General features: G+C 45.0%; 86 protein-coding genes, 5 tRNA genes and 1 pseudogene (1 of these 92 running past the window's edge). 28 read left to right on the forward strand and 64 right to left on the reverse strand.

The annotated features are described in order from the left end of the window. Window positions 1-31: 31 nt before the first annotated feature. The 3 genes from DW121_RS12625 to lipB all read right to left on the reverse strand — a co-directional run bounded on the left by DW121_RS12625 (window position 32) and on the right by lipB (window position 2,405). The gene (locus DW121_RS12625) at window positions 32-508 is read right to left on the reverse strand and encodes a UpxZ family transcription anti-terminator antagonist (RefSeq protein WP_117711903.1); all 477 of its coding nucleotides are present in this window, start codon (window positions 506-508) and stop codon (window positions 32-34) included. A 38-nt stretch (window positions 509-546) separates the two neighbouring features. After that, window positions 547-1,083, reverse strand: coding sequence for a UpxY family transcription antiterminator (locus DW121_RS12630; protein ID WP_117711905.1), 537 nt, complete (start codon window positions 1,081-1,083; stop codon window positions 547-549). Between the two features lie 665 nt (window positions 1,084-1,748). Next, a complete protein-coding gene (gene lipB / locus DW121_RS12635) occupies window positions 1,749-2,405 on the reverse strand; it encodes a lipoyl(octanoyl) transferase LipB (RefSeq protein WP_118323975.1) in 657 nt (218 codons plus the stop codon). Window positions 2,406-2,477: 72 nt separating this feature from the next. On the opposite strand from lipB, the gene DW121_RS12640 reads away from it, so the two are divergent. Continuing rightward, window positions 2,478-3,311 (forward strand): helix-turn-helix domain-containing protein, encoded by an 834-nt coding sequence (locus tag DW121_RS12640; RefSeq protein ID WP_117711909.1) that lies wholly within the window; start codon window positions 2,478-2,480, stop codon window positions 3,309-3,311. Between the two features lies 1 nt (window position 3,312). Here the strand turns inward: DW121_RS12640 and DW121_RS12645 are convergent, their stop codons facing one another. The 4 genes from DW121_RS12645 to DW121_RS12660 all read right to left on the reverse strand — a co-directional run bounded on the left by DW121_RS12645 (window position 3,313) and on the right by DW121_RS12660 (window position 8,187). After that, window positions 3,313-4,977 (reverse strand): HAD-IC family P-type ATPase, encoded by a 1,665-nt coding sequence (locus DW121_RS12645; RefSeq protein WP_118323976.1) that lies wholly within the window; start codon window positions 4,975-4,977, stop codon window positions 3,313-3,315. 71 nt (window positions 4,978-5,048) lie between these two features. Beyond that, on the reverse strand, window positions 5,049-5,360 hold the full coding sequence (locus DW121_RS12650) for a heavy-metal-associated domain-containing protein (protein ID WP_117712020.1): 312 nt from the start codon (window positions 5,358-5,360) through the stop codon (window positions 5,049-5,051). Window positions 5,361-5,399: 39 nt separating this feature from the next. Next, the gene (locus tag DW121_RS12655) at window positions 5,400-7,616 is read right to left on the reverse strand and encodes a TonB-dependent receptor (RefSeq protein WP_118323977.1); all 2,217 of its coding nucleotides are present in this window, start codon (window positions 7,614-7,616) and stop codon (window positions 5,400-5,402) included. A gap of 205 nt (window positions 7,617-7,821) precedes the next feature. Further along, window positions 7,822-8,187 (reverse strand): hypothetical protein, encoded by a 366-nt coding sequence (locus DW121_RS12660; RefSeq protein WP_233514899.1) that lies wholly within the window; start codon window positions 8,185-8,187, stop codon window positions 7,822-7,824. A 172-nt stretch (window positions 8,188-8,359) separates the two neighbouring features. Between DW121_RS12660 and DW121_RS12665 the strand changes: the two genes are divergently transcribed. Genes DW121_RS12665 through gcvP form a run of 4 tightly spaced genes read left to right on the forward strand, consistent with a single transcriptional unit; the run spans window position 8,360 to window position 13,419 of the window. Then, complete coding sequence (locus DW121_RS12665; protein WP_117711915.1) at window positions 8,360-9,217, forward strand: DUF3298 and DUF4163 domain-containing protein; 858 nt, start codon at window positions 8,360-8,362, stop codon at window positions 9,215-9,217. Between the two features lie 39 nt (window positions 9,218-9,256). After that, entirely contained in the window at window positions 9,257-9,877 is a 621-nt protein-coding gene (gene rsmG, locus DW121_RS12670; RefSeq protein ID WP_117711917.1) for a 16S rRNA (guanine(527)-N(7))-methyltransferase RsmG, read from the forward strand. Between the two features lie 31 nt (window positions 9,878-9,908). Beyond that, window positions 9,909-10,547 (forward strand): MBL fold metallo-hydrolase, encoded by a 639-nt coding sequence (locus DW121_RS12675; protein ID WP_117711918.1) that lies wholly within the window; start codon window positions 9,909-9,911, stop codon window positions 10,545-10,547. 22 nt (window positions 10,548-10,569) lie between these two features. Continuing rightward, window positions 10,570-13,419, forward strand: a complete 2,850-nt coding sequence (gene gcvP / locus DW121_RS12680) for an aminomethyl-transferring glycine dehydrogenase (RefSeq protein WP_118323978.1) — start codon at window positions 10,570-10,572, stop codon at window positions 13,417-13,419. Window positions 13,420-13,458: 39 nt separating this feature from the next. Here the strand turns inward: gcvP and DW121_RS12685 are convergent, their stop codons facing one another. The 3 genes from DW121_RS12685 to DW121_RS12695 are packed head-to-tail and all read right to left on the reverse strand — an operon-like array spanning window position 13,459 to window position 15,812. Then, the gene (locus DW121_RS12685; RefSeq protein WP_118323979.1) at window positions 13,459-14,028 is read right to left on the reverse strand and encodes a nitroreductase family protein; all 570 of its coding nucleotides are present in this window, start codon (window positions 14,026-14,028) and stop codon (window positions 13,459-13,461) included. A 33-nt stretch (window positions 14,029-14,061) separates the two neighbouring features. Further along, complete coding sequence (locus tag DW121_RS12690; protein ID WP_118323980.1) at window positions 14,062-15,189, reverse strand: HpaII family restriction endonuclease; 1,128 nt, start codon at window positions 15,187-15,189, stop codon at window positions 14,062-14,064. 20 nt (window positions 15,190-15,209) lie between these two features. Continuing rightward, on the reverse strand, window positions 15,210-15,812 hold the full coding sequence (locus DW121_RS12695; protein ID WP_117711926.1) for an IMPACT family protein: 603 nt from the start codon (window positions 15,810-15,812) through the stop codon (window positions 15,210-15,212). Window positions 15,813-15,941: 129 nt separating this feature from the next. Between DW121_RS12695 and DW121_RS12700 the strand changes: the two genes are divergently transcribed. Then, window positions 15,942-17,072, forward strand: coding sequence for a glycerate kinase (locus DW121_RS12700; protein WP_118324038.1), 1,131 nt, complete (start codon window positions 15,942-15,944; stop codon window positions 17,070-17,072). A 7-nt stretch (window positions 17,073-17,079) separates the two neighbouring features. On the opposite strand, the gene DW121_RS12705 is transcribed toward DW121_RS12700, so the two are convergent. From DW121_RS12705 to DW121_RS12770, 14 genes are all read right to left on the reverse strand, one after another. Beyond that, a complete protein-coding gene (locus DW121_RS12705; RefSeq protein WP_117711928.1) occupies window positions 17,080-17,985 on the reverse strand; it encodes a DMT family transporter in 906 nt (301 codons plus the stop codon). A gap of 113 nt (window positions 17,986-18,098) precedes the next feature. After that, complete coding sequence (locus tag DW121_RS12710) at window positions 18,099-19,430, reverse strand: MATE family efflux transporter (protein WP_118323981.1); 1,332 nt, start codon at window positions 19,428-19,430, stop codon at window positions 18,099-18,101. A 17-nt stretch (window positions 19,431-19,447) separates the two neighbouring features. Next, window positions 19,448-19,852: an FKBP-type peptidyl-prolyl cis-trans isomerase gene (locus tag DW121_RS12715; protein WP_118323982.1), complete on the reverse strand. Its 405-nt coding sequence runs from the start codon at window positions 19,850-19,852 to the stop codon at window positions 19,448-19,450. Between the two features lie 172 nt (window positions 19,853-20,024). Then, window positions 20,025-21,272 (reverse strand): DUF1015 domain-containing protein, encoded by a 1,248-nt coding sequence (locus DW121_RS12720; RefSeq protein WP_118323983.1) that lies wholly within the window; start codon window positions 21,270-21,272, stop codon window positions 20,025-20,027. A gap of 27 nt (window positions 21,273-21,299) precedes the next feature. Then, on the reverse strand, window positions 21,300-22,220 hold the full coding sequence (locus tag DW121_RS12725; RefSeq protein WP_117711935.1) for an NAD(P)-dependent oxidoreductase: 921 nt from the start codon (window positions 22,218-22,220) through the stop codon (window positions 21,300-21,302). A gap of 116 nt (window positions 22,221-22,336) precedes the next feature. Continuing rightward, complete coding sequence (gene serC / locus DW121_RS12730; RefSeq protein ID WP_118323984.1) at window positions 22,337-23,404, reverse strand: 3-phosphoserine/phosphohydroxythreonine transaminase; 1,068 nt, start codon at window positions 23,402-23,404, stop codon at window positions 22,337-22,339. 327 nt (window positions 23,405-23,731) lie between these two features. Further along, the gene (locus DW121_RS12735; RefSeq protein WP_118323985.1) at window positions 23,732-25,078 is read right to left on the reverse strand and encodes a DEAD/DEAH box helicase; all 1,347 of its coding nucleotides are present in this window, start codon (window positions 25,076-25,078) and stop codon (window positions 23,732-23,734) included. A 221-nt stretch (window positions 25,079-25,299) separates the two neighbouring features. Next, window positions 25,300-26,574: an NADH:ubiquinone reductase (Na(+)-transporting) subunit F gene (nqrF, locus tag DW121_RS12740; RefSeq protein ID WP_117711942.1), complete on the reverse strand. Its 1,275-nt coding sequence runs from the start codon at window positions 26,572-26,574 to the stop codon at window positions 25,300-25,302. Window positions 26,575-26,591: 17 nt separating this feature from the next. Further along, window positions 26,592-27,218: an NADH:ubiquinone reductase (Na(+)-transporting) subunit E gene (nqrE, locus tag DW121_RS12745; RefSeq protein ID WP_117711943.1), complete on the reverse strand. Its 627-nt coding sequence runs from the start codon at window positions 27,216-27,218 to the stop codon at window positions 26,592-26,594. A gap of 101 nt (window positions 27,219-27,319) precedes the next feature. Further along, the gene (locus DW121_RS12750; RefSeq protein WP_117711945.1) at window positions 27,320-27,955 is read right to left on the reverse strand and encodes an NADH:ubiquinone reductase (Na(+)-transporting) subunit D; all 636 of its coding nucleotides are present in this window, start codon (window positions 27,953-27,955) and stop codon (window positions 27,320-27,322) included. 4 nt (window positions 27,956-27,959) lie between these two features. Continuing rightward, window positions 27,960-28,649, reverse strand: a complete 690-nt coding sequence (locus DW121_RS12755) for a Na(+)-translocating NADH-quinone reductase subunit C (protein ID WP_117711946.1) — start codon at window positions 28,647-28,649, stop codon at window positions 27,960-27,962. 16 nt (window positions 28,650-28,665) lie between these two features. Next, window positions 28,666-29,838 (reverse strand): NADH:ubiquinone reductase (Na(+)-transporting) subunit B, encoded by a 1,173-nt coding sequence (locus DW121_RS12760; protein WP_117711948.1) that lies wholly within the window; start codon window positions 29,836-29,838, stop codon window positions 28,666-28,668. 121 nt (window positions 29,839-29,959) lie between these two features. Next, complete coding sequence (locus DW121_RS12765; protein ID WP_118323986.1) at window positions 29,960-31,309, reverse strand: Na(+)-translocating NADH-quinone reductase subunit A; 1,350 nt, start codon at window positions 31,307-31,309, stop codon at window positions 29,960-29,962. Between the two features lie 143 nt (window positions 31,310-31,452). After that, on the reverse strand, window positions 31,453-32,853 hold the full coding sequence (locus tag DW121_RS12770) for a C1 family peptidase (protein WP_118323987.1): 1,401 nt from the start codon (window positions 32,851-32,853) through the stop codon (window positions 31,453-31,455). A gap of 188 nt (window positions 32,854-33,041) precedes the next feature. On the opposite strand from DW121_RS12770, the gene DW121_RS12775 reads away from it, so the two are divergent. The 3 genes from DW121_RS12775 to DW121_RS12785 all read left to right on the forward strand — a co-directional run bounded on the left by DW121_RS12775 (window position 33,042) and on the right by DW121_RS12785 (window position 38,246). Further along, complete coding sequence (locus DW121_RS12775) at window positions 33,042-34,244, forward strand: BamA/TamA family outer membrane protein (RefSeq protein ID WP_117711954.1); 1,203 nt, start codon at window positions 33,042-33,044, stop codon at window positions 34,242-34,244. 105 nt (window positions 34,245-34,349) lie between these two features. Beyond that, entirely contained in the window at window positions 34,350-35,540 is a 1,191-nt protein-coding gene (locus DW121_RS12780) for a glycosyltransferase family 2 protein (protein WP_117711956.1), read from the forward strand. A gap of 12 nt (window positions 35,541-35,552) precedes the next feature. After that, window positions 35,553-38,246, forward strand: coding sequence for an ATP-binding protein (locus DW121_RS12785; RefSeq protein WP_117711958.1), 2,694 nt, complete (start codon window positions 35,553-35,555; stop codon window positions 38,244-38,246). Window positions 38,247-38,329: 83 nt separating this feature from the next. Here DW121_RS12785 and DW121_RS12790 read toward each other — a convergent pair whose 3' ends face one another. The 3 genes from DW121_RS12790 to DW121_RS12800 form a co-directional block, all read right to left on the reverse strand. After that, on the reverse strand, window positions 38,330-40,105 hold the full coding sequence (locus DW121_RS12790; RefSeq protein WP_117711961.1) for an oxaloacetate decarboxylase: 1,776 nt from the start codon (window positions 40,103-40,105) through the stop codon (window positions 38,330-38,332). Between the two features lie 171 nt (window positions 40,106-40,276). Beyond that, a complete protein-coding gene (locus tag DW121_RS12795; RefSeq protein WP_005653557.1) occupies window positions 40,277-40,780 on the reverse strand; it encodes an RNA polymerase sigma factor in 504 nt (167 codons plus the stop codon). 351 nt (window positions 40,781-41,131) lie between these two features. Then, window positions 41,132-41,761: a trimeric intracellular cation channel family protein gene (locus DW121_RS12800; protein WP_117711964.1), complete on the reverse strand. Its 630-nt coding sequence runs from the start codon at window positions 41,759-41,761 to the stop codon at window positions 41,132-41,134. Window positions 41,762-41,842: 81 nt separating this feature from the next. On the opposite strand from DW121_RS12800, the gene DW121_RS12805 reads away from it, so the two are divergent. The 5 genes from DW121_RS12805 (at window position 41,843) to DW121_RS12825 (ending at window position 49,245) form a co-directional block, all read left to right on the forward strand. Next, window positions 41,843-42,937, forward strand: a complete 1,095-nt coding sequence (locus DW121_RS12805; RefSeq protein ID WP_117711966.1) for a UDP-N-acetyl glucosamine 2-epimerase — start codon at window positions 41,843-41,845, stop codon at window positions 42,935-42,937. Between the two features lie 300 nt (window positions 42,938-43,237). Beyond that, the gene (locus DW121_RS12810) at window positions 43,238-45,823 is read left to right on the forward strand and encodes a DUF5686 and carboxypeptidase-like regulatory domain-containing protein (RefSeq protein ID WP_118324039.1); all 2,586 of its coding nucleotides are present in this window, start codon (window positions 43,238-43,240) and stop codon (window positions 45,821-45,823) included. A 30-nt stretch (window positions 45,824-45,853) separates the two neighbouring features. Further along, window positions 45,854-47,119: a replication-associated recombination protein A gene (locus tag DW121_RS12815; protein WP_117711969.1), complete on the forward strand. Its 1,266-nt coding sequence runs from the start codon at window positions 45,854-45,856 to the stop codon at window positions 47,117-47,119. Window positions 47,120-47,151: 32 nt separating this feature from the next. Further along, window positions 47,152-48,108 carry a D-2-hydroxyacid dehydrogenase gene (locus DW121_RS12820; RefSeq protein ID WP_118323988.1) on the forward strand — a complete coding sequence of 319 codons (957 nt, stop codon included), beginning with the start codon at window positions 47,152-47,154 and terminating at the stop codon, window positions 48,106-48,108. A 24-nt stretch (window positions 48,109-48,132) separates the two neighbouring features. Further along, entirely contained in the window at window positions 48,133-49,245 is a 1,113-nt protein-coding gene (locus tag DW121_RS12825; protein WP_118323989.1) for an endonuclease/exonuclease/phosphatase family protein, read from the forward strand. 124 nt (window positions 49,246-49,369) lie between these two features. On the opposite strand, the gene DW121_RS12830 is transcribed toward DW121_RS12825, so the two are convergent. The 5 genes from DW121_RS12830 to ettA form a co-directional block, all read right to left on the reverse strand. Beyond that, window positions 49,370-52,579 (reverse strand): carboxypeptidase regulatory-like domain-containing protein, encoded by a 3,210-nt coding sequence (locus DW121_RS12830; protein ID WP_118323990.1) that lies wholly within the window; start codon window positions 52,577-52,579, stop codon window positions 49,370-49,372. 470 nt (window positions 52,580-53,049) lie between these two features. After that, complete coding sequence (locus tag DW121_RS12840) at window positions 53,050-53,244, reverse strand: hypothetical protein (RefSeq protein WP_118323991.1); 195 nt, start codon at window positions 53,242-53,244, stop codon at window positions 53,050-53,052. Between the two features lie 400 nt (window positions 53,245-53,644). Next, a complete protein-coding gene (locus tag DW121_RS12845; protein ID WP_233555812.1) occupies window positions 53,645-55,060 on the reverse strand; it encodes a choice-of-anchor J domain-containing protein in 1,416 nt (471 codons plus the stop codon). A 5-nt stretch (window positions 55,061-55,065) separates the two neighbouring features. After that, window positions 55,066-57,747, reverse strand: a complete 2,682-nt coding sequence (locus DW121_RS12850) for a TonB-dependent receptor (RefSeq protein WP_118323992.1) — start codon at window positions 57,745-57,747, stop codon at window positions 55,066-55,068. 224 nt (window positions 57,748-57,971) lie between these two features. After that, window positions 57,972-59,669: an energy-dependent translational throttle protein EttA gene (ettA, locus tag DW121_RS12855; RefSeq protein ID WP_117711984.1), complete on the reverse strand. Its 1,698-nt coding sequence runs from the start codon at window positions 59,667-59,669 to the stop codon at window positions 57,972-57,974. 163 nt (window positions 59,670-59,832) lie between these two features. Here ettA and DW121_RS12860 point away from each other — a divergent pair. Then, window positions 59,833-59,905 (forward strand) — tRNA-Lys (locus DW121_RS12860). A 142-nt stretch (window positions 59,906-60,047) separates the two neighbouring features. Here DW121_RS12860 and DW121_RS12865 read toward each other — a convergent pair. From DW121_RS12865 to DW121_RS12880, 4 genes are all read right to left on the reverse strand, one after another. Continuing rightward, window positions 60,048-60,120 (reverse strand) — tRNA-Lys (locus DW121_RS12865). Window positions 60,121-60,145: 25 nt separating this feature from the next. Then, window positions 60,146-60,217 (reverse strand) — tRNA-Glu (locus tag DW121_RS12870). 57 nt (window positions 60,218-60,274) lie between these two features. After that, window positions 60,275-60,361: transfer RNA gene (locus DW121_RS12875), tRNA-Ser, on the reverse strand. A gap of 177 nt (window positions 60,362-60,538) precedes the next feature. Further along, complete coding sequence (locus DW121_RS12880) at window positions 60,539-61,879, reverse strand: MATE family efflux transporter (protein ID WP_117711986.1); 1,341 nt, start codon at window positions 61,877-61,879, stop codon at window positions 60,539-60,541. Between the two features lie 132 nt (window positions 61,880-62,011). Between DW121_RS12880 and DW121_RS12885 the strand changes: the two genes are divergently transcribed. The 3 genes from DW121_RS12885 to DW121_RS12895 all read left to right on the forward strand — a co-directional run bounded on the left by DW121_RS12885 (window position 62,012) and on the right by DW121_RS12895 (window position 63,858). Beyond that, the gene (locus DW121_RS12885) at window positions 62,012-62,596 is read left to right on the forward strand and encodes a Crp/Fnr family transcriptional regulator (protein ID WP_117711988.1); all 585 of its coding nucleotides are present in this window, start codon (window positions 62,012-62,014) and stop codon (window positions 62,594-62,596) included. A gap of 189 nt (window positions 62,597-62,785) precedes the next feature. Further along, window positions 62,786-63,415: a YiiX/YebB-like N1pC/P60 family cysteine hydrolase gene (locus DW121_RS12890; RefSeq protein WP_118323993.1), complete on the forward strand. Its 630-nt coding sequence runs from the start codon at window positions 62,786-62,788 to the stop codon at window positions 63,413-63,415. Between the two features lie 32 nt (window positions 63,416-63,447). Then, on the forward strand, window positions 63,448-63,858 hold the full coding sequence (locus tag DW121_RS12895; protein ID WP_118323994.1) for a DUF4878 domain-containing protein: 411 nt from the start codon (window positions 63,448-63,450) through the stop codon (window positions 63,856-63,858). Window positions 63,859-63,887: 29 nt separating this feature from the next. On the opposite strand, the gene DW121_RS12900 is transcribed toward DW121_RS12895, so the two are convergent. From DW121_RS12900 to DW121_RS12925, 6 genes and pseudogenes are all read right to left on the reverse strand, one after another. Further along, entirely contained in the window at window positions 63,888-64,649 is a 762-nt protein-coding gene (locus DW121_RS12900; RefSeq protein ID WP_118323995.1) for a creatininase family protein, read from the reverse strand. A gap of 18 nt (window positions 64,650-64,667) precedes the next feature. After that, a complete protein-coding gene (locus DW121_RS12905) occupies window positions 64,668-65,546 on the reverse strand; it encodes a helix-turn-helix domain-containing protein (RefSeq protein ID WP_117711994.1) in 879 nt (292 codons plus the stop codon). Window positions 65,547-65,617: 71 nt separating this feature from the next. Next, window positions 65,618-67,914 (reverse strand): annotated as a pseudogene (locus DW121_RS12910) (TonB-dependent receptor). A gap of 311 nt (window positions 67,915-68,225) precedes the next feature. Beyond that, window positions 68,226-68,567, reverse strand: coding sequence for a hypothetical protein (locus tag DW121_RS12915; protein ID WP_118323996.1), 342 nt, complete (start codon window positions 68,565-68,567; stop codon window positions 68,226-68,228). Window positions 68,568-68,612: 45 nt separating this feature from the next. Next, on the reverse strand, window positions 68,613-70,358 hold the full coding sequence (locus DW121_RS12920) for a bifunctional metallophosphatase/5'-nucleotidase (RefSeq protein WP_117712543.1): 1,746 nt from the start codon (window positions 70,356-70,358) through the stop codon (window positions 68,613-68,615). A gap of 12 nt (window positions 70,359-70,370) precedes the next feature. Beyond that, window positions 70,371-72,284 carry a sensor histidine kinase gene (locus tag DW121_RS12925; protein ID WP_118323997.1) on the reverse strand — a complete coding sequence of 638 codons (1,914 nt, stop codon included), beginning with the start codon at window positions 72,282-72,284 and terminating at the stop codon, window positions 70,371-70,373. Between the two features lie 107 nt (window positions 72,285-72,391). Here DW121_RS12925 and DW121_RS12930 point away from each other — a divergent pair, with 107 nt between their 5' ends. Further along, window positions 72,392-74,527, forward strand: coding sequence for a Tex family protein (locus DW121_RS12930; protein ID WP_117712547.1), 2,136 nt, complete (start codon window positions 72,392-72,394; stop codon window positions 74,525-74,527). A gap of 125 nt (window positions 74,528-74,652) precedes the next feature. Here the strand turns inward: DW121_RS12930 and DW121_RS12935 are convergent, their stop codons facing one another. Then, entirely contained in the window at window positions 74,653-75,699 is a 1,047-nt protein-coding gene (locus DW121_RS12935) for a leucine-rich repeat domain-containing protein (RefSeq protein WP_118323998.1), read from the reverse strand. Window positions 75,700-75,822: 123 nt separating this feature from the next. On the opposite strand from DW121_RS12935, the gene DW121_RS12940 reads away from it, so the two are divergent. Continuing rightward, window positions 75,823-76,677, forward strand: a complete 855-nt coding sequence (locus tag DW121_RS12940; protein WP_118323999.1) for a CPBP family intramembrane glutamic endopeptidase — start codon at window positions 75,823-75,825, stop codon at window positions 76,675-76,677. Between the two features lie 3 nt (window positions 76,678-76,680). Here DW121_RS12940 and DW121_RS12945 read toward each other — a convergent pair whose 3' ends face one another. After that, the gene (locus DW121_RS12945; RefSeq protein ID WP_118324000.1) at window positions 76,681-78,297 is read right to left on the reverse strand and encodes an ABC-F family ATP-binding cassette domain-containing protein; all 1,617 of its coding nucleotides are present in this window, start codon (window positions 78,295-78,297) and stop codon (window positions 76,681-76,683) included. Between the two features lie 868 nt (window positions 78,298-79,165). On the opposite strand from DW121_RS12945, the gene DW121_RS12960 reads away from it, so the two are divergent. Both DW121_RS12960 and dnaJ read left to right on the forward strand, forming a co-directional pair. Next, a complete protein-coding gene (locus DW121_RS12960; RefSeq protein ID WP_117712704.1) occupies window positions 79,166-79,783 on the forward strand; it encodes a nucleotide exchange factor GrpE in 618 nt (205 codons plus the stop codon). Between the two features lie 13 nt (window positions 79,784-79,796). Next, complete coding sequence (gene dnaJ / locus DW121_RS12965; protein WP_009120667.1) at window positions 79,797-80,978, forward strand: molecular chaperone DnaJ; 1,182 nt, start codon at window positions 79,797-79,799, stop codon at window positions 80,976-80,978. A gap of 63 nt (window positions 80,979-81,041) precedes the next feature. Here dnaJ and DW121_RS12970 read toward each other — a convergent pair whose 3' ends face one another. The 11 genes from DW121_RS12970 to DW121_RS13020 form a co-directional block, all read right to left on the reverse strand. Continuing rightward, on the reverse strand, window positions 81,042-81,833 hold the full coding sequence (locus tag DW121_RS12970; RefSeq protein ID WP_118324001.1) for a prolyl oligopeptidase family serine peptidase: 792 nt from the start codon (window positions 81,831-81,833) through the stop codon (window positions 81,042-81,044). 369 nt (window positions 81,834-82,202) lie between these two features. Continuing rightward, window positions 82,203-83,741 carry a hypothetical protein gene (locus tag DW121_RS12975; RefSeq protein ID WP_117712557.1) on the reverse strand — a complete coding sequence of 513 codons (1,539 nt, stop codon included), beginning with the start codon at window positions 83,739-83,741 and terminating at the stop codon, window positions 82,203-82,205. A 133-nt stretch (window positions 83,742-83,874) separates the two neighbouring features. Then, the gene (locus tag DW121_RS12980) at window positions 83,875-85,722 is read right to left on the reverse strand and encodes a PKD domain-containing protein (protein ID WP_118324002.1); all 1,848 of its coding nucleotides are present in this window, start codon (window positions 85,720-85,722) and stop codon (window positions 83,875-83,877) included. A gap of 12 nt (window positions 85,723-85,734) precedes the next feature. Beyond that, window positions 85,735-87,345, reverse strand: a complete 1,611-nt coding sequence (locus DW121_RS12985) for a hypothetical protein (RefSeq protein ID WP_410492043.1) — start codon at window positions 87,343-87,345, stop codon at window positions 85,735-85,737. A gap of 121 nt (window positions 87,346-87,466) precedes the next feature. Continuing rightward, window positions 87,467-89,158, reverse strand: a complete 1,692-nt coding sequence (locus DW121_RS12990; RefSeq protein ID WP_118324004.1) for a hypothetical protein — start codon at window positions 89,156-89,158, stop codon at window positions 87,467-87,469. 12 nt (window positions 89,159-89,170) lie between these two features. Further along, on the reverse strand, window positions 89,171-90,922 hold the full coding sequence (locus DW121_RS12995; protein ID WP_118324005.1) for a RagB/SusD family nutrient uptake outer membrane protein: 1,752 nt from the start codon (window positions 90,920-90,922) through the stop codon (window positions 89,171-89,173). A gap of 10 nt (window positions 90,923-90,932) precedes the next feature. Further along, on the reverse strand, window positions 90,933-93,875 hold the full coding sequence (locus DW121_RS13000; protein ID WP_118324006.1) for a SusC/RagA family TonB-linked outer membrane protein: 2,943 nt from the start codon (window positions 93,873-93,875) through the stop codon (window positions 90,933-90,935). 82 nt (window positions 93,876-93,957) lie between these two features. Beyond that, window positions 93,958-95,133, reverse strand: a complete 1,176-nt coding sequence (locus tag DW121_RS13005; protein ID WP_118324007.1) for an AGE family epimerase/isomerase — start codon at window positions 95,131-95,133, stop codon at window positions 93,958-93,960. 27 nt (window positions 95,134-95,160) lie between these two features. Further along, complete coding sequence (locus tag DW121_RS13010; protein ID WP_117712705.1) at window positions 95,161-96,078, reverse strand: dihydrodipicolinate synthase family protein; 918 nt, start codon at window positions 96,076-96,078, stop codon at window positions 95,161-95,163. A 38-nt stretch (window positions 96,079-96,116) separates the two neighbouring features. Continuing rightward, window positions 96,117-97,352, reverse strand: a complete 1,236-nt coding sequence (locus DW121_RS13015) for an MFS transporter (RefSeq protein WP_118324041.1) — start codon at window positions 97,350-97,352, stop codon at window positions 96,117-96,119. Between the two features lie 135 nt (window positions 97,353-97,487). Beyond that, the gene (locus DW121_RS13020; protein ID WP_118324008.1) at window positions 97,488-97,934 is read right to left on the reverse strand and encodes a YhcH/YjgK/YiaL family protein; all 447 of its coding nucleotides are present in this window, start codon (window positions 97,932-97,934) and stop codon (window positions 97,488-97,490) included. A gap of 148 nt (window positions 97,935-98,082) precedes the next feature. Here DW121_RS13020 and DW121_RS13025 point away from each other — a divergent pair, with 148 nt between their 5' ends. Continuing rightward, window positions 98,083-99,291, forward strand: a complete 1,209-nt coding sequence (locus tag DW121_RS13025; protein ID WP_117712575.1) for an ROK family transcriptional regulator — start codon at window positions 98,083-98,085, stop codon at window positions 99,289-99,291. Window positions 99,292-99,388: 97 nt separating this feature from the next. On the opposite strand, the gene DW121_RS13030 is transcribed toward DW121_RS13025, so the two are convergent. From DW121_RS13030 to DW121_RS13040, 3 genes are read right to left on the reverse strand one after another with little or no spacing between them, the layout of a single operon-like run. Next, window positions 99,389-99,712 carry a UpxY family transcription antiterminator gene (locus DW121_RS13030; RefSeq protein ID WP_369834718.1) on the reverse strand — a complete coding sequence of 108 codons (324 nt, stop codon included), beginning with the start codon at window positions 99,710-99,712 and terminating at the stop codon, window positions 99,389-99,391. Next, a complete protein-coding gene (locus DW121_RS13035) occupies window positions 99,709-100,824 on the reverse strand; it encodes a Wzz/FepE/Etk N-terminal domain-containing protein (RefSeq protein ID WP_117712579.1) in 1,116 nt (371 codons plus the stop codon). The genes DW121_RS13030 and DW121_RS13035 overlap by 4 nt, the downstream gene beginning before the upstream one ends. A 9-nt stretch (window positions 100,825-100,833) precedes the next feature. After that, a complete protein-coding gene (locus DW121_RS13040; RefSeq protein ID WP_187120038.1) occupies window positions 100,834-103,401 on the reverse strand; it encodes a polysaccharide biosynthesis/export family protein in 2,568 nt (855 codons plus the stop codon). 315 nt (window positions 103,402-103,716) lie between these two features. Between DW121_RS13040 and DW121_RS13045 the strand changes: the two genes are divergently transcribed. The 5 genes from DW121_RS13045 (at window position 103,717) to DW121_RS13065 (ending at window position 108,505) form a co-directional block, all read left to right on the forward strand. Beyond that, a tRNA-Thr gene (locus DW121_RS13045) sits at window positions 103,717-103,789 on the forward strand. Window positions 103,790-103,882: 93 nt separating this feature from the next. Next, window positions 103,883-104,923, forward strand: coding sequence for an endolytic transglycosylase MltG (mltG, locus tag DW121_RS13050; protein ID WP_118324010.1), 1,041 nt, complete (start codon window positions 103,883-103,885; stop codon window positions 104,921-104,923). A 77-nt stretch (window positions 104,924-105,000) separates the two neighbouring features. Then, on the forward strand, window positions 105,001-106,593 hold the full coding sequence (locus DW121_RS13055) for a thiamine pyrophosphate-dependent enzyme (protein WP_117712585.1): 1,593 nt from the start codon (window positions 105,001-105,003) through the stop codon (window positions 106,591-106,593). A gap of 4 nt (window positions 106,594-106,597) precedes the next feature. After that, window positions 106,598-107,179: an indolepyruvate oxidoreductase subunit beta gene (locus DW121_RS13060; RefSeq protein WP_118324011.1), complete on the forward strand. Its 582-nt coding sequence runs from the start codon at window positions 106,598-106,600 to the stop codon at window positions 107,177-107,179. A gap of 18 nt (window positions 107,180-107,197) precedes the next feature. Continuing rightward, window positions 107,198-108,505, forward strand: coding sequence for a phenylacetate--CoA ligase family protein (locus DW121_RS13065; RefSeq protein ID WP_118324012.1), 1,308 nt, complete (start codon window positions 107,198-107,200; stop codon window positions 108,503-108,505). A gap of 738 nt (window positions 108,506-109,243) precedes the next feature. On the opposite strand, the gene rplT is transcribed toward DW121_RS13065, so the two are convergent. From rplT to def, 6 genes are all read right to left on the reverse strand, one after another. Continuing rightward, a complete protein-coding gene (gene rplT, locus DW121_RS13070; protein WP_004289896.1) occupies window positions 109,244-109,594 on the reverse strand; it encodes a 50S ribosomal protein L20 in 351 nt (116 codons plus the stop codon). A gap of 101 nt (window positions 109,595-109,695) precedes the next feature. Further along, window positions 109,696-109,893: a 50S ribosomal protein L35 gene (gene rpmI, locus DW121_RS13075; RefSeq protein ID WP_117712591.1), complete on the reverse strand. Its 198-nt coding sequence runs from the start codon at window positions 109,891-109,893 to the stop codon at window positions 109,696-109,698. Between the two features lie 65 nt (window positions 109,894-109,958). Beyond that, window positions 109,959-110,564, reverse strand: coding sequence for a translation initiation factor IF-3 (gene infC / locus DW121_RS13080; protein ID WP_117712707.1), 606 nt, complete (start codon window positions 110,562-110,564; stop codon window positions 109,959-109,961). A 119-nt stretch (window positions 110,565-110,683) separates the two neighbouring features. Beyond that, window positions 110,684-112,624 carry a threonine--tRNA ligase gene (gene thrS, locus DW121_RS13085; RefSeq protein ID WP_118324013.1) on the reverse strand — a complete coding sequence of 647 codons (1,941 nt, stop codon included), beginning with the start codon at window positions 112,622-112,624 and terminating at the stop codon, window positions 110,684-110,686. Window positions 112,625-112,703: 79 nt separating this feature from the next. After that, window positions 112,704-114,749, reverse strand: a complete 2,046-nt coding sequence (locus DW121_RS13090) for a tetratricopeptide repeat protein (RefSeq protein WP_118324014.1) — start codon at window positions 114,747-114,749, stop codon at window positions 112,704-112,706. 117 nt (window positions 114,750-114,866) lie between these two features. Continuing rightward, window positions 114,867-115,343 carry the 3' portion of a peptide deformylase gene (gene def, locus DW121_RS13095; protein ID WP_118324015.1) on the reverse strand. 78 nt of this gene lie beyond the right edge of the window, so 477 of the gene's 555 nt are visible here — the last part of the coding sequence; its start codon lies beyond the right edge, outside the window — the gene reads right to left on this strand; the stop codon is at window positions 114,867-114,869.

Consider the following 115,343-nt stretch of genomic DNA (forward strand, 5'->3'; position numbering starts at 1 on the left):
AAGGCTATAGGGCGATAAGGGGGTAAAGGTGTTATTCTATAACCTCAAAAGGATATTGATTATCTTCCAGATTTTCCAATTCATTAATGATTTCAGCCTGTTCGGAAGTCAGTGATGTTGCGTCCCAAGTATTGATAATGGAATGGGCTTCCTTAGCCAGTTCTTCCTCATAGACCTCACCATAGCAATGGGTAAGAAGACGAACTTTCAAAAGCGAGTCCGGAAGTTTATCAAGAATCCCCCAGCAACGGTCGAGAAGGCGCTGTATATATTGCTGTTTGCGACCGTTGTCATAAAAAGTAGCGTTCAACGCTACGAGAATAGAAAGACAAAGTTCGGCTTCCTCCTCCGGAGTACTGCCTTCCGGAGAGTTGTACAAATTCAGTGCTTGTTCATAAACTTCGCGATTCAAACGGGCGAAGTGATCGCTATAAATGGGACTGCCGTCCATCCCCAAGTCCAAGAGTTCATGGGCAAGGGTGTACAAAGATGAAACGTGATCGTTCATTTTATCTAAGATATAGAAGTTATTGAGTTACAAATATTTCAGTTACTATCTATCGGTTCTACGAGCGAGGAGTGGATAAATGTAGTGGCAACTGCCATGACACCTTCTATGTTTACCACCACACGACGGTCATGGCGAAGGCGGACAAATTCACCGATAGCCCCTTCGAAAATCCCGCCTGTGATACGTACTTTAGTACCTTTCACCAATTTCAGTTCCTCCGGTTCCACATAAATTACAGCCTCATCATATGTACCTGCGACTAAAATAAAACTACGCATCTGTGCATCCGGAATAATAACCGGTTGGCGGGTTTCCCTATTCATTATATAACGTATAGGGATATTCAAAGAAAAATTATTTTTGATTTCATCAATACAAGCACGAGTGGAACGGATAAAGACCAAATTGTGTATGGCAGGAACAAGCTTGCGAACACGACGTTCATTCCTTACGATGTATTCGTAATGCATAGGAATGAAATTCTCTATACCTTCCTTGTCAAGATAGTCTTTAAGAGATAATTCGCGGCTGTAAGTTACGCGGACAGCATACCAATGTAATTGACGGAGCATTACTAAACAAGAATCGTAAGATTTCGGATAAAATAAGGTCTTGTGAAAAGGATATTCTTTGGGGACACCGGGGCTGTGAAGTACCTTCCGATCAATTCATGTAATGCAATTATTTCCAATAGTTTAGTCTGCATCCATATTATCCCAAAATTCCCCACTATCACAGAAAGAGAACGTTGAAACAGTTATGTGATCAATAAGCTCTTTTAAAAAGCTGTAAACGAATAACTTAAAAACAAAAATAGTTTTTTAGACGTTCGTTTAATAAACAGTGTTCAGATGCGAACAGTACAGGGTAGAAATTATGTGGAAAAACGTAAAAAATAACAGAGGTTATTGGAAAAGGTTACTATCTCATTAACAAGTATTTATCTTATACTAAGACTATAAAAATCAAAGATTTTCTATCAAACATTTTGCCAGTACAAAAAACTACCATATCTTTGCGTTTATTAAACGAACGTTTAAAAAACACTATTCAGGCCTTTTTCCTACTATTTTTTAATGCCCACAGAACCAAAATCAAGAAGGTTTTTAATGAAGTTAACATCATTGGCAGTAATAAGTTAACATCGTGCAGACAGCAAGTTAACTAACTACAAAACAAAAAGTTAACATCATCACAAGAATGATGTTAACTAACAATATTTCTCAATTTGCTTATCTTACAGCATAACTTTCAGCTCATGGCAAAGTCGCTCTTTCACCTCCTCCATTGGCATTGTCCGTCCTAACTCTTTTTGAAGCGAAGTCACTCCTTTATCTATAAATCCGCAAGGATTGATATAACTGAAATAGCGTAAATCCGTATTGATATTGAATGCCAAACCATGCATCGTGACGTAGTGACTACTGCGCACACCGATGGCACAAATTTTACGGGCGCGCGAAGAATCTCCATCCAGCCACACACCGGTAGCTTTCTCCATACGACCGGCAGTTATCCCATAAGAAGCACAAACACGGATTACGGCTTCTTCCAGTAAATGCACATATTCTTTCAATCCCAAAGAGAACTCTTCCAAATTCAAAATGGGATAACAAACAAGCTGCCCCGGACCATGATAAGTAATATCACCGCCCCGGTCTATATGGTATAATGAAGCGCCTATCGCACAAAGCTGTTCTTCACTCAGCAACATATTGCCTTCCTTACCGCTACGTCCCAGCGTATATACATGCGGATGTTCACAAAGCACGATATGATTTACATACTCCTCCCCCGCCTGTTTGGCTTGTACAAGTGCATCAAACCACTCCGTCTGTCTGTCCCATGCTTCGGCATAGGGAACTGTTTTCCAATCTGATATTTCCAATCTCATAAAACAAATATACTACTTTTTCTCATTTCCACAAAAAAGCGTAACTTTGTGCAGACCAAAACGACAACACTTATGGAATTTCCCCAAGTCGATCTCCCCGTAGACCTGATTGCATGGACAGATGTAACAGAAGACATTCTGAACATATACAAGCAATCATGCCGCCTGAAAGCATGTATCTTCGCATTGTGTATCGAAGGTTCCATTACGGTATCTATCAATTTAATGGATACCGAAATCAAACAAGGAGACTTTGTAACGCTTCTCCCCGGCACTATCATCCAGTTCTACGGACAGAAAGAAAAAGTACGCATCGGATTCGCCGGATTTTCCGAACATTGTCTCAACGGAGTCAACATAATCCAGTCTACCATGAGTTCGTACTCCAAGATTATAGAAACTCCTGTTATACCCCTCAACGAGACTGTCGCATCCTATTTCAGAGACTATTTCGCATTGCTGGCACGTGTCTCCACCGGTCCCTATATGCCCAAAACACGAATGGCGCAAAATGTGCTGGACACCCTACTCTATGGCGTCAATGAACTATACAGCAACCGTCCCGACTCGCAAAACAGGATGAAGAGCCGGAAAGAGGAAATCTGCCGTGAGTTCATACAACTGGTCATCGAAAACTACACCACCGAACGCCGCGCACAGTTTTATGCCGGGAAACTGGGTATATCTCTGCAGCACCTCAGCACCACCATCAAACAAGTGACAGGCAAAAATGTACTGGATATAATTGCGCACGTCGTTATTATCGACATAAAAGCCAAACTGAAATCCACCGACATGACTATTCAGGAAATAGCCTATTCGCTGAATTTCCCCAGCGCCTCGTTTTTCGGAAAATACTTCAAGAGACACATGGGCATGAGTCCGTTGGAGTATAGAAACAGCTGACCTAACCTCTCACCAGCGTCACACAGGAGAGCACTATGGCTATTGTAGCCAGCATGGGGGTCAACAATATGCCATATACAGGATAAAGGATGCCGGCAGCTACCACCACGCCTATCAGATGATAGATTATCACCCAAAAAGAGTTTTGACGCATCAGGCGAAGTGTATGGCGGGATAAGTCAAACAGTTTAGGAAGCGATTGCAAATCAGAAGATTTCATCACTACCATAGCTTCTTCCGCTATCGCATCATCGGCATTTCCACCCATAGCAATGCTTACGTCGGCACAGGCCAAAGCCTGTATATCGTTGATGCCGTCACCTATCATGACAACCGTCTTTCCCTGCAATCGGAGTTCATGGATAAAGGTTTCTTTATCGTCTGGCAAAGCATCGGACATATAGCTGATAATTCCTAACTTTCCCGCTATGGTCGAGGCAGTACGTTCGCCGTCGCCCGTAAGCATACAAATGTCAAGATTTTGTCCGCGGAGTTCTTTCACTACTCCAAGTGCGGTAATCTTCAACTGGTCTTTAACAGCGATTATGGCAAGCAACTCTCCCTCCCGTCCAAAGTAAACGATACTGTTGCCCTCGGATTCATATTCCACCAACATATCGCCCAGAACATCGGAAAGGTAGACCTGATAATCTTTTAACAGCTTATGACTGCCTACCCAATATTCCGTACCCTTATAGGCGGCTTTCATTCCCTTTCCTTTCAGTATCTCACAGCCATCCAACCGGACAGGCGTTACCTGTTCTTCTTTCAAGGAGGCAGTGATAGCCATTGCCAGTGAATTGGACGAATTCGTTTCGACAGCCAACAATACCCTTTTAAAATATTCTTCCTGATACTGCGCCCACAACCAAGCCGTGACAGTAGGATGCCCCTCGGTTAGCGTACCGGTCTTGTCAAAAACCACCACATTTGTTTTGTCCAAACGTTCCAAAGCAAGGGAGTTTTTAATCCAGATGTGCATCTTGGCCGCTTTGCCGATTCCACGCATCAGGGCAACAGGCGTAACCAATCCTAACGCACACGGGCAAGCAACTATAAAAATCGAGATAACCGAATAGAGAGCATACGGCACAGCTTCCACACCGCCAAACAATATCCAGATAAAAAACACGACAATTGCCATTCCCGTCAGAACGGGAAAAATGATATTGGCAATTCGATTTTCATCATGCAGTTCTTCAGGCAGGAAGTGGAATATTTTTCCGGTCAGTCCCACAGCAACGGTCAAAACGGCCACTTCGTAATAGACGTGCGGTTGAAGTCCCACACCGTACCAATAATCCGGAAAGAAAGTGTTGAACACACTGAAAAGGAAAGCCACAGAAGCACTGAAAACAATAAGCGTATCCATTGTGGTACGTCCTGTACGAAGCTGTCTCCAAGAGTCCGTATAGAAAGAGGTTCCCAAAAATACCAATGCGGTGGCAGCCGACAACATCTGTATTTCGCCGCCATAAGGCACATAACTACGGAATATGGAAAGCAGAAACAACGGAACGGTCAACAGCCATGCACCGGCAGCCTGTATCTTCAAGCTGCGGTACTGCCTGTTACGTTCTTCCATGTTGCATCTTTCCATACTATCGGCATACTCCGCGCAATGCAGTTCCTGCGCAGAACATACCTTCTTCAATATATTGCTCATTCTGTTATATTTTTAGGGGGTTGTTACTCTGAATCCACTAAAGCAACAACCGGAATGAGCCGTTTGTTCAATTACTTCTTATCCTCCTGTTTGCTCTCTTTCACAAACTCAGCTTCGTAATGAAACTTTCTGAAGCCTTCTTTCAGTTTTTCAATATCGGTCTTATCGGCGTCGTAAGTGATAGTCACCGTCTTTGTCTTTAAGTCCGTGTTGAACTTTTTCAGCCCTTTCTCGAAACGGATATTGCTGTTTATCTTTTTCACGCAGTTCTCGCACGTCATTTGTGACACTTTGAACACTGCGGTGCGCAGGTCTTTGGCTATAACTGTCGTTGCACTCAGCAATACAACTGCTAAGGCAATAAAAATCTTTCTTGTTTTCATATTGAAACGCATTTTAGTTATTAGTTATTAATTGAGAAATCATACTCTCGGAATATTAAAACGCACACCTATGTATGCTTTTGCCCCATGCATAGGCCCCCATACCATAGTGGCATCAAAGTTACTTCCCCAAGGATTGGAAGCATCGATAATGGGATTCTTTTGCTTGAAGTTGGTAAGGTTTTCCCCTCCGATATAGACAGACCAGTTGCGGAAATAACGGGTGACCTGCGCACTTAGCTGTTCAAAGCCATTGTAGCGGTGTTCCCACGACCATGTACCGTCTCCCAGTTCGTAAGGGGTCGGCATACGGCCGCCACCGTTCAACTGCAAGGTTGCATCGAACTGCCACAAACCCAGCGGAGTCTGATACGAAGCGGTAAGCAATCCTTTGTATTTGCCGGTAAGCGGTTTTTCCCGCAACTGTCCGTTGTAAGTAGTCTTGGCATCCGTCCAGCGATAGGCTGCCGTAAGGGTGAATCCCGGAAAGAACGGATAGGTGGCTTCCACTTGGAACACCTGCGAGTACGACCGTCCGTTGAGGTTGTAGAACAGAACGGCATGCGGATCGGTATCCATATCCACCACTACCTGCCTGAGGAAATCCGTATAGTAATATTCCGCATTCAGGTTCAGCGTTTTGCCGGACAAGGGAATATAAGCGGAAGCGCTCGCTCCGTAATTCCACGCCTCATCCTGATTGAGGTTCCGGGCAATATCCATCCGGCGGCTGCTTGCCAAAAGGTAATTATTCTCGGCAAGGACATGATTGGTGCGATAGCCTTTTCCGGCAGAGAGACGGAAATGTACATATTCATTGGGATTGTACTTTACATGGAAACGGGGAGTGACAAAATAACCGTACTCGCTGCTATGGTCGCCACGGATACCCCCCATCAGGATAAGTTTATCATCCAGATTATAAGTGTACTGCACATACGCCCCCGGAACGGTTTCCTTTACGAACTGTCTCGTAAGAGGTTGCTCCGCATCATTCGTCAGGCGATAATGCTGATTGTAAGAATCGTAGTTGAAACTCAGTCCCGTAGACAGGCTGTGACGCTTGCCGAGTTCCGTCTCGAACAAAAGGGACGCATAGGCATTGTGCTGGTCTACATCGTACAATTTGCGTCCGTACACGGCATCCTGCCTGTGCAGAGAACCGGAAAGGATAAGCGCAAGGTTGGTATTCTTCTCCTTATTGAAAATATAAGCGTTTTTAGTGAAAGCCTCGTAACGGTCGGTTCCGATGGATATTTTGTAAGGGTCGGCCGGATGATTGCCTTCATGGCTCACCTGCCCGCTGTTACGGTCTTCGGACAAGGCTTTGATGCCTGCCTGAAATACGTAGCGGTCGCCCATATATGCCCAACGGTTCCATACGTTGTATTGTTTCACCTGAGGAATATCGGCAAAGCCGTCATCGTTGCTGTCGTGGGCTTTAGTTTCGTTTTCATAATGCGCCAGCAATGAAGTACTCCAACGCTTGGAAAGCTTCACAGTGGCATCCGCATTGGCTTCGTAACGATTGGTGGTACTACCGAAAAGATTGACTGACAACCAGTCGGCTTCGGGCAACTGGGGTTTCTTAAATTCCACATTGATTTGCCCGGTGATGGCCTCGTAACCGTTTTTGACGGATGCGCTACCCTTGCTCACCTGTATGCTTTGCATCCACGGACCGGGCACATACCCTAATCCGTACGGAGCTGCCGCTCCGCGAAAATTGGGAATGTTTTCCGTCATCATTTGTACGTAAGTGCCTGACAGCCCCAACAGTTTGATTTGCTTGGCTCCCGTAGCGGCATCGGAATAGGTCACATCTACCGAGGGATTGGTCACGAAACTCTCCCCGAGGTTGCAACAGGCAGCGCGTGTAAGTTCGGCACTGCTTATCATGTCCTCGTTCATCACACTGCTGCGCAACTTCATCGTCCCAAGCCTGCGGCTGACAACATTGACTTCGCTCAGTTCCACACCATCGCGAAGCACTATATCCAGCACTTCATCACGGCCGTTCACATGTATCGTATCGTTCTCAAAACCAATGAAACTGACCACCAGCATATGCTTACCGGCAGGTTTTGCGAGGGAAAAAGTTCCATCGGCAGAGGTAGTAACCCCCTGCGTCGTCCCCATCCAAAAAAGGTTGGCTCCGGCAACCGGTTCACCAAGATTATCTTTTACCATTCCCTTTACCTGTGCTTGCAAGGTGATAAAAGGAAAAGACAGCAATATTAACCATATGTATCTCATATCTGATTCTTTCTTATTTTGAAATTTCACAATAAAACAATTAAAAACATTCATTCCATGAGGTGAAACGATTCGTTCCACGGGGTGAAACCGTCTGTTCCATGAGATGAAACCTATCGTTCCCAGGTAGGGAACAACAAGTTTCACGGCAAGGAACAGACCGTTCCCTGACAGGGAACAAACACTCTCCTGCAAGGATATCTCTCTAAATAAGAAGTGTGGAATAAAGCGCCAGATAATGCCTGGAACTGCGATAGTGTGGCGGTGAATAGACTTGGGGTTCAGTCACCGGCAGTCCCTCCGGCAACAGGCAACCAAACTGCGGCAACTGCTCGCAGTATAATGTGCAGACGGGTACTGTCGAAGACGCTCCTTGTATATGCTTCATCACATCCACTTTATAGTGGAAGGTAGTACAACCGGTATCTTTGCAGGTTTCCTGTGATGAATGGTGCGCTTTCTCGCATTTCGAACAACCGGACGTGCAGCAACGTTGTTCCGTCTGGCATCCCGAACAGCAATAATGGATAATAGAAACTCCCGCCCCACTTACAATAATAAGTGAGGACATTAGTATAGCGAGTATGTAACGGAGCCTCTTCATAGACGCCGGCAAAGATAGAAAGTTTTAACCGTTTGCAGGAATTAATTTTTCCTTTTTTATGCGTGGAGTTCGTTAATAAGTTCTATATTTGTCGATAAAGATTCCTGATTGAAATGTTGATTTATAAACAAAATTCAATATGAAAAAGCAAACTGTCAGCCTACTTGTCCTTCTGCTTGCGGCAAGCGGCTTTTTCTTTTCTTGCGGTAACATCATGAACAAAAACGCCGGAGCGTTGGAGTTCGACAGTATACAAGTGAACGAAACCGCCCACCTTTTCGGTGATACCGCCAAACCGGCATGCAACCTCATCATCAACCTTACGTATGCTTCCCAATCTTCCGACGAGAAGATGAAGGACAGCCTGAACACCTATTTCCTTTCTGCCTGCTTCGGTGAGAAATATATGAATATGAGTCCCGAAGAAGCCGTAAAACAATACACCGGAAAATACGTCAGCGACTACCGCAAAGACTTGGAACCGATGTACAAGAAAGACGAACAAGACAAGGAAAATGCAGAAGATATGGGTGCATGGTACTCTTACTATAAAGGTATAGAAAGCCACGTGCAACTGTACACCGGGCATCTGCTCGTCTACCGCATAGATTACAACGAATATACCGGCGGCGCGCATGGCATCTATATGTCCACTTTCCTCAACTTCGACCTGCGCACATTGGCCCCTATCCGTCTGGACGATTTGTTCGTAGGCGACTACAAGGAGCAGCTAACAGACCTCCTGTGGAACCAGCTTATGGCCGACAACAAAGTAGCCACCCGTCAGGAACTGGAAGACATGGGCTACGTCACTACCGGCGACCTGACACCGACCGAGAACTTCTATCTGAGCAAAGAAGGCATCACGTTCTATTATAATGTATATGACATCGCTCCTTATGTAATGGGACCTGTAAAGATAACATTGCCGTACGAAATGATGCAACATCTGCTGAGCGACGACACTATGGCGCTGAACGAAGTGCGCAACTCATAACCCCAAAAAAATCAAAAGCTTAAAAACTTAGTATTAGTAATGGAACTCATCCTAAAGTACTTTCCGGACCTGACAGAAGAACAGAAAAGGCAATTTGCCGCACTCTACGACCTCTATACGGACTGGAACTCCAAAATAAACGTTATTTCACGTAAAGATATTGAGAACTTGTACGAGCACCACGTTCTCCATTCCTTGGGCATAGCCAAAGTCGTCCGTTTCACTCCGGGTACGAAAATCATGGACTTGGGTACAGGAGGCGGATTCCCGGGTATTCCGTTGGCCATACTTTTCCCCGAAGTACAGTTTCATCTGGTAGACAGTATCGGTAAGAAAGTGCGTGTTGCCACCGAAATAGCCGACAGCATCGGACTGAAAAACGTAACTACCCGCCATGCACGCGCCGAAGAAGAAAAACAGCTGTTCGACTTCGTTGTGAGCCGTGCCGTAATGCCCCTTACCGACTTATTGAAAATTATCCGCAAGAACATCTCCCCCAAACAACAGAATGCACTGCCCAACGGACTTATCTGCCTGAAAGGCGGCGAACTGGAGAAAGAAGCGATGCCCGTCAAAAACAAAACTACGATGTGGGACTTGAAGGAGTTCTTCGAGGAGGAATTCTTCGAAACAAAGAAAGCGGTATACGTAACAGTCTGAAAGAAGAATTTATTACAGTAAATATAGCATTATGAAGATAAAGAGATTTGAATTTAATATGTTCCCGGAGAACTGTTATGTACTGTGGGACGAAACCAACGAAGCCGTAGTCATCGACCCCGGTTGCTTCTACGAAGAAGAGAAACAGGCTTTAAAGAACTTTATCATCAACAACGAGCTGAATGTGAAACATCTGCTGAACACGCATCTGCATCTGGACCACATCTTCGGAAATCCTTTCATGCTGAAAGAATTCGGACTGAAAGCGGAAGCCAACCAAGCCGACGAGTTCTGGATTGACGAAGCACCCAAGCAAAGCCGTATGTTCGGTTTCCAGTTGCAGGAACCGCCCGTGCCATTAGGTACTTACCTGCACGACGGAGACATCATCACCTTCGGCAATACGGAACTGGAAGCCATCCATGTACCGGGACACTCACCGGGCAGCTTGGTCTACTATTGTGCGGCAGACCATTGTATGTTCTCCGGCGATGTACTGTTTCAAGGCAGTATCGGCCGCGCCGACCTTGCCGGGGGTAACTTCGACGAACTGATAGAACATATATGCAGCCGCTTGTTCATACTCCCCAATGAAACGATTGTTTATCCGGGACATGGAGCACCTACAACTATCGGCATAGAAAAGGCGGAGAATCCGTTCTTTAGATAACAACTTTAAATAATATATACGTATGAAAAACGATCTGTTGGCTAACCGTCACATCGGTATCAGCAAGAGGGATGAAGAACAGATGCTCCGCAAAATCGGCGTGGCAAGTCTGGACGACCTGATTGAAAAAACCATTCCTGCAAATATCCGTCTTAAAGAGCCGCTGGCTCTGCCCGAAGCGATGACCGAATATGAGTTCGGACAACATATAGCGAAACTGGCAGCTAAAAATAAACTATACACTACTTATATTGGCATGGGGTGGTACAACACCATTACGCCTGCCGTAATCCAACGCAATGTATTCGAGAATCCCGTTTGGTACACTTCCTATACGCCTTATCAGACAGAAGTGTCGCAGGGACGACTGGAAGCTCTGCTGAATTTTCAAACCGCCGTTTGCGACCTCACCGGTATGCCCCTTGCCAACTGTTCCCTGTTGGATGAAGCAACCGCCGCTGCCGAAGCCGTTACGATGATGTATGCACTGCGTCCGCGCGATATGCAGAAAGCAGGGGCCAATGTAGTGTTTGTAGACGAAAACGTATTCCCGCAAACACTGGCTGTCATCACCACCCGCGCCATCCCGCAGGGCATCGAGATACGGACGGGTAAATACAATGAATTGGAACTGACCCCGGATGTCTTCGCCTGCATATTGCAGTATCCGGATGCCAACGGAAACATAGAAGACTACCGCTCTTTTGTAGAGAAAGCACATATTGCAGGCTGCAAAGTAGCTGTTGCCGCCGATATACTGAGCCTTGCCCTGCTTACTCCGCCGGGAGAATGGGGAGCTGACATCGTATTCGGAACTACCCAACGACTGGGCACACCGATGTTCTATGGCGGTCCGTCTGCCGGCTACTTCGCCACACGCGACGAGTACAAGCGCAATATGCCGGGACGTATCATCGGCTGGTCTAAAGACAAATACGGGAAGCTATGTTACCGTATGGCATTGCAAACCCGCGAGCAACACATCAAACGTGAGAAGGCTACCTCCAACATCTGTACCGCACAGGCGTTGCTGGCTACAATGGCAGGTTTCTATACCGTATATCACGGACCGGAAGGCATACGCACCATTGCAGAACGCATTCACAATATCGCCGCATATCTGGAAAAGGAAATCAATGAATTAGGATACAGGCAAGTGAACTCCCGGTACTTCGACACGCTCCGCTTTGCACTGCCCGACGGTGTATCGGCACAACAAGTCCGCACCGTCGCCCTGAGCAAAGAGGTGAACCTGCGCTACTTCAAAAATGGAGATGTAGGCATGAGCATTGACGAAACAACGGACTTGGTTGCAGTCAACGTACTGCTTTCCATTTTCGGCATCGCAGCCGGCAAAGACTACACCAAAGCCGCTGACATCCCCGACAGCTGCACCATTCCGGAAGTGTTCCGGCGTCAAAGCGCTTACCTGACGCACGAGGTATTCAACAAATACCATACGGAAACGGAAATGATGCGCTACATCAAGCGGTTGGACCGCAAGGACATCTCATTGGCACACTCCATGATTTCCCTCGGCTCATGCACCATGAAGTTAAATGCCGCCGCCGAAATGCTGCCGCTCAGCCGTCCGGAATTCATGAGTATGCACCCGCTCGTTCCCGAAGACCAAGCAGAGGGGTATCGCGAACTGATACATAACCTCAGCGAAGAACTGAAAGTGATAACCGGATTTGCCGGAGTGAGCCTGCAACCCAATTCCGGCGCTGCCGGAGAATATGCGGGGCTTCGCGTAATCCGTGCCTATCTGGAAAGCATCGGACAAGGACACCGCAACAAAGTACTGATACCCGCTTCGGCCCACGGCACTAATCCCGCTTCGGCAGTTCAGGCAGGTTTCACCACAGTTACCTGCGCCTGCGATGAACAAGGAAATGTCGACATGACCGACCTGCGTGCCAAAGCCGAAGAGAACAAGGCCGACCTCGCCGCATTGATGATTACCTACCCCTCTACTCACGGCATCTTTGAAACGGAAATCGTGGAAATCTGCAAGATTATCCATGCCTGTGGCGCACAGGTTTATATGGACGGCGCCAACATGAATGCCCAAGTAGGCTTGACCAATCCCGGATTTATCGGTGCGGATGTCTGCCACCTGAATCTGCACAAAACATTCGCCTCTCCTCATGGCGGCGGCGGACCGGGTGTAGGCCCTATCTGTGTAGCCGAACATTTGGTTCCATTCTTGCCAGGTCACGAACTGTTCGGCAATGCTGCCAACCAAGTATCGGGAGCTCCTTTCGGCAGCGCGGGAATTCTGCCTATCACCTACGGCTACATCCGCATGATGGGCTCCGAAGGACTGACACGCGCCACCAAGATAGCCATTCTGAATGCCAATTATCTGGCTACTTGTTTCAATGATACCTACGGCATCGTTTATCGCGGAGCAACCGGCTTCGTAGGGCACGAAATGATATTGGAGTGTCGCAAAGTACACGAAGAAACAGGTATCAGCGAAAACGATATTGCCAAACGCCTTATGGACTACGGCTATCACGCGCCTACCCTCTCCTTCCCCGTTCACGGCACATTAATGATAGAGCCGACAGAAAGCGAAAGCCTTGCCGAACTGGATAACTTTGTACACGTAATGCTCACTATCTGGCAAGAAATACAGGAAGTGAAGAACGGCGAAGCGGACAAGACAGACAATGTGCTGATAAATGCTCCGCATCCCGAATATGAAGTAGTGGCAGACGCATGGGAACACAGTTATACCCGGCAGAAAGCAGCCTATCCGATAGAAAGTGTTCGCGACAACAAATTCTGGGTGAACGTGGCGCGGGTAGATAATACACTGGGAGACCGTAAACTGTTGCCTACATGCTACGGATGCTTTGAATAGAATACCAAGAGAAGGTGTCAAAACATACCTGATGATTTTTTAGGCACGGATTACAGTAACCGTGCCTTCTGCCAATTTCTTATCTTTCACCGGAGCATTCTCAGGAGCATAGCCCAAAGCGGCACAGTCGTACACACGGTGATTCTCGGGAATACCAAGTTTGGTAAGGAAAGCACGCACATCGGGGTCATCACAGGTTTGTCCCAACTGATTAATCCAGCAAGAGCCGATGCCTAAAGATTTAGCGGCAAGAAAGATATTCTGCAAAGCACATGCACAGTCCATAGATGCCCACCAGCGAGTGGGCTCATTGGAAACGATAATCAAGGTAGGGGCATGGTAATAACAGCAGTAGGTCTGACTGTGTCCGCGTTCCTGCATACGGGCATCATCACTCTTGGCAAAAGCACCCTTTATCTTTTCATTCAGTTCGGTCAGTATGGCTGCATCCTGAATGGCGGTAAAATGCCAAGTCTGGAAATTCATACCGCTGGGGGCATACGTTGCCGCTTCCAGTATAAGGTTCAAATCTTCTGCGGAAACCTGTTGTTCTGTATAAACGCGCACACTGCGGCGCAACTTAATGTTTTCTAATACTTCGTTCAACATTGTATGTTTGTTTTTACAATTCTATGATTGGGGTCAGCGTTTCAGCAACCCTATTTTTACATTCAACTTAAAGTAGTACACACCGTTCTCCCGTTCCAAGAAGCCGTATTTATCTTTATCCACCGAACCTTTTTCAAAACGGGTGTTCCGGTAAAGAAAGTCGGCAAAAGCCTGTCGGTCGGAATTATGATAACAGAGCACCTCACCGTCTCCATTAGCCAGCAACAATCCTTCTACGGCAGAGTCCGTACCGTTGTAAATCTTTGCAGGACGCATACCCAGTGCAAGCGCCAGCAAAAACTGTTTCATCTTAAACTCGTAGAAGCAGTGTTTGTTTATCAATTCATCCTTTATCTTCAGGGGATTCATTTCCTTGATGCGTTCCGTCAGTTCGGAAACACGGGTGATACCGTCCAAGTGCATGATACGCACCATTTCGGCAAGCATACGGGGAAAGTGAAGGTCTATCATCAGCAGGTTACAACGGAACACGCGGTCAGCAACGTCGGAATACTTCAATACACCGCCCAACCGTTCAATCATCAGCATACGTTCGGCAACTTCCGTAGGCGATTCAGGCAAGGCATTCACTTTGTTCACAGTGGGCACGGCAAACTTTACGCCGCTCTGCTCCAACTTCAGATTGGCTGTGCGTCCCCCATCCAGCAAAGGATTCATACGGCTGAGACGGCAACGGACAGTGAATCCCGTCAACGGAGCGTCTGCACTCCAAAAAGCTACGGAGAAGTCTGTACGGTCATCAGTCTTGGACTCCAAATCGTAAATGTTCACAGCATCCAGAAAAGCTTCCAGCCCTTCGGAAACTTCCACTTCCTCACCTTGCTCATTCCTCAACAGATAGAGTATGATTTCCGCCGCATCGCCAAAGTCCGCACGGGGGAACAAAAGTTCCTCTTTATCTGCCGATACTGTGAATGCACCGTCCTTTTCCACCGTACCGCTGACAATGCGTACATCCTCTTCCCCGATATAATAGCGGCGCGTACCGTCATGCTCCTCTCTCTGTATCAGCGCCACAGGCCAACACTTTTTGTCATCTCTCTGCGCGTTCGGAGTACCCGGAAAAACTTTTCCGTCCGCCAACAGACGAAAGAATGTATAAAGTTCGCCCAATTCACGCTTAGTTGCTTCAAATGCCATATCAATTCTATTTTTTATTATTACTCTTCCTCAAAACGTAAAGTTTCCACTTTCTCCAGACGCACCCTCAACCTGGGCATCATCGACTTACGGATGCGGAGCTTCATACGGCAGTCCATATCATACGACTGTTCCAGCATCTCCGGTTCTTCTTCCTTCACGATGCGCATTACATCATTCATAAAAGGATACTCAAAGAGAACGGTCACCGTTTCGTCCACTGTCTTTTCAATAACAGTAGCAGCAGCGATAGCCTCGGCAGCGGCGGCCTTATAAGCTACTATCAGCCCGCTCGTACCCAACTTTATACCGCCGAAATAGCGGACTACGACAATCAGAATATCTGTCAGTTCGTTCGAATTTATTTGCCCCAAGATAGGTTTTCCTGCCGTACCGGACGGTTCTCCATTATCATTAGCACGAAAATCCTTGCGCTCGTGCCCCAGCATATAAGCATAACACACATGGCGGGCATCATAGTATTTCTTCTGATAAGTTTCCAGATGCGCCTTTACTTCTTCAACCGTACGTACCGGCAAAGCGATAGCGATAAATTTACTGCGCTTCTCGGTATAAATTCCTTCGGACGGGGTGGCAATGGTTTTATACGTATCTTCACTCATGTTGCAAAGATACTATACTTTTTGCTATCCGCCTTTTGATAGCTATCAAAAAACTTTATCTTTGCAGAAGAAAGAAGTCATCTTCCCACAAAAAAAGAATATCCTCTTATGAAAATATATAACCCCCCGATAAAAAAAGTGGTTCTTGCCATAGACTCTTTCAAAGGTTGTCTCACATCTGCAGAGGCCGAAGCGGCGGCTGGCGAAGGCTTACACGCCGCATTGCCGGAATGTGAAGTTATCCGCATCCCAGTAGCCGACGGCGGCGAAGGCATGCTGGATGTCCTAATTGCCGCTACTCATGGAAAGGGTATCGGCGTACAGGCTCACGGTCCTTTAATGGAACTTCGCGAGGCCCGTTACGGCATTTCCGGTGACAGGCAGACGGCTTTTATCGAGATGGCAGCTATCAGCGGACTTCCACTCGTCTCCCCGGAAAAACGTAACCCTATGTTGACAACAACCTTCGGAACGGGCGAACTGGTACGGGATGCGCTGGACCGCGGATGCAGGCATTTTATCATCGGTCTGGGCGGAAGCGCCACAAATGACGCCGGATTGGGAATGCTCCAAGCATTGGGATTCCGCTTTCTGGATAAAACCGGAAATACTTTGGGTTATGGAGGGCAGATAATGAGTGAAGTTGATGCCATAGACACTTCGTCCGTCCACCCCTTACTCTCCAAATGTACCTTTACCGCTGCTTGCGATGTACAAAACCCATTCTACGGAACGGATGGAGCGGCATACGTATATGCCCTGCAAAAAGGAGCCGACGCAGCTATGATAGAAACATTGGATGCAGGTATGCGGCATCTGGCAGCCGTCGTCTTCCGAGTCACCGGAAAGGACATATCTACCTATCCCGGAGCAGGGGCAGCCGGCGGAATGGGCGGAAGTCTGTCGGCATTCCTTAATGCCGAACTGAAGCCGGGCATACAACTCGTGCTGGAAACGCAGAACTTTGCAGAACAGATAAGAACCGCTGATTTGATTATCACCGGAGAGGGGAAATCGGACAAACAAACAGTTATGGGAAAAGTACCGTACGGCATACTAACGGAAGCAAGAAAACTGAACATTCCCGTCATCCTGATAGCGGGTAGCATAGAAGATACGGACATTCTTACGCATGCCGGATTTCATGGGATATTCTCCATAACTCCAAGTCCCGTCACTCCGGAAAAAGCTATGCAACCGGAATTTACGCGAATGAATATCCGCCGTACCGTAGAACAAATATGCAGGATTATCCGGTAGCCGCCCGTTAGCGCCGGGTGTGTCTCTTCGCCAGTTCCAATAATGGTTTTGCCGCAATTATCAATGTCACGGCAGTTAATATCATCAGTACACCAAGCATAATGCGCGGCGTGAGTTGCTCACCGAACACCACCACCCCGAAAAACAAGGCCGTTACAGGTTCCAACGCTCCCAAAATGGCAGCCGGCGTAGAACCTATGCTATGAATGGAAAGCGTCATCATAATCAATGAAATGATAGTGGGGAACAAAGCCAATGAAAGGACATTCAACCACAGCACCGGAGAAGGAACAGGCTGCAAGGTCATACAGAAATCCAAACGTACCACATAAATGATGATACCGAACAGCAAAGCATAAAAAGTCAGCTTCGCCGTAGGCAGGTCCTTCAAGGAAGAACGGTTTACCCCTACTATATATATGGCATACGTCAGTGAAGACAGGATAACAAACAGTACCCCCAACATATTCAATGTCTTGCCGTCTCCTCCCTCGTACAGCAAAGAGATGCCCGTAAATGCCAGCGCAATGGAAAACATTGTAATAAAAGAGACTTTCTCATGAAAGAACACCGCCATAATGATAGCCACCATCACCGGATAGACAAATAAAATAGTAGACGCGATGCCCGCATCCATATAATTATAACTCTCGAACAGGAAAAACGAAGAAAAAGAGAACAGTAATCCCATTACCGCCAACGGAAGTATATCCGTCTTTTTCAGAGCGAAGGACTGTTTCTTTACTTTCATCAGAATGCCCAGCATCACAATAGCAAAAAAATAACGGTAGAACAAGACAGAATCCACATCCATCCCAGCCCCATACAAGGGTAATGCAAACAACGGATTCATTCCGTAACTGGCTGCGGCAATAGCTCCGTAAGTAAATCCTTTCAAACGTTCATTAGTCATAGCAATATCTCTTTCTAAAAATCGGGCGCAAAGATACCGCTTTTAAGTGAAGAATGAAAAATGAAGAATGAAGAATTTCCTTGCGGCATACTTGTGCAGCGCAGCAAAATTCTTCATTTTTCATTCTTCATTTTATAATACAGTACTCCTACCGCATCCGCCAACAGCCAACCGATAGGGATAGACCACCAGATGCCTGTTACCCCAATGGAGGGAATGGCGGCAAGCGCATAGGAAAGTATCACACGAGTACCTAACGAAATTACCGTAAGCACAACCGACATCCCCGGCTTGCGGATGGCACGATAATAACCGTAGAGTAAGAAGAGAATACCGATGCCATAATAGAACGCACCCTCTATACGCAAATATTCCACTCCGGTGGCAAGGATTTCCGTCTCGTCCGAACGGACGAAAATCAGCATCAACGGTTCTGCAAAGACAAAAACGAGTACGGAAACTATCAGCGAAAAGATAACCGTAGTAAAAAACGCGCTGCGAACACCCCGGCGAATACGTTCGTAACGCTTCGCCCCAAAATTCTGCGCGATGAAGGTGGAAAAAGCATTTCCGAACTCCTGCACGGGCATATATGCAAAGGAGTCTATTTTTACAGCAGCAGCAAAAGCCGCCATGACGGCTGTACCAAAGCTGTTGACCAATCCCTGTATCATCAGAATACCGAAATTCATAACCGATTGCTGTACGCAGGTCAGTGTGGAAAAAGAAACTATCTCTTTCAGACTGCAACGGTCAAAGTGCATATCTTCGCAATGCAGCCGCAATTCCGGGCGTTTCTTGCAGGTATAGAGCATTATACCTACCGCGGCAACTCCCTGTGCTATCACTGTGGCTATCGCAGCTCCCTCGATGCCCCAATCCAATTGCAGGATAAAAAACAAATCGAGAGCAATATTTACTACAACAGAGACAGCCAAAAACCAAAGAGGAGTTACAGAATCTCCTACCGCACGCAGCAATGCCGCATAGAAATTATAGATAAATGTAAAGGCGATGCCGCAAAAAATTACCCACAAATAGCTGTACATCATGCCATAGATGTCCTGCGGCACTTGCAGCAAACGGAGAATTGGATCTAACCATACAAATACAGCCACATTCAGCAAAAATGTAACCGCTCCTATCAGCACGAATGAAACAAAAATACTGCGACGCAAAGCGAAACTGTTTCCCGCACCGTAGTGCAACGAAAACACCGTACCGCTACCGATAGACAAACCGAGAAGAACGGAAATAAGGAAAACCATCAGCGTATATGCCGAACCTACTGCCGCTAACGCATCCGCACCGATGCACTGCCCTACAATCAGCGTATCGGCTATATTATAGCATTGTTGCAGCAGCGAACCCGCCATCATAGGCAAGGTGAAACGCAACAGTGTACCCGTTATGCCGCCTTGTGTAAGATCTCCGTTTCGTAACATCCCCACTACTATCTTCTTTAGGCAATACCCAATAGTTTCACTTCAAATACCAGCGTGGAAAAAGCCGAAATAGGCCCGCTGGTACGTGTACCGTATCCCACGGCATAAGGAATGTAGACCATCCAGTGGTCGCCTACATGCATCTGCTGCAAAGCTATCTGCCAACCGTCAATTACTTCGTTCAGCCGAAAAGCTTCCGGACAGTTACGTTTCCATGAATTGTCAAACTCTCTGCCGTTAATGAGCATTCCCTTATAATGCACCGACACAATACTATTTAAACGAGGAGTGGCGTTATTACCCTGTCCGCTCTCCAAAACACGGTAAAGCACACCGGCACCTAATTCTTTTACGCCTTCTTCAGTACGCAGAGTTTGCAGAAACTGTTCGTTCTTCAGCTTGTATTCTTCTTTTTTGCTCATATCGATCCTGTTTTCATGACTTACATTGAAAAGCCGTTACGCACGTAATCTGACCTTTCCGGCAAAGGTCAGCATTTTCTATATAACAAGAAAGAAAACGACAATATAAAATAACGGAGCACTGTATAATACAATGCTCCGTTTCCTATTCATTCTGCAAGATTATATTTGATTAGTCCAGTTTATGAATTACCAGTCCCGAACGTAACTTCGGTTCAAACCAAGTAGTCTTGGGCGGCATGATATTACCGGTGTCGGCTATGTCCATCAATTGTTTCATAGATACAGGATAAAGTGCCAAAGCTACTTTCATCTCTCCGCTATCCACTCGTTTTTTCAATTCACCCAAACCACGGATACCGCCAACAAAGTCAATGCGTTTGTCGGAACGGAGGTCTTTAATGCCAAGAATTTCATCCAGTATCAAATTAGACGAAATAGTAACATCCAACACACCGATAGGATCATTATCGTTGTAAGTACCCGGCTTGGCAGTAAGGCTGTACCACTTACCATCCAAATAAAGAGAAAAATTATGTAATCCCACCGGTTTGTAGATTTCCGTTCCTTTCTCTTCTACCGTGAAGTTCTTGCCTACGGCAGTCAGGAACTGTCCGGGAGTCATGCCGTTCAAATCCTTCACTACACGATTATAGTCGATGATAGTCAATTGATTGGCAGGGAAACAAACAGCCATAAAGTAATTGTATTCCTCGTTTCCGCGATGATTAGGATTTTGCTTAGCCTTCTCCGCACCAACCAAAGCAGCTGCTGCGCTACGGTGGTGTCCGTCTGCAATGTAGAGCGCAGGCATCTTGGCAAACTCTTTGGTTATAACATCAATATCTTCCTGTTTGTCGATAATCCAGAATGTATGCCCGAAACCGTCACCCGGAGCGATAAAGTCGTAAACGGGCTTCTGAACCGTATAACGAGCTATGACAGTATCCAATGTAGCATTATCGGGATAGGCAAAGAATACAGGCTCAATATTCGCATTGTTCACACGCACATGTTTCATGCGGTCTTCTTCCTTGTCGCGACGGGTAAGCTCATGCTTCTTAATGACACCATTCATATAATCGGGTACGTATGCACCCACCACCAAACCATATTGCGTCTTGCCGTTCATGGTTTGGGCATATACGTAATAGTTTTCCTTCTCGTCCTGCACCAGCCAGCCTTTGTCTTGGAACATTTGGAAGTTCTCGGCAGCTTTCCGATAAACACGCTCATCATGCTCGTCCGTACCGACAGGAAAATCTATTTCCGGCTTAATGATATGATACAAGGATTTTTCGTTTCCTTCCGCTTCTTCACGAGCTTCGGCAGAATTCAATACATCGTAAGGACGGGATGCAACTTGTTCCACCAAGTCTTGGGGAGGGCGAACGCCCTTGAAAGGTTTTATTACAGCCATGGTTATTAGATTATTAAAGAATCTATTTTACTTATTAACGCGGAACTTCTCGCAACCGTCTTTCAGGAAACCAACAATCTGCTTGGCAGCGGCAATACCTGCATTAATATTGGCTTCGGCAGTCTGTGCACCCATCTTTTTCGGTGTAGAGAAATAACGGCCGGCAAACTTGGCGGCAAAAGTCTCATTGGCCGCAGGCATAATGTCAGTCATATATTTCAAGTCGGCACGTTCTTCCATGAGCTGAATCAGTTCGGCTTCGTTGATAACCTCCTTACGGGCAGTATTTACCAACAAACCGCCTTTCGGCATTTGGTTCACCAAAGCATAGTTGATAGAGTTTTTGGTTTCTGCCGTTGCTGGAATATGCAGGGAAACGACATCACAAGTAGAGTAAAGCTCCTCGGCTGAAGCGACAGCCTTTACACCGTCTTTCTCAATAACTTCTTTCGGACAGAAAGCATCGAATGCGTAAATGTCCATGCCGACACCTTTGGCGATACGTGCCACATTACGGCCTACATTACCGTAAGCATGAATACCCAGCTTCTTACCCATCAGTTCCGTACCGGAAGTACCGTTGTACATATTGCGGACAGCCATTACCATAAGTCCGAAAGCCAACTCGGCTACGGCATTAGAGTTTTGGCCCGGAGTGTTCATCACACATACATTGTGGGCAGTGGCGGCTGCCAAGTCCACATTGTCATAACCGGCACCGGCACGTACCACGATTTTCAATTCTTTGGCGGCATCTAAAACCTCGGCATCAATAATGTCGCTACGGATAATAATAGCATTGGCATCCTTCACAGCTTCCAGCAATTTTGCTTTATCACCATATTTTTCCAGCAAAACAAGTTCATAACCTGCTGCTTCAATTTCTTTGCGAATACCGTCTACTGCAACTTTTGCAAACGGTTTGTCTGTTGCAACTAATACTTTCATGATTTAATGGTATTAAAAAAGATTCACCACAGAATCACACAGAGTTTCACAGAGTTTTCCTTTTCATTTTAATCTCTGTGGGACCCTGCGCCCTCTGTGGTGAATAAATAATATTGTTAATGAAGTTTCTCAAATTCCTGCATACAATCTATCAAGGCTTGTACGCTTTCTTTCGGCATAGCGTTGTAGCAAGATGCACGGAAACCACCTACAGAACGGTGTCCCTTGATGCCTACCATACCTCTTTCGGTTGCGAATTTCAGGAAGTCGGCTTCAAATTCTTTGTATTCGGGAGCCATTACAAAACAGATGTTCATACGAGAGCGGTCTTCTTTGGCAGCAGTACCCACAAACATCTTGTTGCGGTCTATCTCGGCATACAGCATATCTGCCTTTTCGATGGCGCGACGTTCCATTTCTTTCACACCGCCCTGAGCCTTAATCCAGCGCAAAGTCTGCAATGCAGTGTAGATGGGAACAACCGGAGGAGTATTGAACATAGAGCCGCCGTCAATGTGGGTCTGATAATTCAGCATGGTCGGGATGTAGCGTGACACCTTACCTACCGCATCATTCTTCACGATAACGAAAGTTACGCCCGCAGGAGCCAGATTCTTCTGTGCACCGCCATAGATACAGATGTATTTAGACACGTCGATAGGACGAGAGAAAATATCAGATGACATATCGGCAATCATAGGTACATTTACATCCAAGTCTTCTTTCAGTTCCGTACCATAGATGGTATTGTTTGTTGTGATATGGAAATAATCCGCATCGGCAGGTACTGTGTAGTCTTTCGGAATATAAGTATAAGTGGCTTCAGCAGAAGAGGCAACTTCTACAACCTCGCCAAAACCTTTGGCTTCTTTCATTGCCTTCTTAGCCCACACGCCGGTGTTGAGGTAAGCAGCTTTCTTTTCGAGGAAATTGAAAGGAACCATGCAGAACTCCATACTTGCACCACCGCCCAAGAACAATACCGAATAACCTTCGGGAATGTTAAGTAGTTCTTTGAACAGTGCTACGGCTTCGTCCACTACGGGCTGAAAGTCCTTAGCACGGTGGCTAATCTCCATAAGAGAGAGACCGGATCCATTGAAATCTAAAATAGCCTTCGCTGTATCCTCTATCACCTCACGCGGAAGAATGGAAGGTCCTGCATTGAAATTATGCTTTTTCATTTGAAGTTTGTTTTGGTTATACAATTTCGTTCATTTTGTGTCTTACGACATGGCGAAATTACGGAATTATTTCTGTATTGCAAATCTTTCCTTATAAAAATCCTTCTTTATTGCGTATTTACCTTACTTTTTATTGGTATATACAAGAAATATACACCAATCTGTTATGTATACTTACCAAAAAAGGTGTTAAAAGGTAAACTGAAAGATAGAAGCGGAAATAACTTTCTACTAAGAATGAAAACTGAAAAGAAAGTGCATAATTATCAGAAACAAATCATCTCCTTATGCTTAATAACATTGCCCTATATGCTTAATAACATGAGGCTACCGGGCTTCTTCTATCAGCGTTTTCATGCCTTTTATCTTTTCACCGCGCAGCAGCGTAAGCAGTTGCTTCACTTTGCTGCGACGAACCGCCACAAAAGCATAATGTTCTTTTACGTCCACCTGCCCCACATCTTCGCGCACCAGTCCACCTTTCTTATATAAGAATCCAACGATATCCACCTTGTTCAACTTATCCTTCTTGCCTTTACCTATATATAAGGTAGTCCAGCGAGGTTTGGCAGGCTTCGGAGTTTGCTCCGGCAATTCGAATACGGGAATTTCCTCCGGAAGATAGTCCGGAAGGCGTTCTTCCGTGTGGAGAAGAAGGAAAGATGAACCGCGTGCTTCCCAGCGTGCCGTACGTCCGTTGCGATGTGTAAAGGCTTCTTCGTTGACAGGCATATGGTAGTGCACCACATTATCGATGCCCGGAATATCCAGCCCGCGTGCGGCAAGGTCGGTAGATACCAAGACGGGGCAACTGCCGTTACGGAACTTGTAAAGCGCCCGTTCACGGTCGTCCTGTTCCATACCTCCATGAAATGCGTCACAAGGAAACTTCTTTGACCTCAAGTAGGTGGCCACGCGCTCCACACTTTCGCGATAGTTCACGAACACCAATGTAGAATGGTCGCCAAGCGTACAAAGCAGGCGATACAACGTTTCCAGTTTATCTTTGTCGGGAGAAATCACCTTCTGTAAGTTCAGGCGTTCAGAAACGGTTTCTTCCGAAAGGAAGTTCAGCTTAATGACCCGTGACGACGATGCAACGCCGTCGGACACTTCCCCTCCCACTCCTGCAAACAGCGGAATCTCCTCGGCATCCGTAGCCGAAAGCAGTACACGCTTCTTCAGAACAGGTAGCTGCCCGATAACTTCCGCCATTTCATCGTGGAAACCGAACTCAAGACATTTGTCAAACTCATCTATCACCAGCGTAGTGACGGAACGGGCATCAAAGTTCTGCTTCCGCAAATGGTCGTTCATACGACCGGGAGTACCGATAATAACAGCCGGATTAATACCTTTCATCGTGCGGTGCTCCTCCATTGCAGGGCGTCCGCCATAACAACTCATTGCCTTGAAAGGCACACTCATCGACTTGAATACAGTTTCTATCTGCAAAGCAAGCTCACGCGAAGGAACAAGCACTACTGCCTGCACGCCTTGTACGTCTGCCTTAAGCGATTGCACCAACGGCAGCAAGAATGCCAGTGTCTTGCCCGAACCTGTGGGCGACAACAGAACGAGGTCTTTATCCAACCGGTAAGCATTCTGCGCAGCCTCCTGCATCGGAGTGAGCTGTTCTATTTGTAAATTACGTAGTATATCAGATTGTTCCATAGCATCCTTTTATTTAATGGAGCAAAGATAAGAAAAGAAATCCGTTTGATAGGCTTGATAATATTATTTGATACGCTTGATAATTCGATTTGATGTACATCAAATAGTCATATCATCCGAAGCGCCCCGCTACATGGTTATAAAAAAACTCCGGCAAGAGCCAAAGCCCTACCGGAGTTTCTTCACTATTTTACTATTATGTGTCTTAACAACGCATCATCTTATCCGCCGAAGTTATCGAACATCAAGTTCTGAGCCGGAACGCCGAGATCGTCGAGCATCTTCTCAACGGCTTTGGACATCGGGCCGGGACCGCACATATAGTATTCGATGTCTTCGGGAGCTTCGTGGTCTTTCAAGTAAGTCTCGTAGATTACGTTGTGAACGAAACCCGGAGTATACTTCACGCCCGCTGCATCGGCTGCCGGATCCGGACGGTCCAGCGCAAGGTGGAACTTGAAGTTGGGGAAATCCTTTTCTATCTGCAGGAAGTCTTCCAAGTAGAACACCTCGTTCAGCGCACGTGCACCGTAGAAGTAGTTCATCACGCGGTCTGTAGTGTGCAGCGTCTTCGTGAGGTGCATAATCTGTGCACGCAACGGAGCCATACCGGCACCACCACCAATCCACATCATTTCTTTCTTGGAGTCGAAAATCGGGTGGAAGTCTCCGTAAGGACCGCTCATGATAACTTTGTCACCCGGTTTCAAGGTGAAGATGTAAGATGATGCGATACCCGGCATTACATCCATGAAGCCCGGACCTTGGTCTTTCGGTTTGAACGGTGGAGTAGCAATACGTACCGTCAACATGATGCGGTCACCCTCTGCAGGATAGTTAGCCATGGAGTAAGCACGAATGGTCTCTTCATCATTGCGGCACTTCAAGCCCAACAGACCGAATTTCTCCCATGCAGGCAGATATTCTTCACCGATAAGAGATTTGTCGATGTCCTTGTCATAATCCATGGAGTATTTAGGAATCTTAATCTGTGCATAAGAACCCGGTACGAAGTCCATGTGCTCACCCTTAGGCAACGCAACGATAAACTCCTTGATGAACGTAGCCACGTTCTTGTTGGAAATAACCTCGCACTCCCACTCTTTTACACCGAGTACAGATTCGTCGATTTTAATTCCCATGTCACTTTTCACCTTCACTTGACAACCCAAACGCCAATGGTCTTGGATTTGCTTACGGCTAAAGTGAGGTATTTCGGAAGGCAGAATCTCACCGCCGCCTTCTACAACCTGACATTTGCACTGTCCGCATGAACCCTTACCACCACAGGCGGAGGAGAGGAACACACCGTTTACAGACAGTGTATTCAGCAGCGTCGAACCGGAAGCGACTTCCAATTCCTTGTCGCCGTTGATTGTCAATTTCACATTACCTGAGGGAACCAAGAATTGCTTGGCTACCAACAGAATAATCACAAGCAGAAGAACAACCACGAGGAACACTCCAATGCTTGCTAATATCATATTCATATCCATTGTCTTATTCCTTTCTTTTAGATGTTCAAACCAGAGAAACACATGAATGCCATTGCCATCAGACCTACAGTGATGAAGGTGATGCCCAAGCCTTTCAGCGGGGCAGGTACATCAGAGTAAGCCATCTTCTCGCGGATAGCAGCCAAACCTACGATAGCCAGCAACCAGCCGATACCCGAACCCAGTGCATAAGAGATAGAATCCCAAACGTCACCGATGAACTTCGGATCGCTCTCGCCTACGTTGATACGTTGCTGCATGAAAAGTGATGCACCCATGATGGCGCAGTTCACGGCAATCAACGGCAAGAAGATACCCAGTGAAGCGTAGAGCGAAGGGCTGAAACGTTCCACAATCATCTCTACCAACTGAACGATAGCGGCAATCACGGCAATAAAAAGAATAAAACTCAGAAAGCTGAGGTCGACGCCCTCAATAATGGCATTGGGACCCAGCACTTTCGTTTGCAACAAATAGTTGACCGGAAGTGTCACCACCAACACGAAAGTTACGGCGATACCCAGTCCTACGGCTGTCTTTACATTCTTTGATACGGCCAGATAAGAACACATACCGAGGAAGAATGCAAATATCATATTGTCCACAAAGATGGAGCGGACGAATAAACTTAATAAATGTTCCATAATTCTTTTAATTAAGAACTAAGAGTTAAGAATCAAGAATCTCCATACAGCGCACAGCACCGACCCATTCTTCATTCATCATTCTTCATTCTTCATTTATATTACTTTTCCTGCAATTCTTTATGACGTGCACGTTGATACCAGATGATGCAGGCACAGAGAATCAGCGCCATAGGCGGCATCAGCATCAAACCGTTGTTCACATAACCTATCTTCTGCAAAGGCTCGTAATTAAGGATGTTGAAACCGAGCAACGTACCCGAACCCAGCAACTCGCGGAAGAAAGCCACGATAACCAGAATTTTGGCATATCCCAAACCATTGCCCACACCGTCGAGGAAGGATTCCCACGGACCGTTCTGCATGGCAAATGCTTCCAAGCGGCCCATGAGGATACAGTTTGTGATAATCAAACCTACGTATACGGAAAGCTGCACGCTTACGTCGTAAGCAAAGGCCTTCAGAATCTCACTTACAATAGTTACCAACGCTGCAACCACTACCAACTGAACTATGATACGGATACGGTTGGGGATAGTCTTGCGCAACAATGAAATCACTACATTGGAGAATGCCGTAATCACCGTTACGGAAAGTCCCATTACGATAGCCGGTTCCAACTTGGCGGTAACGGCCAAGGCAGAACAGATACCCAGCACCTGTACGGTGACGGGGTTGTTCAATCCAAGCGGAGTAGAGAATACTTCTTTATTCTTTTTTGAAAACAATGATCCCATATTCTTATTTCTCCTCATTATTATTAGTTAAAAAGTTCTTGTAGCTGTTCAGACAAGTTTTCAGCATGGCATCCACACCCACAGAGGTGATAGTACCGCCTGAAATACCGTCTACCTGATAGTCAGGCTTCTCTACTTTTCCGTTCTTCACAACGCCGAGGGCGATTTCACCATTCTCCAGTGTTTTCTTGCCGGAGAACTCTCCCTGGAATTGGGCGGTTGCAATTTCGGCACCCAAACCCGGAGTCTCGCTGGCATGAGAGAAATAGACGCCGTAAACGGTATCCTTGTCGCTGTTCAGGGCAACATAGCCCCAGATAGCCCCCCAAAGACCTGCGCCGTAAACAGGGAATACATATTTAGTCTCTCCATCCACCTCGGCAACGAATACGTGCAAACGGTGGTTTTCCTTAGCTTCCTTTTCGTAAGCAGTGGCAAATGCGTCGGTGTTCTCGGTCAGCGTACCGTCCTCGGTCATCAACATATCGCCCTTAATGTACTTATTATATTCTGCATCAGCGTCCTTCACATCTTTGATATTAAGGGCGGCAAGAATTTGCTTCTTCGTGTCCAGCTCTACGTTCTTGTTCTGGGTAGCACGCAGAGAAGAGCTTACGAATGCCAGCAGAAATGCAACGATAACAACCATTACCGAAGCATAAATGATAGTATAACTATTACTATTGGTATTCATTTCTTTTTCCGGTATTTTAATTGTTAGACTTAGCGGTTGCACGTTTCTCGCGACGACTGATGTTACTCTGTACCACACAATAGTCAATCAGCGGAGCAAAGATATTCATCAGCAGGATGGCAAGCATCATGCCTTCGGGATAACCGGGATTCAGCACACGGATAATGATAGCCATTGCACCGATAAGGAATCCAAAGATGTACTTACCTGTTTCCGTACGGGCAGAAGTTACAGGGTCGGTAGCCATAAATACAGCACCGAAACAGAAACCGCCCAATACGAGGTGTTCGTACCACGGCATATGAGCCATTGCAGTGTCCGGGCCGATAGTATTGAATACCCATCCCATGAATGCACCACCCACAAATACGGAGAACATAGTTTTCCAGCTTGCGATACCTGTCCACAACAGCAGGATAGCACCGAGGGCAATGGCAATAACACTAGTCTCACCGATAGAACCCGGAATAAGACCGGTCACCATATCCCACGAGAATTCCGGATAAGCCCCCGCAGTAGCTGCGGCTCCCAGCGGAGTGGCAACGGTGAGTCCGTCCACCGTCTGTCCCAAACCGAAAATGCTGTCGCCCGATACCCAAACGGCATCACCGGACATTTTTGTAGGATAGGCGAAGAACAGAAAAGCACGTGTAATCAAAGCTACGTTGAACACGTTCATACCCGTACCGCCGAATACTTCTTTGGCGAAAATTACAGAAAATGCAGTGGCTACCGCCAGAATCCACAACGGACAGTCTACCGGCACAATCATCGGAATCAAGATACCCGAAACCAAGAAACCTTCCTGAATTTCTTCCTTCTTCCATTGAGCCACAACGAACTCAATACCCAGACCCACTACATAAGATACTATGATTTTAGGCAATACTGCCAGGAAACCGTAAGCAAACATTTCGATAAAGCTTCCGGTAGCACCGGTAGCGTGGAAATGCTGGTAACCTACGTTATACATACCGAACAGCAGTGCCGGTATCAACGCAATAACCACCATCGACATGATGCGTTTGCTGTCAATGGAGTCGTGAATATGCGTTCCCGATTTCGCAGTGGTGTTGGGCACGAACAAGAATGTCTCGAAGCCGTCGAACACCGAACGAAATGCGTGGAATTTGCCGCCCTCTTCAAAGTTCGGCTTTATCTTGTCGAGATAATTTCTTAACGCTTTCATTTATTAAATTGATAATTGAGAATTGAAAATTGAGAAATAGGCTGAGCTGTATACACTCCACAGTTTATATCGCAATGTTTCAACTATCATTTTTTTATTCTTAATTTTTAATCCCTAATTTTTACGCCATTTCGGCACGAAGCATATCAAGTCCGGCGCGAACAATACGTTGAACTTCGACTTTGGAAGAGCATACAAATTCGCAAAGCGCGAAGTCTTCGGGAGCTACTTCGTAGATACCCAAAGCTTCCATGCGGTCGATATCTCCTGCAATGATAGCTTTCAACAGATATTCGGGGAAGATGTCCATGGGGAACACACGGTCGTATTCGTTGGACATAATCATATGACGTTCGCCACCCTTGATACGGGCATCGATTACATATTCTTTCTTGCCCATCAACCAGCTGAAATAAGAGCGGTTGACACTGAACTGATTGAAACGCGGCATAATCCAACCCAACATTTCGTGAATTTCATCTCCTTCGGGGATTACGGTCAGCTGACTGTCAAAAGCACCGAGGAAACCGTTGGGAGAAACCTTCTTACCCGTCAGTACATTACCGCTGATGTAGCGCAGGTCTTTATCGGTGGTTACGTTACCCTTAAAGACGTTGGTCAGCAATGCACCTACCTGTAGTTTGCAGTAAGCGGGTTTCAGCACTTCGCTGCCTGTCACGGCTACGGTGCGAGTGAGGTCTACGCGACCGGTGTTCATCAAACGCCCGATAAAGAGTACGGCTTCCGCGCCGATAGTCCATACTGTCTCACCTTTTACTACGGGAGAGATGTGATTGATTTGCACCCCTACGTTACCTGCCGGATTAGGTCCGTCAAATGCAGTGACAGTAACGTTCTTTGCCTGCACGAGTGCGGCTGCCTTTTGTTTTACACTGATGTTCAGATAGGTCTTCGCCATTCGGGCCAAAGCGTCAAGTCCTGTCTGGAAGTTTGTCTCTTCGCCTTTCAAAGCGAATTCGAAATCGGGAGCCAACGGATTGCTGTCGAAAGCTGAAATGAAAATAGCTTTCGGAGTTACCGTCGGATCAGCAATTACATCGTACGGACGTTGGCGGATAAAAGCGAACATACCGGCTTGCAACAATGCTTCCTTTACTTCCTGCGCGCTCATCTTGGACGGATCCATCTTGCCGAACTCCTCGTAATCCTGCTCAGCGGCAGCTTCTACCACGATGTTCAGCACCTTACGACGTGCACCGCGTTCCACGCTTGTCACTACGCCGCTTACGGGCGAAACAAATTTCAATTCAGGATGATTCTTGTCGATAAACAAGGGTCCCCCGGCCATTACATACTCCTGTTCTTTCACCACCACTTTCGGAGTGATACCTGTAAAGTCATCGGGAACCAACGAGTAGAATCCCGGCTCTTTTACAGACATAAACTCTTCGGCAGCTTTGCCTTTCAGGTTGATGTCAAGGCCTTTGCGTAACTTAATTACATTTGCCATGCGTTTATATAAAATAATGGTTTCATTAATTTGCCCGCAAAAGTAGCAAAAAAGAATGTGAATAAAGAGCAAAAAAGAAAGGAATTACGGAGAAATTTCCGTAATTCCTTTCGTTAACGAACACGAAGAGAAATTCCTACCTTTTATTCCTCTTCCGCAAACATCGGGTCCCATGCAGGCAAACGGACAGGCTTTTGTTTGAAAAGTTCCATTATTTTGGCTGGTACGTATTTGGTCTCCACTACCAAACGGAACATATATTCATTGAACCAGTCGTCCGTCATAATAAGGTGACCTTTGTATCCGCTGTCAGCACCCCAACTATTTTCAACCATCCATTTGACAGGTTTCCCTCCTTTATCCAAGTCTACTGCCATTAGGGTCATGGCGTGGGAAGAGCCGCTGGAGAAAGTTTGAATACGTTGCTTCTTGTCCATTCCGAAAGTTGTGCCCATGAGCGACTCGTAGTCATAGTTTTTCACATCAAGCAAACCACGTTCAGAGTTCAGGAACTTACCAACATCGCAAGAGAAATACATCATGGTACTATCTTTCAGTGAGGCGATAGCCATTTGCTTGATATCCTCTACGGGCAGATTGACATAAGTCCAGTTCTTGCCGTCATAGCGATGACGGTCGTAGTCTATTTCATAACATTTATAATACTCGCGACTGGGGTCATTCATCAGCATCACATAATTAGTGAGCAATTGTTTGTCGCCGTACTTCTCAAGGAAAGACATCGGAGTGTGATGCTCTGTTTCCACCGGATTGCCTTTGGCATCGGTACGCACGTAGTCGAACTCCGTAGGCGGAATACCTAAATTCAGCACCAGCATACGGTAGATAGTACCAAGCATAGCTGTTTTCTCTTTCTCCAAAGCAGCAGGCTTGACACCTTTGGCAGCAAAGTCGCGGAGTTGGAGGGCATACTCTTTCAGTTTCAAAGTGATAAGATTGGCCATACGGGCTGTATTCTCGCTACTGTTGGTTTCCGGCATGGCACACTTGGGTACAAGACCGTACTTAGAAACAATATCCGCCACTCCGGTGAATGTGCCTCCATCGCTTAGCGGGTGTTTCAGAAGCCATTCTACGGTTTGGTCTTCCAGCGGACTCTCGGCGGTATCGATAATACCTTGCAGAAAAAGATTGGATTTTTCCAACTGGTCCCAGAAGAAAGGATATATCTCCGAAAACTCGAATGATTGGAACCCATATTGTGCAAGAGTCTTGGCACGCATTACATTCAGCCCTGTAAAGAGCCAACAACGACCGGAGGACTTTTGGTCGGTAATGCCTTTGGAGTCTACCTTAATAGAGAAATGAGTGTCCATACCCTGCATATTCTCTTGGTTGAGCGCCAATTTACGGATGTCGTTATTGCCAATGGCATTGCGTAGTGCCTTGTCGGAAGCCGCTCCTCGATAACTCTGTTGGATTTGGTTGAGCATAGCGGGGCTTATCCCACCTTTGCCATCCTGCGCCTGCAGTGATAACAGTGCAGTGCTGAAAACAATTACAGATAAAATACGTTTATTCATTTTAAAATATATGTTATGTTAATCAATATATACGTTTTGCTTTGGGAATTTCATTCCGTATAGAATCATAAAAGAGCAAATGTAGTGTCTTTTTTGATAATTTTAGTGTCCTCTTTTAGATTTATTATCTATTCTTCTCAAAACCAATTCAAATAAATTAGTTTTCTTTGCAACCACATTCGTACAATATGAAAAGATATATACTGAGTATATTTACTCTGCTGCTGGTAATTACGACTGTTTCAGCACAAGAAACAAGCATTACGACGGCCAACGACACTACTCCCGTATTGACCAAAAAGGAACTGCGCAAACAAAGGGTGGCTCGCAGAAACTTCCACTATAATATATTAGGTGGTCCAAGCTATACACCCGATTTCGGCGCACTGATAGGCGGAAGTGCGTTAATGACTTTCCGCATGAATCCCAGTGACACTACACAGCTACGCTCGGTACTGCCTATGTCCATAGCCTATATGTTCAAAGGTGGCGTTAATATAATGGTAAAACCGCAACTTTTCTTCAAAGGCGACCGCTTTCGTATCTTCGGAAAATTCGTTTATAAAAATACGGAAGACAACTTCTACGGTGTAGGTTACAATACGAATAAGAATTACGTCCGTAGTGACAGTACCAGTAAATATCGTTACAGTGGCATACAAATCAATCCTTGGTTTCTGTTCCGCTTGGGCCAAAGCAACGTCTTTGCCGGTCCGCAGGTAGACATCAACTACGACAAAATAACCGAACCCGCCAAGTACCTCATCGAAGAACCCGATTACATAGCAGCCGGTGGTACGGCCAACGGCTACAAAAACTTCAACTCCGGCCTGGGCTTCCTCTTGACATACGACAGCCGAGACATTCCCGCCAATGCCTACAAAGGCATATACTTGGATTTCCGAGGTATGATGTACAGCAAAGCTTTCGGCAGTGATAATAATTTCTACCGTTTGGAATTGGATTACCGCCAATACAAATCCGTAGGCCACCGCAAAGTGTTCGCATGGACTGCGCAAACCAAAAATGTATTCGGCAACGTCCCCCTCACCCAATATTCACTGACCGGTACGCCCTTCGACCTGCGAGGCTACTATATGGGACAATACCGTGACAAATCCTCACACGTGGTCATGGCTGAATACCGCCAAATGATAAACACCGACCGCAGTAACTGGATAAAGCGTATGTTGCACCATATCGGATTCGTAGCATGGACAGGATGCGGATTCATGGGGCCCACCATGGGCAAGATTGAAGGTGTGCTGCCCAACTATGGCATAGGGCTGCGCATCGAAGTGCAGCCACGTATGAATGTGCGTCTGGACTTGGGCAAAAATACAGTAAATAAGCAAACGCTGTTCTACTTCAACATGACAGAAGCGTTTTGAGTAGTTAATAAATTCCTCTTTTTCCTTGCACCTCCAAAAGATTATCTATATTTTTGGGCATTAATCCCGAACCCCTGACATAGAAATATTAGAAATCTAATACGGATGAAGACTTGCATTATTATCTTTTGGATAAGTTTATTCATTGTATTCTATACCTATATAGGGTATGGAATGATTCTTTATATCTTGGTCAAGCTAAAGGAATGTTTTCGTAAAACGATTATCCCGCCCCTGCCGGCAGATGACTTGCTTCCCGAACTGACCCTGTTCATTGCCGCCTACAACGAAGAAGATGTCGTAGACGAGAAAATGCGTAACTGCCTTGCTTTGGACTATCCGGCAAACAAGCTGCACATACTTTGGGTGACGGACGGAAGCGACGACCACACCAACGAACATCTCTCACATTGGCCGCAAGCCACCGTGCTTCATCAACCCCAACGGCAAGGAAAAACCGCTGCGCTGAACCGTGGTATCCACTTCGTCAACACACCGCTTGTAGTATTCACCGACGCCAACACGCACCTCAACCGCGAAGCGTTACGCGAGATTGTACACGCATTCACCAATCCCCAAGTGGGTTGTGTAGCCGGAGAAAAGCGTATTGCCGTACAAACCAAAGACAATGCCGCATCCGGCGGTGAAGGCCTTTACTGGAAATACGAATCCACCCTCAAAAAACTCGATTCCCGCCTTTACTCGGCAGTAGGAGCTGCCGGAGAACTGTTTGCCATTCGCCGTGAACTGTTCGAGGAGATGCCTGCAGATACGCTACTGGATGACTTCATCCTCTCCCTGCACATCGTGATGCGTGGATATACCATCGCCTATTGCGCCAATGCCTATGCCACAGAAAACGGTTCGGCAGATATGCACGAAGAAGAAAAACGGAAAGTACGTATCGCTGCCGGAGGACTGCAATCCATATGGCGTCTGCGCGCATTGCTTAATCCGCTACGCTACGGTGTATTTTGTTTTCAATATATTTCCCACCGCGTACTGCGTTGGTCTCTTGCTCCTATTTTATTGTTTTTATTACTCCCTCTCAATACGATTCTTATTTTTACGACAGATTCCCCCCTACTCTATGCCACTATCTGGCTGCTGCAAACGCTGTTCTACCTCATGGCAAGCTGGGGCTATTACCTGTCAAAAAAACATATAAAAAATAAGATACTCTTTGTTCCTTATTATTTCCTTTTCATGAATGTCAATGTTATCCGTGGCTTCAACTACCTGCGCAAACGCCGGGGGCAAGCTGGCGGTGCCTGGGAAAAAGCACGAAGGGCATAAAACAAGAGAACTATGAAAAACATCCTAAAAAACGCAGAGAATGCCGAAAAGCTGTTGAAACTGACATCAGACACCATGATCTTACTGGACAAAAACGGCATCTGCGTGGACATCGCAGTGTACAACGTCGATCTATGGTTTCTGAAAGAAGACCGGTTACAAGGTAAGAATATCCTCCAATTATTGCCGCCTTCCACCTATCGGCAGGTCCGCCCTGAATTCGAGAAGGTACTTGTACACAGAAAAATATCCATTCAGAATTATGAACTGACTATCGGCGACAAAACCTACTTCTTCAAGTGTATCATGCGCCCCTACGAAGATATGGTGCTCTGCCAATACCGTGATATCACAGAACGAAGCCAGCGCAAACTGAAACTGGAGAAGAATAACTACGAACTCAACGAAATACAGAAAGCCGCCCTTATCGGAAGGTGGCGATACGACTCCAACAAAACCAGCTTTGGCTACTCTGGACACAGCGGAGTGATGTGTACGGAAGAAAAGCAGGAGATACAACTTGGAGAATATATGGAATACGTCCTGCCCGAAGACCGTGACGTATTCGGCAAGTGGCTGATACGAAACCTACAAGGGAACCTCGAAGAAAGCGTGGAATATCGTATTCACTATCAAAAACAAGTATACTATATCCGCCTGAAAACTTTCTCACGTGAAATACACAAAAATGGAAGCACTATATTGGAAGGCTATATACAAAACATTACCGATATACAGCAACGACGCAATGACATCAATTTACTGACACATGCCATCAACAACTCTGCGGAAGACATATTTGCCGCTCACGAGGACGGTATGCTCGTTTTTGCCAATCGCCGTTTCAGACAGCATCATAATATCGGAATAACAGACGACATCACACAGATAAATATCTGTCAGTTGGATGCATATCCTCAAGGTGAAGAAGGGTGGAAAAAAGTCATAGCCTCCGTAAATAAAGGAGAGGAACATAACGGATTTATTCTTCCAAAGCCCCTGCCTCTGCACCCCGAAGTCCTGGCTATGGAAGGGAATGCCTACTGGGTGACCAGCGACAAGGGAGAGGACATTTTATGGGCCTTTGGCAGAGACATTACCCTACGCATCAAAAACGAACAGCAAATCAAGCGATTCAGCCAAATCCTGGATAAGACGATTGAAAACCTACCTGCCGGCATCGTCGTAAAGGACATTGAAAACGGTTTCAGATACCTGTACCGCAACCGCGAATCATACAACCGCAATATCCCCATGAAAGAAGCATTGGGCAAGGACGATTTTGACTTCTACCCCCTTGACATTGCACAAGAAAAGAGAAGACAGGACATCGAAATAGCCAGAACCGGAATCGAAAAACACTGGATTGCCGAGGAACACGACCAGAACGGCAAGTCCATCTTCTTGGATAAACGAAAGATGCGCATTGACAGCAACGACTTCCCCCCTATCCTATTGAGTATTGAATGGGACATCACCGAAATGGAGCGAATGAAGCGCGAACTCCTCGTTGCCAAAGAAAAAGCGGAAACCTCCGACCAATTGAAGTCCGCCTTCCTCGCCAATATGAGCCACGAGATACGTACTCCGCTCAACGCCATTGTAGGATTTTCCAGAATCATCGCCGAAAGCACCGATGCCGAAGAACGAAAAAATTACTACGACATTGTGGAAGCCAATAACGAAAGGCTTCTGCAACTGATTAATGAAATTCTGGACCTCTCCAAGATAGAAGCAGGTATGGTAGAATTCACCATCACCCCCGTCCGTCTGCATCCGCTCTGCAAGGAAATACACGATGCGCTGAAATTCCGCTGCCCGTTGGGAGTGGAGCTCATCTACGAGCCCTCAGAGGAGGATATTGTTATCGAAGGAGACAAGAACCGCATTTTCCAAGTAGTATCCAACCTCATTGGCAATGCCTTTAAGTTCACTACAAGCGGTAGTGTCAGCTACGGATATTGCCGCAAAGGAGACGAAATAGAATTTCACGTTAGCGACACCGGTATAGGCATTGAAGCAGACAAGCTGAGTAAGGTTTTTGAACGTTTTGTCAAAGTGAACAGTTTTGCACAAGGCACAGGTTTAGGATTATCCATCTGCAAAACCATCATCGAGCGGCTGGGCGGCACTATATCCGTCAGTTCGGAAATGGGAGAAGGAACGACTTTCATTTTTACTTTACCCTCACCCACAAAGAAAGAAGAAGTAATGCAAACATCATCCGAGCTACCTGAAAATAATTCCGGTGTATCTGACGCTACGGAACAGAGAAGTAATCCCTCCGGTTCTGACGCAGAGAGCATAGGAGTACAAGAGCCCGCAACATTAAAAGCTTCCGAAGAACTCAAATCCCCGACCATATTGGTGGCCGAAGATACAGACAGTAATTACATCCTCGTCAAGGCCATTTTAGGAAAGTCATACCACTTGGAGCGCGCCAAAGACGGCATGGAAGCCATAGCCATGTTTGAGGAACTACATCCGGAATTGATTCTAATGGATATGAAAATGCCTAATCTCGGAGGGTTAGATGCCACAAAAATCATTCGTGAGCTTTCGCCCAAGACACCCATAATCGCCCTCACCGCCTATGCTTACGAACAAGACAAACAAGCGGCCTTTGATGTCGGTTGCAATGAATTCCTCACAAAACCCTATACACAGGAAAAGCTTAAAGGGCTGATAGAAAAATACTTGAAATAGTGATTTACGAGTAGTGGCTAGTGATTAGCAGACTGCGCTATTATGTCGCAAGGTACTAACCGCTAACCACTACTTTTCCTGTTTTATGCAAAGATATCACTTCGCTGGATATATGCTATAACATCTCCCTTGTTGACGTTAGCGCCTTGCTGAGCACATACTTCAACAACACGACCTGTAAATCCGGTCATTACTTTTTCATACTCACCCCACGGCGTAGAGAGATAGCAGAATATCTCGTCATGCTGATACTTGCGTCCGATAAACGGTGCTGCAGACGGACCTTCTACAGAAACTTCCCAAAGCACCTGTCCTTTGGATGGAGCTATGATAGGATCGGCTTTAGCGCGTTTCAGCTTCCTTATCTCCTCTTCCGAATATCCGCTCTTTGCCATAGCCGCATCTTTAACACGTTCCAGTTCATCCCGGAAACGCTTCTTGGCAGCACCCGACTTATAGTCGCGATACTGACGATCGTGCATGGCCAATTCAAAGAGTTCCTCCTCATCATCACCATATTCCCAACCATTTTCATCCATTTCTTTACGATACTCATCCAGAGCGTCCGGATAGTTGGACTGAGGATCCGTATCAACAAACTCGTACCCTTTGGACCTGGCAAGTTCTATGATTTCAGAGGCCAGTTCACCCGGCAAACGTCCGCTTTTGCCCAAAATCATATCCCAAGTATGGTTATCAATCATCGTCCAGCGTTCTTCGCCTTTCACCAGCTGCATCACGTTCATCAACGCAACATTCTTGACGTATTGGCTGAAGGGGGTTACCAAAGGCGGATAACCCAATTTAGGCCATACATATTCCACTTCGTCAAAGAGCATCACCAACAAGTCATCTATACTGAGTTCCGGTTGATTTTTTCCTTTCAATATCATGTTGATGCCGGAATGCACCCCTTTCAAATCAGCCATCATGGACCCCATCATACCACCCGGCAGCCCGCACTTCAAGAGCAGGGATGACATATGCTTATTGGTTGGGTCCATAAAATAACCGAGAAAATCGTCGATAAATTCCTGTGTCATGGCACGTGCCTTCATGTAAGCCTTCATATTGATGTCGGGCACTTGGAAGCCTTTATCACGCAACATGGCTTGTACTGAAATAACATCCGGATGCACCTTTCCCCACGACATAGGTTCCATAGCTACATCTATAATGTCGGCTCCGTTTTCACAGACTTCGAGAATAGAAGCCATTGAAAGCCCCGGACCACTATGCCCGTGATACTGTATCAGTACGTCAGGATGTTTTTCTTTGATAGCCTTAGTCAGTTCTCCCAACATACCCGGACGGCCGATGCCCGCCATGTCCTTCAAGCAAATTTCGGGCGCCCCCGCTTCGATAAGCCGGTCAGCAATACCTGTGTAGTACTCCACCGTATGTACAGGCGAATGAGTAATGCAGAGTGTTGCCTGCGGTATCATGCCGGCTTCAAGTGCATAGCGGATGGATGGGATGATGTTGCGTGTTTCGTTCAGTCCGCAAAAAATGCGGGTAATGTCCACACCTTGCGCATGTTTCACTTTGTACATCAGCCGGCGTACATCGGCAGGTACGGGATACATACGCAATGCATTCAGTCCTCTATCTAACATATGGGTCTGTATGCCGGCATCATTGAAAGGTTTGGTAAAGGCACGGACGGCCTTGTTCGGATTCTCACCATAGAGAAGATTCACTTGCTCGAAAGCGCCACCATTAGTCTCGACACGTGCGAAACAGCCCATTTCGATAATCAACGGTGCGATACGCACCAACTGGTCTACTCGCGGCTGGTATTTACCGGACGACTGCCACATATCGCGGTAAACAAGACTGAATTTAATTTCTTTTTTCATTGCAATAGGTTATTAACTATTTGTTCATCAGGTTAACTTGGTATATACAAATATAAAGGATTATTCTAACATATAGTCAAAATAATCCTATAAAAATTCACTTAAAAGATATGTTTTATATCATTTAGTAAATTGAGAATTGGGATTTTCAAATTCTCAATTCTCAATTTACTAAATAAAATCCTTCAATTCTTCCTGCAGCTTCTGTCTGGTGAAGAAGATGCGGCTCTTTACCGTTCCGAGGGGTAATCCAAGGCGCTCGGCAATCTCACGGTATTTAAATCCGGAAACGTGCATGGAAAAAGGAACTTTATAATCACGTGGCAATGAATTGACAATGCGGTGCATTTCCTTCAGGTCGTAAGCGCCTTCGGTACTTGCAAAACCGGAATCTTGCGGCATACTCAGATGATACAGATTATCAGTCTGATCGACGAAAGTCTGTTCGCGCACTATTTTTCGGTAGTTATTAATAAAGATGTTACGCATGATGGTATACATCCAACCTTTAAAATTGGTGTCAGGTTCGTATTTGTCCTCATTATCCAAGGCTTTAAGAGAGGTCTCCTGCAACAAATCATTCGCTTCTTCCCGATCGGCCGTCAATTTGTATGCAAAGCGAAGCAGTTCTTCTTGCACAGCAAGCAAATCTTTTCTAAAACTGTAAGTGTTCATACTTTGCTAATTTTTTTTATGGTTAATAATCGTTTAGGTTTAGTGGTTGCAAGTATACGGAAGTTTCCAAGTCTTGAGGGATGAAATACGGGCATTCTTTAGGGTGAAAACTATCACTTGACAGATTTCACCCCCTATTTTGACAGTTTTCAGGTTAGCAAAAGGTAACGTAACCCGGTAAAAAGTACAATTTTATCGCTAATTTATAACAATATTACCATAAGATAAACAAAAATATGGCTAAGGAGAGTACAAACGCAGGTAGACCTATAAAAAACATTTGCCTGTAATGAAAGCGGATTGTCATTTCAGGCAAACACAAACACAGAAAAAGGGTTGGAAAAGTCAGCTTTATTTCCCTTCTCCCTCTTCGTCATTACCCGTAAGTATAGGCAGGCAAATTTTATATTTCACAGCCAAAATACGGGTAATGAATACCGATATTCCGCCTATCACCTGACAACCGTAGGAGTGCATACCCAACAGTTCACATATCCAATAGGCCGTACCTCCCACTACACATGCCATCGCATATATCTCTTTGCGGAAAATAAGAGGGATTTCATTGATAAAGACATCCCTTATCACACCGCCTGCCGCTCCGGTGATGCTTCCCATGATGATTGCCACCCAAAACGGATAGCCCAATGCTAAACTCTTGCCCACGCCCACCACCGTAAACAGCGCCAGGCCGATTGTGTCGAAGATAAAGAATGTATTGTGCAGATGAATAAGATGCTTCCCGAAAAAAATAACCCACAACAAAGCGAGTCCGGTACATATCAGATAAATGGGATCTGTCATCCAGCCGGGGGTGACATCCAGCAGAAGGTCACGTATCGTACCACCGCCAATGGCCGTAACGAAGCCCACCACGTATGCGCCGAACCAGTCGAAACGCTTTGCCGAAGCCAGACGTATGCCGCTGATAGCAAATGCAAACGTACCAATGAAGTCGAGTATCTGAACAAATGTTGGCATGAGAGTATTTCTTTTTTTGCAAAGTAACAAATAAATTCCCTAAGAAAATGTATTTTTGTCTCACCAATTTATATATCAGCAATGAAAATAACTATCGTATCGGGCGCACGTCCCAACTTCATGAAAATTGCTCCCCTCTGCCGTGCCATTGACGCCGCCAGAGAGACAGGTAAAAACATCTCCTATCGCATAGTCTACACTGGTCCTCAGGATGATACCACCCTGGATGCCTCGCTCTTCTCTGACCTTGCCATGCGCAAACCCGATGCCTATTTAGGTATCAGCGGGCGCGACCACTCGCAGGTAGCCGCCTCCATCATGCTCGCTTTCGAACGTGAGCTCAACGAGCATCCCGCCCAAGTAGTACTCGTTGTGGATGACATGACCGCCACCATGAGCTGTGCCATCGTAGCCAAAAAGCGCGGACTGAAAGTGGCACACGTCATTGCCGGTACGCGTTCGTTCGACATGAATATGCCTCGTGAGGTAAACCGCACCATCGTAGATGCCATTTCCGACTATCTCTTCACTGCCGGAATGATAGCTAACCGAAACCTCAATCAAGAGGGAATGATACCGGAATACATCCATTACGTAGGCAATATTCTCATCGACACCATTCGTTACAACCGCCACCGCCTGATACAACCGCTTTGGTTTTCCAGCCTCGGACTGCGCAAAGGCAATTACCTATTGCTCACCCTCAATCGCCACGATCTGTTGGAGAAGAAAGCCATACTCTCCTCCCTGATGCAGACGCTGGCAGAAAAAGCCGGCGATATGCCTATCGTAGCCCCCATACACCCGTACGTAGAGCGCGCCATCAAATCACTGGGGCTTGATATGCCCCACCTGCATATCCTCCCGCCCCAAAGTTATCTGCACTTCGGCTTCCTCATCAACCAAGCTAAAGGTATAGTGACCGACTCCGGCAACATAGCCGAAGAGGCCACCTTCCTCGACGTACCCTGCATCACACTCAACACTTATGCCGAACACCCCGAGACTTGGCGCATCGGAACCAACGAACTTGTCGGAGAGAACTCCTTCGCTCTTTCCGCCTCCCTCGACAAACTGTTGCACGGCGAATGGAAACACGCCACTCTGCCTGACCGCTGGGACGGACGTACAGCCGAACGCATTGTACAGACATTGATAAATGGAGAAAAGGTATAGGAAAACCATTTCGGAAATCATCCCGCAGGAGACAGATACCCTTGCGGATTAATTATGATATACATCAAAGTCCGTTTTGATGTATATCATATCTGTTTTTCATACGTATGAAAGATTGTCACTATTCTATATAAATCACGCTCTATCCTGTCAATATTAACAAACAAGAGGGAAGAAACAGGAGAGATAGGGAAATAAGGTGGCGGCTGATAAAGCGGGTTTCTCTTAAGTATTCTTTAAAAAATATTTGCTTCTTGATTAACAGTAAATTGCTAACTTTGCAAATTGATTATGAAACATATGAAACCATTATACAGTATAACCCTGTTTCTTCTACTGTTGCTATTCGCTTCTACCGGAGCATCGGCACAGATAAAAGGAGTCATAACGGACTCTCTGACCCACGAGCCGCTGATGTACATCACCGTACAGTACGAGGGAAAAGGCGTAGGCAGTATTTCCAATGCCGACGGAGAATATCAGGTAGAGACCCGTAAAGGCTGGAACGAGCTGACCTTCTCCGCCATTGGCTACATCACCAAGAAAGTAAAATTCGCTCCCGGAACAAAAGAGCTCAACGTAAAGCTGGCCCCTGCCGACGTGATGCTTTCCGAAGTCGTTGTCAAGCCCAAAAAAGAGAAATACTCGCGCAAGAACAATCCTGCCGTAGAGTTCATGAAGAAAGTCATCGAGAATAAGAAAGCCTTAAAACTCGAAGAGAACGACTACTACCAGTACCAAAAGTACGAAAAGATGAAAATGTCCATCAACGATGTCACCCCGGAGAAAATGGAAAAAGGCATCTACAAGAAATTCTCTTTCTTCAAAGACCAAGTGGAACTCTCACCCAAAACCAATAAGATGATTCTGCCTATCTCCATCAAGGAGACAGCTTCCAAGACCATCTACCGCAAAAGCCCCAAGAGCGAAAAGACCATCATCGAAGGTATGAACTCCAACGGTATCGAAGAATTCTTCAATACGGGTGATATGCTGGGAACTATTCTCACTGACGTATTCTCTGATATCAACATCTATGATGATGACATCCGCCTGCTGCAACGTCGCTTTGTCAGCCCTATCGGACGTGGAGCTATCAGCTTCTACAAGTTCTATCTCATGGACACCCTTATGGTGGACAAGCAAGAGTGCGTGCACCTCACCTTTGTGCCCCAGAACTCACAGGATTTCGGTTTCACCGGACACCTGTATGTAGTGAAAGATTCCACCTATGCCGTAAAGAAGGCCATTATGAACCTACCCAAGAAGACAGGCGTCAACTTCGTGGAGAACCTCGACATCGTGCAACAGTTTGAACAACTGCCCGACAGCAATTGGGTACTCACCGACGACGACATGACAGTGGAACTCGCCCTGATGAAAGGCATACAAGGTCTGGAAGTGCAACGTACCACCAAGTACAGCGACTACAAATTCGACGAGATAGAACCCCGTCTTTTCCGTTTGAAAGGAAGTGTCATCAAAGAAGCCAATATGCTTGCCAAGAGTGACGAATACTGGGCTAAAGTACGCCAAGTGCCGCTCACCAAGAAAGAAAGTTCTATGGACGTATTCATGAACCGCATCGAACAGATACCGGGTTTCAAATATGTCATCTTCGGTGCAAAGGCGCTCATTGAGAATTTCGTGGAAACGGGTAGCAAGAAGCATCCCAGCAAGTTTGACTTCGGCCCCATCAACACCATGATTACCAGTAACTATGTGAACGGGACCCGTTTCCGTCTCAGTGGTATGACCACCGGTAACCTGCATCCGCACTGGAGTTTCAGCGGCTATGGAGCCTACGGTACGCGTGACAAAAAATGGTTCTACTCCGGACAGGCTGCCTACTCTTTCAACAAACGCGAGTACGTCCTCTGGGAGTTCCCCAAGCACTACCTCGCCTTCCAGTACACCTACGATGTGATGTCCCCTATGGACAAATACCTGGCAACAGACAAGGACAATATGTTTGTCGGCTGGAAATGGACCACCGTAGACCAGATGTCATATATGCGCGACGCCACCCTGACCTACGAACTCGAAACCCAATCCGGTTTCTCTGTCAAGGCTATGGCACGCCACCGTAACGACCAACCCGCCGGTATGTTGCAATATTGGAAGAACAACGGCACTACCCCCGGCGAATGGGACGAAAAGAGCACTCTGGTGCACGACATCACCACCACCGAAATGGGGCTGACCCTACGCTATGCCCCCGGTGAGACGTTTGTCAACACCAAGCAACGCCGCGTACCCGTATCACTGGATGCACCTACATTCACCCTCTCACACACCGTAGGCTTGAAAGGCGTGCTGGGAGGCGAATACAACTTCAACCTTACAGAAGCCAGTATACGCAAACGTTTTTGGTTTGGTTCGTGGGGTAAACTGGACGTTACCGCCCGCGCCGGTGCGCAATGGAACACCGTCCCCTTCCCGTTGCTGAACCTCCCGATGGCAAACCTTTCATACATTACCCAAAATAACGAATCGTTCAACCTCATCGACAATATGGAGTTCCTGAACGACCGCTACGCCTCGCTCGCCCTCAGCTACGACATGAACGGAAAGCTCTTCAACCGTATCCCCCTCATCAAGAAACTGAAGTGGAGAGAGATGTTCCGCATCCGCGGTATGTGGGGCACACTGACAGACAAAAACAACCCGTACAAAAGCAACAACCCCGATTTGTTCCTTTTCCCCATGCGCGACGGTATGCCCACCAGCCACGTTATGGGACACACGCCTTACGTTGAAGCCAGTGTAGGTATCTATAACATCTTCAAGTTACTGCATATAGAATATGTGCGCCGCCTCACCTACACCGACATACCGGGGGTAAAGAAAGGCGGAGTACGGTTTATGATATTAATGATATTTTAAGGAATTATGAATTCATAATTCAATACAGTCATGCAACCATTAGCAGAACGGCTTCGGCCAAAGACATTAGACGAGTACATCGGTCAGAAACACTTGGTAGGACCGGGAGCTGTACTGCGCAAGATGATTGACGCAGGGCGTATCTCCTCATTCATCCTGTGGGGTCCTCCGGGAGTGGGCAAGACAACGCTTGCCCAGATTATAGCCAACAAACTGGAAACACCGTTTTACACCCTCAGCGCTGTAACCAGCGGTGTAAAGGATGTACGCGACGTAATAGACCGTGCCAAGAGCAACCGTTTTTTCTCTCAGGCAAGCCCTATACTGTTCATCGATGAAATCCACCGTTTCAGCAAATCGCAGCAAGACTCGCTGCTCGGCGCCGTGGAGCAGGGAACGGTGACGTTGATAGGCGCTACTACCGAGAACCCCTCATTTGAGGTAATCCGTCCGTTACTCTCCCGTTGCCAGCTCTATGTACTGAAATCACTGGAGAAAGAAGACCTGTCGGAACTACTCCAACGTGCCATAACTACGGACGTCCAACTGAAAGAGCGGCAAATAGAGCTCAAGGAGACTACCGCTATGCTCCGTTACAGTGGAGGTGATGCCCGCAAACTACTCAACATTCTCGACCTCGTTGTACAGTCCGAAGCCGGAGACCCCATAGTCATCACCGATGAAATGGTGACCGACCGTCTTCAGCAAAATCCCCTTGCCTACGACAAAGACGGGGAGATGCACTATGACATCATCTCAGCCTTTATCAAGTCCATCCGCGGCAGTGACCCTGACGGAGCTATCTACTGGTTGGCACGCATGGTAGAAGGTGGTGAAGATCCCGCTTTCATAGCCCGTCGTCTCGTCATATCCGCTTCCGAAGACATCGGACTGGCAAACCCCAACGCCTTGTTACTTGCCAATGCCTGTTTCGACACCATTATGAAAGTGGGCTGGCCCGAAGGACGCATTCCACTTGCAGAGACCACGATTTACCTCGCCACCAGTCCCAAAAGCAACTCTGCCTATATGGCCATCAACGATGCCCTCGAACTGGTGCGACAGACAGGTAACCTGCCCGTCCCCCTGCATCTGCGAAACGCCCCTACCAAGCTGATGAAACAGCTCGGCTACGGCGACAACTATAAATATGCCCATGATTATCCCGGCAACTTCGTCCGCCAGCAGTTCCTGCCCGACGATCTGAAAGACCGCCGCATCTGGCACCCTCAAGATAATCCCGCCGAACAGAAACATAAGGAAAGGATGCAAGCATTATGGGGGAAAAAGGAATAATCATCAATTACTAATAACTAATAACCATAAAGATGAACATTGTAGTATTAGACGGCTATGCCGCCAATCCCGGAGACCTCTCTTGGGAGGAACTGAAAAGTCTGGGAGAATGCACCATTTACGACCGTACCGCCCCTTCCGAAGTACTGGAGCGCGCTACCGGAGCAGACATATTGTTGACAAACAAAGTTGTGCTCAACGCAGAAACCATAGCCGCCCTGCCCAATCTGAAATACATCGGAGTGCTCGCCACCGGATATAACATTGTCGATACCGAAGCTGCCAAAGAACGGGGTATCATCGTCACCAATATTCCGGCATACAGCACTGCTTCCGTTGCGCAAATGGTCTTTGCACACATCCTCAACATCGCGCAGCATGTGCAGCACTACACCGACGAAGTACGTAAAGGCCGATGGAGCAGTAACCCCGACTTCTGTTTCTGGGACACCCCGCTCATCGAACTGCGTGGCAAGAAAATCGGTATTATCGGTCTGGGGCAAACAGGCTACAACACCGCCCGTATTGCCATCGGCTTTGGTATGGAGGTACACGCGTACACATCCAAATCACCGTTCCAGCTTCCTCCCGAAATCAAGAAAACAGAGCTTGACGAACTCTTTGCCAACTGTGACATCATCAGCCTGCACTGTCCTCTCACAGACTCCACCCGCGAACTGGTTAATGCCGCCCGTCTGAAGCAAATGAAGCCCAATGCCATTCTCATCAATACCGGACGTGGACCGCTCGTCAACGAACAAGACCTCGCCGATGCCTTGAACAACGGCACTATCTTTGCCGCCGGACTGGATGTACTCTCACAAGAACCACCCCGTGCAGATAACCCCTTGCTCACTGCCAAGAATTGCTATATCACCCCGCACATAGCTTGGGCAAGTGCCGCAGCACGCGAACGCCTCATGCAAATCATGCTGGATAATGTAAAAGCCTTCATGGACGGAAAGCCTATCAACTCAGTAATAAAATAGTTCCCCATAAATCATAAATCTACCATGGGAAAAGCCGCCGTCAAAGGCCTCTTTCAACTGATACTGATAGCCGTCACCTTCGTGTTGGCGGCTGTCACCATTGCAGCATCCCGTTCCGGACATTACCACCCGGAAAGTTCCACCATGATGCCATTATTAGGTCTTGCAGTGCCGGTATTGCTGGTGTCCTGCCTGATAGTTTCCCTTTGCTGGGCATTGGCACGCAAGAAGTGGGCGTTCGTCCCATTGATAGCCTTCCTCTTCAACTGGGAATACCTGACGGCAGTTATCCAGTTCAACTCTACCCATGAAGTACCCGCCACTGCCCTGGCGCTAAGTCAGAAAGGCAAACCCGGCGGCTACCTCACCATAGCCACCTACAACGTCCACAGTTTCGGGGGTGAAATTACCGGCTATTCCTGCAAGGAAATAGCTAAGTATATGCAACAACAGTATGTAGATGTGCTCTGTTTTCAGGAATTTGGCGACAACAAACACTTCACGGTAGACAGCCTGCGTCGCGCCCTCTCCCAATGGCCGTACGCCCTTATTCCTGCAGACGACTCCATTCATGGAATCCTGCCCATTGCGATATTCAGCCGTTATCCGCTTGCGGACGGACGCTTCATCACCTATCCCCACAGCGCCAATTGCAGTATGATGTGCGACGTCGTTTTGGGTACAGACACCCTCCGCCTTATTAACAACCACCTGCAAACCACCAGTGTCAGCCAGAACCGTCGGAAATGGGAACGCGAACTTGCCACCAATGATACCCGTCGCGAGGCGCAAGCCGTACAAAACGCTGCCGAAACTCTGCACGAGAACTTCATGAAACGTGCAGCCCAAACGGACAGCATTTGTCACCTTGCCATCGCCAGCCCCCATCCCGTACTGGTATGTGGAGACTTCAACTCATTGCCTTCCTCCTACACCTACTACCAACTGTCCGAGTTTCTCAAAGATGGCTTCAAGACAGGCGGATGCGGTTATATGTATACCTATCGCTATGGCAAACGTATGCTGCGCATCGACTATGCTTTCCATTCACCCGAGCTGGACTGCATCAACTACTACTCTCCCAACTTGGATTTATGCAGCGACCACAATCCGGTGGTGTTTACGGTAAAGTATTAAAAGGAGTTACCTGCAAAATTATGTGGGTCTTTTTAAAAGCAATCTCCTCCTCTAAAAAACAAAAGCTGCCCCGGTTTTCCGGAGCAGCTTTACTATTCTAAAAAAATACCGAATAAATATATCCTTAGAACGTCAAGCGGATACCCACCTGAGCATGCCAGCGTGAAGAAATATCACTTTTGTTGATTTTAGCATTGTTGAATGCAAACCCCGGATTGACATTACCTTCGCTATCTGTATCCAGATTTACCACAGTCAGCGGTGACAGGTTGTAGGCAGAGCTGTAGCTTGCACCCCACTTCTTGTTCAGCATATTGGCAAAGTTGATGATGTCGAATGTAAATTCCAGTTTGCCGATACCCTGAGCGTTGTAGATAGTTTGAGCCAAGTGCAAGTCAATCTCATGTTCCCAGTTACTCAAGTTAGAGTTGCGTTCAGCATACTGTCCGCGGTGATTCTTGGCATAGTCATCGTTGTGTACCCATTCGGTGAAGGCCTTACGGCTGTCTTCCGCACCGATAATCAGCTTGCCGGTCTTTTCATCCTTATAATCCACAAAGTTCATGCTTGCCAATTCCGATTCGGTAGGAATGTAAAGCAATGAGTTACCTTTCTGACCGTCACCGTTGAAGTCGCTCTTCTCGTTCATTGTCAAGCTGTAGCGGCTGCCTGAGAAACCGTTATAGATAACAGAGATAGTAGTGCTTGTCCAGCCGTTCAGATACTTCGGAGTGGTATAAGACACCTGTGCCATCAAGCGGTGAGGAACGTCGAATTTGGAGAAACCGAGTTCGTTTTCAGAGTTGGTGTCGTGAGAGTAGTTATACTTCCAGTTGGAGTAAGCCACTGAACTTGTACCGTCGTTTACAGACTTGGAACATCCGTAAGTGTAAGATGCCGACATATCCAGACCGAAGTCGAAGCTCTTCGCCAAAGAAGCGGAGAAAGCATACGTATAACCCTTGTTCGTATTGCGCAGGTTCACGATGGAGTAATAATTGCTCTTGGTCTTGGAGTAGAAAGGAGCTGCAGACGCTTCCACACCGGGAATGGCATATACCTTTTCGCCATTGTTTGTCAATGCAAGGTTTTCAAAGAACACGTTGTTCATGGTCTTGGAATAGATACCCTCCAAAGTCAGTTTCACGTCACCCGGCAGGCGTTGTTCCAGTGCAAGGTTGGCACGCAGCACTTGCGGATACTTGAAGCCTTTGTCTATGGTAACGATGTCAGGTCTCAAAGCTCCGGTTGCCACCGATGTAGCTGCACCCATGGGGTCTTTGGCGTACTGTGCCAGTGAAGGAGCCGTATTGGTATGGTTCTTGCCATCTTTCGGTTCGATGGTAGTACCCATAGACTCCATACCCGTATTGTTGTAGGCATTGGACAGCCATACGAAAGGCACACGTCCGGTGAAGATGCCCAAACCGCCGCGAATCAGCGTGTTGTGCGAATCATCTGTATACCAGCGGAAACCGGCACGCGGTGAAACCAGCACCTTGGCGCCCGGCATTTCGCCTACGCGTGATGCGATGCCGTTGTCGGCAGCAAATGTATTGAACGTATCGTTCGTTGTGGGGTCATTGAAGAGCACCGGAATATCGAAACGGATACCGTAAGTCAACTCAAGGTTGGTGTTGATGTTCCACTTGTCCTGTGCGTAGAAGCCGAACTGTCCGGACTTCATGACGGGGGCATAACGCAGGTCGCCGCCTGTCAGTTCGGGGTTGGTGTACTTATACGTATATTTATAAGGAGCATCGTTCAGGAAGTTATCCAGAGAGTTGAAGTACCATGAACCGTTTACAGCCTGAATAAACAGGTTGCTCATGCGGTAAATTTCGTTGTGTGTACCAAACGTCAACGTGTGGTCTCCCAGGTACCAAGAGAGGTTATCCTCGAAGGTGTAGATGTCCTGATCCAGCTTATTAGCTCCGGAAGAGAATTCAGTACCGATATTGGCGGTAATATTGGTTTTACCGTCATTGCCCAGTACATTTTCAATCTGTACGGTAGGGCCCTGATAAGCAACTTCACGATTGTCGCGTACAAAACTTGCCGAAGCACGGAACTCATTGTAGAGATTCTGTCCGAGATGAGAGTTCAACTCGGCAACGATAGAGTTCGTCTTGTTGTTCATGCGGTAGCCGCTATTGTTGAACACATAAGAATATGCGCCCGGAGAGTAGTTATCATCGAACGAATTGTTGTGTTGGTAACGTAAAGCCAACTTATGATCCTGATTGATATTCCAGTCTACGCGTGCCAATAAGCCAAAGGACTTACGGTCTACATCGCGCTGTGTATAAGCCTCATCAATACCAGTATATTCTTTATACTTATCAGCAATCTGTTTAACGGTGGCAGAAGTCAAATAAGAGTTGATGTAACCCGGATAAATACTTGTGGGATAAGATTCCTTCTTACCTTCGGCACTTACAAAGTAGAATAATTTATCCTTTACAATTGCACCGCCCAGCGTACCGCCAAAAGTGCGTGTAAATTGCTGTCCGAGTTCGCTCTTTGCATAATCGCGTACAGCACTATACTTACCGTACATATACTGGTTGTTGAAGTATGTATAGGCAGATCCCTGTGTAGTGTTCGTACCTTGTTTAGTGATAGCGTTAATACCGCCTCCCGTAAATCCGCTTTGGCGTACATCGAACGGAGCTACAACTACCTGTATTTCCTGAATAGCATCCATTGAAATCGGATTGGTGCCTGTTTGTCCGCCGTTTGTACCAGAAGCTGCCAAACCAAATACGTCATTACTTACCGTACCGTCAATTTGAAAACTATTATAACGATTATTAGAACCGGCAAATGTCATACCACCGATTTTGGAAGGCATAGCGAAAGGCATGTTCTTTACAATATCATAAATATTACGGTCTACAGTCGGTGTATTCTCAATTTTCCCTAAAGAAAAATTCTGTCCGGCTCCGGCTGCAGCTTTTGCATCAGCCACAACAACTACTTCATCCAGCAATTCCGAGCTGGGAACCAGCTTCACATTTTGTGTATAAGTATTACCCAATTCAAGCATGATACCGGTGAAAGTTGCACTCTGATAGCCCACATAAGAGACTGTAAGTTTGTATGGACCTCCCGTACGCATACCCTGAATCGTATAACGTCCATCTACATTAGTGACAGCACCATACTGCGTACCTGAAGGCTCATGAACAGCTATAACCGTTGCTCCAATTACAGTTTCGTTCTGTTCGTCAGTCACCTTACCACTGAGAGCGGAGGTAGTAACCTGTGCACTTACGCCCACAGCTGCCAAAACCAGCATCAGCGTAAAAATAATTCTCAATCTTTTTAACATAATTGTTTCTAAATTAGTTTCTTAAAATGTTATATTTCTTAAAACAGAGGCAAAGGTAAGTAAAATAATATATAGAATCGTTACATTTATGCTACATTTTTTAAGAGATAATTAAAAGTAGCCGCAGTTCGTTACAGAGCCTTATAGCCATTATTAGAGATACCTCACCTGTTCTGCGGGTATCTCACCCCGCAAATTGTCAGCCACTCCATACAAATTGGCTCTGAACAATTTTATTTTAGCATTAAAAGACTCAGCGGCTGCATTTGAGCGTAAGTATTCAAATAAATACTACTTGTGCAAGAAATATTCAGCCGGCAGAAACCTGTTTTGATGTATATCATAATTCATTTTGATATACTTCAAAACGGATTATCATGTATATAAAAACTGGGAATATTCTTGGATTCCAGTTTCATGCCACTCCCCACGGATTTTCTACTGCTCCGAAAGAGTCATTGTTCCCAAAACTATTTCTTGTTTAAGGCTTTTTGGAGCGCTACCCCAAACAGGCAGCAAGCACAACGTAATTCATTTTTGGAAAGTTTATCCAGATTATCAAGAATACCGGGGATAGAGTAATTTTCATCGAGAAACTTATATGGATCGTCGGCTTCTTCCAAATCCTGCTTGATAAGGCAGGTGCAAACAGGATTATTATCCATTGCTTATTATTTTTTTAATTAATGAGAACCTCGTCAGTTTACAAAAAAACATTGGGATTACTCCCAACCAAAAAAACTTTCCCACTGCCTCAATGGAAGAAGGGTGCTCAAAGATAGTGCTTTTTAATTGTTAATTGCAAGGAAATTACAAATTTATGCAAAATTAAACAACAATGCTTATCGCCATTTGCCATTACTTATTTTTCATCTATTACTAATGGATTACTATAACCTCAACCTTAATTTAATGACAACGATAAAGTGGTATTCATAAAACAAATCAAATAACACTTATATTTTAATAGAAAGAATAAAGAGTGTAAATCAATAAAAAAGAGAGATGCCCACCTTTTATGGCAACATCCCTCTCACTTCACTTATTGATAGATACTTTACATTATCATTTAGGAATACCTACATATATATTATCAATCTGACAAGTTGTAGTCAACCCATTTGTCGCATTACCAATGTAACGGAAAGCAATATATATGGACTCTCCTGTATATTCTCTCAAATCAACAGAATAAGAAGTAAATTTCTTATCATTATCCTTATCCAAATTTTGCGGAGTAATATCCTTCCATGTAGCATCAGCCACATTGGTAGGCTCACCATCAAAATCGGTAGAAAGCAATAATGTGAACACATCACCAACATTATAGCGATATTCAAAGTCAAAATTCAGTACCATATCCTTTCCTAAAGCTAATGCCGGAGTAATAAGATATGTTTCCAAATCATCTTCATGCTTAAAAGCCGACAAACTTGCATATCTATTATTACTATAAGAAGAATACTGCCAAGCATACTTTCCTTTTAACTTGATATTATTCCAGCCTTCTAATGCAATATCCTTTTTATCTTCACCTGCTTCAAAATCCTCATCCACCAAGACATCAGGAATATCACTCGGCAAAGTCACAGTCCAAGAGCTATTGTCGTTGTCCACAGTAGCAGCGGCTGTCTTCACAACTGTTTCCTTTGCGGTTTCCGTACCCGTTATATTGATATTGTCTATCTGAACAATAGCGTCAGCACCGGCAGTTCCCACGTATTGGAAAGCGATATTAATCTCACTACCAACATATTCATCCAAAGAAAATGTACCAGCTGTTGCCATTGTTCCATAATTATCGGCAGGACCATCTACTTCAAAATTAGATGTTATGTCTTTCCAATGGGTATACTTAGATTTTATATCAGTACTTGAACCAGAAAAATCATCTGCAATCAGTACTTTCAAACAATCTGCTTTCTTTTTTCCTACAGATACACTGAAACTGAACACATCGCCTTTTTTAACGTTATGTTTCGGAGAGATAAACCATGTTTCCCCTACCTTTTGGCTTACTTGTGTGTATATATTACCACTATAAATATTATCAGTCCAATATAAATCACCACTGATAGAATAATTCAGCCAACCATCAATTTCAGTTTTATCGTTTTTCACAATATTTCTCTGGAAGTCTTCGTTCATTTTTACTACTTCCGTAGTTTTAATCTTGATAAGATTATACTTGACTACTGCTTCCGAACCTTTCTCTGCCGAATAATAATTGGAATTCAACCAACTTTCAATATTCTCTTTCGCTTTTGCTTTTTCATCTTCAGGATTATCTTCGCCTTCAACAAAGCCACCAGCTGATGTATAATCTCCTTCATAAGTAAGATCCAGCTTCACAACATTTCCCGGATGGTATTCTTTCAGTCCGTCAAACTCCGGCTCATGGTTACATGCTGTAAATACCAGTGCCAAAGCTGCAGTTGCTAATAATATTTTCTTCATATCTTCAATCTTCTTTTCTTTCATAAATTTTAGAATCTAACCCTCATGCTTGTAGACCAAGTACGTCCAAAGCCATAGAATACTGTTGCATCCTTCCAGCCATGACCGCCTGTCTTGGCTCCATTGTCGGTAGCATCCGTTATATAATTCTCATTCAATAGATTATTACAATTGGCCGTCCAAGTAGCATCCAATCCCGCAAACTTAAAGCGATAGCTAACACCTGCATCAAAAGTAAACGCAGACGGCATACGCCAAGGCTGAGCAACATTTACAGGATCTCCACCCAATGTACTTGTTGAGATAAGACCTGCAATATCATATTCGGCATAGTTGCGTCCAAAGAAATTACCGTCAACAAATACACGAAGTCCTTTCAAAACCTCATAGTTAACACTTAACGCTGCAGTTGTCTGGGCAGCATTACCAATACGTACGTCTTTCGTATTCATAATCAGTTTAGCATGCTCTTCTGATCCTGCTGGAACTACATTCATTCCTTTATCTACTGCCTGTCCCTGACCGTTATACATATATCCTTCCACACCATTTTTCATCATGCGCCAATCTCCAATAGAAAACATACCACCAATTGTCAAAGCACGTATAGGACGATAAGTAAATTCCAGTTCAATACCTTGATGAAGTTCATTGACACCATTCAGATACACATAGGAACTTTCTTGTGAAACACTTAGACGCTTTTGAATAATACGGTCATTCCACATAGTACGGTACAGATTCAAGTTAGCTGTGAACACCCTTGAAACATATCCATAACCAAGCTCAAAAGAGAATACACCTTCATTCTTACAATTAGGATTAAAGGCGTTACTTGTCATTGAATTCAAGAAAATACCACCTGAGAAATACGGAGTACGTGAATAATAACCAATGTTGGCAAATACATTATGATGACCGTCGAAATTATAATTAGCTCCTCCCTTAATACCAAAGCCTACCTTTGTCTTCTTGTCTGATTTTTCATTATCTGCATAGAAATAATCCTTACGCCAGTTAGTATTTGCATTAACATTACCAGAAACAATTACAGATAACTTATCCTTAGAGTATTCAGCCTGTCCGAATACACCATATTGTGCTATGTAGCTATCAAAATTACGATAAACAACATCACCGACTCCCAAACGTTCATTCTGCCAAGTCTTATCATTCTTTTTATAAAGAACATCTTTACGAGCAGTATCAATCACATAATCACCACCAAACAAATCTACAACTTCAGCCTTATGTCCACCATTGTAATAACGTAGGTCAATACCCCCTTGAAGGTTTAATGTTTCCGTAATCTGATTTGTATAAGTCGACAGGAAACCATACCACATATGTGTATTCATATTTTTGGCAAGTGCCGTAACACTGCCATTTTCTGACGCTGCATTTTCGCGTTGGAGAGCAGCATAGTCAAATGTTCCATCTTCACGACGATATTTGGTATTAGGAATACCATTAGTCGCTCCATACATACTTGAAGTAGACTGCCCCACTCCACGATAACCGTATCCGTCACCAATAGATAAATATACAGAACTTGAAAGACTTGATTTACGATCTATTTCCCACACATGATTCAAAGATATTTGAGGCTTATGATATGAGTTATAGCTTGTTCCGGTCATCGCCTTTCCATTAATATCATAGCCATAAGCTGCGTTATAACGATGTCCTAAGCCACTGTTTACCTTCTCCTGCTTATTCCATTCTTCAATGGTCAATTCATCATAACGCTTGAAATGGGTTTGCGGAGCACCTGTTGCGGTCAATGACAAAGAATGATTATCACCGATTCTCTTCGAGATATTCACGAACCAAGAATATGAGTCGAACTCCGTACCTTGAATATAACCATCTCCCCAGTTTTTAGAACCTAACACAGAGAATGCCCAACCACTCTTCGTCATTCCTGATGAAAGGCTGAACAACACTTTATTATATCCGTCATTACCAATGCCGTATGAAAGTGTACCACCCTTCTGAGCATCTGTAGAATTAGTTATGATATTAATAGATCCACCCACAGAAGGAGAAGAAAGCTTCGAAGCTCCCAGACCTCTCTGTACCTGCATAGAACGGGTTACATCAGATAAACCAGCCCAATTTGACCAGTAAATACCTCCCCACTCCATATCATTCATAGGCACACCGTTTATCATCACACCTACATTTTCAGAACCAAAGCCACGAACCGTCACACGCGATTCACCAAATCCTCCATTATCTTTGGAAGCATAAATACCCGGAGTAGATTTCAGAATTTCAGGAAACTCCTGTGTACTCAATTTCTCTGAAATAAAAACCGGATCTACCGTAGATACCGCTACTGGTGTTTTACGTGAAATTGCAATAGAGGAGGTAATAGTAACGTCCGCCAGCATCACTGCATCGGGTTCCATTTTGATAGTTCCCAGTTCTACAGAAGCGCCCTTCTGTGTAATCTTCTTCTTCAGGTCCTTGTAACCTACATACTTGAATAACAATGTGGCATTCGAAGCAACGCTTTGCTTGAAATAGCCGTCAATGTCCGTCACCGAACCTTGAGTAGTACCTTCTACCATAACGGCAGCACCCACCAAAGGTTCGCCGGTTTCAGCGTCGACAAGCTGACCATGCACTGTGGTCTGAGCCCATACTGCAGATGTAAACACCGACAACATGGCAACCAACAGAAATTGAATTAGACTTTTTCTCATAATTCTGCTTTTAGTTAATAGATAGTGTTAATTAAAGTTTAAAAATACTCTTAAGTTGCAAATATAGTATTAATATATCAGATATTCATTACGATTGTGCTACATTTTTTTAGGCTGATAAACAATTCTGAAAATGTTTTAAATAAAAAAGCCCCGCAAGTTTCCTGCGGAGCTTTCTTTTTGCTACAAAAAAAATAGATATGCTTTCAGATTAAAAGCTAAAATCAATCATTCATTAATTTTCTATAACGTACACGTGTAGGCTCTTCTCTACCCAAACGTTTCAGTTTATTTTCTTCATATTCCGAGTATGAGCCTTCGAAGAAGAATACATTAGAGTCGCCTTCAAACGCAAGGATGTGCGTGCAGATACGATCGAGGAACCAACGGTCGTGACTGATAACCACAGCACATCCGGCAAAATCTTCAAGACCTTCTTCGAGGGCACGCAGCGTATTGACGTCAATGTCATTGGTAGGCTCGTCAAGAAGCAACACGTTACCTTCTTCTTTAAGGCAAAGAGCCAAGTGAAGTCGGTTGCGTTCACCACCGGAAAGTACGCCGCAAAGTTTTTCCTGATCGGCGCCGGAGAAATTGAAGCGTGACAGATAGGCACGCGCATTGATATCACGTCCACCCATGCGAATGAGGTCATTTCCACCGGAAATCACCTGATAGACACTCTTATTGGGGTCTATATCCTTATGCTGCTGGTCTACGTAAGCCACTTTTACAGTCTCCCCTACTTCAAACTCACCGCTGTCGGGAGTCTCCAAGCCCATAATGAGACGGAAAAGAGTCGTTTTACCTGCACCGTTAGGACCGATAATACCTACAATGCCGTTAGGCGGCAACATGAAGTTGAGATCATCAAACAAGAGTTTGTCACCGAACGCCTTTGCCACATGCTTGGCTTCAATAACTTTGTTACCCAAACGGGGACCGTTAGGGATGAAAATTTCGAGTTTTTCTTCTTTCTCCTTGACGTCTTCATTCAACAGTTTATCATAAGAGTTCAGACGGGCCTTTCCTTTTGCCTGACGGGCTTTAGGAGCCATACGCACCCATTCCAACTCACGTTCCAGCGTCTTGCGGCGTTTGCTGGCGGTCTTTTCTTCCATTTCCATGCGTTTGGTCTTCTGCTCCAACCAGCTGGAATAGTTGCCCTTCCAAGGAATGCCTTCACCACGGTCAAGTTCAAGAATCCAGCCTGCTACGTGGTCAAGGAAATAACGGTCGTGAGTGACGGCTATTACCGTACCTTCGTACTGCTGCAAATGCTGTTCCAGCCAGTCGATAGATTCGGCATCGAGATGGTTGGTAGGCTCGTCGAGAAGCAATACGTCAGGCTTCTGGAGCAACAGGCGGCAAAGTGCCACACGACGGCGTTCACCACCGGAAAGATGCTCTACGGACTGATCTTCGGGCGGACAGCGGAGTGCATCCATAGCACGCTCCAGCTTACTGTCGAGATTCCAAGCATCTGTAGCGTCTATAATATCCTGCAACTCAGCTTGCCGGGTAAAGAGTTTGTCCATCTTATCCTGATCTTCATAATATTCGGGCAAACCAAACTTCCGGTTAATTTCTTCGTACTCCGTCAGTGCATCCACAATGGGCTGTACACCTTCCATCACCACTTCTTTTACGGTCTTTGTGGGATCAAGGTAAGGTTCCTGCGCCAAATATCCCACCGAATATCCGGGCGAGAACACCACTTCGCCCTGATAGGATTTATCCAAGCCGGCGATAATCTTCAGCAAGGTCGATTTACCCGAACCGTTCAGACCGATGATACCGATTTTCGCTCCATAAAAGAACGAAAGGTAGATGTTCTTCAACACCTGCTTATTGTTCTGCTGAATGGTCTTGTTCAGCCCTACCATAGAAAAGATAATTTTCTTATCGTCTACTGTTGCCATGTAATTTAAATATAAAGTATGAAATATAAATTATAATGTTCAAGATGTAATATGTGACTTCCTCACACATGATTCCGGGACAAAGATAAGAAAAAAAGCGAAATTCTTTTGCAACTTCCAAAAAAGTCTCTATCTTTGCACCCGCTTAACAGCAATAAGGTCTGAATCGCTAGCTCAGCAGGTAGAGCACAACACTTTTAATGTTGGGGTCTTGGGTTCGAGCCCCAAGCGGTTCACAGGAAATCGGAGAGTTACACTAAGTAACTCTCTTTTTTTATACTAATCAACAACCCATCAATAAGATAAAACGACAATAAACACAAAACGGCTGTCTTCTCCGACAACCGTTTTGTGTTTATTAATTCATGCATAATAAAGTACACCCTCAGGGATTCGAACCCTGGACCCACTGATTAAGAGTCAGTTGCTCTACCAACTGAGCTAAGAGTGCATTTGTGCAAAAAAAATCAAGTTTGTAGTGGATACGAGAATCGAACTCGTATTGCATGCGTGAGAGGCATGTGTCCTAACCGTTAGACGAATCCACCGAGTTTTTATAAAAGCACCGGCTTTTTCAAACCGATGCTTTCTCTTTGTATTCCTTGCGGAAGCTGGGGGATTCGAACCCCCGGTACGGTTACCCGTACGTCAGTTTAGCAAACTGGTGGTTTCAGCCACTCACCCAAACTTCCTTAGTAACCCAGCATTCTTCTCAAATGCGGTGCAAATGTAGGGCAAACTTTTGGACTATGCAAATCTTTCCTACATATTTTTTTCTACATTTTCGGAAGAAAAGAGATAACACGTTAACACTCAAAATTTAATAAGACAGAAAAAAAATAATAAATCCCGGATTTTTCATCCAAACTTTATTTTATAAAACTCTTGCTTACCCACTTCATGCTGTACCAACGCCGCACAAAGATAGCACCCCGAATATTTTCGTCCAATAAGAAAGCGACCCACATTCCGCAAATTCCCCAGCCCAACGGGATGCCGAACAAATATCCAAGCCCTACAGCCACACTCCACATCACCACCAGCCCCACATAGAATGGATAGTTCACATCTCCTGCCGCCCGCAACGCATTCGTAGCGAAGATATTGATAGGTTTTCCTATCTCCACTGCAATGTCTATAATCAGGATTGCGGTTCCCATTTTGATAATTTCGGGGTTGGACGTGAGCCAGCCGAAAATGGTATGTCCGAAGACCGCAAGTATGCAGGACAGGATAACAGTAATCATCACCGACTTCTTCATCACGTATTTTCCCATCAGAAAAGCTGCACGAGGCTTCTTTTCCCCTATCAAATGCCCTATACATATTGCCCCGCCCTGCGCCATAGAGATACTGAACAGATAAGCGAACATAATGATATTAACGCAATACGTGCGCGTGGCAAGCGCCTCTACTCCCAGCATATTAATGAAATAGGTAATCACCACCTGCGAAGAGCTGTAAGAAAGCTGTTCACCGGCAGAGGGCAACCCCACTTTCAGCAAATTTTTCAACTCTATCCACGGGAACGGGCGAAAATAAGCCAACGGAAAACGTTGTATATGCTTGCGGAACAGGATTACGAACAGGATTACCATTGAAACACCCCGGCTGAAAGCCGTGGAGATAGCCGCCCCTTCCACTCCTAGCTCCGGAAAGCCGAACCGCCCGAAAATAAGAGAATAGTTACCGATGATATTAAGAATATTGACCACCACCGTAACCATCATCGGATACACCGCCTTATTGGCACTGCGCAATGATGCGGAAAGAGTCAGCGACAATGCCTGAAAAAACGCGAACGCCCCGACAATACGCATATAGTCCATACCATCCTGCATCAGTTCGGGTCCAAGTCCCATGAGGCGTAAAATAGGTCCTGCGCAGCCAAACAGCAGCATACTGATACTGACACCCACCACCAGATTGACCAAAAGAGAAACTCCCACTACCTGCACCACCTGTTTATGCAGGCGTGCACCAAGATATTGCGAACATAGCACGGAAGTACCGAGGTTAATCACCTCAAACACCAAAAAAGTCAGCATGATAATCTGGTTGACCACACCTACGGCAGCCACGCTGTTGTCCGAATGACGGCTCAGCATTATGGTGTCCACCGCACCGAGCATCATAATAAGTAATGTCTCAATAAAGATAGGAGCCGCCAGCTTGGCAAGCCGCTTCTTCAAATTCTCTTGCTGTATCATTTATATCGTAGAATGTGCCATGACAAAAAATCGCGCAAAGATACGCAAATGAAAAGGAGATGAAATTGATACATATCAAATAATTTTCCTATCTTTGCCGCACTAAATGACACCCAAACCTACATAATTGTTATGGATACATTACTCAAAGAAACAGTAGATATTACTGTCAACTCCCGTTACTCAGGCATGGCCCCCGAAGGCAGGCGGCAAATAGAAGAAATCCTGATTCGCAAAGAAGTGGAAAAAGGAGAGCTTTTACTGAAAGAGGGACAAATAAGCCATAACATTGTATTCGTCGGCAAGGGTATGTTGCGCCAGTTCTACTATAAGAACGGCAAGGATGTTACCGAACATTTCTCTTATGAAGGTTGCATTGTTATCTGCATTGAAAGTACCCTGAAAAAAGAGCCTACACACCTCATGATTGAGGCACTCGAAGACAGCATCGTCTATCTCCTGCCCTACGACAAACTGATGCTGCTCACCGAAATATCATGGGAAATCAATATGTTCTATCGTAAAATTCTGGAATATTCCCTCATTGTTTCACAAATTAAAGCCGACTCCTGGCGGTTTGAAACTGCACGTGAACGTTACAACCAACTGATGCAGCACCAGCCCGAAGTTATCAAGCGAGCTCCCTTGTCACACATCGCCTCTTACCTGCTGATGACTCCTGAGACATTGAGTAGAGTACGTTCGGGCATACTTTGAAAAAAAATAATCGTTTTTTTGATTTATGTCAAATCCTCTCCCGAAAGAACTCTTTAACTTTGCAACGTCATTTAGAAAGCAATAGAGTAAATTAGTTTTTATAAGAGAGAGATTAGTTTTTAGGGTACACTAAAAAAATTAGGCAATATCTGTTAAAGGATGTTGCCTTTTTTTGTATATTTGCCCCTAATGAAAATAAACATACATAACACTCTGTTTGCAACCGGCCTGTTTTCCCTGTTTTTCTTCAGTGCTTGCAAAGGTAATAATCTCAAGGAAGAGCAAAGAAGCCTACCCAAAGAATTATTCAGAGAGGGAGATATTGTTTTCAGAAGAGGGACCGGATTCACCAGCCGCATAGTACTGGCAACCGACAACGAAGGAAGATATTCGCACATCGGCATCCTGAAAAAGGAAAACGGAGTATGGTGCGTGATACATGCCGTACCCGGCGAACCGGACTTTGAAGGAGATGCAGACCGGGTGAAACTGGAGCCGGTAGAACAATTCTTTGATGCCACAAAAGCTACACGAGGCGCCGTAATGCATCTGCAGGTTGACTCCAGCCTTGCATACAGGGCTGCCCAAAGCGCACTCGGACTTTTTCACAAGCGTGTATTGTTTGACCATGATTATGACTTGAATGATACCACCAAGATGTACTGCACGGAACTCATTGACTATGTGTACCGGAAAGAAGGAATAGATTTACCGGAGGGACGCACCACCTCTGTCAACATACCCGGAATGAACGGTGACTATATAATGCCGAATGATATTGCGCAGAACAAACGTCTCTGTTTGATATACTATTTTTAAAACACACATTATTCACTTAAAACAAAAAACGTATGAAAAAAGTATTCTACTTCAGTATGATGGTAATGGCTATGTTCGTAATGGCAGCCTGTTCTTCTTCCTCAAATACTCCGGGCGGTGCGCTGAAAAAGTATAGCGAGTACCTGAAAAACGGTGAGTATGAGAAGTTCGTAGAGGGAATGGCCTTTAAAGACAGCCAAGATGCAGCGAAAGTAAAAGAACAAAAGGAAGCGCTGGTTTCCATGCTCAAGGAAAAGCTGTCTAAGGAATATGATAAAAAAGGCGGTATAAAGGATATTGAAATCCTGTCGGAACAAATTGCCGAAGACGGCAATACTGCCGTAGTAAAGACCAAATATACTTACGGAAACGGCGAGACCCAAGAGGGTGAGCAAAAAATGGTGAAACAAGACGGCAAATGGCTGATGTCCATGGGTAAATAGAACCGGGCAGCCATCTGTCGTTCTATAAATCAGTAAAGGTCATGCCGCGCAACCTCTGTAAAGAGTGCAGCCAGTTTCTCAATGACCGGTTTCAGATAGCGTCTGCCTTTTTCTGCAGACGCTTTCTTGGGATTACCCACCCCGGTATCCACCGTAGCCTTATCCCAATGGCGGGGCGTCCATGCCACTTTCTCATTCAATGAAGCGATGGCAAACGGGCGGGACTCTCCATCGCCCGCCTCAGCAAGGTTCACCAGTTCGGGATGATAGTACATCATGGCTGAAGTCTCCGATTCGCCGGCATGGTCGTCAATAGCAGCTTCAAAATACCCTTTTGTAGGGATGATGCTGAACCAGTCGGTCGCCATAATCAGGAAATCGGGATAAGTAAAAGCAAGGTCGCGAATCATCCCCTTGAAATTGTTGCCGCCGTGACCGCCGAGAATAACCAGTTTACGTATGCCCTGCACATAAAGAGAAGCTACAATATCTTCCAGAATAGCTTGCTGGGTGGTGTAGCGGGTGTGAATACAGAAAGGAAGCTCGCGCTGTCCGGGATTGTGAGCGCCGAAAGGCACAGGCGGCATCACCATGCAACGCACACCGGAGCGTTCCAGCGCCAATGCAGCGGCATCTACGGCGATGTCATGCGGAAGGATACAATCCGTCAGATAAGGCAGATGCAGGTTATGGGGTTCGGTAGCCCCCCAAGGAAGAACTACAACGTCATACTTCACGTCTTTCACCTTTCCATAACAGGAGACGGCAAGATCTATTTCTCTTTTTTCCATATCGATTATCTTTAGAGGTTATTGCCTTCTGTATTCTTTAGGCGACAGTCCCGTATGATGCTTGAAGTACTTTCCGAAGAAAGACTGGTTGGCAAAATGCAGCTCGTCGGATATTTCCTGAATACTCTGTTCGGATGATTTCAGCATGGCTTTCGCTTCCAGAATCACCAGACTGTCAATCCACTCGCCCGCTGTCTTTCCGCTCACCTCTTTCACTACGGTAGAGAGATGTTTGGGCGTAAGGAACATCTTGTCGGCATAATAAGACACGCTCCTCTCCTGTTTATAAAACTCATAAACATACCGGATGAAACGTTCAAACAAATCTTCCTTGCGGCTTTTGGGCATATGTTCCTTAACGGTATGCCCCTGATAGATATTGTATATCTCGTAGAACAAAGACAACAAAATGCCCTGCGTTATTTCTTTACGATACGGATTGTCTTTCAGCTTCACTTTGCTCCACAAGAAAGAGTGGTACTCCTCGAAAGATTGCAGTTCTTCGGCAGAGACGCGGATACAGGGCCGCTCCTTTATCATAAAGAACATCGGGAAAAGTTGTTGCACCGTAGGTATCACCATGTCCATGAAATCTCTGGACACCGCGATAAACCCGCCGGAAAAATCACCGGAACGTTCGCCCTGCTGCACAATCTGTTCGGGCAGGACGATGCAGAGCATACCTTCCCGCATCTCATACTCCCGCAGATTGATGTTCAGCTTGCACCAGCCTTTACGGCATACAGCGAGACAGGCAGCATTCAAGCGGGTGGGATATGCAGTCAGAGGCATATCCTTTATATCATCAAAGATAGCGAAATCATTGCCTATAAAATCAATCATAGGCAAATGATGTATTCCGGAAATGTCAACGTTGCGAATCTGTTTTGTATTCATCAGTCTTGTGCTTTGCCGGCAAATATAGGATTATTCATGGAATAATTAATTTAAAAATCGTGAATGTTACCTTAATTCATAATTTTAAACCCTATAAAGAATGTACGCGGCTGTGTGGGCCCGTAGAAATAACCGGCATCACGAAACTCGCCCTTATCCAAATCCTTCTGAAAACTGTTGAAGATATTCTGCACACCCGTATTCAACTGAAGCTTGATGTGGTCGTGCAACACGAAAGTATAGTTCAGCTTCAGGTTGAGGTCGAAGAAGTGCGGGGTATGTTCCATGCGGTCTTTCTCGATATATCCGGCATAATGCGGCACAATCATCTTGCCCGTATAAGTGCCCGATAGGGAGAAATCGAAATTCTTCACCGGAGCGGACGAGAAAGTGAAGTAACCGTAATAATCGGGTGTGCGGGGCATACGTTTGGTTGTCAGGCTCTCACCGTCCACCTCCGTCCAAGCCTCCTCACGGGTATAGCGGCTGCGCTGTGCGGTAAAGCCCAGCTGGAACTGAGCTTCCTTGCCATGGGCAATCTTGGCATCGAGGTTTGCGCCGTACACACGGGCGCCGTTACCGTTGCGGCGTTCCTTAATCACATCGCCCATATCGTTCTTTCCGATATCTTCGAGGACAAAGACATGGCGCAAGTCGGTATAGAAGCCCTCTATGAGGATGTTTGCCTGCCAATGCCCCAAACGGGTAGTCCAGTCTACCGAACCGCTGTAACTGTTGGACCGCTCTTCGCGCAGGTTGTCCGCCAGCTTGATTTGTACGCCTTCACCACCGACTGCGGTGACATGGAGGTCTTCATCGTATGCCTGCGGGGCACGGAAACCGGTGGAGTACGTCAGACGCGCCTGAAAATCCTCGGCAGGTTTATAAAGCAAGTTGACACGAGGACTGAAAATCAGCTTGTCTATCAGGTTGTGCTTGTCCAGACGGGCGCCGACAAGCATAGTGGCACATTCATCTTCCATTCATTCTGCACAAAAGCGCTGGCGATGCGGACATCTTGCCGCATATCGCGATGATAGCCCGTCATGACATCGTGCATGGAATTGTTTTGGTACTCCAGTCCGCCCGTAAAAGTGGCGGGGGCGAAAAGGCAGTTATCCATATTGCCCACATACATACCGCCTGCCACCCAAGTCAGGTCGTTGGTCTTGCCGTAGGCATTCATGTCTTTCTGTGCGCCGTAATAACTGTTGCGGTCGGTGTGCTGTACAGAGCCGTACAACGAGATTTTATGTTTATATTCGCGCCAGAAGAGGTCGTAGCTCAGCCCACCGCTGTTGATGACGTGCTTGGTTTGCTCGGTGATGTCCGTTTCATGCGGCTGGAGGTCGAACTTGTTACCGCCGCGACGGAATTCGTTGGTAGTGTGGTACTCCAGATTGATGCGGCTGAAATGTGTGGGACGGTAATAGGCACGGAAGCCGAAAGTATTCATGTTCAGCTTGCCCAGTTCGGAGAAGCCGTCACCGTCACGGTCGTAGGGGTTTCGGTTGCGGTAGCTTTCGTAGAGGGCTATTCCGTAAGAATTGTCTTTGGCTACCAGAGAAACGTTCGCTCCCATATACTGCTCCCACGACTTGCCGTCCATGTTGGAGAACATACTCGATACTTGGAAGGAATTGTTGATGGGGTCTTTGGTAATGATATTGATAGTTCCGCCCACGGCATTGGCGCCGAACAGCGCCGAGCCGCCGCCACGTACCACTTCCACTCTTTCTATCATGTTCACCGGTATCTGTTCCAGTCCGTACACTCCGCTCAACGCACTGATAATGGGACGGCTGTTAATCAGAATTTGTGAGTAAGGTCCTTCCAGACCGTTGATACGCACTTGCGGAAAACCGCAGTTCTGGCAGTTATTCTCCACACGCAGTCCCGACTGGTAATTAAGGGTTTTGGCAAGGTCGGTGGAGTTTACCATTTCAAAGAGTTTGGTACTCATCACGTTCACCACCACAGGAGCTGCCTTGCGGCTTACCTCATTGCGGTTGGCAGACACAACGACCTCATCCGTCATAAAACTTTCTTCCTCCATCTGGAAATGCACTACCGCCGTAAAGTCCTTGTTGACTTCAATCTCCTTTTCCTGCGTCTTGTAGCCTACCGCAGATACGCGCAACTTATATTTGCCTGCCGGAAGGTTCTTAAACTCAAACTGGCCTTCTTCATTGGATACTGTTCCCTGTCCGCTGCCTACAATCAAAATAGTGGCATACGGTATGTTCTCTTCCGAGCCTTTCACAAGGACATGGCCGGAAATCATATTGCCTTCCCTGATGGGGTTCGCGGCAATAGCTGCGCCGATGCTTGTCATGGCAAGCACCAACGCCAATATATAATGTCTCATTTGAATAATCGCTTTTATTTCTGTTACAAAATCAACTTATACAAGTTGTCATTCAGAGCGGAGCGAAGAATCTGCTCTCTTTAATATGTGTGCGGAGAAGGGATTCTTCGCTCCGCTCTGAATGACAGATAGTCTTGATACAAGCTAATCTTTAATATTTACTTACTATAAAATCTGTCAGTTTATGATGCCGTCCCGGTATCAATGTTTGATACGGCGAATACCAAACATTGGTACGGCGAATACCAAACATTGGTACAACGAATACCAAACGTTGGTACGACGAATACCAAGCGTTGGTACAGACAATATTAAAGAGTAACGAAATAAGGGGGAGCGCGAAGTGAAAGTACCCGATACGCTTTTCCCTTGATGACGGGAGTATCGGTTTCGTTTTCAACCACCCGCAGCAAGGAACGCATCGGGTGTTGTATCTCGCAACAGTCCGGCTTGTCCGAACTGAAATGAGACAGCAAACCGATAACAATCAGCGAAGTGGCTGAATGCGAGTGTTGGTTGTGAAAAGGGTGCGAGTGGGTAATCAGCACCCCGTTGATGTAATGGACGTGAGTAAATGCCGTCACACTTGTCTGGTACACCGCAAAGAGCGCCAGCAAGCATAATGCGCATATGTTTCTTTTTATTCCTTTCACGTCTTATCAGTTGTTCGTTTTATTTAGAGGGCGCAAAGGTAATGATTATTCCTGAACTTTACCAAACAAGAACTCATAATCGCGTTTGGAAGCCGGAGCCGCCCACTCTTCGGGAATAAATTTCCACTGGCCGAGCGCACGCGGTTCAATCACTTTCGTCTGTTCGATATATTGCATCAGATAATAACGCAAGTCCTTGTCCGTGGAACTGATGATACGTCCTTTCAATTCATCTTGGGGAATGCCCGCGCCTTTTGTCAACAGTTCCCCGCCACCGTTGCCCCGGTAAGAGTTCAGGGCCACAGTGTACATCTTGTTCATATCAAACGGAGTGCCGTCCGCCATACTGAGGACAGTAACCTTCTGTCCGCTCGGTTTCGTAACGTCCACTGTATAGATGATGCCTGCCGCCGAATCGAAATTGAAGCTGAAGTTCTTGAAGGAAGCCCTGTCCGCCGCACCCTCGCGGGGTTTGTCGCGGAACAACAGAATATGGTCATCGGGCGAAGCCATCCGGTTTGTCCAGAGGTCATAAGACATCTCTAAAGCATCGTGCACCTCCTTACCCGAAAGCCGCATGGTGTAGAGCATATTCTCATACTTATACAGGTTGAACATATCATACACGTAGACATCCCCCTCCTTTATCTGCGTGTCATACGACAAAGGAGCCGCAAACGAGATATCAGCGCCGCTGATTTTCAGCTGCAAAGTATGGATGAGGTCTATGAAAGCGGAAGAGCCGAAATAAGCGGGACGGGTGGAGATAGTCTCCGTGAAACGCCCGATTTTCTTCGATACGAAATCCTGAATAGTGGTGTACTGCGGGGCAAAGTGTTTCATAAACTCGTCACTGATGCCATAACTCCCGGTTTCGGTCAGTGTACCGTCAATCTTCTTATCCACGACTTTGCCATTACGCAATTTCACAGTTATATCAATATCACTTACCACTATACCGTTGCTGGCAGGGTCAATCACCAGCACAGAGTCACCCGCCACGTTCTGCACCTTCTTGCATTCGCGGGCATGGTCGTGCCCCATCAATACAATATCGAAACCCGGTACATTGCGCGCCACATTCAGCGAAGCGTTCTCCCGATACTTGCCTCCCATCAGCAATGCGTCTTGCCCGGCATGGAACATACCGATAACAATATCCGGCCGCTCCTTTTCACGAATTATTTTCATCCACTTGCGTGCCGTATCTTCCATATCATCGAAGCGGAGCCCTTTCCACAGATTCTCGGACAGCCACACCGGGATGGCGGGCGTTATCATGCCGAGGACAACAATCTTTACACCGTCGCGTTCGAGCGCCACATAGGGCGGAAAATGGGTTTCGCCCGTAGCCGTATCAATGATGTTGGCACCCAGTACGGGAGCATGGCATTCGCCTGCCCAACGGTCGAAAACGGCACGTCCCGTTTCAACATCGTGGTTGCCCATATTGCCTGCATTATATCCCATAAAGTTCAGCATTTCAGCCGTCAGATGAGGAGATACCGTATCAATATAATTATAGTAATAGGCGGTAGGCTGCCCTTGGAGAATATCACCGTTATCCAGCAATATCAGATTATCTTTATACGTCTCACGCTCTTTCCGGACAAAAGCATATACACGTGCCAGGCTTCCGGCAGCTTCACGCTGAAGAATAAAGTCGCGGGGATAGAAGTTCCCGTGTATATCACTGGTTTGTACCACCTTTAATTTAACCGTCTTCTCCTGTGCGGCAACCGTGCCAATCAACAGGATAATCCATACAAAGCAACAAATCTGTTTCTTCATGTTTCTTCTCTTTTATAAATCCAACGGGTGTGTAAATACAAAGCGAGCGCCCTGGGTATAAAGCGGGTCTATCCAGATTTCTCCGCCCCACCTATCCACAATCAGTTTACAGATAGACAGGCCGAGCCCTGTTCCCTGCGCATATTCATTCAGTTTCTCAAAACGCTCGAAAACTCTCTTTTGTTCGTCCAACGGTATGCCGCAGCCCGTATCCGACACGGAAAAGAGAGCGATATGTTTCTTCTCGTCCACTTCAAGTTGCAATTTTATCGTGCCGTTCTTCGTAAACTTATCCGCATTGGATAGTAAGTTGATTACCACCTGTTGCAAACGCTGGATATCCGTACGGATTTCCAAGCTCTCTACGGCGCTTTCGAACACGATTTGATTATCAGAACGGCGCGCTTGCAATACGGAAGCCACTATCTGCGCACAGACCTGCACCACGTCAAGCCTCTCCCAACTGAAGGTGACGCGGCCTGCCTCCAAGCGGGATACATCCAGAATATCGTTAATCAGCCGAAGCAACAAATCCGAATTGGTCTTTATGATTTCAAAATATCCACGCTGCTCTTCCACAGAACTATCGCCCGCAGAAAGCACGTCCGAGAATCCTACAATAGCATTCAGCGGTGTACGTATCTCATGGCTCATATTGGCAAGAAACGCACTCTTCAGGCGGTTGGACTCTTCCGCCCTATCCTTTGCCTCACGCAAGGCTGCCTCGGAAACCTCCAAATCGTCTTTCAGCTTCTTGGTACGATAGAAAAAATAGAGCGAGATGAGCAAGCCTGTCAACAAGATAAGCAGAACGGCAACAACTCCCCATATATGGTATTTATATTGTTCATAAAATCCCGGAGTTACATTCACCAACCTGACAGGACCCGGAATGGAAACGATATTCAGATTTTTGTCTTTAATAAGTTTGCCGTCCATTACAGTCTCGCAAGAAATGAGCTCTATTTCAGCCTCCTCCGGGTTTTCCAACAAACGGAAAGCCTGACGTGCCATATCTTTACCCAACGCACGATAAACGGGCACTACTCCACCCACGACCCAGTAGCCGATGCCTACGGAGGTTATAGAGAAAGCGGGCAGACCGGGAGCCGCTTCCATCATGGCATACGTGGCATTGCGCATGAAATAGCCGTCATTCATGTCCACACGCCATGTACCCATCAGCAAGACGGTATTAGGGGGCAATGAATGCAATTTGTCACTGATGGTATAAATGGTATTTACACGACCGTCCAGCAGGATAAGGCTTAATTCGGGAAATTTCTTCATTTCCTTCGCCACATGCGCCTGCAAAGTGACACCGCCGTAGCTGTTGTCCGATATGAAAGCAATATGTTCCGTCTTGGGATACAGTTGCTTTATCATACGGATATTGGCGACCACATCATATTGATAGATAAATCCGCTCTTTATCGGGGAATTGGAAAAGTTCTCGAAGAAATCCAGCGATTCGGGCATCCATGTCTTCAAGTCCGCACCCTGTTCGGGCAAAAGCACCACATTCCGACTGGCAAGCGCCGTCATTACAGGCACATCACCCCGAAGTGAATCTTCCAGTGACAGATAGGCAGCCCATGCCTCCTGCCCTATCAATATAATGAGCGACGGCTCTTTAGCGCCCTGATACTTGGACAAGATGCCTGCCATTCGCCTTTTCCAAAAAGGTGATTCAGAGAAACTCTTACAGTTCATGTTTTCCAACTCTACGCCACACTTACCTCCCAAACGCTGATACTCTTCCATAAAATTGGAAATATTGTCCGAAGTCTGACGTGAATCCGGATTGTAAGAACTGATAATCAGCACAGGGTGGTCACCCGTCGCAGAGTAGACAGGTATCGTAAGGAAAAGGAATGCCGCCAGATATAGTAGCGTTCTGTTTAGTATTTTTTTTGATAATCTCATCTAAAGTCCTCCGGAACTGCCGCAAAGATACAATAAAACTCAAAAAAGGCGCAAGGAAAGATTGTTTTTCGTACTTTTGGCGCACATTATAAAAAAAAGAAGCTGACATGACGCAAATCTTTCATCACATGATAGCTGCCATCCTCGGCATATCAGAGAAACAAATCGGGCAGACACTCGCCCTACTCAATGACGGAGCCACCATCCCGTTTATCAGCCGCTACCGCAAGGAAATGACGGGCGGACTGGATGAAGTACAAATAGAAGCCATCCAAACTCACTACGAAAAGCTGAATGAAACGGCGAAACGGAAGGAGACCATCATCAGCACCATTCAGGAACAAGGTAAAATGACTCCCGAACTGCAAAAGCGTATTGATGAGACGTGGGACAGCACCGTCCTCGAGGATATTTACCTGCCTTACAAGCCCAAACGGAAAACTCGTGCGGAAGCTGCCCGCCAAAAAGGGCTCGAACCGCTTGCCACCTTATTGATGCTGCAACGCGAGCCTCATCCCGAACAGCGTGCCGCCGGATTTGTGAAAGGCGATGTAAAAAATGCGGAAGATGCCCTGAAAGGCGCACGCGACATCATTGCCGAGCAGGTGAGCGAGAACGAGCGTGCCCGCAACACCCTGCGCAACACCTTTGCACGCCAAGCCGTACTGACCGCCAAAGTGGTAAAAGGCAAGGAAGAGGAAGGAGCCAAATACAGAGACTATTTCGACTGCTCAGAACCTCTGAAGCGATGCAGCTCACACCGTTTGCTTGCCATTCGCCGCGCCGAAGCGGAAGGCTTGCTCAAAGTAAGTATCAGTCCTGACGACGAAGAGTGTGTGGAGCGACTGGAAAAACAGTTTGTACAGAGCAACAACGCTTGCGGAAAGCAAGTGGCGGAAGCCGTACAGGATGCCTACAAGCGTCTCTTGAAACCGTCCATCGAAACCGAATTCGCCGCACAAAGCAAGGAGCGCGCCGACGACGAAGCAATCCGCGTCTTCGCTGAAAACCTGCGGCAACTATTGCTTGCCTCGCCTTTGGGACAGAAACGGGTAATGGGAATAGACCCCGGATTCCGTACCGGTTGCAAGGTAGTGTGTCTGGATGCACAGGGCAACTTGCTGCATAATGAGAATATCTATCCTCACCCTCCCGTCAAACAGCCTAAAGAGGCTTTCGCCAAACTGCAAAAGATGATAGAAGCCTACAAAGTGGAAGCTATCGCCATAGGGAACGGTACTGCCAGCCGTGAAACGGAGGATTTCCTGAAGCGGCAGATTTTCAACCGGGACGTACAGATTTTCATTGTCAGCGAACAGGGCGCTTCCATTTATTCCGCTTCCAAAATCGCCAGGGATGAGTTTCCCGAATACGATGTAACGGTACGCGGCGCAGTTTCCATTGCACGCCGACTGATGGACCCGTTGGCGGAACTTGTCAAAATAGACCCGAAGTCTATCGGCGTAGGCCAGTATCAGCACGATGTAGACCAAAGCAAACTGAAAAAGTCCCTCGACCAAACCGTAGAGAACTGCGTAAACCTGGTCGGTGTGAACCTGAACACAGCCAGCAGCCATCTGCTGACCTACATCTCAGGACTTGGTCCCCAACTGGCACAGAACATCGTGAATTATCGTGCCGAGAACGGAGCATTCTCATCCCGCAAACAGTTGATGAAAGTCCCGCGTATGGGTGCAAAGGCTTTTGAGCAATGTGCCGGATTCCTGCGCATACCGGATGCTAAAAACCCGTTGGATAATACGGCAGTGCACCCCGAAAGCTACCACATCGTAGAGCAAATGGCCAAAGACTTGGGATGCAGCGTAGCCGAACTAATCGCCAACAAAGAATTGCGGTTGAAGATACAACCGGAACGCTACCTCTCGCCTACCGTCGGAATGCCGACCTTGAAAGATATTCTGCAAGAGTTGGAGAAGCCGGGACGTGATCCGCGCGGTCCTATCAAAATCTTTGAGTTCGACAAAAATGTACGCACCATTGACGACCTGCGTGTAGGCATGGAACTGCCGGGCATCATAGGGAACATCACCAATTTCGGCGCTTTCGTTGATATAGGCATCAAAGAAAACGGCCTGATACACCTCTCCCAACTTGCGCAGAGATATGTATCAGACCCTAATGAAATTGTGTCCATTCATCAACAAGTACGCGTAAAGATACTCAGTGTAGATGCTGAACGGAAACGCATACAGCTGACGATGATTGGGGTGGAACAGGAATAAATTTTAATGAAGAAGGGCTTTTAATGAATAATGAAGAATGAAGAATTTGGCTGCGCAATGCAAGCACGCCGCAAGGTAATTCTTCATTATTCATTCTTCATTATTCATTAAAAGCTCCTTCTTCATTATTTTCTATAAATCAGCTTGTCTTTCCCATTACCGAAAAGATTGTCGCCTAAAGTTGTTATTTTATTGCCGGTGGCAAGGACATAGCGCAGGTTGTCGCATCCCATGAATGCACCATATTCTATGGCGGTTACGGTAGAAGGCAACTCCAATGTGCCGCACAAACGTCCGCAACCGCTGAATGCACGCTGCCCGATGCTCTTCAAGGCATGAGGCAACTTGATGTTGAGCAAATACTTCTTTTGGGTAAATGTGTAGTCGGGAATGACGGTGGCATTACATTTGGATAAATCCACACTCACCAGATTAGGCATATAATTGCGTATCAGGGTGAAGTCCGCCTCGTCCATTTTACCCTCTACTGTAAGGAAGTTGACGTCTTTGGGCTGTATGCCGACACGAATCAGTTCACTGGCAAGACTGCCCATCGTAGCTATCTGTACGGTAGCCCCTACCGGCTCACCCTCTATAAATGCAAACGTTTCCCACTTCTTGCCGCGACGATAAGAATCACCGCTGCCCAACGGAATAAATATGGCCGTCACACTGTCTGCCAAGGCTTCGGGCAACAAGTTCGGGGGAGTTTTCTTACGTATCTGGCAAATCTTTAAATTGGTACATCCCTTGAATGCTCCGTCCTCAATGTTCTTTATCTTATCGGACAGGATAACTTGAGTTAATGATGTCTTTCCTACAAAAGAACTGTCACTGCCCTGTCTGCAAAAAGCATAGGATGGAATACAATTGGCGGGATAGATATAAAAACGGTCGGGATGCGTGCCGTTCTTTCCGGCATACATACTGATAGACGCATTGGATATATCCAATATCTGCAGTTTCTTGAATTCATCCCGCAGGTGGCGGAAATCAACCGCATTCAGTTTGCCTTGCAAAACAAGGTGGGTAATCTCATTAGCTTCCTCTTCAGTCAGCATTTCCACCAAAGTGCCGGGCTTTGCAACGGTATATCTTTTGGAACTCTGGGCATAACCGCTCAATATAATGCCCAATCCGGCTACCACTAAAAGTATCTTTCTCAGGTTCATGTTTTAAGTGTCAGATTGATTTGATTTTCCAAATATAAGAAGAAACTGTCAACCTTGAATAATGATTTCTCTTTTTATTGCTATTTTTGTCGGATATTAATTAACCGAAATTATTTTTCGCGTATGGAAACCATTGAAACCAACTCCAAAACCAAACGCTTTGGACAAGTGGCAATCGACATTGCATTATTCGCCGCGCTTGCTTTTATCATTCTTACAATAATAGGCATACCTCTATGGGCTATGTGGGAAAGTCCGGGCAACGGAGAAGCCAACGAAATATTCTATCTCATACCGCTCGAAGCACTGACACTGATTAGCGTATTCCTCTCCGCTTGGGTGGTGTGGCGTTTCCGCAAGGTTTCATTGGCAGTATGGGGACGCTCCTTGGCTCTGCGCCGGAAAGATGTGCTGGCGGGCATATTGCTGGCGGTCGTCCTCTACGCAGTAGGCTTCGGCATATCCTTACTGGCAGGAGCGATAGAAGTTGCAGGCGTTGCGCTTAATCTCTCTACCCTATTCATTAGCCTCGGCTTCTGTCTGCTGGTGGCCATCACGGAGGAGTTGGCATTGCGGGGCTTTGTATTGGAACGTATGCTGCAAGGCGGAGTAAATAAGTTTTGGGCATTGTTCCTCTCTGCCGCCCTATTCTCATTGATTCATATAGGCAACCCCAACTTTGACTTCCTGTCTTTCATCAACCTCCTGTTGGCAGGTATCCTCTTGGGTTCTTCCTATATATACACGCGTAACCTCAGTTTTCCGATAGCCTTGCATTGGTTTTGGAACTGGATACAAGGTCCTGTCTTGGGCTATGAGGTCAGTGGGAATAAATTTTGCGATGGTCTGTTGACGCTTCATCTGCCCGAAGCCAATCTGATAAACGGAGGAGCCTTCGGGTTTGAAGGCTCCATCCTTTGTACTGTATTAATGATAGCGGGAACAGGAGTGATTTTAAAAGTATTCGGAAATCACTAACCGCTATTTATTATACATCTTTGCCCTCAATTCCTTGATATGGTCTGAAGTGATGTATTCATCATATTCCATCATCTTGTCGATAATACCGTTCGGTGTCAGTTCGATGATGCGGTTTGCCACAGTCTGAATAAACTCATGGTCATGGGATGAGAACAGGATATTACCCTTATACGTCTTCAGGTTATTGTTGAACGCTTGGATAGACTCCAAGTCAAGATGATTGGTCGGAGTATCCAGAATCAAACAGTTGGCATTGCGCAACTGCATACGCGCAATCATACAACGCATCTTCTCGCCACCCGACAATACGCTTGCTTTCTTCAGCACCTCTTCGCCGGAGAAAAGCATACGGCCGAGGAAGCTCTTCATGTACACCTCATTGCCCTCGCCAAACTGGCTCAACCAGTCTACCAGATTCAAATCCGTATTGAAGAAAGCGGTGTTGTCCAACGGCAGGTAAGCCGTGGTAATCGTAACGCCCCAGCTGAATGTTCCCGCATCCGGCTTCATGTTCTCGTTGATAATCTCGAACAAGGCGGTCATGGCACGCGGGTCGTGTGAAAGGAAAACAATCTTATCCCCTTTCTCCACATTGAAGTTTACATCGCGGAACAGTATCGTACCGTCCTCCAATGTTTTTGTCAATCCCGAAACTTCGAGAATCTGATTTCCCGGTTCACGTTCGGGAGTAAAGATGATACCCGGATATTTACGTGACGACGGTTTGATTTCTTCCACATTCAGCTTCTCCAACATCTTCTTACGGCTGGTAGTCTGTTTGCTCTTTGCCACATTGGCGCTGAAACGGCGAATAAACTCTTCCAACTCTTTCTTCTTCTCCTCAGCTTTCGCCTTCTGGTTCTGCTGCTGACGGAGTGCCAACTGGCTGGACTCATACCAGAAACTATAGTTACCGGCAAAGAGATTAATCTTTCCGTAGTCGATATCCACCGTATGCGTACAAACGGAATCGAGGAAGTGACGGTCGTGGCTTACTACCAAAACGGTATGTTCAAAATTGGCAAGATACTCTTCCAGCCAAGTTACAGTGTCCATATCCAAGTCATTGGTAGGCTCGTCCAGCAGCAAGTTATCGGGATTGCCATACAAAGCCTGCGCCAGCATGACACGTACTTTTTCCTTATTGTTCAGCTCGCCCATCAGCACGTAATGTTTGTCTTCCTTGATGCCCAATCCGCTCAATAAAGCGGCAGCGTCACTTTCCGCATTCCAGCCGTCAAGCTCGGCGAATTTTTCTTCCAGTTCGGAAACTTTCAAACCGTCCTCATCCGTGAAGTCTTCTTTGGCATAGAGCTCTTCACGTTGTTTCATAATGTCCCACAGCACTGTGTGTCCCATCATTACGGTATCCATCACCGTATAGGCATCCCACTTAAAGTGGTCCTGGCTCAAAACAGACAGACGTTCGCCCGGTCCCAGCATGATAGAGCCTGTCGTCGGGTCCAAATCTCCCGAAATGGTCCGCAAGAAAGTCGACTTTCCCGCACCGTTAGCACCAATTATACCATAACAATTACCACTTGTAAACTTCAGGTTTACATCATTAAACAACACTCTTTTACCAAACTGTACCGATACGTTCGAGACTGTAATCATCTTTATATTTACTATTTTATTATGTACTACTTACCTAATCCTAACATTATTCTGTAGGAGTTAAAGGACTTCTTACAACTTAACTTTCAAGTATGCTATAACTCTGCAAATTGCGGGCACAAAGATAATGATAAAAACCGAGAATGGGAGCAAATTAGTACAAGAAGGTTGTAAGCAAAGAAAAATGCTTGATGTAATGGGGTATGTTTTACTTTTTTCAAAAAAAAGAAAGAAAATACATTTTTAGTGTAATATTTTTGAGATTTTTGCGTATGTTATTGCCTTTAAGGTCGGGACTCTCTTCACGCCACATTTTAGCAGTCTTGCCAAACATTACTACATTCAATACATCAGCTTCATTGGCATGAATTATATTAGCCTACATAGGAGTAACCTCGGCAGGAATCAAATTCTGTTTGATGGCATCGGTATAATAGCATTAGTAGAATCTATCCATTTTTAGACGAAAGGGTAAAAGCATTTAAACCAACCTCTTTCCTACCCCCCTCGAATTCGATGGGTTTAAAATTGGGATTATATAGACTTTCCCTTAGTTTAGGCCTTTGTATTATATATACAGACCAAACTTGTTTATATGTATTGACAGCAAAAGATATGTGCCGGCGATTACAACAAGTTAACTTATTGCATGATATAAAGTTAACTAAGTACTTACAATGAAGTTAACTTACTGCAACCTATCAAGTTAACTTACTTCCATCACGATGTTAACTTCCTATTTATAGAATATTTCGCTGTCAATCTGACATAAAAGTATTACCTTTGCAGCGTTTTTGGCAAAAGCCGTCAATTTGGCAAAGTTTTTGCTATCCAAACCGTATCATATTAACTTAAACCCTTGACAGCGATGAAAGCAAAATCATTTTATAAGAATAACAAGCATAACAATATGGACCCAAAAGAAAAAGAAAACATTAACGAAGAAGAGTTGAAAGTAGAGGCTGTTCAAGACGAGAATAGTGAAGAAACAACTGAGAAAGAAGAAGTTGCCCTGACTGAAGAAGAGAAACTCACTCAGGAATTAGAAAAGGCCAATGCAGAGATTGAAGACCAAAAAGACAAGTATCTGCGTCTCTCCGCCGAGTTCGACAACTACCGCAAACGTACAATGAAAGAAAAAGCCGAACTCATCCTGAATGGTGGAGAAAAGAGTATCAGCAGTATTCTTCCTATCGTGGACGACTTTGAACGCGCCCTGAAAAACATGGAGACTGCCACCGATGTAGCTGCCGTAAAAGAAGGTGTGGAACTTATCTACAACAAGTTTATGACAGTATTGGGGCAGAACGGTGTCAAAGTAATCGAAACCAAAGAACAACCGCTTGACACAGACTACCACGAAGCCATTGCCGTAATTCCGGCTCCCGACGAAGCCTTGAAAGGTAAAATTCTGGACTGCGTACAAACCGGTTACACACTAAACGACAAAGTAATCCGCCATGCCAAAGTAGTGGTTGGAGAATAACATACACAGTTATATGGAAAAAAGAGATTATTACGAAGTACTGGAAGTCGAAAAAACAGCATCGGTAGAAGAGATAAAGAAAGCCTATCGCAAGAAAGCCATCCAATATCACCCCGACAAAAACCCCGGCGACAAGGTAGCCGAAGAGAAGTTTAAGGAAGCGGCAGAAGCATACGATGTATTAAGTAATCCGGACAAGCGTGCCCGTTACGACCAATTCGGCCACGCCGGAATGGGTGGTGCTGCCGGTAACGGCGGACCGTTCGGCGGTTTCAGCGGCGGTATGTCCATGGACGACATATTCTCCATGTTCGGCGATATATTCGGCGGACACAGCGGCGGATTTGGCGGCGGTTTCAGTGGTTTCGGCGGATTCGGCGGCGGTGGTGCACAACAGCAACGCCGTTATCGCGGCTCGGACTTGCGCGTAAAAGTAAAGCTGAACCTCAAGGAAATTTCTACCGGAGTAGAGAAAAAATTCAAACTGAAAAAGTATGTACCATGCAGCCACTGCCACGGAACCGGTGCAGAGGGAGACGGCGGTGCGGAAACCTGTCCTACTTGTAAAGGCAGCGGTACGGTAATCCGCAACCAGCAGACCATTCTCGGCACAATGCAGACACGCACCACTTGTCCTACCTGCGGCGGCGAAGGCAAAGTTATCAAGAATAAATGTAAGGAATGTGCCGGTGAAGGAATCGTCTACGGTGAAGAAGTGGTTACCGTAAACATCCCGAAGGGTGTAGCCGAAGGTATGCAGCTCTCCATGGGCGGCAAAGGTAATGCCGGCAAGCACAACGGTGTACCGGGCGACTTACTGATTCTTGTAGAGGAAGAACAGGACAAGGAACTGATTCGCGACGAAAACGACTTAATTTACAACTTGTTACTCAGCTTCCCGACAGCTGCATTGGGCGGTGCAGTGGAAATCCCGACCATTGACGGAAAGGTTAAGGTGAAAATCGAATCGGGTACACAACCGGGAAAGGTTCTCCGCTTACGCGGCAAAGGTTTGCCTAATGTAAACGGATACGGAACCGGAGATTTACTGGTAAATGTCAGCGTTTATGTACCCGAAACTCTGAATAAAGAGGAGAAAAAAGCCTTGGAAGAAATGGAAGGTTCGGATAACTTCAAGCCGAATACTTCCATTAAGGAGAAGATTTTCAAGAAGTTCAAGAGTTTGTTTGACTAAAGATTATACTTCTGAGTACAAAAAAACAGGGAATTATACATTTGCATATCAAAAGAAAGAGAATTATTTCTCTTTCTTTTGATTAAACAACCAACTCATAAAGTCAGGATAATTAAAAGCAGGATTCCAACTGTTATGATCACATCCTACAAACTCGATATATTCAACACTGGCATCAATAGCCTTCAATGCTTTATAAGCTTCCCGGGAACCTTCAGGTGTTACAACAGAGTCCGTATCACCATGAAAAATACGGAACTTAATTTCTCTTAGTTCTTTTTCAATGCGGACAGGATTTACCGTGCCGCAAATAGGAACTGCAGCAGCAAAGATTTCAGGATAACGAATAACCATATCATAGGTTGCCATTCCACCCATAGAAAGCCCCATTATATAAACACGAAGTTTATCTACTTGTGGCATATCAAGAAAAGTGTCAAGCAAACTTTTCAACGTACGTATAGTAGTGGTGAGTTCCGGATTGTCAGGCATCTCAAAAGGTTCGAAAGAATCAGGACGCGTTGCATACCCCCAATAATTTTCTGCAGAACATTGAGGTAACAAGATAAAAGCCGGATATTTTTTTCGATTTACAGGATTAAGCCACATTTGTCCTCCATGCTTTAACTGCTTCCGATTATCATTGCCTCGCTCACCTGCACCATGCAAGAATAGTACCAATGGATATTTTTCGCCCGGCTTCTCCACTTCCGGACGCAACAAGCAATATCGTAAAGAATCGCCTTGAGAAGACACGTACACATTTTGCTCATATCCTTTGTAAGAACTTTGCGCTGATACATTTATCAAGCATAACACCCATAACAATATTTGTATGCAAACTATTTTCTTCATATCTATACTAACCATTATTTAATCATTATTAAGGTGCTCATTAATAGCACTATACGCTTTATCCTAAAATTCATTTTATACTCTCGTTAAAATAATAAGACGGGATAGTTTATAAATATATAACTATTCCGTCTTATTTTAATTAATAACGCCCATTTTTAATAGCAGGTGACTTTTTTTCCAAAATCTTAATAAATTACACTAGAATTGGCAGCCATCTCCTAAAACAAATTATCAAGCGCACCAAGTATTTTTTTCAAGTATATCAAAACAGATTTATCATCGTAATAAAACAGATTATCTGTTTCATCAGAATAGATAATCTATTTCATTAAAACGCATTATCTATTTTGTTTATACCCCTTATTATCATCGCTTCTCATCAACACCTGTCCAGCTCAACCCCGGACCGCCACCGGCTGTATATCCACGACTCTCACCAGTCTCCCACGGAGAAATCCAGAAAGCATATAAGTCGGCATCACGCAAATAGAACTTGACACGAACAGCCTTACCTTCCAACGCCCCAAGATTCCGGTCAGAATTCCAAGATATTTGATATTTCGTACTATTTGCCTTTTTCATGGCAACACAGTCTTTTTTGGTAAAACCGGGTATAGGAGTACCATTTTCATCTTGCAATTCTACAAGTAAGAAACTTTTCTTGTTACGTACATCCGCATTCACAAAGAAATAATTTCCATCAATAATAAAAGTATCACTCACTGCATATCCCTCTGACGCAGCCGCCCGCAGTGAAACAAAGCCGTCACGACGGAGAGTAGCAAGGCCGGTCGCAAAATTAGAATCGTGTACTGGCTTACTATTGTAGCGCCCGCTTACATAGAAATAGAGTGAATCACCAACTATCAAAGGGGTTCCTGCCACAGACTGAACATTTCCGGCATTCCAAGCGCCAAAATCGAAACTGACCGGAAGAAACGGCCTTTTAAACTCGCGTTTCCACTGAAAGCCGTCTTCACTCCAACCTATCAATACCTCATTCCGCTTCTGAATCATCAAACTATCACAAGCATCGTTCTCCGGTCCCTGCCAAATAGTGAAGTATCCTAACAGACTACTTTCATAAGGCATCGCTTCATGATTGTATATCTGCGGACGAATAGCAGGAAAGTCCGGATTACGTGGGTCATCATCTTCTGCATTAAACCAATATTTAATAAATTTATCACTTTTATTGTCGTATACTCTATGGGCCAAACTTACTAACATCTCAGGATCCTCATGTGCCAAAAAACAACGGGAACGACGGTATTTTTTTCCATTGATTGTTTTCAGAGAAAGCACATACTTCTTACGAAACGGATCATAATAAGCTGCACAACGATCATAAAGTTCTCCTGACAAAGCTTTCGGTTCGCTCCAATGTATACCGTCTGCTGAATACTTCAGCTTCATACTCACAGAAAAACGGTCGTTAAATTCCATCAGAAACATTTTATATCGTTTGTCTGCATGACGCTCAAACTTGTCAAGTAACACTGATACGCAATCATGCTCCGCAGTGTCTACAATATTAGTACCCGGGACAATATCCAAATCCGGCTTGAACCAATGCTTGCCATCTGCCGATTCCGCATAGCAAGTAACCAATCCCAAGACCTTATTGCCACCTGCAGAATACCACATCTTATATTTTGAGGCAAGTTCGTCATACCATACACCTCCACTGAAAGGAGCTGCATATGGGTCTCCATTTATATTCAGTTCCCAAGTCTTATCAGCCTTCAGAATGGGATTTTCAAGATAATAGGAAGGCGTATGAAAAACACGCTCCACACCCGCAGATTCCCAATCCGGATGGTCAGCAATCAATATGCGTCCGCGCCAGGCAGATATATCATGAGCAAAAAACAGTAAGATTAAGAAAAAAAATAGTTGTTTCATATTTTTCTATTCGTTATAGATATTACTGATAACCCTTTCTTTTTTATAAAAAAAGGGTACAGTTCCCAAAATGCCGTACCCTTTTTTCTCAAATATTAAATTTATATTTTACACATTCACAGAATACAATGTATTATTTCTGCAATCCGGTACGTTGAGGATTCTGTCCACGCATAGGCCATGCAGAATCCACAGCATAAGATGCTGCTTTTGAAGTCAGACAGACTACCTGATTAGCATCTCCTTTTTTCACAGAAACAAAAGTATTTCCCTTTTTATCCATCAGTGGCGAAGAAATGGTGCTATCTCCTATTTTTAAGGAAGAGTATACCTTGCCATCCGGCTTCACAACATAATAAGTAGCATCCGCTGTAATAAAGTGCACATATCCACGATCATCAACCAACGGAACAGTTTGAGCATCGGCTGTGGTTGCAAAATGCCACTTCAAGCTACCGTCAGGATTAAGAGCCACTACCCCTGCAGTATTTTCCCCTGCAGACTTACCGCCGTTAGCATAAATCGTACCATCTGTTCCCAATACAACTCCACCATCAGGTACCGCCCCTACTGTTATGTGCTTCCATTTTTCCGTTCCATCAGGATTCAATGCAATGATTGCACCACCACCTTCTCCAGAGACCTGGTCTGCTACAATATAAACTGTACCATCCGTACCTATTGTAGCAGTCGCTGATCGCAAAGCGCCGACGAAAGCCTCACTAGCACCTCCTAAATTAGTATTATAAATCCATTTATCTGCACCGGCCGACAAATTATAAGCCAAGAATCCCAATGTACCTTTTCCTGTTGCATAAAGTGTACCATCTTTACTTAGAGACATACCACCTGTGAAGTCTGCAATACCGGCAGAGGTGTACTCCGTACTATTACCATCAGCAGAAAATTTCCATATTTTTCCATTTGCACGCTGAGCCACATAAATATTTCCTTCAGCATCAATTGTTGGAGTGATAGCATACACATTGGCATCCTTCAAGCCCTTAGCCCAAGCTGTTTTTCCATCAGGTTTCACCGCCATAACAAATAAGCGACGTTCAGTTCCAGTATCTTTTAAGTCTCTTACTACAAAATAGACATTACCATTGGCCCCCACTGACGGACTACCATATATATCTTTGGCTCCTGCTTTTTGACTACCGCCATCATGATTTTCTTGCATTCCTTTGTCTATGTTATAAGACCAAGCTGTTGAACCGTCAACAATATTATAAGCATTCAAAGCGCCTGAAAGGCTACCATCGCCACCAGTAAGCATATATACCATAGAACCGTCAGAAGACAAAGCCACAGAAGAGCCACCAGTTACAGAGCCCGGCAAAGCTGAAGTCCACAACACAGCAATGGCTTTAGAAGGATCGAATACAGCCACACTTTTTGTGACACTGGATTTCAATCCGTAACTGTCCGTAACAGTCAATGTCACAGAGTATGCACCGGCATCATTATAAACAAATGTAGGATTTTTCTCTGTAGAAGTTGTTTTTTCCGCATCCCCAAATTCCCATAAATAAGCAGAAATAGTAGTTGTTCCTTTTGTGGTAGTAGCATCTGTAAAATGCACCTCATCACCCATTTGATATTCGTTACTGTCCAATGTAAAATCTGCATTGGTTGGATTTACAACTTCTATTTCCTTTTTAAAAGTCGCTTTCAACCCATTGTCATCAGTCACAGTCAGCAGAACCGTAAACAAACCATCTTGCATATAGGTAAATGTCGGACTTTGCTCGGCAGAGGTAGACTCATCAGCATCGCCAAACTCCCACAAATAAGAAACTATTTTAGTTCCTTGTTCAGGAGCCGTTTTATCTGTAAATGTTATAGGTTGCCCTACTTCATATTCACCGCTAACATCAAAGCTTGCTTTGGCAGCTGTATTGTAAACCGTATCTTCATCTTTGCAAGATGTTACGCATACCAACAATACGGATAATAGTATAAAAGTTATCTTTTTCATAAGTATTATTATTTATTTTTTATCAATGCCGCTACTATGTAATCCTGCTCCTCCACCGGCAGTATACCCCAGGCTCTCGCCCGTCGCCTCCGGAGAAATCCAGAAAGAATAAATCTCACCGTCAGTTACATAGAATTTGACTTTTATCGTTTTATTTTTCAAAGAGGATAAGGTAGTATTTCCATTCCATTCAATCTTCTGCTTCACTGCATCACCTTTCACAGTCTTACAGTCCGATTTAGTGAAACCGGGAATCACCTTTCCATTCGAATCCAGTAATTCTACTTGCAGACTTCCATTCACATTCACGTTCACAAAGAAATGTTCGCCTGAAAATACCAGCTTACCAGTCAACAGTTCTCCTGTTCCTTTCATAGATGCAAAACCGTCACGACGTAAAATTGCCAATCCAGTAGTAGTAATCTCATTTGTACCTTCCAGTCTACGACCGCTTAAGTAAAAATAAAGCTTGTCGCCCACAATTACAGGACTACCTGCCACTGATTGCAAATTACCATTATTCCACGCCTTACGATCGCTGTTCACTGCCATAAAAGGATTCATATCTTCACGGTACCAGCTATAACCGTCACGGCTATACCCTACCATTATTTGATTACGCTTAATGACATTATCCGCAGCACAAACATCATTTTCCGGACCTTGCCACACAGAGAAAAAGCCTAACATCAAACTTTCGTAAGGAGTAGCATCCAAATTATAGATGCCAGGTGCCCCATCGTTCTTTTGGTAATCCGAATGCTTTTGCTCATTAGGCCACGGTCCAAACCAAAAAGCGCTCAAATCCGCTTTGGCATTTTTATTACCAACTACCGGATCGGCATTTTCTGCATAATCACGCGCACGTACAGTATAAGGATCTGATGAATTGACACGAACATTATGTCTCATACTCCATATCCATACATTACGAAATGGATTTTTGTATACTGTAGAACGATCGGCTATAGCTTGTGAGGGTGTCATATTATCACGCCATTGTTTTCCGTCTGCCGAGGTCTTATAATGATATTTCCAATTACCCTTACCTCCGGCAACCTGAAACATTTTATAGCGTTTGGATGAATTGGGTTCTTGTTTGTCGAGCCATACCACAGATGCATCACGCTCCAATCCTTTATCTACGATATTCGTACCAGAAACAACTGAAAGCAAAGGCTTAGTCCAATTAATGCCATCGGTAGATTCTGCATAACAAGTAACTCCTGCATTGTTCACAGAATAGTCTCCACCACCTGCCATATACCACATTTTATATTTGTTATCCATCTCGTCATACCAAATACCATCACTGAATGGCGCAGCAAACGCAGCTCCTTTACTTCCCATTTTTTCCCAATCTTTATCAGCCTGAAGAATCGGATTTCCAGAATAATATTCCGGATAATGGAACTCACGTTGCAATGAAGTTTTCTCTATCAAGAAATTATCAACAAAAAGTTGACGGCCTACAGAGATATTCACAACCTCCGGTTTATTTGATAAATAAAATGGAAACATTCCTTTACGTATCTCAGAAGAATAGGAACGCTTCGGAGGCCATTGTTCGGGCAATACAATGCCATTATATATAGCATCTTCACTCGGAGTGGGTTCAGGCATTGGATCCGGTGCAGGAGTTGGTTCTGGCTCCAATTGCGTATTGTCTTTGCTACAGCTATATGCACCAGTTGCTAAAAACAAAAGCAATAAATAATATATCCAACATCTTCTCATAGCATTTTTATTTTAAAGGTTTATCAATTCCATCAACCGAAAGTCCCGGACCACCACCAGCTGTATAGCCACGACTTTCACCACTCGCCCATGGAGAAACCCAAAATGCATATAAGTCACCGTCGGTCAGATAAAACTTAAATCTAACTGCCTTACCGATAAGATCAGATAAATCTTTCTTATTCTTCCAAATAATTATTTGTTTCACACTATCAGTTTTCTTCAATGCAATACATTCCTTACGCGTATATCCGGGAATGGCATTCCCTTCCGCATCAAGCACCTCTACCGCAAGTTGTGCTTTCTTTGCCTTTACATCAGCATTGACAAACAGATATTTCCCATCGAATGTTATTTTCTCCGTAGTCAAATAACCGGCTTCCTTCCCAGCCTGCATAGATACAAAACCGTCACGACGTAAAGTAGCAAGCCCGGTAGATGTGTAACTATCCCACATGATTTTATTTAACCGACGACCACTTGAATAAAAATAAAGCGAATCGCCAACAATCAACGGAACACCATTTATAGACTGCATATTACCCCAGTTCCAAGCACCCTCTGTTTCGTTGACTGCCATAAAAGGCTTGAAAGACTGCCGTGAAAAATGAAAACCATCACGACTGTATCCCAAAAACACTTCATTTTTCTTCTGAATGCCGAGCTTACCACAAACATTGTTCTCCGGTCCTTGCCATACGCTATACTGCCCCAGCATTATACTTTCATAAGCAATCGCATCAAAATTGTAAATACCGGGATCTACTTCCGGAAATTCGGGATGACGAGGTTCTTTATCACTAGGAGTGAACCAAAATACCATGTTTTTATCAGGAACACCTTTGCGAATACGGTGTGCCATACTTACCGCAACCTCTGGGTCTACATTTTCCAAATAACTTCTGGAACGCGAAGATACCGAAGTACTATAACGCATACTTAATGCCCATACACCACGGAAAGGATTATAGAATGCGGAAGAACGATCGTACAAGTCACCGGATTGTGCAACCCCATTGCTCCAATGAATGCCATCTGCCGAATATTTTAAAATAAACTGCCAGCGACGATCTGTAGGACGGCGTTCAACATTAAACATTTTATAGCGTTTAGCTGGGTCTTTTTCCTGCTTATCAAGCCAAATAGTTGCAGCATCACGGTTACAGGTATCCACAATATTAGTCTGATTATAAATTTCCAATTCCGGTTTAGTCCAAGTTTTTCCATCTGCAGACTCTGCATAACCGGTATAGAAAGTTTGCTTATCCTGTTTATGAATTGTACCGGCACCTGCCAAATACCACATTTTAAACTTTCCATCTTTCTCATCATACCAAATACCGTCACTGAACGGAGCTGCATAAGGAGCACCCTCTATCGTCTTTTCCCACTCCTTATCGGGAGCCAGCACCGGATTTCCCGAATAAAAATTAGGAGTATGTGCCACTTGTTGTAAATTAGTTTCTGCTATCAGAAAGTTATCTACAAACAACTGCCTGCCTACGTTTACAGGAATTACTTCCGGTTTTGTTTTTAGATAGGGGATAGGCATATCTTGCGCAGTGGCAGGCTCCTCATAACGAGGAGGCCACTGTTCAGGGCATACAATACCATTAGATAATATTTTTTGTTGTGCCAATACTGTCATGCCAACAGATAAAAGACACCACGAAGCAAGTATTATTTTTATTTTACTCATAATCGTACTCTTTTAATAACCAGGATTATTTTCCGTAATATATGGATTATTATTTACTTCATTAAGAGGAATAGGCAACCACTCATTTTTATTGGGTGTAAATCCTTTGTAGTCACCTGCAGATACAAATTTTTTAAAGTAAGGATCGGACGCTGTCAAAGAAGAAAATCGTTTTGACAGTTCACCCCAGCGAAGTAAATCATAATATCTGTGTCCTTCTAAGGCAAATTCCAAAACCCTTTCATGTTTTACATCATCCATAGTGACAGCGGTCAAATCCGAAAAATTTGCACGATTACGCACCTTATTGACAGCTTGAAGAGGAGTCATTGTTCTTTGTGTTCCTCCTGACAAAACAGCCTCAGCATACATTAATAGTACATCAGCATAACGAATATACCTCCAGTTTACACCATGAGCACGAGGCTGATTATATACATATTCTTTAGTACCAGCACCTACACCTGTTAATTTAGGAGACCCATCTGCGTTTGTCATCATAGGCATGGCATTATCTAATCCTTTTTTTATCCCCGCTTTAAAAGGATGCGCCAATGAATTGGCGACCAGTTCAAAACCTTCCTTTCCATCTACCGCAGGATATAAATCCTCCCAATGAAATCCTCCCGGACCCTCCAAACGTATTTTATTACCGGAAGCATCAGTATGCAGCTTTATTTCCGGCTTCAAATCATCAAACATCAATGTGGAAAACATACGGATGTCTGTACAACCGTCCTTATCGATAGAACCAACAAAAGTATCATACAGCCAATTTTGTGCAACACCTTCATAGCCAACTCCTGCACCTGGTAACATCAGTCCACGAGAATCAAATGCCAAACCAGAAGTAGCAAGTCCAGGATTGAAACTGTTATTTTCAACATCGCCCAAGAACTGAATTTCTAACAGAGCTTCATCATTATTTTCATGGGCTACATCAAAATTATCTGCATAGTCAGGCATCAAACTATAAGTGCCATATTCCCCGTCAATAATATCTCCAAATTCTTTGGCAGCTTCACTATAAAATGTAGTCTTATCTGTTCCGTAATTTGTTTCAATACCGCTACGGTATAAATAACATTTTCCTAACAATGCCGCAGCAGAAGCCTTAGTTACGCGTCCGGCATTATCTGCACTCCAGTATCCTTTTTTCGGAAGTAGTTCCTTAGCTTTCATTAAATCACTTTGAATAAAATCCCACACTTCTGAAGGAGCTTCTAAAGGTCGCACATAGTCATTTGCATTACGTGGCATTTGCCTCACTGGAGAGATATTACGAAAATTAAGCAATAAATAATAATGAGCAAAAGCTCTCCAAAAATAGGCTTCTCCCATATAGGCATTTCGTAATTCTTCATTACCCTTGAAATTGACCTCTGGAGACATTTCTATAATATATGAAGCTTGAGATGCCGTAGTATACATCAAAGTATAAGGTTGCTCTATTGTATAATAACTAGGATTCAAATCAGCACCATACATACCAGGTTTACCATAGTCGGAATTGGAAGCTGCCTCATCCGAACGTATTATCTGAGTTTTCGACCCGGATGCACCTAAGCACCGCTGAGTAGAAATATAACCATACATAGTCATGACCGCATTATTCACAGCTTCAGGGGTAGTGAAATAAGAACTCATACTGGGTTGGTTGGGATTAATAGCAAGATCGTCAAAAACGCCATCACAACCCTGCAACGCCAAGCTCCCTCCTACTAGGAGCATAGCAGCTATTGTTGATATATTTTTCATATTCATATGTTTTTAATTAAAATGAAGCATTGAAACCAAATGTAAATGTTCGTGCATTAGGATAGGAAGCGTTATCTATACCACGCGAAAACAAAGCATTCGAACTTACTTCCGGATCATAACCTGAATAACTAGTTATAGTGAACAAGTTTTGTACTCCAGCATATATACGCAACTTATTAAATGAAATCTTATTAAGCAGACTCTTTGGCAAATTATAGCCTACCTGCAGATTCTTACAACGGAAATACGAACCATCTTCAATATAGAACTCACTTGGCAAAGAGTTTCCGCCATTTGTATTCTGGGTTTTCATAATAGGAATGCTTGCATTATGATTTGTTTTACTCCAAGCATTTAATACATCCGTTACACAGTTATTGGAATAATCAAAATAATAAGTATATTTCTTTTGATTAAAGATTTCATTTCCAGATACACCTTGGAAAAACATAGTCAAATCAAAATCTTTATACGACATCGTCAGGTTCAATCCATAGTTAAAATCAGGGATAGGATTACCAAGAATAACTTTATCATTGGCATTCACAATTCCATTTTTATCAGTATCAGAGAAAATAAAGTTACCTTCTGCATCGAAGCCATCTATTTTATAACCATAAAAAGAGCCAATAGCTTCTCCTGGCTTGGTGATGGAAGCTGCATCATTGAAGAAACTGGACATCGCACCAGAGGTAATAGGTTGAACGTTCTCTCCCAATGACAAGACTTCATTTTTTAAAGTAGAAAAATTGAACGTTGCATCAATATTAAAATCCTTCGTTAATTGCTTACGATAGTTTATTAAGAACTCCCAACCAGTATTCTTTACAGATGCAGAATTGACATAGGGCTTTTCACGTGAACTATTAATTTCAAAAATTTGACCAGAAGACAAATTCAAATCTATCTGTGCCAGCAAATCCACATTCTTCTTCACAAAATAATCCACCTGCAAAGTCAATTCATTGTTCAAGAAGCCTAGTTCAAGACCTATATCTGTAGTTTTGGCTGTCTCCCATGTCAAATCTCTGGACTTTAAGTAAGCTGAACGGCCATTTACATAGCGTTTTCCATTTAAAGTATAAGGAATTGGACCATATGCAATAGCATCAAAATTGTACGGAGATAAGAAGTTTGCTCCAAGTTCACCATAGCTTGCACGAAGTTTCAATTTACTAACCACTCTGTTTTGAAACCAATTTTCTTGATGAACATTCCATCCCGCTGATATAGAAGGGAAATAGCCCACCCTATTATCTTTATAGAACTTAGAGGACTCATCCCGACGAATACTTGCAGATAATAAATATCTGTCTTTATAATCATAATTCAAACGGGCAAAAAATGAAAGTAATGCAGCATTAGAATCACCTGCTGAAATCTTACCATCTACATTGCTAAAACCTGTAATATCTGTTCCTCCTAAATCATCAATAGTAGAGATAGACATATTTCTATTATATTCACGCATCCAGCTAGTACCAAGCAATGCATCAATAGAATGTCCAGCAAATGTCTTATTATAAGTAATCAAGTTATCAATCGTATAGGTAAACTCTTCACCTCTTGATTCTGAAATAGAATTCTTAGGGCTTCCATAGTCCTTATCCGGAGTTCCATCTTCATTCCATTTAGTATAATATTCAGGAGAATGAGTATAATTGTGAGAATTACTATAATTACCACTAAACGAAAATTTATATTTCAATCCATCCCATATGTCTAACTGGGCATTAATAGCACCGATAATGTCAGTAACCTTATTGTACTTGTCAGTGTAATGTAATGGTGCAATCTTATTTTGTGCTTTTCCATCTTCCGGATTAATGTAATAATCCGATCCTCCCGAGAAGAATCGACCCTCTGAATCATAAATAGGAAGAGTTGGTAAAGAGATATTAAATGTCGTAGTAGGAGTTTTGTCACGATGAGTAATAGCAACATTTTCTGACAAAGAGAATATTCCCTTTTTATAGGAAGAGTTTACTCTAAAATTATATCGTTTATAATCTGAATAAATAGTCATACCTGTTTGATCTAAATATCCTACACTTGTACTAAAAGTTGAGTTTTCTCCACCTCCGGAAATACTAGCGTTCAAATTCCACATAGGTGCATATTGAATCCATTCTTTAGCCCAATCTGTATCAACATCTGGATAAGTAGGATTATCATTTTCAGGAGCATGTGCCAATCCGCTATTCTCAGCAACCATATTAGCAAACTGTCTCCATTGTGCAGCATTCAAAAAATCAGGAATATTGGTAGGGGTTTGAAAAGCATAGGAACCATCTATTTCTATAACAGGTTTCCCGCTTTTTCCTTTTTTAGTAGTAATCAGTACGACACCATTCGCTGCACGAGAACCATAAATAGCTGCTGCAGCGCCATCCTTCAAAATTTCGATAGACTCAATATCGTTAGGATTCAAAGAAGTCAATCCACTGTTACTAAAAGCCCCGTCAATAACATACAGCGGTTCTGTAGCGCCGAAAGAGGCAGCACCACGAATCACAATATTTACATCCGCACCAGCAACACCTGCCTGCTGTATAATATCAACACCCGGAGTACGTCCTTGTAAGGTAGACGCAACATTAGAAGAGACTTGTTTTACAATTTCTTTACTAGAAACAGAGGCTACGGATCCCGTTAAACTAGACTTCTTCTGTACACCATAGCCGACAACAACCACCTCTGCCAACTGTTCAGAATCCTCCAACAAGGTTACATTAACCACTGTTTTATCACCAACTTTTATTTCCTGTGTCTTATAGCCAATATAACTAAAAACAAGTGTTGAGCCGGAAGAAACATTCAAAGAATATATTCCATCAACATTCGTTATAGTACCATTGGAAGTGCCTTTCTCTAAAACAGAAACTCCAATGACCGGCTCATTCTGAGCATCGACCACCTTACCTGTTATCGACTTCTGTTGTGCTATTGCAAACATAGTAGTACATAAGCAGAACAGCATTAATAAATACTTCTTCATAGAATTAATTTTTGGATTATAAATAGGTAATTAAGATTAACTAAAGTAGTTCTTTGCACAACATATAACTGCGAATCATCATCCGAGGTATATGGAAAGGACCTTTAAAAAGATTACCCTTAGCGGGTTGGGCTATCGTGCCGTCGCGATGCAAATAACCGTACCATTCACCATATTCCTTATCGGGGAAATGGGTATAAGTCCAGTCGCTGATTTGCCGGTGCATAGCAAGATATTTTTCATCATGAGTCGCCTGATAGGCATAAAGAGTAGCAATAATCGCTTCGGTCTGCGGCCACCAGAATTTCATATCCTGAGAATAATCCTGCGCAGGGAAATGACGGCAATCCCGGAAATTAATTATGCCTCCATATTCTTTGTCCCAGCCCCATTCCCAAGACCAATCAAGAATCTGCAGCGCCATCTGCACCAACTCCTTATCCCAATTACGAAAGCGGGCTTCCTCCAAAATGAACCAAGAAGTCTCGATGCAATGCCCCGGATTAATGACCCGACCGTTGCAAGTATCAATAAACTCCCCATCCTTACCTACCGTTTCCAGTAATGCCTTGAACTCAGGATGAATGAAGTATTTGCGAAGAGCCGCAAGCGAGTCGTTGATTTGCGTGTCGAGTATCGGATCGGAAATGGCTGCGCGTATACGAGATGCAGTGTTAATTAGAATCATCGTAATGGAATGTCCGCGAGCTTGCAGCGTAGGCAGATACTTAGGTTCCAAGAAACCGGGGGTGGAAAGAAACCTCTGTATGTTTTTGAAAAGCGACAGTGCTTTTTCTGCATAACTCCCGTCGCCGGAAGCTATGGCATACTCTGCCATGGCAATAGCTGCAAAACATTCGGAAAATACATAGCGGCGCTTACGCAAGGGCTTACCGTCATCGGTAATCTCAAAATACATATGCCCGTCTGTATCAAAACAATATTTTTCTATAAAGTCGATACAGCTCTTGGATGCAGCAAGCCATTCGGGATTTTTCTCCATATTATTGTAAGCATAGGCTGCTATAAATCCAAAACGTCCCTGAAACCATACTGATTTTGTGGTGTCCATCAAAGTTCCGTCACGGTCAATGCAAGTGTAAACCCCACCATGTTTATGGTCGAGCCCATGCTTCATCCAAAACGGCATGATATTCTCTGTGAAATCCTGACGATAGGATGCAGACCACGAATTTAAATAATCCGTCACATTCATAGGTTTTCTTTTTTAAAGTTTATCAATCTAAAATTTATTGCAACGTTCAAAGAAATGGATAGCTTCAAGTTCTGCCTTCATCCGTTGCTCTTCTTCCTCCGTCATATTCTGGAAAGGAGTACGGTTCTTGCCCAAATCAAGACCTATCAACTTCATAATACGCTTGCCTCCCACTATATTTCCACGGAAATGACAGATAACGTTTATCACCTCCTGAGAGAAGTTCTGACGCTCGCGGGCCAACTCCAAATCACCGGCTTTCCAAGCATCTATGATACCAACCAATTCTTTTCCATTATAATTGGTAGTACCGCCAATACCGCCTTGCGCGCCTCCCATTGCAAGGCAGGGAAGTATTGTTTCGTCCTGACCATGCAGCATATCGTATTTTCCTCCTTTATACAATCGGCATTGATTGTATTCGTACATACTCTCGAACGTATATTTTATACCTGCAAAATTGGGCACGCGTCCATCAACAGCTTCCAATAGCTTAACCATAGGCAAGAATGCCCCGTTGAATGCAGGGATATGATAGTAATAGAAAGGAAGGCTCGGAGCGCCGGAAGCAATTTCTTCTATATACTTCACCAGTTCTTCAATACGACCGATTTTAGGAAAAGGAGGAGCCATCGCACCAATACCCCAAGCTCCGATTTTTTGAGCGTGCTCCGCCAGCATACGACTCGCCTTTACACAACAACTACCCACATGGACAATCACCTTAAAACCTGCAGGGGCTACTGCAACCCAACGCTCAGCAAGTTTCATCCGCTCTTCTTCCGTCAGCATATATCCCTCTCCGGATGAGCCATTAATAAACACTCCCTGAAGCCCGTTTTTCTGTAACATCTTAGCATAAGCCTCAATGGGCTCATAATTCACTTCACCATTTTCATAAAATGGAGTAAAAGGCGCATCAATCAATCCGATAATCTTTTCCATATTCATATTCTTTATATTGTTATACATATTATCTGTTATTATTCCATATTATCTGTCTTAGGACGAAGGAAGTATAGTTGCAATGACAAAGCAATCAGCACAATTACACTGAGCATGGCAAATCCCTGCCCCAGATTGCCTCCGTCTGTCCACTTTCCTAACAACTCGGTAACGGCAGCACCTGCAAAGACTCCGGTCATATTCATTACTCCATAGGCTGTAGCACGATGTTTGGCAGATACAAACTGACAAAGAATAGGCATATTATTGGCATCGAAAATACCAAAGCCGACTCCAAATAACAGTCCCGCTCCAACAACGGACACAAAGCTGTGACCGAATCCCAGCAACAGCAACGCCGGCACAGTCAGTCCCAATCCGATGGCTCCTGTATAGACACGTCCCCGGATGTTTTTCTGAACCCAACGATCGGACAAGATACCTCCGATAATGACTCCTATAAAGGATGAAAAGGCAATTGTAATGGTAGAAATGGGACCTGCCTCTGACATCGGAATATTTAAGTTCTCGGCAAACAGCGTTGGCAACCAGTTCTTTGTAGCCCAACCCGGAAGGCTCGGAGCTGCAAAATAAAAGAGGATAATCCAAAATGCCCAAGTGGAGAAAAGCATACTGAGCCCGCTGAACAAAGATGGTTTCTTCTCTCCCCTCTCCAACGGAACTTCCTTTACTGAAGCATGAGCCGGATTTTCACGAAGTGCAACCACTAATATCAATGAATAAACAATACCTATTATACCAAACCAATGAAAAGTGGAATGCCATGAAAACATTGCTGCAACCGTAGCGCCAAAACCACCGATAGCCTGCCCCACATAAAGCCCCGTCATATGTACTCCAATAGCCAATGAACGGGATTTACCCTGATGCCAGTCTGCAATTAGAGATAAAGCGGAAGGTATATAGAGTGCCTCGCTTACTCCCATCACCGCACGCAACCAATACAATTCATGAAAATTATCGGCATATCCCATTAAATAGGTAACGGCAGACCACACAAACAAACTACCTACAACCAGCCACTTACGGCTAAAACGGTCGGCAATCATACCGGCAACAGGACTCATGAATCCGTAAATCCACAAGAAGATAGCCATTAACGCACCAAACGCCTCCGCCTTATTCAGTTCTACAATATCGACCTTCATCGCCTCTTGCATAGTAGAAAGCATTTGGCGATCCATGTAATTGAGCAAAGCAACCACCCATAACAGAGCAACGACTACCCAAGGATACAGATTTTTGTTTTTCATAATCATTAATTAAAGCTATATTTATTTATCTCGTTGCAAATATATCAATCATTTTAATATATACAAAATATTTAATAAATTATTTTATTAAATAATGAGATATAATTAAAGATATATATCTAATAAGAGAGTATATCACAACTTTACCTTAGCTATCAGCTTACGAATCTTCCCCTGCCCAATGACAGGCGCATGGGGATCTTCCGGATATACAATCATAAACTGACCGGGATTTAAATCAACCCACATAGTAGAACAATCTGAATACAAGGCGCAATCACCCTCTTCTTCGTAAGGCTTAACTTGCTGTTTTACATCTTCAATCGCTTTCCATCCTATTCTTTCCACGCCTTGCAACAAAATATGTACATCAATATAGGCACGATGCACTTCAAGCACCTGCTTATCCTGTGCAACGCATTCAGGATTTATATTCATGACAAACAAATTATCACCGTCTATATCAATACGCCCCAACTCTGCATGAAGCAAATCATGCGTTTTTACATAGTCAAAAAGAGTTTTAAACTGAGGATGAAGCATCTCTATCCTACCACTGTTCTGCAAATTTGATACAATCATATTCTATTTTTTTTAATTAAACATATAATCTCGGAGGCAAATATAGAAACAAATTTAATTTTAAAAGAATTATTAATAAATTATTTTATTAATATCGAATATAAAAGCAAATTTATTATCTTTGTAAAAATTCAATATAAGCAAAGGTATGAGACAGCAGCTATTAAAAGAAATAGAGTCGGGAAGCAAAAGTGCTCTCGTAAAAAAGAGGATTATTACACATTATATATATAATGGCAGTTCCACCATTACGGATTTATCCAAAGAATTGGATTTAAGCATACCTACCGTCACTAAATTTATCAGTGAGATGTGCGAAGATGGATATATCAATGATTATGGAAAATTAGAAACCAGTGGAGGACGACACCCCAGTTTGTATGGTCTTAATCCTGAATCAGGGTACTTTATCGGAGTTGACATAAAAAAATTCGCTGTCAATATCGGTTTAATCAACTTCAAAGGTGACATGATGGAGTTAAAAATGAATATTCCATATAAACTTGAAAATACACCGGAAGCAATGGAAGAGTTATGCAAATTAATAAACTCTTTCATCAAAAAGGCAAAAGTCAATACAGAGAAAATTCTAAATATCAATATTAACATATCCGGACGTGTTAATCCGGAATCGGGTTACAGCTTCAGCCAATTTAATTTCTCCGAGCGTCCATTAGCCGAAGTCCTCACCGAGAAAATAGGATATCAAGTCTGCATAGATAACGACACCCGGGCGATGACCTATGGAGAATACCTGCAAGGATGCGTAAAAGGAGAAAAAAACATCATCTTTGTCAACCTTAGCTGGGGACTTGGTATAGGAATCATCATAGACGGCAAAATATATACCGGAAAATCCGGCTTCTCCGGAGAATTTGGCCATATAAATGTCTTTGACAATGAAATACTATGCCACTGTGGTAAAAAAGGATGCCTGGAAACGGAAGCATCCGGCTCTGCACTATACAGAACCTTACTGGAACGCATCAAAAATGGTGAATGTTCTATCTTATCGGGTAGAATAGACAACAGAGAACTGCCGCTTACATTGGATGAAATAATAGCTGCCGTAAATAAGGAAGATTTATTATGTATTGAAATCGTAGAAGAAATCGGTCAGAAATTAGGTAAACAAATAGCAGGATTAATCAACATTTTTAATCCCGAACTTGTAATTATCGGGGGGACTTTGTCGTTGACCGATGATTATATAGCCCAACCTATAAAAACAGCGATAAAAAAATATTCCTTGAATTTAGTGAATCAGGATTCCACCATCACACTATCCAAACTGAAAGACAAAGCAGGAATCATAGGTGCTTGTATGCTGGCACGAAGCCGGATGTTTGAGTGCTGACATCTATATTTATATATGCAGGAGGGTGTCTCAAAATGAATATTGAGACACCCTCCTGCATTTTCTCAGTCTTATTCTGCTATCTATGAAGTAATAACTATTTCAATAAATGAGCAAATTTTGCCGACAACTCCGCCTTATCTGCACTAACCAATAAGTTATCCCCTTTAGAATCTACCAACAAAGCAGCATTCTGCGAAGCAGCGAAAGATGCTACATCAGCTGTTTCTTCAACAAAAAGGCAACCGGGGAACAGAGGCACAAACACTTCTTTGGTTTGTCCTTTCCATTTCTTGAATACGACTTGCATAGGACAAAATGCAGTATAACCTGCAGCATTCAGACGCTGCATCAGTTTACGTTCCGACCTTGGCGCTGTATACAGAGCGTACCAACGATTCATTTCATTATTAGCTATCATATTGCTTTGTTTGCTTTTCTCCATCCTTTAATTAAATCTTTCACAAATAGTATCCAACCGACACATCCTACTCCCGCCAAGAATACAAATCCGATAAGAATCATAATTTTATTCGGTTTGGCTGCACGTAACGGTACTGTAGCCGGTTGCACAACTGTATATACCGGAGTGATTTCCTGCACCTTGGCCCTTGCCATTTGCAATTGGCCGGAAACCTGCGTATAAACAGAATATGCCAATTCCACTTCATTCTTCAAGCGTTCCTGCTCAGCACGATAACTCAACAGAATGATGTTTTGGTTAGCATCTGCAAATGTAGCATATTTTTTTTGAGCTTCCTCATAATCAGCCTTAGCTTCTTTATAAAGTCTTTCGGTAAAAGCTAAATCGTGGCGGGCTTTATTGGTACGGTAGTCTGTGATGTAATTCTGCAAACAGTGCATAACCGTATCTGTCAACGATGCCGAAATCAAAGGATCCTGCATCGTAACCTCCAGCGTTGTGACTCCTGTCTTTTTATCAATAGTGACCAAAATACGTTTGCTCAACGCTTCTGCCACTCTTGCTTCATCCATGGTCAAATGAAAAGGATCGGTCTTTCCCTCCCGCTTTTCCGGCTTATCTTTGAACAACGACATTGTCCATCCCAGAGCCTTAAATGGAGCGGACACTACAGCACTCATCCAAGATGAACGCTGGTACTCATCCAAATAAGCATATAAAGTAGTATCTATCTTGCTTTTTTGGTCTTTTACTTTTACATCAAACAATTCCAACAAAAAGGGCGTTGACTTGACAATATCAGGATATAACTCAGGCGATAAGGCATCTTCTCCGGACGAAGCGCCACCGATATTAATACCCGCCATGGCCGCTAACGCTCCCATGCTTCCACCACCTGTCTTACTGGAACTCTCAGGAGCCAATGTCACCTTCGTAGAATATTCTTTGGGAATGCTGAACGCTACAACCACACCTATAAGAGCAGCAATACCACATGCCTTGAAAAGCAGTTTACGCTCGGCCCATACTTTCTGGGCAAGCTCAATCAAGTCTATTTCTTGTTCTTCCGGCTGCTGAGGTGTTATCTTCTGTATATTTTCTTCGCTCATAATTCTTAATTACTTAAAGAGGTTAACCATAGTAGCAATCATCGTAGCCAAAGAAGCCGCAGAGGTACCCATACCTATTATTTCGGCAGGAGTCATCTTCTTCTTCGGATCTTTGCTCGGAACAATTATCTCACATCCCGGCTCAATATATTTTGAACTACCCGACTTCAAACGAGACACCGTACCGTTCATATGTACAACGTATGCTCTTCGTTTTTTGGCATCATTACCAAATCCACCCGCTTGGTTCACATAATACTTCCAGCCCTCTCCTTCTTTATAAAGAACTGTATTGGGATACATCACAGCACCGCTAATCTTGACTGTACTTACAAATTCAGGCACAAAGAGCATATCTCCCTCACGCAATACCATATCATAGTCTGAACCCGGATTTTGCAAAGCCTTTTCCAAGTTGATACCAACCGAATAAGTATCGGACAAATCTAACTTCTTTACAGAAATGGAATCACCGCCGGAAGTCATCTGTGCCATACGCAGCACATCCTCTTTACGACGAAGTTCTTCTTCGGTCATTTTACGCAACAAACGAGCGCCTTTCGCATATGCATCCGAAGAAATACCTCCGGCCTTGGTAATCAAATCACTCAAGCGTTCATTCTTCTTAGATAACGCGTAGTTTCCGCTAAAGAGCACCTCTCCCGCTACTGTCACAGTCTGCTGACGATAGTAAGCCGGGCTCTTGCGGATGTATACTTCATCGAACGGCTCAAGATGGAAAGATTCGCCTCCCTCACCCACTAACAAACCGTCTTTCAAATCGAAAGAGAAATTCTGGCCGACATTGCCGCTGAATGCGGTACTTTTCGGGTCTTTCATACGACGGGCAACTTCCACTCTGGTAGTAGCTGCAGATTCCAATAAACCGCCTGCTTGTATAATCAAATCCTCCACCGTCATCTTATCCGCATACAGATAAGTTCCGGGATCGGCAACCTCTCCATGAATGGCTACCGTAGTCTCCTCCCTCAAATCTTGAACACTGGGGATAAACAATATATCATTTTTCTGCAAAGGAATATCCGCAACAACGCCCTCCAACAAACCTTTCAAGTCTATTGAAATCATTTCCCGGGTCAAGTCCTCGTATTCACGGCTGATTACGGCACGGTTCAAGAAGGCATCACCCCGTATACCTTCGGCCTTCTTTATCAACTGCTTCACAGTATTTACCTCTCCGCTCAACTGATACAACCCTTCACGATATACGGCACCACGAACTTCCACACGATTTTCAAAACGGTCAAGAACAGAATCCACCGTCAATACATCTCCATCCTCAAGGCGGAATACGGAATAATCCATTTCATCAACATTGAATATCTGATGCTCGCGACCACTCTTACGTACAAGGCGGACAGCCTTCTTATAAGCATCACCTGTAAAATTACCGGCATATCTCAGCAAAGTGGCAATCGTTTCGGTAGGTTTCATCTCGTAGAACATAGGACGCTTTACCTTGCCCAAGATTTGCACCAAAGTTTGATAAGGATTAACAAGAATTACATCACCATCCTGCAAACGAATATCATTTTTCAGGCGGCCTTCCATTATAAAATCATAGATATCTACATCAGCGACAGTCACTCCGTCACGTATAACTTTTATGCTGCGGAGACTACCTATCTTATTTACTCCCCCTGCCCAATACAATGCGTGGAAAACGGACGCGAATGAAGAAAGAGTGTAGGTACCGGGCACAACAACCTCTCCCATGACATTCACCTGAATGGAACGAATCTCACCCAAAGTCAATTTTATCTGGGTATTAGGAGTTTCTCCCGTAACACCTGCATATATTTTGGCAAATTCATTCTTCAGATAAGTATTGGCCTCTTTTACAGTCTTTCCACCCAAATAAACCGGACCTAAATTTTCAATCTGCACAGTACCTTCAGGAGAAATCGTCTCTCTGATGGTAGTTTGAGAAGCCCCCCAAACATCAATGATAACTTCATCACCTGCACCCAAACGATAATTATTAGGGGTTGCCACATTTATATTAGGCTCAAATGTCAGATACTCATTATCAAAAATATTATGTCCGAAAATTTGTTGGGTGGGATCCTCTTTTTTCTCTTTTTTCACCTTGGTCGGAGCAAACAAATTATCATATCCCAAATAGTCCGTTTGTTCTTCACCATCCAATTCCAATTCGGATTCCATCTCACCTCCGTCGCGCTGTTTATTCTTGTCGGTCTTAGCGCGCAACCCTTTAATAGTTTGCTTCTTAGAGTTGGCATTGCTCAGCTCGGAATCATCCTGAGAGATATTCTTGTTTTTGTTTTCGTATTTTTGGGGAGTACGCAAGCGCGAGTCACTCTTCTCCACTCCGGCACTTACATCCGTCTTTCCTGAATACTTTGACTGTATTCTTTGAATTTGTTCTTTCGTAACCCCTTTCTTCATCAACTCAATTGACATCTGCTGTTGTGTCTTTCCCGCCTGTTGAGCCTCCTGCACGTATTGAATGACTTGTTCGTCTGTCATTCTCTGGGCAAAAACTACACTTGATACTGTGAACATCAACAAACATAAAAGTATAAATCTGCGCATAAATAAGACTTTTGATTAATCCTTTAGTAATCTAGTTATGTTTTTAAATTGGGGGCAAAGGTAATACTTTATTTTCATAATATACATTTATTTCATTCCGAAGTTTCGGAAAAAGAATTAATTCCCTACCTCAATACTACAGGGACTTCCTCACTATTATCACCTACTGCAAAGACCTTGTTTTCCGGACATTTTTTTGAAGTTCAATCTTTTTACCATAAGTTATTTTTGAACGCCACAAATATTTCTAAAAAATCGGGCAATTCTTTTTGCCAATTCAAATAAAGATGTACCTTTGCACCCCGTAAGTAAAAGGCCGCTATAGCTCAGTTGGTAGAGCAACGCATTCGTAACGCGTAGGTCGCCAGTTCAAGTCTGGCTAGCGGCTCAATGAAAAGACTGATATCTAAATATCGGTCTTTTTCTTTTTTTTCCAAAATCTTGCTAACTTTGCCCGACTCAAAAAAACAACCAGGATTATATGGAAAAGAAGAAGAAAAAAAGAATCCTTCTCGGAGTATTGGCATTTGTTCTGCTCGCAGGCATCGCAGGTGCAGGCGCAGTGTATTATTACCTGTTCGCTCCGCAATTTCACCCTCAAAAGACAACTTACGTCTACATCGACCGTGACGACACGGCAGATTCCATATATAATAAGGTGAAAACACAGGGAAAGCCCAACAGCTTCATCGGCTTCAAATGGATGGCCCAATGGCGCAAGTACCCCCGCAATATCCATACCGGACGCTACGCGATACGTCCCGGTGAAAACGTCTATCATGTATTCAGCCGCTTCTACAGAGGATACCAAGAACCCATGAACCTGACAATAGGAAGTGTACGCACCTTAGACAAACTGGCACGCAGCGTAGGAAGACAGCTGATGATTGACTCCGCCGAAATAGCCGGAGTAATGAACGATTCGCTGTTCCAACAGAAATTGGGATACAACAAAGAGACGATAGCCTGCCTCTTCATTCCCGAAACCTATCAGGTGTATTGGGACATGAGTGTGGATGATTTCTTTAAACGGATGCAGAAAGAACATCAAAAGTTCTGGACTCAAGAACGTCTCAATAAAGCCCGGACCATCGGCATGACGCCGGAAGAGGTATGCACGCTCGCCTCCATCGTTGAGGAAGAAACCAACGACAACCCGGAGAAACCCGTGGTTGCAGGTCTGTACATCAACCGCCTGCATACCGGTATGCCGCTACAAGCTGACCCCACCATAAAGTTTGCACTGCAAGACTTCGGCCTGCGACGAATCTCCAATGCACACCTCACAATTGATTCGCCCTACAACACTTACCGCAACCTCGGCCTGCCGCCCGGTCCCATCCGCATTCCTTCTCCCATAGGTCTGGACGCAGTACTTAACCATACCAAGCACAACTACATTTACATGTGTGCCAAAGAAGATTTTTCCGGTACTCATAACTTTGCATCCAACTATGCCGAGCACATGAGAAATGCAAGAAAATACTGGAAGGCTTTAAACGAAAGAAAGATTTTCAATTAATATTATAATAAAATAAAAGCAAAAAGCTATATTTGCGATTATTATTAAAACCGTGACTAACACTTAAACAATAAAAAATGAGCAAGCAACTCTTACTTGGCGATGAAGCCATTGCACAAGCTGCATTAGACGCCGGACTTTCAGGTGTATATGCCTATCCGGGCACTCCTTCGACGGAGATTACCGAATATATCCAAATGGCACCGATTACTGCCGAAAAAGGTATCCACAACCGTTGGTGTTCCAACGAAAAGACCGCTATGGAGGCAGCCTTGGGAATGTCGTTCGCAGGAAAACGTTCACTGGTGTGCATGAAGCATGTAGGTATGAACGTAGCAGCCGACTGCTTCATCAACTCCGCCATTACCGGCGTTAAAGGCGGTACAATCGTCATTGCAGCCGATGACCCCAGTATGCATTCATCACAAAACGAACAAGATAGCCGCTTCTATGGTGACTTCGCATTAATCCCGATGTACGAACCGAGCAACCAGCAAGAAGCCTACGATATGGTTTACAACGGATTTGCCTTTTCCGAACAAACCGGCGAACCTCTGCTGATGCGTATGGTTACCCGTTTGGCACACTCCCGTTCCGGCGTAGAGCGCAAAGCCCAACAACCCCAAAACGATATTTCCTTCAGCGATGATCCGCGCCAGTTCATCCTGCTTCCCGGCAATGCCCGCAAACGCTACAAACAGCTGTTGCAACGTCAGGATGAATTCATAAAAGCATCGGAAAACTCACCATACAACCAGTACATTGACGGTCCCGACAAAAAGCTCGGTGTCATAGCTTGCGGTATCGGATACAACTACCTCATGGAGAACTATCCCGAAGGCTGCGAATATCCGGTATTAAAAATCGGTCAATACCCGCTCCCCAAGAAGCAACTGATGCAGCTCGTAGAAGCCTGCGACGAAATACTCGTCCTGGAAGACGGACAACCCTTTGTAGAAAAACAACTGAAAGGCTATCTCGGCATCGGCATAAAAGTCAAAGGACGTTTGGACGGTACACTGTCACAAGACGGAGAATTGAATCCGGACAGCGTAGCACGTGCCGTAGGCAAAGAAAACAAAGCCGAGTTCGCCGTTCCGTCACTCGTGGAGATGCGCCCGCCCGCCTTGTGCGAAGGCTGCGGACACCGCGATATGTACACCGTACTCACCGAAGTGCTGCGTGAGGAATATCCCGCCCATAAGGTATTCAGCGACATCGGCTGCTACACTTTAGGAGCCAACGCCCCCTTCAACGCCATCAACTCCTGCGTAGACATGGGTGCTTCCATTACAATGGCTAAAGGCGCTTCGGATGCAGGAGTACATCCTGCAGTTGCCGTTATCGGCGACTCCACATTCACCCATTCCGGCATGACAGGCTTGCTGGACTGCGTCAACGAGAATGCCAACGTAACCATCGTAATCTCCGACAACGAAACCACCGCCATGACCGGCGGACAAGATTCAGCCGGAACAGGCCGTCTCGAAGCTATTTGCGCAGGAATCGGCGTAGCGCCGGAACATATCCGGGTGGTAGTTCCTTTGAAGAAGAACTACGAGGAAATGAAACAAGTAATCCGTGAAGAAATCGAATACCGCGGCGTATCCGTCATCATTCCCCGCAGAGAATGTATCCAAACCTTAGCACGTAAGAAACGAAACAAGTAAAACCATGAAAAAAGATATTATACTTTCCGGCGTAGGTGGACAAGGTATCCTCTCTATCGCCACCGTAATCGGCCAGGCAGCCCTGAAAGGCGGATTATACATGAAACAAGCCGAAGTGCACGGAATGAGCCAGCGAGGCGGCGACGTACAGTCCAATCTTCGCATCAGCGACCGCCCCATCGCCTCCGACCTCATTCCTACGGGCAAATGCGACCTCATCATATCCCTGGAACCGATGGAAGCGTTGCGCTATCTCCCCTACCTCAGTCCCGAAGGCTGGCTGGTGACCAACGAAGTCCCTTTCATCAACATCCCCCGCTATCCTGCCGAGGAAGCGCTCAAGGCCGAACTTGACAAACTTCCCCACAAAATTGTACTGAACGTGAACGAAGTAGCCAAAGAAGTCGGCTCTCCCCGCGTTGCCAATATCGTGCTGCTGGGAGCCACCATCCCGTTCCTCGGCATTGATTACCAAAAAGTACAGGACAGCATCCGTGACATTTTCCAACGCAAAGGCGAAGCCATCGTAGAACTGAATCTCAAAGCCCTGGCCGCCGGCAAGGAAATCGCAGAAAATCTGATGTAAATCAAAATTCCAATAACCATGAATGACAAATACTGGGAAGAAGAGATAGAGACCATGCCGCGTGAGAAGTTGCGTGAACTGCAACTTCAGCGGCTTAAAAAAACAATCAGTATTGCAGCAAATTCTCCCTATTACAAACAAGTATTTCAAGAGCACGGCATTACAGCGGACAGTATTCAGTCGGTAGAAGACATCCGGAAAATTCCGTTCACCACCAAAGCGGATATGCGCGCCAACTACCCTTTCGGACTCGTGGCAGGCAATATGCACGAAGACGGCGTACGCATCCACTCTTCCAGCGGAACCACGGGAACTCCTACCGTCATCGTCCACTCCCGGCACGACTTGGACTCTTGGGCGAATCTTGTGGCACGCTGCCTGTACACAGTAGGTATCCGCAAAACCGATGTTTTCCAAAACAGCTCCGGCTATGGCATGTTTACCGGCGGATTGGGTTTCCAGTACGGCGCCGAACGCCTGGGAGCGTTGACCGTACCTGCAGCTGCCGGAAACAGCAAGCGGCAAATCAAGTTCATCATGGACTTCAAAACCACCGCCCTGCATGCCATCCCCAGCTACGCCATACGTTTAGCGGAAGTATTTCAGGAAGAAGGTATCGACCCGGCATCTACCACACTGAAAACGCTCGTCATCGGAGCCGAGCCCCATACGGACGAACAACGCAAGAAAATTGAACGTATGTTGGGCGTCAAAGCCTACAACAGTTTCGGAATGACCGAGATGAACGGTCCCGGTGTAGCCTTTGAGTGCACCGAACAGAACGGAATGCACTTTTGGGAAGATTGCTATCTGGTCGAAATCATCAATCCCGAAACCGGAGAACCTATCCCCGACGGCGAGATTGGAGAACTGGTGCTGACTACCCTTGACCGCGAAATGATGCCGCTGATACGCTACCGTACGCGCGACCTCACCCGCATACTCCCCGGCAAGTGCCCATGCGGACGCACGCACCTGCGTATCGACCGTATCAAAGGCCGTAGCGATGATATGTTCATTATCAAGGGTGTCAACATCTTCCCCATGCAAGTGGAAAAAGTATTGGTACAGTTCCCCGAACTGGGCAGCAACTACCTCATTACCCTGGAAACCATCAACAATCAAGATGAAATGATTGTGGAAGTAGAGCTCAGCGACTTATCCACCGACAACTATATAGAACTGGAGAAAGTACGTAAGGCTATTTCCCGTCAGCTGAAAGATGAAATCCTTGTCACCCCCAAGGTAAAGCTTGTCAAGAAAGGCTCTTTGCCACAAAGCGAAGGAAAAGCCGTCAGAGTAAAAGACTTGCGAGATAACAAATAGCATTTTTGCCGGCACACAGCATTTCCCCGCGTTATTACAACGCAGATTAATCACTTGCGCTGTGCCGGCAATAACCGTCTCCCTCATTGATTTTCCCCTTTTAGTACGTACAAAACATCATTATGCACGAAGCAAAGCTTCGTTTTGCAGCTGCGGGCTGTACGGTTTCCATATGCGGGCTCTGCAGCCCGCATATGGAAACCGTACAGCCCGCAATTGAAAAACGAAGTTTTACTTATAGTTCTGCTCCATTATACAACTGTCAAAACAAGATATAGAACGTAGTAATGACTATAAAAGCACTGGGAGAAAGGAAGCTATGAAAAGGAGAAGAAAGGGAAAAGAATAAAAGAAAGAGGAACGGTAGTCAACCAAGATTACCGTTCCCCTTTTATAGAAAGCCGCACCGATGATGTGATGAAACTCCGTATGACATGATTTGAGTGCCCGTCCTCTTTGTAATCCACCGACTCAAGAGTTACCCCGAAGGGCGTGGCCCGCCATTAAGAACTGAAGCTTGTCTCGGTATTTCATTAAAATTGATGAGTTTCCCGATCCAATCAATGCGGCTATTTTTTCTACTTCAAAGGTAGTAAGATTATACGAAAGAAACAAGAAAAACAAGAAATTTGTTTGTCTGCACCTCATGTTTTCACACTTCACCGAGCTTACTAAAAACAAAAAGTGCCGATTACGTATTTGTAATCAGCACTTTGCAGGTTTATTCTTTACCTCAGCTTATGCAGCTTTTGCTTTAGCAACAATAGCCTTGAAAGCTTCCGGGTGATTCATTGCTAAATCAGCCAAAACTTTACGGTTAATTTCAATACCAGCTTTGTGCAGAGCTCCCATCAGTTTAGAATAAGACATACCTTCCAGACGTGCAGCAGCGTTGATACGTTGAATCCACAAAGCGCGGAAGTTTCTTTTCTTATTCTTACGGTCACGGAACGCATAAGTCAAACCTTTTTCCCAAGTATTCTTGGCAACGGTCCATACGTTCTTTCTTGCACCAAAGTAACCTCTGGTCAATTTCAAAATTTTCTTTCTTCTTGCTTTAGAAGCAACATGATTTACTGATCTTGGCATAGTTTTACTTGTTTTTGAATGTTAGCGCCGGTGCTTCACGCAGCGGACTTAAAGCTAATGCATCCGGTTAATAACTTTAATAATACTTCGTACGCTTTTGATTACTTCATAGCTAAGAGTTCCTTAACCTGGCTCGCATCTGTCGGGCTGACAAGTGTAGAGTAACACAGATTTCTCTTTTGCTTCTTGGTTTTCTTAGTCAGAATGTGACTGTGAAAAGCGTGCTTTCTTTTGATTTTACCTGTTCCGGTAAGAGTAAATCTCTTTTTAGAACCGGAGTTAGTCTTCATCTTTGGCATCTTACTTATTTTTTAATTATTTAATTATATGGCAACGCACTATACCTGCGGCGTTGCTCATTTCTTTAGTCTTCACTTTGTTCTTCAGCCGGAGCTGCATCTTTCGGAGCCTCTGCGGGTTTCGGTGCGGCAGGCTTCTTGGGAGCGGCGCCCTTCTTCGGTGAAAGCTGAATAGTCATTCTCTTTCCTTCCAGAATCGGCATCTGATCTACTTTCGCATAGTCTTCCAAATCATTGGCAAAACGCAGCAACAAAACTTCGCCTTGTTCTTTGAATAAAATAGAACGACCTTTGAAGAACACGTATGCCTTTACCTTGTCGCCATCTTCCAAAAATCCTTTGGCATGTTTCAGTTTGAAGTTATAGTCATGGTCATCTGTCTGAGGACCGAAACGTATTTCCTTCACATTCACTTTTACCTGCTTCGCCTTTTGTTCCTTCTGACGCTTCTTTAACTGATAAAGAAATTTAGAGTAATCAATAATACGACAAACAGGGGGTTGTGCATTGGGAGAAATCTCTACGAGATCCACTTCCATTTCCTCGGCTATCTTCAAAGCCTGAGCTATCGGATATACTTTAGGTTCCACTTCATCGCCCACAATGCGGACTTCTTTGGCACGGATTTGCTCATTAATCCGATGTTGCCCTTTTAAGCTGTCATTCTTCATTAAATAACGTTTACTTCCAGTTTGTTTCTTGTTTATTACTACCAAATTATTTTTTTGTTAAGTAAAAGCTGTCTTTAGAACATCGTATGTATGCTATGCTTTTACAATTGGGCGCAAAGTTACCATTTATTTATCATATTTTGAACTTCTTCGTTCACTTTTTTAGCAAATTCTTCAAATTTCATGGTTCCTTGGTCGCCTTCGCCTTGTTTGCGGACAGAAACTTCTCTGTTTTCAGCCTCTTTTTCGCCTACAACCAGCATATACGGAATACGTTTCATTTCGTTATCGCGAATCTTACGTCCTATTTTTTCGTTACGTTCATCCACAATGGCGCGAACATCGTATCTCTTCAGATAGTCTTTCACTTCCTGAGCGTAGTCATTGAATTTCTCGCTGATAGGCAGGATGGCTACCTGGTCGGGTGTCAGCCACAACGGGAATTTACCGGCGGTATGCTCGATGAGTACGGCAACGAAACGTTCCATAGAACCGAACGGAGCACGGTGAATCATTACCGGACGGTGCTTCTGGTTGTCAGCTCCCGTATATTCCAGCTGAAAGCGTTCGGGCAGGTTATAATCCACTTGGATAGTACCCAACTGCCAACGGCGGCCGATAGCATCTTTCACCATAAAGTCCAGTTTGGGACCGTAGAAAGCGGCTTCACCATATTCCACCTTAGCTTTCAACCCCTTTTCTTCGCAAGCCTCGATAATAGCCTGTTCTGCCTTTTCCCAGTTTTCATCGCTGCCGATATACTTTTCGCGGTTCACCTTGTCGCGCAAGGAGATTTGCGCTTCAAAGTTCTCGAAGTGCATAGACTGGAATACGATTGAGATGATATCCATTACACGCAGAAACTCATCCTTCACCTGGTCGGGACGGCAGAAGATATGCGCATCGTCTTGCGTAAAGCTGCGTACACGAGTCAGTCCGTGAAGCTCGCCGCTCTGTTCGTAACGGCAAACCGTACCGAACTCGGCCAGACGCAAAGGCAGGTCCTTATAAGAACGGGGCGAGTTCTTGTAAATCATACAGTGATGAGGACAGTTCATCGGCTTGAGGAAGTACTCTTCACCTTCTTCCGGTGTATGGATAGGCTGGAATGAGTCCTTACCGTATTTGGCATAGTGCCCGGATGTGATATACAGCAATTTGTTGCCGATGGGCGGACACATTACTTCCTGATAGTCGTAACGAGCCTGAATGCGGCGCAAGAATTCCTGCAGGCGGATACGCAATGCAGCGCCCTTCGGCAACCACATCGGCAGTCCCTTACCTACCGTATCGGAGAACATGAACAAGTCCATTTCCTTACCGATTTTACGGTGGTCGCGTTTCTTGGCCTCTTCCAGCAATACAAGATATTCATCCAGCATTTTCTTCTTCGGGAAAGTGATACCGTAGATGCGGGTCATCATTTTGCGGTCTTCCTGTCCGCGCCAGTATGCGCCGGCAACGGAAGTCAGCTTGATGGCCTTGATAGGTGCGGTAGTCATCAAGTGAGGACCACGGCAGAGGTCGGTAAACGCGCCTTGCGTATAGGTAGTGATGTGACCGTCTTCCAGTTCTGAAATAAGCTCACATTTATAAGTCTCGCCACGGTCGCCGAACATCTTCAAAGCATCTGTCTTTGAGATGTTCTCTCTGACAACAGCTTCTTTCTTGGCAACCAGTTCGGTCATTTTCTTTTCGATAGCGGGCAGGTCGGCTTCCTTGATGGTAGCTTCTCCCGGATCTACATCATAGTAGAAACCATTCTCGATAGCCGGACCGATACCGAACTGAATGCCCGGATACAGTTCTTGCAGAGCTTCCGCCAGCAAGTGGGCACTGGTATGCCAGAAGGCATGCTTACCTTGTTCGTCCTCCCATTTATAGAGAACCACTTCAGCGTCTTCATTGATGGGACGCCCCAAATCATAAATTTCTCCGTTTACGCCACAAGCCAGCACATCCTGTGCCAAGCGTGAGCTAATGCTTTCTGCTATTTGCAGTCCTGTTACTCCCTCGTTGTATTCGCGAACGGAGCCGTCTGGAAATGTTATCTTTATCATAATGTTATGTATAGTTCAATTTTTAGAACGCAAAAATAGCTAATTCTTTATTGATATTCTATTTTTTAGCAAAAAAATGTTATTGCTGCGTATTCGTAAATCGTTTGATGATGTTGTAAGCCGAGACAATACCCAGCTCACCCGCCTTGCTCAAATCCGAAATACCCTGCCTGTTATTACCCAGGAAGATGTGCGTCAGACCGCGATTGAAATAGGCTTCGGCAAAGTCGGGATTCAGTTTGACAGCCTTATCATAATCCGCCAATGCCGCACGATAGTCTTTCAGCATGGACAATACGTTACCGCGGTTATAATAGCCGTACACAAAATCGGGAGCCAATTGGATGACATGGTCCAAGTCATTTTTCACAATGTCGTAATCCATAGCCGTTACTTCCGTCTTCTTCGCTTCCTGCGTACCGGAAATCGCTCCTTCGCTCATGCCCGCTTCCGCTTTCTTGTATTCCAACTGCTTGTAGCGCACCAGAGCACGCATAAAGTATGCGGGGAAGAAGGTATCATCCAGCAGGATACTCTGCGTAAAGTCGTCTATGGAACTTGCAAAGTCCTGCACCAGATAGAAATCCAGCCCGCGCATAAAGCGTTTCTTGGCATTCTTGGCATCCGCCACGATGTCCGATGTGTGAGCATCTATCAATGCAAAGTGGAAACGTACCTGCTCTTCCGTCAGCGGAGACTCCATATTGGTGATGCGCAACGGTTTGGGGAACGCCTTCGAGTGATTCAGTTCATCAATATATTTATGATAATGCACAATTCGCTTCACATCACTCAGCTTTTCATAATAGGTCAGCGCGTACATAGGTTCGAGCTTGATAGTCACGTTGCGGTCTTGCACACGTCCGCGATAGTCGCTCTTGTAACGCTGGTCGGCTTCCGAATCATCTGCAATCACAATCTTGCGGTAGTTCTCCATATTCTTGTCGGACTTCTTACGGGTCTTGCCATTATCCTGTCCGGAATTGCCGCCCGTATTATCCGCCACATCCTTATCGTTGCCGCCGGTTGTCACCCCGTTGCGCTTGTCAAGCTGCATCTTCATGACTTTGAACTCATCCTGTTCAGCCCCCTTGCGGTCGCCAATCTTCTTGCGGGCCTCGGCACGATGATAATAACCCGCCATAAAATTGGGATATTCATCTATCACTTTGGAGTAATCGCTGATAGCGCCGCGGTAATCGCCCGTCTGTGCACGCAGCAAACCGCGGTTGAAGGCCGCCATCATATTGTCCGGTTCCATCTTCAGCACAAAGTCAAAGTCTTCTATCGCACGGTTGTCATCGCCTACCTGTGCACGCAGCAAACCGCGGTTATAGTGTCCGAGAAAGTTGTTGGGGTCTATGTCCAGCGCCAAGTCATAGTCGCTCATCGCACCTCTCAAATTGTTCTGATGGAAGCGTGCCAAAGCGCGGTTAATGTAGTTGCCCGAATTGCGTGCGCTCAGATGTATAGCTTGGTCCAAGTCACTTTCAGCTTTCTTGTAGTCAGATTGCTGGAGACGGACAATGGCACGCGCAGCCCAGCCGTCGGGGTCATAGCGGTCCATATCAATGGCCTTATCAAAGTCCTTCAGAGCCTGTATCGTATCATTCTGTTTGAGATTGACTTCACCACGCATCAGGTACGCACGCGTATAGCGGGGAGCTATGGAAAGCAACTGCCCCAAATCATCTTTGGCAGAGTCGAAGTCCTCCTTCTGCATATGGCAAAGGGAAAGGTTATGCCACAGTACCACATTCTCCGGGTCGTACTTCAAAGCTGTCCTGTAATCCTCTATCGCGCCGTCGAACTTATCTTGGCGGATACGCGCCAAACCTCTTATCTGATACGCGCCTACAACAAAAGGATTGCGCTGGATAGCCAAATCACAATCCGCTTCCGCTCCCTGAAAATCATCCAGGTTGATTTTTGCCAGTGCACGGAAGAAATAAGGCTCATATAGATAAGGCTTCGCATTGATTACCTGATTGAAGTATTGGATGGAAAGCACGTAGTCTTCGAAATACAATGCGTTCCGGGCAATAGTCATCACCCGTTCCGTATTGATTTGCGCATATAACAACGTGGGCAATAACAAAATTGCCAGCAATATCTTTTTAATCATCTTGTCTTATAAATGCTTGTAAACAAAACAAAAGTAGCGTTTATTCATTTACATATCAGGATATACGGAAGACTTTTTATATTTTTTGAGCCTTTTATACCTTATTATATGGTTTGCTTATTTGATGGTTTTCACCTTATAAGTACAGTGCGCCTTACCTTTCAGCATGGCATTCAGCTTTCCCTTTATCATCTGCTTGCGCAGGGGTGAGATATGGTCGATGAACATCTTGCCGTCCAGATGGTCGAACTCGTGCTGCATCACACGTGCCAGATAGCCTTCCACCACCTCGTCGTGTTCCACCAAGTCTTCATCCAGATACTTCACGCGTATTTTATTGCCTCTTTTCACAAATTCGTGGATGCCGGGCAGGCTCAGGCAACCCTCTTCCATTGACACCTCTTCACCCGATACTTCCAGAATATGCGCATTGATATATGCCTTGCGGAAACCCTTGTACTCGGGATAATCTTCCGACAGCACATCCAAGTCCACAACCACCACACGAATCGGCAAACCGATTTGCGGAGCTGCCAGTCCCACGCCGTCGGCATGGTCCATTGTTTCGAACATATTCTGAATCAGTTCTTTCAA

The sequence above is a fragment of the Bacteroides sp. AM10-21B genome, assembly GCF_003472565.1.
GTDB classification, from domain to species: Bacteria; Bacteroidota; Bacteroidia; order Bacteroidales; family Bacteroidaceae; genus Bacteroides; species Bacteroides propionicigenes.

What these genes read in the sequence shown, in the direction of transcription:
- DW121_RS12625 (WP_117711903.1), bottom strand. Translation starts at nt 508, where the DNA reads ATGAACGATCACGTTTCATCTTTGTACACCCTTGCCCATGAACTCTTG.
- DW121_RS12630 (WP_117711905.1), bottom strand. Translation starts at nt 1,083, where the DNA reads ATGCTCCGTCAATTACATTGGTATGCTGTCCGCGTAACTTACAGCCGC.
- lipB (WP_118323975.1), bottom strand. Translation starts at nt 2,405, where the DNA reads ATGAGATTGGAAATATCAGATTGGAAAACAGTTCCCTATGCCGAAGCA.
- DW121_RS12640 (WP_117711909.1), top strand. Translation starts at nt 2,478, where the DNA reads ATGGAATTTCCCCAAGTCGATCTCCCCGTAGACCTGATTGCATGGACA.
- DW121_RS12645 (WP_118323976.1), bottom strand. Translation starts at nt 4,977, where the DNA reads ATGAGCAATATATTGAAGAAGGTATGTTCTGCGCAGGAACTGCATTGC.
- DW121_RS12650 (WP_117712020.1), bottom strand. Translation starts at nt 5,360, where the DNA reads ATGAAAACAAGAAAGATTTTTATTGCCTTAGCAGTTGTATTGCTGAGT.
- DW121_RS12655 (WP_118323977.1), bottom strand. Translation starts at nt 7,616, where the DNA reads ATGAGATACATATGGTTAATATTGCTGTCTTTTCCTTTTATCACCTTG.
- DW121_RS12660 (WP_233514899.1), bottom strand. Translation starts at nt 8,187, where the DNA reads ATGTCCTCACTTATTATTGTAAGTGGGGCGGGAGTTTCTATTATCCAT.
- DW121_RS12665 (WP_117711915.1), top strand. Translation starts at nt 8,360, where the DNA reads ATGAAAAAGCAAACTGTCAGCCTACTTGTCCTTCTGCTTGCGGCAAGC.
- rsmG (WP_117711917.1), top strand. Translation starts at nt 9,257, where the DNA reads ATGGAACTCATCCTAAAGTACTTTCCGGACCTGACAGAAGAACAGAAA.
- DW121_RS12675 (WP_117711918.1), top strand. Translation starts at nt 9,909, where the DNA reads ATGAAGATAAAGAGATTTGAATTTAATATGTTCCCGGAGAACTGTTAT.
- gcvP (WP_118323978.1), top strand. Translation starts at nt 10,570, where the DNA reads ATGAAAAACGATCTGTTGGCTAACCGTCACATCGGTATCAGCAAGAGG.
- DW121_RS12685 (WP_118323979.1), bottom strand. Translation starts at nt 14,028, where the DNA reads ATGTTGAACGAAGTATTAGAAAACATTAAGTTGCGCCGCAGTGTGCGC.
- DW121_RS12690 (WP_118323980.1), bottom strand. Translation starts at nt 15,189, where the DNA reads ATGGCATTTGAAGCAACTAAGCGTGAATTGGGCGAACTTTATACATTC.
- DW121_RS12695 (WP_117711926.1), bottom strand. Translation starts at nt 15,812, where the DNA reads ATGAGTGAAGATACGTATAAAACCATTGCCACCCCGTCCGAAGGAATT.
- DW121_RS12705 (WP_117711928.1), bottom strand. Translation starts at nt 17,985, where the DNA reads ATGACTAATGAACGTTTGAAAGGATTTACTTACGGAGCTATTGCCGCA.
- DW121_RS12710 (WP_118323981.1), bottom strand. Translation starts at nt 19,430, where the DNA reads ATGTTACGAAACGGAGATCTTACACAAGGCGGCATAACGGGTACACTG.
- DW121_RS12715 (WP_118323982.1), bottom strand. Translation starts at nt 19,852, where the DNA reads ATGAGCAAAAAAGAAGAATACAAGCTGAAGAACGAACAGTTTCTGCAA.
- DW121_RS12720 (WP_118323983.1), bottom strand. Translation starts at nt 21,272, where the DNA reads ATGGCTGTAATAAAACCTTTCAAGGGCGTTCGCCCTCCCCAAGACTTG.
- DW121_RS12725 (WP_117711935.1), bottom strand. Translation starts at nt 22,220, where the DNA reads ATGAAAGTATTAGTTGCAACAGACAAACCGTTTGCAAAAGTTGCAGTA.
- serC (WP_118323984.1), bottom strand. Translation starts at nt 23,404, where the DNA reads ATGAAAAAGCATAATTTCAATGCAGGACCTTCCATTCTTCCGCGTGAG.
- DW121_RS12735 (WP_118323985.1), bottom strand. Translation starts at nt 25,078, where the DNA reads ATGGAACAATCTGATATACTACGTAATTTACAAATAGAACAGCTCACT.
- nqrF (WP_117711942.1), bottom strand. Translation starts at nt 26,574, where the DNA reads ATGGATATGAATATGATATTAGCAAGCATTGGAGTGTTCCTCGTGGTT.
- nqrE (WP_117711943.1), bottom strand. Translation starts at nt 27,218, where the DNA reads ATGGAACATTTATTAAGTTTATTCGTCCGCTCCATCTTTGTGGACAAT.
- DW121_RS12750 (WP_117711945.1), bottom strand. Translation starts at nt 27,955, where the DNA reads ATGGGATCATTGTTTTCAAAAAAGAATAAAGAAGTATTCTCTACTCCG.
- DW121_RS12755 (WP_117711946.1), bottom strand. Translation starts at nt 28,649, where the DNA reads ATGAATACCAATAGTAATAGTTATACTATCATTTATGCTTCGGTAATG.
- DW121_RS12760 (WP_117711948.1), bottom strand. Translation starts at nt 29,838, where the DNA reads ATGAAAGCGTTAAGAAATTATCTCGACAAGATAAAGCCGAACTTTGAA.
- DW121_RS12765 (WP_118323986.1), bottom strand. Translation starts at nt 31,309, where the DNA reads ATGGCAAATGTAATTAAGTTACGCAAAGGCCTTGACATCAACCTGAAA.
- DW121_RS12770 (WP_118323987.1), bottom strand. Translation starts at nt 32,853, where the DNA reads ATGAATAAACGTATTTTATCTGTAATTGTTTTCAGCACTGCACTGTTA.
- DW121_RS12775 (WP_117711954.1), top strand. Translation starts at nt 33,042, where the DNA reads ATGAAAAGATATATACTGAGTATATTTACTCTGCTGCTGGTAATTACG.
- DW121_RS12780 (WP_117711956.1), top strand. Translation starts at nt 34,350, where the DNA reads ATGAAGACTTGCATTATTATCTTTTGGATAAGTTTATTCATTGTATTC.
- DW121_RS12785 (WP_117711958.1), top strand. Translation starts at nt 35,553, where the DNA reads ATGAAAAACATCCTAAAAAACGCAGAGAATGCCGAAAAGCTGTTGAAA.
- DW121_RS12790 (WP_117711961.1), bottom strand. Translation starts at nt 40,105, where the DNA reads ATGAAAAAAGAAATTAAATTCAGTCTTGTTTACCGCGATATGTGGCAG.
- DW121_RS12795 (WP_005653557.1), bottom strand. Translation starts at nt 40,780, where the DNA reads ATGAACACTTACAGTTTTAGAAAAGATTTGCTTGCTGTGCAAGAAGAA.
- DW121_RS12800 (WP_117711964.1), bottom strand. Translation starts at nt 41,761, where the DNA reads ATGCCAACATTTGTTCAGATACTCGACTTCATTGGTACGTTTGCATTT.
- DW121_RS12805 (WP_117711966.1), top strand. Translation starts at nt 41,843, where the DNA reads ATGAAAATAACTATCGTATCGGGCGCACGTCCCAACTTCATGAAAATT.
- DW121_RS12810 (WP_118324039.1), top strand. Translation starts at nt 43,238, where the DNA reads ATGAAACCATTATACAGTATAACCCTGTTTCTTCTACTGTTGCTATTC.
- DW121_RS12815 (WP_117711969.1), top strand. Translation starts at nt 45,854, where the DNA reads ATGCAACCATTAGCAGAACGGCTTCGGCCAAAGACATTAGACGAGTAC.
- DW121_RS12820 (WP_118323988.1), top strand. Translation starts at nt 47,152, where the DNA reads ATGAACATTGTAGTATTAGACGGCTATGCCGCCAATCCCGGAGACCTC.
- DW121_RS12825 (WP_118323989.1), top strand. Translation starts at nt 48,133, where the DNA reads ATGGGAAAAGCCGCCGTCAAAGGCCTCTTTCAACTGATACTGATAGCC.
- DW121_RS12830 (WP_118323990.1), bottom strand. Translation starts at nt 52,579, where the DNA reads ATGTTAAAAAGATTGAGAATTATTTTTACGCTGATGCTGGTTTTGGCA.
- DW121_RS12840 (WP_118323991.1), bottom strand. Translation starts at nt 53,244, where the DNA reads ATGGATAATAATCCTGTTTGCACCTGCCTTATCAAGCAGGATTTGGAA.
- DW121_RS12845 (WP_233555812.1), bottom strand. Translation starts at nt 55,060, where the DNA reads ATGAAAGAAAAGAAGATTGAAGATATGAAGAAAATATTATTAGCAACT.
- DW121_RS12850 (WP_118323992.1), bottom strand. Translation starts at nt 57,747, where the DNA reads ATGAGAAAAAGTCTAATTCAATTTCTGTTGGTTGCCATGTTGTCGGTG.
- ettA (WP_117711984.1), bottom strand. Translation starts at nt 59,669, where the DNA reads ATGGCAACAGTAGACGATAAGAAAATTATCTTTTCTATGGTAGGGCTG.
- DW121_RS12880 (WP_117711986.1), bottom strand. Translation starts at nt 61,879, where the DNA reads ATGATACAGCAAGAGAATTTGAAGAAGCGGCTTGCCAAGCTGGCGGCT.
- DW121_RS12885 (WP_117711988.1), top strand. Translation starts at nt 62,012, where the DNA reads ATGGATACATTACTCAAAGAAACAGTAGATATTACTGTCAACTCCCGT.
- DW121_RS12890 (WP_118323993.1), top strand. Translation starts at nt 62,786, where the DNA reads ATGAAAATAAACATACATAACACTCTGTTTGCAACCGGCCTGTTTTCC.
- DW121_RS12895 (WP_118323994.1), top strand. Translation starts at nt 63,448, where the DNA reads ATGAAAAAAGTATTCTACTTCAGTATGATGGTAATGGCTATGTTCGTA.
- DW121_RS12900 (WP_118323995.1), bottom strand. Translation starts at nt 64,649, where the DNA reads ATGGAAAAAAGAGAAATAGATCTTGCCGTCTCCTGTTATGGAAAGGTG.
- DW121_RS12905 (WP_117711994.1), bottom strand. Translation starts at nt 65,546, where the DNA reads ATGAATACAAAACAGATTCGCAACGTTGACATTTCCGGAATACATCAT.
- DW121_RS12920 (WP_117712543.1), bottom strand. Translation starts at nt 70,358, where the DNA reads ATGAAGAAACAGATTTGTTGCTTTGTATGGATTATCCTGTTGATTGGC.
- DW121_RS12925 (WP_118323997.1), bottom strand. Translation starts at nt 72,284, where the DNA reads ATGAGATTATCAAAAAAAATACTAAACAGAACGCTACTATATCTGGCG.
- DW121_RS12930 (WP_117712547.1), top strand. Translation starts at nt 72,392, where the DNA reads ATGACGCAAATCTTTCATCACATGATAGCTGCCATCCTCGGCATATCA.
- DW121_RS12935 (WP_118323998.1), bottom strand. Translation starts at nt 75,699, where the DNA reads ATGAACCTGAGAAAGATACTTTTAGTGGTAGCCGGATTGGGCATTATA.
- DW121_RS12940 (WP_118323999.1), top strand. Translation starts at nt 75,823, where the DNA reads ATGGAAACCATTGAAACCAACTCCAAAACCAAACGCTTTGGACAAGTG.
- DW121_RS12945 (WP_118324000.1), bottom strand. Translation starts at nt 78,297, where the DNA reads ATGATTACAGTCTCGAACGTATCGGTACAGTTTGGTAAAAGAGTGTTG.
- DW121_RS12960 (WP_117712704.1), top strand. Translation starts at nt 79,166, where the DNA reads ATGAAAGCAAAATCATTTTATAAGAATAACAAGCATAACAATATGGAC.
- dnaJ (WP_009120667.1), top strand. Translation starts at nt 79,797, where the DNA reads ATGGAAAAAAGAGATTATTACGAAGTACTGGAAGTCGAAAAAACAGCA.
- DW121_RS12970 (WP_118324001.1), bottom strand. Translation starts at nt 81,833, where the DNA reads ATGAAGAAAATAGTTTGCATACAAATATTGTTATGGGTGTTATGCTTG.
- DW121_RS12975 (WP_117712557.1), bottom strand. Translation starts at nt 83,741, where the DNA reads ATGAAACAACTATTTTTTTTCTTAATCTTACTGTTTTTTGCTCATGAT.
- DW121_RS12980 (WP_118324002.1), bottom strand. Translation starts at nt 85,722, where the DNA reads ATGAAAAAGATAACTTTTATACTATTATCCGTATTGTTGGTATGCGTA.
- DW121_RS12985 (WP_410492043.1), bottom strand. Translation starts at nt 87,345, where the DNA reads ATGCCTGAACCCACTCCGAGTGAAGATGCTATATATAATGGCATTGTA.
- DW121_RS12990 (WP_118324004.1), bottom strand. Translation starts at nt 89,158, where the DNA reads ATGAGTAAAATAAAAATAATACTTGCTTCGTGGTGTCTTTTATCTGTT.
- DW121_RS12995 (WP_118324005.1), bottom strand. Translation starts at nt 90,922, where the DNA reads ATGAATATGAAAAATATATCAACAATAGCTGCTATGCTCCTAGTAGGA.
- DW121_RS13000 (WP_118324006.1), bottom strand. Translation starts at nt 93,875, where the DNA reads ATGTTTGCAATAGCACAACAGAAGTCGATAACAGGTAAGGTGGTCGAT.
- DW121_RS13005 (WP_118324007.1), bottom strand. Translation starts at nt 95,133, where the DNA reads ATGAATGTGACGGATTATTTAAATTCGTGGTCTGCATCCTATCGTCAG.
- DW121_RS13010 (WP_117712705.1), bottom strand. Translation starts at nt 96,078, where the DNA reads ATGGAAAAGATTATCGGATTGATTGATGCGCCTTTTACTCCATTTTAT.
- DW121_RS13015 (WP_118324041.1), bottom strand. Translation starts at nt 97,352, where the DNA reads ATGAAAAACAAAAATCTGTATCCTTGGGTAGTCGTTGCTCTGTTATGG.
- DW121_RS13020 (WP_118324008.1), bottom strand. Translation starts at nt 97,934, where the DNA reads ATGATTGTATCAAATTTGCAGAACAGTGGTAGGATAGAGATGCTTCAT.
- DW121_RS13025 (WP_117712575.1), top strand. Translation starts at nt 98,083, where the DNA reads ATGAGACAGCAGCTATTAAAAGAAATAGAGTCGGGAAGCAAAAGTGCT.
- DW121_RS13030 (WP_369834718.1), bottom strand. Translation starts at nt 99,712, where the DNA reads ATGATAGCTAATAATGAAATGAATCGTTGGTACGCTCTGTATACAGCG.
- DW121_RS13035 (WP_117712579.1), bottom strand. Translation starts at nt 100,824, where the DNA reads ATGAGCGAAGAAAATATACAGAAGATAACACCTCAGCAGCCGGAAGAA.
- DW121_RS13040 (WP_187120038.1), bottom strand. Translation starts at nt 103,401, where the DNA reads ATGCGCAGATTTATACTTTTATGTTTGTTGATGTTCACAGTATCAAGT.
- mltG (WP_118324010.1), top strand. Translation starts at nt 103,883, where the DNA reads ATGGAAAAGAAGAAGAAAAAAAGAATCCTTCTCGGAGTATTGGCATTT.
- DW121_RS13055 (WP_117712585.1), top strand. Translation starts at nt 105,001, where the DNA reads ATGAGCAAGCAACTCTTACTTGGCGATGAAGCCATTGCACAAGCTGCA.
- DW121_RS13060 (WP_118324011.1), top strand. Translation starts at nt 106,598, where the DNA reads ATGAAAAAAGATATTATACTTTCCGGCGTAGGTGGACAAGGTATCCTC.
- DW121_RS13065 (WP_118324012.1), top strand. Translation starts at nt 107,198, where the DNA reads ATGAATGACAAATACTGGGAAGAAGAGATAGAGACCATGCCGCGTGAG.
- rplT (WP_004289896.1), bottom strand. Translation starts at nt 109,594, where the DNA reads ATGCCAAGATCAGTAAATCATGTTGCTTCTAAAGCAAGAAGAAAGAAA.
- rpmI (WP_117712591.1), bottom strand. Translation starts at nt 109,893, where the DNA reads ATGCCAAAGATGAAGACTAACTCCGGTTCTAAAAAGAGATTTACTCTT.
- infC (WP_117712707.1), bottom strand. Translation starts at nt 110,564, where the DNA reads ATGAAGAATGACAGCTTAAAAGGGCAACATCGGATTAATGAGCAAATC.
- thrS (WP_118324013.1), bottom strand. Translation starts at nt 112,624, where the DNA reads ATGATAAAGATAACATTTCCAGACGGCTCCGTTCGCGAATACAACGAG.
- DW121_RS13090 (WP_118324014.1), bottom strand. Translation starts at nt 114,749, where the DNA reads ATGATTAAAAAGATATTGCTGGCAATTTTGTTATTGCCCACGTTGTTA.